At 61.0% G+C, this 100,198-nt stretch carries 77 protein-coding genes and 1 pseudogene; 6 read left to right on the forward strand and 72 right to left on the reverse strand.

Going from position 1 to position 100,198, the window contains the following annotated elements:
- Window positions 1-496: 496 nt before the first annotated feature.
- The 3 genes from H7C19_RS17205 to msrA all read right to left on the reverse strand — a co-directional run bounded on the left by H7C19_RS17205 (window position 497) and on the right by msrA (window position 3,867).
- Window positions 497-1,075 carry a TetR/AcrR family transcriptional regulator gene (locus H7C19_RS17205; protein ID WP_185143903.1) on the reverse strand — a complete coding sequence of 193 codons (579 nt, stop codon included), beginning with the start codon at window positions 1,073-1,075 and terminating at the stop codon, window positions 497-499.
- A 182-nt stretch (window positions 1,076-1,257) separates the two neighbouring features.
- Window positions 1,258-2,280, reverse strand: a complete 1,023-nt coding sequence (locus tag H7C19_RS17210) for a methyltransferase domain-containing protein (RefSeq protein ID WP_185143904.1) — start codon at window positions 2,278-2,280, stop codon at window positions 1,258-1,260.
- A 525-nt stretch (window positions 2,281-2,805) separates the two neighbouring features.
- Entirely contained in the window at window positions 2,806-3,867 is a 1,062-nt protein-coding gene (msrA, locus tag H7C19_RS17215; protein ID WP_185143905.1) for a peptide-methionine (S)-S-oxide reductase MsrA, read from the reverse strand.
- Between the two features lie 313 nt (window positions 3,868-4,180).
- Between msrA and H7C19_RS34350 the strand changes: the two genes are divergently transcribed.
- A complete protein-coding gene (locus H7C19_RS34350) occupies window positions 4,181-4,261 on the forward strand; it encodes a putative holin-like toxin (RefSeq protein WP_221469311.1) in 81 nt (26 codons plus the stop codon).
- 300 nt (window positions 4,262-4,561) lie between these two features.
- Here the strand turns inward: H7C19_RS34350 and H7C19_RS17225 are convergent, their stop codons facing one another.
- Together H7C19_RS17225 and H7C19_RS17230 are read right to left on the reverse strand one after the other, a co-directional pair.
- The gene (locus tag H7C19_RS17225; protein WP_185143906.1) at window positions 4,562-4,948 is read right to left on the reverse strand and encodes a VOC family protein; all 387 of its coding nucleotides are present in this window, start codon (window positions 4,946-4,948) and stop codon (window positions 4,562-4,564) included.
- Window positions 4,949-5,327: 379 nt separating this feature from the next.
- Window positions 5,328-7,190: a beta-L-arabinofuranosidase domain-containing protein gene (locus H7C19_RS17230; protein ID WP_185143907.1), complete on the reverse strand. Its 1,863-nt coding sequence runs from the start codon at window positions 7,188-7,190 to the stop codon at window positions 5,328-5,330.
- A 220-nt stretch (window positions 7,191-7,410) separates the two neighbouring features.
- On the opposite strand from H7C19_RS17230, the gene H7C19_RS17235 reads away from it, so the two are divergent.
- Entirely contained in the window at window positions 7,411-8,289 is an 879-nt protein-coding gene (locus H7C19_RS17235; protein WP_185143908.1) for an AraC family transcriptional regulator, read from the forward strand.
- Window positions 8,290-9,043: 754 nt separating this feature from the next.
- Here the strand turns inward: H7C19_RS17235 and H7C19_RS17240 are convergent.
- The 12 genes from H7C19_RS17240 to H7C19_RS17295 all read right to left on the reverse strand — a co-directional run bounded on the left by H7C19_RS17240 (window position 9,044) and on the right by H7C19_RS17295 (window position 25,030).
- A complete protein-coding gene (locus H7C19_RS17240; protein ID WP_185143973.1) occupies window positions 9,044-10,072 on the reverse strand; it encodes a LacI family DNA-binding transcriptional regulator in 1,029 nt (342 codons plus the stop codon).
- Between the two features lie 85 nt (window positions 10,073-10,157).
- Window positions 10,158-12,182 (reverse strand): hypothetical protein, encoded by a 2,025-nt coding sequence (locus H7C19_RS17245; protein ID WP_185143909.1) that lies wholly within the window; start codon window positions 12,180-12,182, stop codon window positions 10,158-10,160.
- Between the two features lie 25 nt (window positions 12,183-12,207).
- Complete coding sequence (locus H7C19_RS17250) at window positions 12,208-13,203, reverse strand: zinc-dependent alcohol dehydrogenase family protein (RefSeq protein ID WP_185143910.1); 996 nt, start codon at window positions 13,201-13,203, stop codon at window positions 12,208-12,210.
- A 257-nt stretch (window positions 13,204-13,460) separates the two neighbouring features.
- Entirely contained in the window at window positions 13,461-15,683 is a 2,223-nt protein-coding gene (locus H7C19_RS17255) for a DUF6259 domain-containing protein (RefSeq protein ID WP_185143911.1), read from the reverse strand.
- A 15-nt stretch (window positions 15,684-15,698) separates the two neighbouring features.
- Window positions 15,699-16,523, reverse strand: a complete 825-nt coding sequence (locus tag H7C19_RS17260; RefSeq protein WP_185143912.1) for a carbohydrate ABC transporter permease — start codon at window positions 16,521-16,523, stop codon at window positions 15,699-15,701.
- Window positions 16,524-16,547: 24 nt separating this feature from the next.
- Window positions 16,548-17,435, reverse strand: a complete 888-nt coding sequence (locus tag H7C19_RS17265) for a carbohydrate ABC transporter permease (RefSeq protein ID WP_185143913.1) — start codon at window positions 17,433-17,435, stop codon at window positions 16,548-16,550.
- Between the two features lie 90 nt (window positions 17,436-17,525).
- Window positions 17,526-18,953 carry an ABC transporter substrate-binding protein gene (locus H7C19_RS17270; protein ID WP_185143914.1) on the reverse strand — a complete coding sequence of 476 codons (1,428 nt, stop codon included), beginning with the start codon at window positions 18,951-18,953 and terminating at the stop codon, window positions 17,526-17,528.
- A 144-nt stretch (window positions 18,954-19,097) separates the two neighbouring features.
- Window positions 19,098-20,216, reverse strand: a complete 1,119-nt coding sequence (locus H7C19_RS17275) for a glycoside hydrolase family 183 protein (RefSeq protein ID WP_185143915.1) — start codon at window positions 20,214-20,216, stop codon at window positions 19,098-19,100.
- Between the two features lie 35 nt (window positions 20,217-20,251).
- Window positions 20,252-21,361, reverse strand: coding sequence for a glycoside hydrolase family 172 protein (locus H7C19_RS17280; protein ID WP_185143916.1), 1,110 nt, complete (start codon window positions 21,359-21,361; stop codon window positions 20,252-20,254).
- A gap of 61 nt (window positions 21,362-21,422) precedes the next feature.
- Window positions 21,423-23,093 (reverse strand): ribulokinase, encoded by a 1,671-nt coding sequence (locus H7C19_RS17285; RefSeq protein ID WP_185143917.1) that lies wholly within the window; start codon window positions 23,091-23,093, stop codon window positions 21,423-21,425.
- A 110-nt stretch (window positions 23,094-23,203) separates the two neighbouring features.
- Entirely contained in the window at window positions 23,204-24,211 is a 1,008-nt protein-coding gene (locus H7C19_RS17290; protein ID WP_185143918.1) for a LacI family DNA-binding transcriptional regulator, read from the reverse strand.
- 330 nt (window positions 24,212-24,541) lie between these two features.
- Window positions 24,542-25,030 (reverse strand): MarR family winged helix-turn-helix transcriptional regulator, encoded by a 489-nt coding sequence (locus H7C19_RS17295; protein ID WP_185143919.1) that lies wholly within the window; start codon window positions 25,028-25,030, stop codon window positions 24,542-24,544.
- Window positions 25,031-25,319: 289 nt separating this feature from the next.
- On the opposite strand from H7C19_RS17295, the pseudogene H7C19_RS17300 reads away from it, so the two are divergent.
- Window positions 25,320-25,667, forward strand: a pseudogene (locus H7C19_RS17300) (TetR/AcrR family transcriptional regulator); the annotation flags it as partial.
- A gap of 148 nt (window positions 25,668-25,815) precedes the next feature.
- Here H7C19_RS17300 and H7C19_RS17305 read toward each other — a convergent pair.
- From H7C19_RS17305 to H7C19_RS17470, 34 genes are all read right to left on the reverse strand, one after another.
- The gene (locus H7C19_RS17305) at window positions 25,816-26,016 is read right to left on the reverse strand and encodes a RidA family protein (protein WP_185143920.1); all 201 of its coding nucleotides are present in this window, start codon (window positions 26,014-26,016) and stop codon (window positions 25,816-25,818) included.
- A 20-nt stretch (window positions 26,017-26,036) separates the two neighbouring features.
- On the reverse strand, window positions 26,037-26,459 hold the full coding sequence (locus H7C19_RS17310; RefSeq protein ID WP_185143921.1) for a GNAT family N-acetyltransferase: 423 nt from the start codon (window positions 26,457-26,459) through the stop codon (window positions 26,037-26,039).
- Between the two features lie 291 nt (window positions 26,460-26,750).
- Window positions 26,751-28,214 (reverse strand): leucyl aminopeptidase family protein, encoded by a 1,464-nt coding sequence (locus H7C19_RS17315; RefSeq protein WP_185143922.1) that lies wholly within the window; start codon window positions 28,212-28,214, stop codon window positions 26,751-26,753.
- Window positions 28,211-29,134: a metallophosphoesterase family protein gene (locus tag H7C19_RS17320; protein WP_185143923.1), complete on the reverse strand. Its 924-nt coding sequence runs from the start codon at window positions 29,132-29,134 to the stop codon at window positions 28,211-28,213. The genes H7C19_RS17315 and H7C19_RS17320 overlap by 4 nt, the downstream gene beginning before the upstream one ends.
- Before the next feature lie 31 nt (window positions 29,135-29,165).
- Window positions 29,166-30,533 (reverse strand): family 4 glycosyl hydrolase, encoded by a 1,368-nt coding sequence (locus H7C19_RS17325; protein ID WP_185143924.1) that lies wholly within the window; start codon window positions 30,531-30,533, stop codon window positions 29,166-29,168.
- Window positions 30,530-31,489 carry a carbohydrate kinase family protein gene (locus H7C19_RS17330; protein ID WP_185143925.1) on the reverse strand — a complete coding sequence of 320 codons (960 nt, stop codon included), beginning with the start codon at window positions 31,487-31,489 and terminating at the stop codon, window positions 30,530-30,532. Before H7C19_RS17330 ends, H7C19_RS17325 begins: the two co-directional genes overlap by 4 nt.
- A 52-nt stretch (window positions 31,490-31,541) precedes the next feature.
- A complete protein-coding gene (locus H7C19_RS17335; RefSeq protein WP_313731752.1) occupies window positions 31,542-32,561 on the reverse strand; it encodes a LacI family DNA-binding transcriptional regulator in 1,020 nt (339 codons plus the stop codon).
- Between the two features lie 64 nt (window positions 32,562-32,625).
- Window positions 32,626-33,519: a PHP domain-containing protein gene (locus tag H7C19_RS17340; RefSeq protein WP_185143927.1), complete on the reverse strand. Its 894-nt coding sequence runs from the start codon at window positions 33,517-33,519 to the stop codon at window positions 32,626-32,628.
- Between the two features lie 27 nt (window positions 33,520-33,546).
- Complete coding sequence (locus H7C19_RS17345) at window positions 33,547-34,455, reverse strand: carbohydrate ABC transporter permease (protein WP_313731754.1); 909 nt, start codon at window positions 34,453-34,455, stop codon at window positions 33,547-33,549.
- 96 nt (window positions 34,456-34,551) lie between these two features.
- Window positions 34,552-36,267, reverse strand: a complete 1,716-nt coding sequence (locus tag H7C19_RS17350; RefSeq protein ID WP_185143928.1) for an extracellular solute-binding protein — start codon at window positions 36,265-36,267, stop codon at window positions 34,552-34,554.
- Between the two features lie 95 nt (window positions 36,268-36,362).
- Entirely contained in the window at window positions 36,363-37,307 is a 945-nt protein-coding gene (locus H7C19_RS17355; RefSeq protein WP_185143929.1) for an ABC transporter permease, read from the reverse strand.
- A gap of 177 nt (window positions 37,308-37,484) precedes the next feature.
- Window positions 37,485-38,195, reverse strand: a complete 711-nt coding sequence (locus H7C19_RS17360) for a glycerophosphodiester phosphodiesterase (protein ID WP_185143930.1) — start codon at window positions 38,193-38,195, stop codon at window positions 37,485-37,487.
- A 2-nt stretch (window positions 38,196-38,197) separates the two neighbouring features.
- Window positions 38,198-39,508 (reverse strand): glycoside hydrolase family 125 protein, encoded by a 1,311-nt coding sequence (locus tag H7C19_RS17365; protein WP_185143931.1) that lies wholly within the window; start codon window positions 39,506-39,508, stop codon window positions 38,198-38,200.
- Between the two features lie 29 nt (window positions 39,509-39,537).
- Window positions 39,538-42,657, reverse strand: coding sequence for an alpha-mannosidase (locus H7C19_RS17370; RefSeq protein ID WP_185143932.1), 3,120 nt, complete (start codon window positions 42,655-42,657; stop codon window positions 39,538-39,540).
- 35 nt (window positions 42,658-42,692) lie between these two features.
- Window positions 42,693-43,403, reverse strand: a complete 711-nt coding sequence (locus tag H7C19_RS17375; RefSeq protein ID WP_185143933.1) for an MgtC/SapB family protein — start codon at window positions 43,401-43,403, stop codon at window positions 42,693-42,695.
- 33 nt (window positions 43,404-43,436) lie between these two features.
- Window positions 43,437-44,207, reverse strand: coding sequence for a sugar phosphate isomerase/epimerase family protein (locus H7C19_RS17380; protein ID WP_185143934.1), 771 nt, complete (start codon window positions 44,205-44,207; stop codon window positions 43,437-43,439).
- Complete coding sequence (locus H7C19_RS17385; RefSeq protein WP_185143935.1) at window positions 44,204-45,133, reverse strand: aldo/keto reductase; 930 nt, start codon at window positions 45,131-45,133, stop codon at window positions 44,204-44,206. The genes H7C19_RS17380 and H7C19_RS17385 overlap by 4 nt, the downstream gene beginning before the upstream one ends.
- Window positions 45,134-45,745: 612 nt before the next feature.
- On the reverse strand, window positions 45,746-46,747 hold the full coding sequence (locus H7C19_RS17390) for a LacI family DNA-binding transcriptional regulator (RefSeq protein ID WP_185143936.1): 1,002 nt from the start codon (window positions 46,745-46,747) through the stop codon (window positions 45,746-45,748).
- A 71-nt stretch (window positions 46,748-46,818) separates the two neighbouring features.
- Complete coding sequence (gene iolB / locus H7C19_RS17395; protein ID WP_185143937.1) at window positions 46,819-47,643, reverse strand: 5-deoxy-glucuronate isomerase; 825 nt, start codon at window positions 47,641-47,643, stop codon at window positions 46,819-46,821.
- Complete coding sequence (iolG, locus tag H7C19_RS17400; protein ID WP_185143938.1) at window positions 47,640-48,704, reverse strand: inositol 2-dehydrogenase; 1,065 nt, start codon at window positions 48,702-48,704, stop codon at window positions 47,640-47,642. Before iolG ends, iolB begins: the two co-directional genes overlap by 4 nt.
- A gap of 19 nt (window positions 48,705-48,723) precedes the next feature.
- A complete protein-coding gene (locus H7C19_RS17405) occupies window positions 48,724-50,184 on the reverse strand; it encodes a CoA-acylating methylmalonate-semialdehyde dehydrogenase (RefSeq protein ID WP_185143939.1) in 1,461 nt (486 codons plus the stop codon).
- 17 nt (window positions 50,185-50,201) lie between these two features.
- Window positions 50,202-51,197, reverse strand: a complete 996-nt coding sequence (gene iolC, locus H7C19_RS17410; protein WP_185143940.1) for a 5-dehydro-2-deoxygluconokinase — start codon at window positions 51,195-51,197, stop codon at window positions 50,202-50,204.
- Window positions 51,198-51,216: 19 nt separating this feature from the next.
- Window positions 51,217-52,119 carry a myo-inosose-2 dehydratase gene (iolE, locus tag H7C19_RS17415; RefSeq protein WP_185143941.1) on the reverse strand — a complete coding sequence of 301 codons (903 nt, stop codon included), beginning with the start codon at window positions 52,117-52,119 and terminating at the stop codon, window positions 51,217-51,219.
- Window positions 52,120-52,137: 18 nt separating this feature from the next.
- Window positions 52,138-54,006: a 3D-(3,5/4)-trihydroxycyclohexane-1,2-dione acylhydrolase (decyclizing) gene (gene iolD, locus H7C19_RS17420; RefSeq protein WP_185143942.1), complete on the reverse strand. Its 1,869-nt coding sequence runs from the start codon at window positions 54,004-54,006 to the stop codon at window positions 52,138-52,140.
- A gap of 682 nt (window positions 54,007-54,688) precedes the next feature.
- A complete protein-coding gene (locus H7C19_RS17425; protein WP_185143976.1) occupies window positions 54,689-55,498 on the reverse strand; it encodes an anti-sigma factor in 810 nt (269 codons plus the stop codon).
- A 2-nt stretch (window positions 55,499-55,500) separates the two neighbouring features.
- The gene (locus tag H7C19_RS17430; protein ID WP_185143943.1) at window positions 55,501-56,067 is read right to left on the reverse strand and encodes an RNA polymerase sigma factor; all 567 of its coding nucleotides are present in this window, start codon (window positions 56,065-56,067) and stop codon (window positions 55,501-55,503) included.
- Between the two features lie 98 nt (window positions 56,068-56,165).
- The gene (locus tag H7C19_RS17435) at window positions 56,166-56,927 is read right to left on the reverse strand and encodes a cupredoxin domain-containing protein (RefSeq protein ID WP_185143944.1); all 762 of its coding nucleotides are present in this window, start codon (window positions 56,925-56,927) and stop codon (window positions 56,166-56,168) included.
- On the reverse strand, window positions 56,924-58,297 hold the full coding sequence (locus H7C19_RS17440; protein WP_185143945.1) for a hypothetical protein: 1,374 nt from the start codon (window positions 58,295-58,297) through the stop codon (window positions 56,924-56,926). Before H7C19_RS17440 ends, H7C19_RS17435 begins: the two co-directional genes overlap by 4 nt.
- A 147-nt stretch (window positions 58,298-58,444) precedes the next feature.
- Entirely contained in the window at window positions 58,445-59,320 is an 876-nt protein-coding gene (locus H7C19_RS17445) for an NAD-dependent epimerase/dehydratase family protein (RefSeq protein WP_185143946.1), read from the reverse strand.
- A gap of 217 nt (window positions 59,321-59,537) precedes the next feature.
- Window positions 59,538-60,458, reverse strand: a complete 921-nt coding sequence (locus tag H7C19_RS17450; RefSeq protein ID WP_185143977.1) for a carbohydrate ABC transporter permease — start codon at window positions 60,456-60,458, stop codon at window positions 59,538-59,540.
- Between the two features lie 45 nt (window positions 60,459-60,503).
- A complete protein-coding gene (locus H7C19_RS17455) occupies window positions 60,504-61,478 on the reverse strand; it encodes an ABC transporter permease (RefSeq protein ID WP_185143947.1) in 975 nt (324 codons plus the stop codon).
- An 80-nt stretch (window positions 61,479-61,558) separates the two neighbouring features.
- A complete protein-coding gene (locus tag H7C19_RS17460; RefSeq protein ID WP_185143948.1) occupies window positions 61,559-63,274 on the reverse strand; it encodes a type 2 periplasmic-binding domain-containing protein in 1,716 nt (571 codons plus the stop codon).
- A 102-nt stretch (window positions 63,275-63,376) separates the two neighbouring features.
- The gene (locus tag H7C19_RS17465) at window positions 63,377-65,128 is read right to left on the reverse strand and encodes a sensor histidine kinase (protein WP_185143949.1); all 1,752 of its coding nucleotides are present in this window, start codon (window positions 65,126-65,128) and stop codon (window positions 63,377-63,379) included.
- Window positions 65,129-65,145: 17 nt separating this feature from the next.
- Window positions 65,146-66,726, reverse strand: a complete 1,581-nt coding sequence (locus H7C19_RS17470; protein WP_185143950.1) for a response regulator transcription factor — start codon at window positions 66,724-66,726, stop codon at window positions 65,146-65,148.
- Between the two features lie 117 nt (window positions 66,727-66,843).
- Between H7C19_RS17470 and H7C19_RS17475 the strand changes: the two genes are divergently transcribed.
- Window positions 66,844-67,986 carry a family 8 glycosyl hydrolase gene (locus tag H7C19_RS17475; RefSeq protein WP_185143951.1) on the forward strand — a complete coding sequence of 381 codons (1,143 nt, stop codon included), beginning with the start codon at window positions 66,844-66,846 and terminating at the stop codon, window positions 67,984-67,986.
- A gap of 392 nt (window positions 67,987-68,378) precedes the next feature.
- Here H7C19_RS17475 and H7C19_RS17480 read toward each other — a convergent pair whose 3' ends face one another.
- The 5 genes from H7C19_RS17480 to H7C19_RS17500 form a co-directional block, all read right to left on the reverse strand.
- On the reverse strand, window positions 68,379-69,533 hold the full coding sequence (locus H7C19_RS17480) for a Ger(x)C family spore germination protein (protein WP_185143952.1): 1,155 nt from the start codon (window positions 69,531-69,533) through the stop codon (window positions 68,379-68,381).
- Window positions 69,530-71,023 carry a spore germination protein gene (locus H7C19_RS17485; RefSeq protein ID WP_185143953.1) on the reverse strand — a complete coding sequence of 498 codons (1,494 nt, stop codon included), beginning with the start codon at window positions 71,021-71,023 and terminating at the stop codon, window positions 69,530-69,532. The genes H7C19_RS17480 and H7C19_RS17485 overlap by 4 nt, the downstream gene beginning before the upstream one ends.
- Window positions 71,023-72,120 (reverse strand): endospore germination permease, encoded by a 1,098-nt coding sequence (locus tag H7C19_RS17490; RefSeq protein ID WP_185143954.1) that lies wholly within the window; start codon window positions 72,118-72,120, stop codon window positions 71,023-71,025. The genes H7C19_RS17485 and H7C19_RS17490 overlap by 1 nt, the downstream gene beginning before the upstream one ends.
- Before the next feature lie 253 nt (window positions 72,121-72,373).
- On the reverse strand, window positions 72,374-73,177 hold the full coding sequence (locus tag H7C19_RS17495; RefSeq protein ID WP_185143955.1) for a sugar phosphate isomerase/epimerase family protein: 804 nt from the start codon (window positions 73,175-73,177) through the stop codon (window positions 72,374-72,376).
- Between the two features lie 155 nt (window positions 73,178-73,332).
- On the reverse strand, window positions 73,333-74,094 hold the full coding sequence (locus H7C19_RS17500; RefSeq protein ID WP_313731759.1) for a TetR/AcrR family transcriptional regulator: 762 nt from the start codon (window positions 74,092-74,094) through the stop codon (window positions 73,333-73,335).
- Window positions 74,095-74,225: 131 nt separating this feature from the next.
- Between H7C19_RS17500 and H7C19_RS17505 the strand changes: the two genes are divergently transcribed.
- On the forward strand, window positions 74,226-75,113 hold the full coding sequence (locus H7C19_RS17505) for an ATP-binding cassette domain-containing protein (protein WP_185143956.1): 888 nt from the start codon (window positions 74,226-74,228) through the stop codon (window positions 75,111-75,113).
- Window positions 75,110-75,898 (forward strand): ABC transporter permease, encoded by a 789-nt coding sequence (locus H7C19_RS17510; protein ID WP_185143957.1) that lies wholly within the window; start codon window positions 75,110-75,112, stop codon window positions 75,896-75,898. The genes H7C19_RS17505 and H7C19_RS17510 overlap by 4 nt, the downstream gene beginning before the upstream one ends.
- 74 nt (window positions 75,899-75,972) lie before the next feature.
- Here H7C19_RS17510 and H7C19_RS17515 read toward each other — a convergent pair whose 3' ends face one another.
- From H7C19_RS17515 to H7C19_RS17590, 16 genes are all read right to left on the reverse strand, one after another.
- On the reverse strand, window positions 75,973-77,040 hold the full coding sequence (locus tag H7C19_RS17515) for a sensor histidine kinase (protein ID WP_185143958.1): 1,068 nt from the start codon (window positions 77,038-77,040) through the stop codon (window positions 75,973-75,975).
- On the reverse strand, window positions 77,037-77,738 hold the full coding sequence (locus H7C19_RS17520) for a response regulator transcription factor (protein WP_185143959.1): 702 nt from the start codon (window positions 77,736-77,738) through the stop codon (window positions 77,037-77,039). Before H7C19_RS17520 ends, H7C19_RS17515 begins: the two co-directional genes overlap by 4 nt.
- 182 nt (window positions 77,739-77,920) lie before the next feature.
- Window positions 77,921-78,682 (reverse strand): ABC transporter permease, encoded by a 762-nt coding sequence (locus H7C19_RS17525; protein WP_185143960.1) that lies wholly within the window; start codon window positions 78,680-78,682, stop codon window positions 77,921-77,923.
- Complete coding sequence (locus H7C19_RS17530) at window positions 78,675-79,598, reverse strand: ATP-binding cassette domain-containing protein (RefSeq protein WP_185143961.1); 924 nt, start codon at window positions 79,596-79,598, stop codon at window positions 78,675-78,677. Before H7C19_RS17530 ends, H7C19_RS17525 begins: the two co-directional genes overlap by 8 nt.
- A gap of 250 nt (window positions 79,599-79,848) precedes the next feature.
- Window positions 79,849-80,847, reverse strand: a complete 999-nt coding sequence (locus H7C19_RS17535) for a phytanoyl-CoA dioxygenase family protein (protein WP_185143962.1) — start codon at window positions 80,845-80,847, stop codon at window positions 79,849-79,851.
- Between the two features lie 90 nt (window positions 80,848-80,937).
- Window positions 80,938-81,834: an AraC family transcriptional regulator gene (locus H7C19_RS17540; protein WP_185143963.1), complete on the reverse strand. Its 897-nt coding sequence runs from the start codon at window positions 81,832-81,834 to the stop codon at window positions 80,938-80,940.
- A 205-nt stretch (window positions 81,835-82,039) separates the two neighbouring features.
- The gene (locus tag H7C19_RS17545) at window positions 82,040-82,873 is read right to left on the reverse strand and encodes a carbohydrate ABC transporter permease (RefSeq protein WP_185143964.1); all 834 of its coding nucleotides are present in this window, start codon (window positions 82,871-82,873) and stop codon (window positions 82,040-82,042) included.
- A 13-nt stretch (window positions 82,874-82,886) separates the two neighbouring features.
- Window positions 82,887-84,803, reverse strand: a complete 1,917-nt coding sequence (locus H7C19_RS17550) for an outer membrane protein assembly factor BamB family protein (protein WP_185143965.1) — start codon at window positions 84,801-84,803, stop codon at window positions 82,887-82,889.
- Between the two features lie 219 nt (window positions 84,804-85,022).
- The gene (locus H7C19_RS17555) at window positions 85,023-86,669 is read right to left on the reverse strand and encodes an ABC transporter substrate-binding protein (RefSeq protein WP_185143979.1); all 1,647 of its coding nucleotides are present in this window, start codon (window positions 86,667-86,669) and stop codon (window positions 85,023-85,025) included.
- Window positions 86,670-87,037: 368 nt separating this feature from the next.
- Window positions 87,038-88,165, reverse strand: coding sequence for a GntR family transcriptional regulator (locus H7C19_RS17560; protein ID WP_185143966.1), 1,128 nt, complete (start codon window positions 88,163-88,165; stop codon window positions 87,038-87,040).
- A gap of 122 nt (window positions 88,166-88,287) precedes the next feature.
- Window positions 88,288-90,687 (reverse strand): alpha-L-rhamnosidase-related protein, encoded by a 2,400-nt coding sequence (locus H7C19_RS17565; RefSeq protein WP_185143967.1) that lies wholly within the window; start codon window positions 90,685-90,687, stop codon window positions 88,288-88,290.
- A 37-nt stretch (window positions 90,688-90,724) separates the two neighbouring features.
- Window positions 90,725-92,440, reverse strand: a complete 1,716-nt coding sequence (locus H7C19_RS17570) for a hypothetical protein (RefSeq protein WP_185143968.1) — start codon at window positions 92,438-92,440, stop codon at window positions 90,725-90,727.
- Between the two features lie 181 nt (window positions 92,441-92,621).
- Window positions 92,622-96,617, reverse strand: a complete 3,996-nt coding sequence (locus H7C19_RS17575; protein WP_185143969.1) for a DUF5722 domain-containing protein — start codon at window positions 96,615-96,617, stop codon at window positions 92,622-92,624.
- A gap of 291 nt (window positions 96,618-96,908) precedes the next feature.
- Entirely contained in the window at window positions 96,909-97,379 is a 471-nt protein-coding gene (locus H7C19_RS17580) for a GNAT family N-acetyltransferase (RefSeq protein ID WP_185143970.1), read from the reverse strand.
- Window positions 97,380-97,640: 261 nt separating this feature from the next.
- Entirely contained in the window at window positions 97,641-99,347 is a 1,707-nt protein-coding gene (locus tag H7C19_RS17585) for an alpha-keto acid decarboxylase family protein (RefSeq protein ID WP_185143980.1), read from the reverse strand.
- Window positions 99,348-99,547: 200 nt separating this feature from the next.
- Complete coding sequence (locus H7C19_RS17590; RefSeq protein ID WP_221469310.1) at window positions 99,548-99,949, reverse strand: helix-turn-helix domain-containing protein; 402 nt, start codon at window positions 99,947-99,949, stop codon at window positions 99,548-99,550.
- Between the last annotated feature and the right edge of the window lie 249 nt (window positions 99,950-100,198).

Genomic DNA, 100,198 nt, shown 5'->3' on the forward strand with positions numbered 1-100,198 from the left:
TGGTGGTTAGCGGACATTCTGACATTCTAAGCACCATTGTTCCGTCATCATAGATTTGTCAGACCTCCGGACCTCCAGTCCTTCGGACCTCCAGACCTCCAGACCTCCAGACCTCCAGACCTCCAACGCCGACCGAACAGTTGTAAATGTACAACTTTTTCCGCAGTATGACCTTCATATCGATCAATAAGTTGTAAACGTACAACTAAATCGGCCATTTTTTGATTATTTTTCGATTTTCTACTGAATAAGTTGTACTTTTGCAAGTAAATGCCTCTTCTCCGCCAATGGGAGCCAAATAAGTTGTACGAATACAATTTATTGGGAGCAGCCACCACCATCAAGCACCACCGGACAGCACAACCGGACAGGTCCCAGCCGATGAATTCCGGGTGACCTTTGCCCCACCGAAGACGATTATTCCGTACGGTTATTAAGTATTTTAAGCCCGATTGCGGTAATGGCCAAAACCCATTTTCATAAAAAAGAAGGCTTGCTACTCGACCTTGTTGAACAAGCCTTCGGAGATCATCATGAATGCGTCGCGTTCCAGTTCCTCTCTTGCATATCGGTCTTGATGGCTCAGATAGTATTGGCACATATGCTGCAGCGTGCCGATGATGCCGGCCGCGGCCAGATTCGCGTCAAAGTCGCGAAGGTAACGCTCCTCGCACTTCCCTTCCTCGAGAATGCCGGCCAGAAACGCCAAATGCCGTTGCTTCAGCGTATTCAATTCGTCCAGGACGTCCTGTTCGATCCCGTTCGACAGCTCGTTAAACGCGATATGCGAGAAATGACGGGCGTCCAGGAACAGATGCAGGTGATGGCGAACGGTCAGCAAGATCTTCTCCTTCAGTGGGATGGGGGCCGTGAGATCCGCTTGAATCCGAACCATGACCTTCTCGAAGCCTTCCTTGACGATCGCTTTGAACAGTTGGGACTTCCCCGGAAAATTGTAGTAGAGCGTGCCCTTGGCGACTTGCGCGCGAAGCGCGATCTCATCCATGCTTGCGCGGTGATAACCGTTTTCGGAAAAAACTTCCACGGCGGCTAACATGATTTTTCCTTTGCTCAATCGAACCACTCCTTTATCGTGGGAAGCTCTTCCATGCGTCAAACTGACTGGTCAGTACAACCCTAGCGTAGCACAACAAGGAAAATCGTTCAAGCAGACGGACAACGCGGCTGCCGAAGATACCCGATCGCCCTGGTGCCGCCCGTCCGGCAAGCCGGACGGACGTCCCCTTGGAAACGCGATTAGCGCTTCGCGAGCAAATAAATCGCCGGATGGAGCCCCTTCAAGCTCAGCGTCGCTGCCTTCGTTACGCGCAGCTGCGTTCGCGCGGCTGCTTCTTGCAAGGCGTCGTCCGCATCCGTCAGCACGATCGCCTGCCCGCCTGGCGTCAGCACTCGCCTCATCTCCGACATCATCCCGCCGTACAGTTCCGCCAGCGGCATGTCTGCCGCGATCTGCCGACCGAAGGGCAGGTTGGCCGTCATCTTGTCGGCCGAACCGGCATCCACGGGCAACTGCCGGGCGTCCCATCGGCGGATGCGAACGTCATCCCGGATGCCGACGTTCGAGATCGCTGCCGCTACGGCCTCCTCGGAGCGGTCTCCGCCCGCCAGATGGGCGAACGGATAGGCCAGCCGTTCGGAGAGCAGGGTGCCGGAGCCGCAGCAGGGATCGATCAGGCGGTCCGAAGGCTTGGGCTGCGACAGCCATACGAGCGCATGCGCGACGGTAGGCCGCAAGGCCGCGCGCGTGAACGTACGCTGCAGTCCGCGATAGCGATAAGCCGCATCGGTCAGCCGCAGGGCGAAAGCCGCTTGGTCGCGAACGATATCCAGCCGGTATTCCACCGCATGCGACTCGGCATCCCGACGCAGGTGCCGTCCATAGCGGCGCGAGATTCCCCGCGCGGCCGCATCCGCCGCATCGAATCGGGAGTACGTATGCTTCCCGACGCGGCTGGCATGTACCTGATAGCCGATCGTTTCCCCCCGCTCCCCCCGCCCTATCGGCAGATCGATCTTGGAGATGTCCCGCGCCAGAAGGTCCAAGTCCGCCTTGTGCGGACCGACGGGGAATCGGTGAAGCAAGCGATAGAGATTGTCTGCCGTACGCAGCATCGGGAACATCTCCGGGGACTGCGCGTCCGCGAAATAGACTTTCCCCCGTTCGGAACCTTGTAGCTTCGCGTCCGCCATCTTGCATCGGATCTCCTGCATGAGGATGTCCTCCAAACCCGGCAATACGGTTGCAAAATAAAGCGCCATGTTCAGGCCACTCCTTCGTAAGGGATGAAGGCGGCCCGGGAACGACGGCTTCGCCGTCCTCGAAAGAGGGCGAAACGTCGGTATCTACGGTCGGTCGGCATGGATGCAAGCTTGCATGCGCCTCCCTCCTGACGAATACAAAAAAGACGCGAGTGAACAAACGTTCACTCGCGTCTCCCGGGCACACCGAAGAGGGCGCCCCTAACGGGCATCCTCGGAAAAGAGCGTGATTGAAACTTCCGTTCTTCCTGGCATAGCGCTCTAAGAGAGAACAACAAACCAAGCCCCGGTCCTCTCGTTCCGGGCTTCTCTCCAGCGCTCGCGTTATTCAGTTGAAGATCAACCGATAACGACTGCCAAGAATACGGTCATCATCATCACGCGCGATTCCCTCCATCTCTACGAATGTTTCAAGTATAGCTGAATCAAGCGGAATTGGGAACCGAACTGTCAATACGATCGCGTACCGTCATATATCGCCAGCAAGACGCGGATCGCGGCCGACGCGCTGATCGTATCGGACGGTCACTTTGGTGTGGGTACAGATGCGGGATTCGTTCCCGGCTTTGGTTCGGATTCGGTTGCAGATGCCTGTCCCGGTTCGGGCGCGGTCTCGTCCGCCGCGAGCAAGGCTGCGACATACCTGCCGTAGCCTTCCAGCTCCATCTGATCGAGCGGCACGAACCTTAACGAAGCCGAGTTCACGACATAATGGAGCTTGACCGGTTCCGGCCCGTCGTATCTCAAGTAGCCCAGGCGGCTGCCGGACAGCCGGCTGCGAATGGCGGTCCGGGGCCGTCCGGAGCCGAGTTCGGCCGTCCTGCGGATCAGCCCCTCCTCCAGCGGCTTGGCGAAGCTGGGCCAGCCGGTTCCCGAATCGAATTTGTCTGCGGAGCTGAAGAGCGGATCCCCGTTGACCGCATCGACGTATACGCCCGGCCGGAAATGATCCCAATAGGCGTTGTCGTACGCAGGCTCCGTCTCGCCGAGTTGGGTGACCGCGTATTGCGTCTCCGTCAATTGCCGCCGCAGCCGACGCTCGTCCTCCTTCGAATGCCAGCTCCGCTGCGCGAAATCCGCTCTGCCGGAGCCTTCGAGATAGCGCTGGTAGTCGAACGGGTTGGACTTATAGTAATGCTGATGGACGTCTTCGGCCGGGTAGAATGGCCCCGCCGGTATGATCTCCGTCGCGATCGTGCCTTTGAAGCGGCCGCTGGCCTGCAGCGCTCGCTTCGAAGCTTCGGCGGCGCGGCGCTGGTCCTCGTCATGGAAGAAGATCGCCGTCCGGTACGAGGCGCCGCGATCCTGGAACTGCCCGCTGGCATCGGTCGGATCAATCTGCATCCAGAAGATCTCAAGCAGACGCCCGTATGGAAAAACGGCGGGGTCGAAGGCGATCTGGACCGCTTCGGCGTGTCCGGTCGTCTCTGCGCCGACTTCCTCGTAGGTCGGATCCTCCTTATGCCCGCCCGTATAGCCCGACGTTACCGAGACGATGCCGGGCAGTTCGTCGAACGGATTCACCATGCACCAGAAGCAGCCTCCCGCGAACGTGGCCAGTTGGATGTTCGGATCGATCTTCTTCATGACGGCAGCCTCCTCGCAACGTTCGGTCCTTGCAACGTTCGGTCCTTGCAACGTTCGGACCTCGAAACCTATGATTCGATCCTCTGTCTACGCTAACGTACCCTGAATAGGCGTGAAGGTCAACCAAAGTCTTCGGTTGTCCTCCACGCCTTTTTCATTTCCAAATACTGTATCGTATGTGGTTATTTTCGAATATGCGTCTACATATCTTTATAGTAAGGACAAATGTCCTTCGGCAGCAAGGATAAGGGCGGTCGGCGATCCTTCCGGAAGGGAGGCGAGACGGGTGTCGATTAGAGACGCGCTGACATTAATGATCGGCTTCGGGACGTTTATCATTGCGCTGTTGGCCCTTGTCGTCAGTATCGTAAACGCCTTGAGCAAAAAGAAATAAGACCGCCCCTGCCCAGGAATCGGTCTCGCGAGGAAATCCCAAGCTGACGCCGCCGCCGTTCTCGGCTGTTGGGTAAAGGGCCGGCTGCAACCGACCCTTTACCATAACTATTGGCCTCTCTCCATTTATATGCGTTCATTTCGCCGACGTCTCCGCGTACCTCCCGCCGAAACATCCGACCGAACCGCCGCGGCAAAAGTCTAGCTCTCGTACCGCAAGCGCTGCGCCACCTGTCCGTTACCGCACCGCAAGCGCCGCACAGCGTCGCTCTTGCCCCGCTCAGGAGCAGCCGAATTCTGCTTAGCAGCTAATCATCCATAAGACGCCGAATCGATCTTCCAGTTCCCCGTACATGCCGCCCCAGAACGCAGGCTCGAGCGGAGCCATCACCCTGCCGCCTGCCGCCAGGTTATCGAACGCTCGCCGGCCTTCGGCTCCGGATTTGAACTCCAGGTTCAGGCTGATGCCATTGCCGCGCGTCAGCGGCCCCGTCGCATCGGCCATGAAGAGGGTTACCCCTCCGGCAGTCAGACACATATGCATGACTTTATCTTTGTTGTCTTCATGAGGCGCCGGAGCTTGTCCATAAGTCATGACCGATTGGATCTCCCCGCCAAGCGCTTCGATATAGAACGCCGCTTGCGCTCTGGCATCCTCCGAAAATAAAAAAGGTTTAAGCGTGGCCATTCTCCATCATCCTTCCATCCGGTTATCGGGCTTGTACGAAACTATTAAAGTATTTCTGAAGGAGAAGGGTTTCTTACGAATTGCTGCGTTTGCGTTCGCCGTGGCCTCTCCTGCCGAAAAAAAAGCCGCGTATGTGAAAAAGTGATCTATGCGAATAGACTGCAATGCGAATCGACTGTCTATGTGAATAGACTGCCACTGCGAACAGGCTGCCACTGCGAATAGACTGCCACTGCGAATAGTCTGCCACTGCGAATAGTCTGCCACTGCGAATAGTCTGCCACTGCGAATAGTCTGCCACTGCGAATAGTCTGCCACTGCGAAAAGGCCGTCAGCATACGCTGACGACCTTGCTGTTCCTACGCCGCTGTTCGATCGCCTACCCCCTGCGAATCGATGGGAACTCGCCGATGCGAAGCTTCGCACTGCCATATGGGACGAGCGTAAGCTCCCGCTCTTCCTGCCCTTCCGTTATCGGATTCAACGGCGGCGCATCGGCATTGTTCCCTTCCATCCGCCAGTTGCGCACCAGCATCCCCCGCGTCCTCAGCTTCACCGGAGTCTGCTCCGCCAGGAACGGCTGCGCGGGGACCTCGACGGTCTCGGCTTCGAACCCCGCACCTTCGACGAGCCCGTATCGCCAGGACGTCGTCGGATATACCTCCCAGTCGCTGAATCGTTCGCGTTTCTGATGGAGCAGCCAATTCTCGCCGATCGGCAGCGCATAGACGAGCGGTCCGCGCTCGACGCTGACCGCGTACATGTTCCGAGTCGTCGTGACGGTCGCCATCGGCAACCGCAGCTCGATGCGGTCGCCGTCTTGCCATTCCCGCTCGACGCGGACGAAGCCCTTCGCCGGCTGTAGCGCCGCCAGCTCGGTTCCGTTCAGGATGAGCTTGGGCAAGGCGCACCAGGACGGAATCCGCAGATGCAGCGCGAACCGCTCGGGCTGCGCCAGCGCAAGGCCGATCGTCACGGACTCCCGGAACGGATAATCGCCGCCCACCGTCAGCGTCGCTTCGCTGCCCGAGCCGACCGAAGCCTTGACCGTGCACGGCGCGTACGTAGCCGCCGCCAGTCCGCCGCTGCGATCGGACATCCAAGCATGGGAGACGAGCTTCGGCCAGCCTTGGTGCATATTCGCGGTGCAGCATCCGAAGTGCGGCTCCAGGCCGAAGAGGTTCGCATCGTCCCCGTTGCTCCAGTCCCGCTTGGCGACGTTGCATACGACTTGGTTCACCTGCTGGTCGTACTGATGGGCCGTCCAATCGGCCGAGACGGCCGCGGGAAGGGCGTTGAACGCAACTTTCTCCAGGATATCCCCGTAATGCCCGTCCCCGAAGATTCGGATCAATTGCTCCATCGTGAACATATATTCGACGACGGCGCACAGCTCGACGCCCTGGGAAGGATGCGTGCCGGACAGCCACTCGTCCCCGGAGAACATGCCGTGCGCTTGGCCGTGATAGGTCATCAAGCTCTCGATGCCCTTCCGGACGGCGGCCTCTTCCCGTTCGCCACCCTCCAGCTCGAAGCGCAAGGCTGGCGTCTTGACGCCCATCGCGACGTTCACGACGTGGGTGCGATGATCCCAATGCTCGACCTTCCGCCAGAAAGGGAAATTCTCGAGAATGCTCGTCCAGTCCGTCGTCTGCCGCGACACAATGCCGGAGAGCTCGAGCAGAAACGGCTCGCCGGTCCGGCGGTACGTCCAATGCAGGGCCAGCATCAGTTCCGCGCCGCGGGGCACCGCCCATTCCCGCAGCGGACATGCGTCGATATGTCTGGCGACATACCGGAAGAACTTCGCGAGGAACGGCACGACCCGCTCGTCTCCCTTCGCTTCCTCGTATTGGATCATGACCTTCAGCATGATCATGTAGTGCCACCAATCCTGCTCCGTCACCTCCGCGTTCGCCGTCTCGATCCGGTCCGGCCCGAAGGAGCCGTCTTCGCGCTGACTCGCGAGCGACCACTCGATCCAGCGTTTCGCCTTGGCGATCAGGCGCTCGTCCTCCAACAGATAGGCGAGCGGCACCAAGCCGTCCAGGTAGTACGGGCCTCGCTCCCAGCTCTCGCCGGCGCCGCCGATCCAGCCGTTGTCCGGTCCAACGTCCTTCCAATGCTCCTCCAGGTGGCCGGTGAGGCCGTCCGCCTGCAATTGGAGTTGTTCCTTGAGCCAGCCGCGCGGCTTGATGCGGCCGAGCGGCAGCGCTTCGAATGCCGTGGGATACAGCGTCATCGCGTGAACATCCTTTCCTTGTCGGGTTCCATTTGCAACGCGAATATACCATACGGCGGCTTCCGGATTGAATATCGGATTACGACTCTTCACTATCCGATCTGAACTTTTAGTAGACGGGAGAATAGCTTTATACCGCGCATGCCATCTCTCATTTTGCCTTAACCGACACTTCCATTTACAATGAAAGAAACTTCGCGCCCGATAGGAGAAGACCGGCATGACGGACATTCGCTTCATCTCGCCCCCCATTCCCCATTACATCTTGAGCGGAGAAGACACCTACCCGGCGGGCGGCATGCACGCCTCGCGGAAGGATATCGGCGTCTTCGATCTGCTGATCGTCGACAAAGGCTGCTTGTACATGGCCGAAGAAGACGCTGCATTCGAGGCGACGCCCGGCACTTACCTGCTGCTGAGACCCGACCGGTCCCATCGCTCGTACAGATCGTGTACCGAGGAGACGCATTTTTACTGGGTGCATCTGCAGACGCTCGGCCGCTGGCACGAGATGTCCGGCACGCAGATCAGCGTCAATCCGATCGACGACAATCCGTATGTCCAGATCAATCAGTTCGCCTACCAGCTGCCCCGCTTCGGCCCGCTGCGCCAGCCTGCCACGGTCTACGCACTGCTCGCGTCCCTGAATCAGTTGAGCCGCCAGCCTTATGCCGTGGACCGCTTAAAGCAGCAGACGCTATTCCAGGAACTGCTGATTCAATTGCTGCAGGAGACCGTCCAACCGGCGGCCCGGCATCCGCAGTTCGCGATCGCCGAACAGGCGGCCGCCTTCCTGCGCACGCACTATCGGCGGCCGCTCTCGTACGCCGAACTGTCGGAAGCGGTGCATTTCCACCCGAACTATATCGCCCGCTGCATGAAGGCCGTCTTCGGCTGCACGCCCCTCGAATACTTGACCCGGTACCGGATCGAGCAGGCCAAAGGGCAGCTGGTCCGCACGGACGAACCCGTCGGCCGGATCGCCGAAGACGTCGGCTTCGGCTCCTTTCCGTTTTTCGTGCGTTGCTTCGCCAAGCATACCGGCTGCCGGCCGCGCGAATACCGGATGCGCTATCGGGAAGAAGCCGCGCCTAAGTGAGGGAGGCGCCGCAGATCTATTTCACGCCTTCGGCAGCGTTGAAGTGCCTCCTTCCTTTTCGTTGCGCGAGGGTCGATTTGGAGTCGTGATATCGTTCGCGCCTCGGTGCGGTAGTATCGCAAATGACGTTAGTGCGAAGGTGTTGGTGCGATCCGATTGGCGCAATGGCGGGATAGCGTTGGCACACGATGGAGTTGGCACATGATGAGTTGGCACGATAGAGTCGGCACCTTGGTGGAGTTGGCACCCGTGATTTCGTCGGCACACGATGGAGTTGGCGCGACAGAGTCGGCACCTTGGTGCTACAGAGAAGTAGATAGATGCCCGCGATGTCGACTTCAAGTAGATAAAGTTGTATTTGTACATCTTTTTTTCGCTAAAATAAGGTCTGGAGCCCAATAAATTGCATTTGTACAACTTATTCGGCGACTTTTGACGGATGAAGCTGTTTTGGCCGAAATAAGTTGTACGTTTACAACTAATCATCCTTTTTACTCGCTTTTCCCACTAATAAGTTGTACGTTCGCAACTTATTCGCTTCCTCCACCCGTCTTGCATCCCATACCGTGCCGTGCGCAGATTCCCTCTCCTTCACCTGCCTCGCCGGGCACGCTGTCTCTGTCCCCTCTTCCAAGTATGCATTCTAGCCGACACATCCCAAAGAAGCCCTTCGCTTCGTCCTGATAGACGATCGAAGGGCGATGCTCCATTTGAGGGGGATGAGGGGGATGAGGGGGAACGAGCCCATGCGACGCTAGCCCCGCTGCGCCGCATGCCGACGGCTCGAATCCCGCACGACGAGCCGCGGCAGCAGCTTGATCTCGCCCGGAGGCCGCGGCACGCCGCGGATGCGGTCCATCAGCACTTGCGCCGCCTGCCGGCCGATCTCCTCCTGCATCAGCGCGACGGAGGTAAGCTTCGGATGCACCCGGGAGGCGATGTCCAGGTTATCCATCCCGACGATCGCGATATCGTCCGGGATGCGGAGCCCCGCTTCCTCGCAAGCCTTCATGACGCCGATCGCCATCAGGTCGTTGGCCGCCACGATGCCTTCCGGCCGGTCCGCCCCTCGCAGCATCGCCTGCGCGGCCAGATAGCCGCCATGCTCCGTATAGTCGGATTCGGCGACGAGCCGCTCGGCGAAGGGCAGCCCCGCAGCCGTCAAAGCGTCGCGATAGCCGCAGAAGCGCTGGTGCCCGGTCTGCTCGGCCAAGCTGCCGCCGATGTAGCCGATCCGCGAGATGCCCTGCCGGATCAAGTGCTCGGTCCCCAGGACGATACCTTCGTAGGTGTCGACGTAGACGTAGTCGAAGCGGTCGCGGCCGGCCGGGGAGACGTACTTGTTCGTCAGCACGACCGGCGCCTGCAGCGCGTTGATGGCGCAGATGTTGTCCTCGCCGAAGTCGAAGGACACCATGATCATCCCGTCGGCGACCTTCTCCTTCACGTTCTGAATCGCCTTCAGCTCTTCCTTCAAGCTGTGCTTCGTGTAGAACAGAATCATCAGATAGCCGTATTCCTCCAGCACCTGGTTGATCCCGTTGATCATGTCGAAGTAGAACGGATTGCAGATATCGGGAACGGCGAACAGAATCTTGTTCGTCTGCTTCATCTTGAGCGCTTTGCCCGCGCTGTTGGGCGCGTAGTTCATCTCTTCGGCCGCGGCGAGGATCTTGCTCTTCGTCTTGGGCCCGCAATAGCCTCTGCCGGACAACGCTCGCGAGACCGTCGACGGAGAGACCCCGACCCGCTCGGCGATATGGTATATCGTGTGTTTATCCATCCGATCCTCCATCATGGGGCTGACGGCAGGCGAACCTGTCGCATCATATGGCTCCACACTATCACCTCGCGAGCCGTTTTTCAAATTATTCCAATCCGATTTCAAAGCCATAACGTTCCTTCAACGTCTCTCCCAGATGCGCCTGGATGCGCAGATACGCTTCGGCGGCCGCCCCGTTTCCCCAGTCGTAGATCGTGAAGGTGCCCATGCCGAGTCCTTCCGCGTTCGCTTCCCCGCCATGGCCGTAATTCTCCATCGTGAACCCGTAGTCCCGCTCGCCGAAAAACGGGTGCGCCCGCTCCCACTGCCTGCGGGTGCGCTCGTTCTCGGGACAGTACATCATGACGAACGATGCCCGAAGCGCCGCGAGCCCCCTTTCGATATAAGCACGGTGATCCAACACCATGCCGTATTGCAGGATCAGTTCGGCGAACAGGCTCTGACGCGCGTCGTTCCACTCGCCGTCGGCGTTCATGACGCCGAAGCCGCCGAGCGCGTCGACGTGAATATAGGGAGGCTGCCACGACGCCTGCGTCATCAGCATCTCGTCCAGACAGCGCCTTCCCGTCTCCAGATACCGCCGTTCTCCCGTCGCTTCGTAGCTGGCGAGAAGCGCCTCCGCCGTCCAGTACATGGAGAAGTTGCACTGCTTGAACATCCCGTTGCGGGCGACGCGCCGTCCGACGAGATCGTTCCGGCCGTAGGCGGAACAGGACCAGTACGTCTCGAAGTCCTCCCAGCGGCCGGCCGGGACGATCTCCGTCAACACCGCCTCCATCGCCTTTTCCGCAGCCGACCGGAAGCGCTCTTCCCCACTATGCGCGTACATCCGCCAGAAGAACGTGACCGACAACGACGTCTCGGGCGAATCCGCCAGCACGGGGAGCGGCTTCAACGTCTTCGCGTCGAGCCAGGCGGGGAAAAATCCGCGCTCGTCCTGCAGCGTCAACAAGGCTTCGGCATAGCGTCTCGCGTAATCGGACAGCCGGACGTCCGGCTCCAGCTCTTCGAACCAGCGGAGCATGAGCAGCGCCGTCCAACTCATGTCGAGCACGTGGTAGGGCGCGTCCGCGATGGAACCCCAGGGGTCCACGGGGTTCCGGTTCGAATTGCCCCAGTAGGCCGTCTCCCAGCCCTTCGAGCGGTTCGCGGTTCGTCTGTCCTCGCCGGTCGTCCGCTCCATCTCGGTCGCGATGACGGCCGGGAAGAAGCCTTCCCGCTGCGGCGCCGCGAGCGCGAGCTCCTTCGACAGCAGCGCCCTGCGCACCAGATCGGCGTCGCCGGCGGCCCGTCCGTAGCGGTACAGGCCTTGGGCCGAACGCAGGGAGCTGAACCAGGCCTGGTTCCAGACGGAGCGCGCCTCCCGCTCGCTCGGCATGCCGGGATAGCTCGGACTTTGGCTCACGTCCACGATGAAGGCGGGTGCGCCCACTTCCCGTCCGTCCAGCTCGAAAGACTGCCAGACGGCTTCCTCCCAGTGGCGAAACGCCCAATCGTACGTACGACGGACGTAGCGAGGCATCGGCGCGACGCGCGGAGCGCCGGCGCGGAACGCCTCCGCTCCCCATCGTTCCCATAGGAAGTCGACGACGGAGCGCCAAGGATTCCGGACCGTCTCTTCGTCCTCGAACAAAAGGAGATAGAACCCGATCTTCACCTCGCCGGGGGGATAAGCGGCCCCCGGCGTCCGCTCGAAGAGCACGTGCTCCGCGACGCGGGAGCGGCTCATGCCGAGCGTCAGGCGGTTCGCCGGCTCGTCCAGATCCAGATACCAGCGCTCGGGCGAACCTGCCGCCAGCAGATCGAGATCCGGCACGAGCGCGATCGTCCGCCGTCCGTCATGGACGATCAAGGCGGGTGAACGGAAAACGTGCTGATCGATGACGTGCCGGTCCGTCGGCGTCAGATGGGGCGCCCAGTGGAAGATCGGCGGAAAGGCGGGCGTCAGGCCGAGCCGCCAATCGTTCTGGCGAACCTCCTCCTCCAGCGTAAACGTAATCGCGCACCGGACGGCGTTGCCGCCGATGCGGCTGAACGCCGTTTGCGGCGAAAACCGTCCAAGCCGATCGATCTTGAATTGTTGAACGAATGATTCCGGGAAACCGTTCACCGGCGTTCCCTCCTTTCCTTGCGCTTCAGCGAATCTGGATTTGTACTTTCCATAGCTCCGGATCTTTGGGCGCGGCCAGGAACGCCGGCGTCTCCTCCAGCGAGATCACCTTGGAGACGAGCGGCTCGAGCGCGATCCGTCCCTCCTTCACCCAGTCGAAAGCGGTCAGGAACGTATGGTTGATCGCCATCGAACCGAGGATCGTCCAATCCTGACGGTACAGCGCGAACGGATCGAGCGGGATCCGCGCCCCGCTGGGCGTGACTCCGAACTGCAGATACGTCCCCGTCGGACCGAGATAGGCCAGCGCCTCCTCGATCACCGCGGGGATGCCCGTCGCGTCGATGACGACGTCGTACTTGCGCCCTGCGATCGCATCCTTGCCCCGGACGTTCACCGCTTCGGTCGCGCCGAGCGAGCAGGCCATCTGCAGCTTGCGGTCCGAGACGTCCACCACGGTCAAGCCGGCCGCGCCGGAACGGGACAGCGCCTGAACCAGCTGCAGGCCCATGGCGCCCGCGCCGAACAGGAGTACGGATTGCCCCGCGCGCAGCCGCAGCCGATTCATCGCATGGACGACGCAAGCCATCGGCTCGATGAAGGCGCCGGTCGCGAGGGACATCCCGTCGGGCAGGACGACCACGTTGCCTGCGGGCACCGCCACATATTCGGCCATGCTGCCGTTCACGGTATTGCCCAGCGCTCCCCAATGCTCGCACTGGTTGCCCCGATGCGACAGACAATAGCGGCAGCGGCCGCAGAACAGGGACGGATCGGCCGTCACCCGGTCGCCGACGCGAAGTCCTTTGACGCCGGCCCCGATCTCATGAATCGTGCCCGAGAACTCGTGTCCGGGAATGAGCGGATAAGCCGAGAGGAATTCGCCTTCGAAAATATGAAAATCGGTGCCGCAGATGCCGACCCGCTCGACAGCGATGACGACTTCGCCCGGGCGGGGGGACGGATATGGCACCTCCTTGACGACCGCGCGATGCGGCGATTCGATAACCAGCGCTCTCATGATGCAGCTCCTTTCTTTCCTAGGAATGGTGAAGCTGCGCGAGCGGCCCGCGGGAGACAGCCTGCGGATGCCGCTCGCGTTTTCTTCATTTGATAAGGCGTCCGCTGCGACATGACGAAGTGCGTCTCCGAGCCGTTATGAACCACGGATGGATGAAGGCATTGTTCGGTCCCGGGACCGCCATTAGGATTCCGTATGCGAATGCCTTGCGTTTCATGTGCGATCGACCCTTCACGGACAGAATGGATCTTGCAATCCTAAGCGAACTCGATCATGACGAGGCTTCTAGCGGGAATGCGGAACGCGGTCTCGCCTGCCTCGGCGATGTCTAGCCTCTCTGCGGACGCTCCCTGCCGGTAGATTCGTCCCTTCGGCTTCATGCCTGCTCGCGGAAAGGCGTCCGCGGCCGGCGGCGGTATGCGGACCTGCTGCATCTCCCCGCTGACGTTCGCGAAGAACCAGGCGACGCGCTCGTCCCGGTACTGCCAAGCCGAGTGGACGACCGCGTCCACCTCGATCTCTCCGGCGTCGTCGTATTCGGGCGTATCCTTGCCGTGATTGTAATGCCGCCAATCGAGCGCGATTCGCTCCCGCGCGAACGGCTGCGGCCGAAGCATGCGCCCGTAGGCCCAATACTTGGAGGCGTCTCCGGTGCGCAATTGCGCGTACAGCGCCAAGTAGCTCGCGCGTTCCGGCGAGAACGCGTATCCGCGCGGATCGAACGGGTAGTAGTGCTCCTCCGGCGCGTTCTCCCTGCCGTCCAGCCCTTCCATCGGGCTGTATTCGTAGTTCAGCTCGTATAGACCGCCCCATAGGTAAGTGCGCGCGACCGAATAATAATAGAGTCGCCCGATCTCCTCGACCAACTTGCCCCAGCCGTCCAACCGAAGCGCGCCGTACTCGTGGTAGACGTACGCGAACATCGGAATCAGCTCGGCATCGCCCGACTTCAGCAGCTCGCGGATCGGCCACCCTTCGAGCGGCGCCGCCGGCTGGCCGCCGGCCCGCGCCTGATAATAGTCGATCAGATCCAGCATCGTCTCGTTCATCATCTCGGTGCCCATCGGCACGAAGCGTCCCGACGCTTCGATCATGGCCGCTTTGGTATCGGCATAGTTCCGGCGGTAAGCTTCCTCGATCTGCCGGCCGGCGCCGACGGAATGGCCGTGCGTCTCGTCCATGCAGATCTTCAGAATGTTGTTGGCGGAGATGTCGTAGTAGATCGCGTCCACGTCGTCCGTCCGCGCGAGCGTCGCGTCCCGCTTCACGTGAAAGTCGTGCGCGTAAGGGTGGGCGGGACACAGGAACGGGAACTTGTACCCGTCGATGCTCTTCTTGTTCTCCGGGAACTTCTGCGCGGCCTCGCGTCCGCGTTCGCCGTCCGCCCCTTCGAAATGGTACAGATAATCGAACTCGAAAGGAGCGAACTTGTCGCCGCTCTCGCGGATCAGGGCGAGATTGGCGGGGTCGAACCGGGTGGGGAACCAATCGTCGAAGCCGCCGGGCACGCCCTTGTAGAATGTCTGCGGCGCGTTCGTCCAGTCCGGGCCGAGGATGTGGAACATCGGCGTTCCGACGTGCGCGCGGTAAGCGCGCAGCCACGGCGTCCGGTCCGAGCCGGCGTTGATGCCGAACGTGGCGGCGCCCATGTCCTCGTGGAGCCAGGCGCTGCCGTCCGCGGCGGCTCGATCGGCCAGCAGGCCGCGCGCGCACCACTTCTGCCGGACGGCCCAACGCTTGTAGCGGTCGGCCGCTTCATGCCAGCCGTCGCCGTTCAACAGCGCGAGCTGCACCGGATAATCCGGCGCCACGCCCCGCCCGGGTCCGATGTCTTCGCAGCCGTGAATAAAAGACGCTTCCAGCAGGTCATGGCCGTTCTTGTAGAAATTGAGCCACTTCGGATGGCCCTCGCCGTCCGGCGCCGCGAAGTAGAGCCCGCCCCGCCCCTCGCCGCAGTAGGCGAAGAACTGCATCGTCGCGCCGGAGAAGCTCTCGGGATAGGGCATGAAGCGGAATCCCGTCCCGTCCGCGGCGAACCGCTTGAGCGGATCGCGAACCAGGAAGCCGGTCGCGAACGGATGCGCGACATAGTCCCGGCCTTCCTCCGAGATCGGACCCAGATCCGGGATGATCGGATATTCCAGGCTGAGCAGCCGTTCGTCCGATCCGTTGTCGGCGGCGCACCGGAAGACCGCTTCATCACCGTCCTCCGACAGCGCGACGGTCGCCCGCACGGTGACGCCGGATGCGGTCCGCCACGTCAAGGCGACCTCCCGGCGCCCGTCTTCGCGCCTATCGTTCACCCAGGCGAAGGAATCGAACGCGCTGCTGAAGCCCGCGTCCGTCTCCAGCCGGAACGGCTCGGCGCCGCCGGAAGCCGCGATGTAGTCGATGCCCTTCGCGAGATCGCGCAGCCCCCGCACCGTCCCGTCCGATTCGCTCAGCTCCAGGCGGATGCGCGCATTTTCCAGTCGAATCACGATTCGTCGCCTCCTTTATTTCAAACCGGAGATCTTGATGCCCGAGATGATGTACTTCTGGAAGATCAGGAACAGGATAATGGTCGGCAGCGCCGACAGCGCGGAGCCGGCCATCAGCATGCCCATCTCGGTCGCGCGTTCGGAGCGGAACGAATAGAGGTACTGCATGATCTGGAACAGATCGGGATTGGTGATCGTCATGGTCGGCCAGACGAAGGAGTTCCAATAGGCCAGATAGGAGCCGATCCCGACGATGACGAAGACGGGGAACGACATCGGCACGAAGACGCCGGTGAAGATCTTGAGCCGCCCCGCCCCGTCGATGAGCGCGGCTTCCTCCAGCGCCAGCGGGATGTTCAGGTAGAATTGCCGGATGAAGAACATATGGCCGGCGGAAGCGACGCCCGGCAGCACGAGCACGCCCAGCGTGTCGAGCATGCCCATCTTGTTGACGACGATGAAGGACGTCAGCAGGATCGCCATGCCGGGGATGAACATCGTCGTGATGACGTACACCCACAGCAGGCGCTTGAAGCGAAATTCCAGGCGGGCGAACACGTAAGCCGCGGCCGCATTGACCGCGAGACTGAGCCCCGCGAAGAGCAGAGCGCCGCCGAAGGTGACCGACATCGCCGTCAGGAAGGCCGGGTCGCCCAGGATGTCCGTATAGTTCTGCACGAGCCACTTTTTAGGAAAAAACCGAAACGGCGTCGCGAGCACTTCCGCGCGCTCTTTGAATCCGGCCAGAATGACCCACAGCAGCGGAAACAGCGCGAGGACGGTGACGAGCGCGGCGATGGCCGCCAGCGCCGTTTTTTGAATTCCGTTCAACTTGCTCATACTTCGTATCCCCTTTCCGTCCGGTTACCCGTCGATCGCTTTCTCCGAATTCAGCACCCGGAAGATGATGGCCGATATGCTTCCCAGCACCACGAACAGCAAGAGCGAAGCCGCGATCGAATTGCCGACCATCACGTCGTTGCGGAAGTGGTTCAGGATGTACAGGTTCGGCGTCGTCGTGACGCTGAGCGGTCCGCCGCCCGTCATGACGAGGGACAGTTCGAATTGGGAGATCTGGGCCGTGAATCCGGTGACGAGCAGGTAGAGGATGACGTTGCGCATGAGCGGGACGGTAATGTACCGCATCTTGGTCCACGCGCCCGCCCCTTCCAGATCCGCCGCTTCGTAGTAGCTCTCCGGAATGTCGTGCAAGCCCGCCAGCATGATCAGCGTCGTCAAGCCGAAGCCCAGCCAGACGGCGGGCGCGGCGATACTGGGCAGCGCCGTCGCGACGTCCGCCAGCCACGCGCGGGGCTCCGCGCCGAACAAGCCGATGATATAGTTCGCCAGTCCGCCGGTATAGTCGAAGATGAACACGAAGATGACGGAGGCCACGATCCCGGAGATGATCGTCGGGATATAGACGGCCGTCTTCACGAAGCCGGACAGGCGCGGACCGAGACGTTTGACGACGTTCGCGAACAGGAATGCCAGCACCAGCAGCGCCGGCATGACCATCAGCGCGAACTTGAGGCCCACCCATACCGACTCGAGGAACAGATCGTCCGTCAGGACCATATAGAAGTTCCGAAATCCGACGAAGGCGGAATCCTGATAGAAGCTCCAGTCATAGAAGCTGACCCGGAGCGCGTAGAAGAACGGGACGACGACGAAGATCGTCAGCAGAAGGAAGATGGGCGCGAGCAGGAGATAGGCCGTCCCGTTGTCCTGTCGGAAGTTTTTCTTGCGCATGTTCATTCACCGCCCTAAATTCGGGATGAGGAGGACGGTCCGGGAGCGGTCTCCCGCGCCCGGACGTCCTGGATTGCGATCTGAATTGCGCTAGGCTTTCGGATTCGTGCCTGCGAGTTTGTTTTTCGCGATGAAGTCGTCGATGTCTTTCTCGGCCTTGGCGATCGCCTTGTCTACACTCGTTCCCTTCATCGCCGATTCGATCGCCGTCGAGAGCGCGAAGCTGACGTCCCACGGATAGATCGGCTCCGCTTGGGCGTACGGGATGACCTTCTCCGCGATCAAGGCGCGCCATGCGTCCTTCGAAGCGTCCACGTCGGACTTCATGGCATCGTCAACCGATTTGCGGGCAGAGAACTTGGAGAATTGAGCCGTCTTGAAGAAGTCGATCATGATGTTCGGGTCGCCGGCGAGCAGGTAGGAAATGAACGAAGCCGCTTCCTTCGGATGCTGCGCTTTGCCGTCGACGGCGAGCGTCCAGCCGCCGAGCGTCGCCGTCGTCTTCGTCTGATCGCCGTCGATCGAGGCCATCGGCGCCACGCCGACTTTGTCCAGCATGTTCTTGTACGTGTTGCGGAGCTGGCCGATCGCCCAGGAGCCGCAGATCTGCATGGCGACTTTGCCTTCGCCGAACGCCTTGATATCGGCGTAAGGCGCTAGCGCCTGCTTCGGCATGGCGCCGGATTGATAGGCGGTCTGATAGAAGTTAAAGACCGACTTGTAGGCGTCGTTGTTAATGTCCGCCTTCGACCAGTCGTCCGTCAGCGCGAGATGGCCGGCCGCATTGTACTGCATGCCCCAGCTGGACCAGCCCAGATCCGGCGCCGTCTGCGCGGTCGCGAGTCCGAACACGCCTTTATTCGTCAGCTTCTTGGCGTCGTCCAGCAGCTCCGCCCACGTGGTCGGCGGCTTCTCCGGGTCGAGACCCGCGTCCTGGAACAGGTCCTTGCGGTAATAGAGGACGGCGGACGGCTCGACCAGCTTCGGATAGGCATAGTACTTGCCGCCGACCGTGACGAAGTCGCGGATGTTGTCGTACAGGTCGTCGAACGCCGCCGGATCCATCAGATCGTTCAACGCCATGATCTGTCCCGTCTTGGCCGCGTTCGCGACGTTGCCGTAGTTGATCGTGCGGATCTCTGGCGCTTTGCCGGCCGCTTGCGCGGCCTTCATCTTCTGATCCCACGCGTCGCCCGGGACGATCGTCAGCTTGATCTCCACTTGATCTTGGGACTTGTTGAATTCGGCGACCCACTTCTTGAACCAGGCATCGGTCGTCTCTTCGAACTTCTGCGCCCAGAATTCGACTTTGACCTTCTCCGCCGGGGCGCTGTCGCTCGGACTTGCGCTCGCGCTTGCGCTGGCGCTGGCGCTGGGCGAAGCGCTGCCGCTGGCGGAGGAACTCGGGTCCGCGTTCTTGCCGTTCGAGCCGCCGCATCCCGTGACGGCCAGCGCCAGGATGAGGAGCGAGGAGCTTGCGATCGTCCAGGAGCCGCTCTTGCCGTTTTTTGCTTGCATGGTGAATCCTCCCTTTTTTATGAATGGTGCTATTTAAACGCGAGGCGTTTAAACCGACATGGATCGTTCGCGAGCGTCGTCCGAAAATCGCGAGTAGGGCAATAAACCGCTAAGCCTATTTGCCACGAATATCTGTATCCGCTTTCATTTTTGCAGCGAGGCCCGGAACCAGAACACGTTGTAGGGATCCCAGAGCGACAGCGTAAAGTAGATCGTCCTGCCGCCGTCCGCCGTGTAGCGTTCGTTCATGAACGGCGCGTACAGGCCCGGCTGCTCCGACGACGTCACCAGATCGATCGGCTCCCCCCACGGCCCCCAGGGAGCCAATCCTTCCCGGATGACGACGCCCCGCCCTTCCTTCAGATACGTCATGAGCCATCGTTCCAGGTAGGGATTCCAGACGACCGACAGCTCGCCGACGGTATCGTCCACGACCGTCCGCGCCGCCTTCGGATCGGAGCTCCAGATCGGTGCGCCCCGGTCGTCCAGACCGGCGAAGTACCGGTAGGCGGAGAGCCGCTCGATCTCCGGCTCGGCGACCTTCATCAGCTGGACGCCGCCGAAGCGGCCGGCCGGAATGCACCAGAAGTAGATCTCGGAACCGCCGCCGTCCGCCTTCGCCCGGAAGGGACTGACTTGGATGAAGTTGCCGTCGCCCGGCCATTGCAACGCGTTCAGCAGCGTCCAACTCTGGCCGTCGTCCGTAGACTTGGCTACGCTCGCGTAATTCGCATCCCAACGTCCCGGATCTCCCCAATGGTTGACCGACATATAGTACAAGTACAGAGCCCCGTTCGCGGCGATGCCGTGCGTCGGAATCTTGGTCATCTCGTCGTAGTCCGTCTTCAGCGAGGGCAGCAGCTCCTTGGCCGTGCCGATCTCGTCCGTGATCATGCCGTCCAGCCGGATGCCGTCCGACGGATCGGCGTCGGTCGTATACCCGATCGTATTGGAGCGCCAATAGCTCCCTCCGCCCCCGATCTGATCGGCGGCGCGTTCGCCGAACGTATCGCCGAAGACGAAATATGTCCGGTCGCCCGCGTTCATCATCGATCCGAGATCGGTGCCGTAGACGGCGTAGCGGTCGGTCTTGTTCGGCGATTCCGCCCCTGTGATGGGCCCGATCTCCTTCACGTCCTTCACGCCCTGCAGGACGAACTTCTTGCCCTTGGCGTTCAGCATTGGATCCGGCCGGGCATCGCCCGCGCAGCCGGCGAGGAGCAGGAGCAGGGCGGCTGCCGCCGCTCCGGCTTGGAACCTCATCTTCTCTACCCCCTTCGGGTCGGTTGGCCGGACGATCAGGGATTGTCGTGCCCGAAGATCCGGTTCAGACTGGCCGGATTGAACGGCTTGATATCGGGCACCGGCAGGCGCGCCTCCGCCTTCGGCAGCGGCGGGAACGGACGATGCGGCTCCTCCTGGTACCAATAAGCCGTCGACGAGACATCGTCGCTCCGGTGGTTGTTGTGCCCGTGCTCGATCGTCACCTTGATGCTCCGCTCGAACATGATCGGATCGAGGATATGGTAGCGGTACGTCGAGATCTTGCCGCTCCAGTTCGGCCCGCCCCCGAGGATGATGCCATGGTACGGCGTACATACTTCCTGCTGCGGGCACCAGGCGGTATTGAAGTAATCCTCCATCCCCGTTCCGTGCAGCGTCGGCGGCCACGGCTCGCCGTCGATGAAGATCATGTCGTCTCCTTCACCGTACCAGTTCCACTCCCGGGTATCGCGCAGATTGTGAACGTTGAAGTTGCAGCCCACGTAGTGCCCCCGGCCGACCGCGTCCAGGATGACGTAGTTGCCGTCGCCGGTCGTGTTCTTGCCGCCGAATTCGAAGTGCGCGTTGTCCGCGCCTGCCTCGGGGATGCCGTCGGTCGGATTTTCCCGGTGCCACTGGGCGTGGAATCGCAGCTCCTCCGCCGCCAGCGACTCGTACTGCTCGTAGTCGACATAGAAGTAGAACTTGATCGGCTGCGCCGCTTCGCTCTCGACGACGATGCGGGCGCCGCTCGCGAACGGCATCCGGAAGAAGCTGTTGAACGCCTTGCCGTCTTCGGGGCTCATCATCAGCGCCGCCGACGCGTAGTTGCGGGTCAAGCCGTGGCCCATGCCGAAGAAGTCGCCGATCGGCGCTTCCACGCTCGGCTCCGTCTCTTCGTCCCAATACATGCGGAGGACGATCTTGCGGGGCAGGAACGCTTCCTCGACGAGCGCGTCCGTCGCCATCGTCATCCAGATGTGGGTGATCGCGCCCGCGCCCCGGATGCTGCAGATCTCCGTCCTGTCGCCCGGCCCGATCGAAAAGTAGTCTTTGTTGCCGCCCGTGCGGTCGTAGCTGGATTCCCGCTTTCTTCGGCCGCTCCGGGCCAGACTAAGGGAAGCTAGGGAGGTGTGCATGGTCATAGATAGCGCTCCTTTTCACGTTCATTCTGCAATCGATTGCACAGCAGTTAGCGGAAACCGGTCACGCCTGACCGGTCTGGATGCGTTTGAGTTTCTTCATCACTTCGCTGGCGCCGCGTCCGAAATAGTCGTGCAGCTCCGTATACGCCTCGTACAGCCGATCGTAGATGCGCACGTTCGCCGGAATCGGCTTGAACGATTCCTCCCGGACCCGCGCCATCCGCCGGGACGCCTCCGCGATCGAGTCGTAGCCTCCGGCCGCCGTGCCCGCCGCCACCGCGCCGAACATCGCGGCGCCGAGCGCGGCCGTCTGCGTGGAAGCCGCGATCTTGATCTCCCTGCCGGTCACGTCCGCGTAGATCTGCATCAGAAGCCGATTGCGCTGCGGCAGACCGCCGCAGGCGTACAGCTCGTCGATCGCCACGCCGCCGTCCGCGAACGTCTCGATGATCTTGCGCGTGCCGAAAGCCGTCGCTTCGAGCAGCGCCCGATAGAGGTCCTCCGGCTTCGTCTGCAGCGTCAACCCGACAACCGCGCCGCCGAGCTCCGCGTCCATGAGCACCGATCGGCTGCCGTTCCACCAGTCGAGCGCGATTAGACCGCTCTCGCCCGGGCTGCGCTTCGAGGCTTCGCGCTCGAGCCAGCCGTGAACGCCGATCCCTTCCGCATCGGCGAGGCGCTTCACGTAATCGGGCACGGCTTCGTTCACGTACCAGGCGAACAGGTCGCCCACCGCCGGCTGTCCCGCTTCATACCCGTAATAGCCGGGGACGATCCCGTCCTCCGCGACGCCGCAGATGCCTTCGGCGAGCGCTTCCGTCTCGCTGAGGAGCAGATGGCACGTCGAGGTGCCCATCGCGAGCACCAGCTTGCCCGGCGACACGACGCCGACGGCCGGGACCATCGCATGCGCGTCGATGTTGCCGACGGCCACCGCCGTTCCGGGCCGGAGCCCCATCATTCCGGCCATCCGTTCGGTCAATCCGCCGGCGCGCGAGCCGAGCGGGAGGACCGGTCCTCTCAGCTTCGTGTCCGCCAAGTCGGCGAGGCGCGGATCGAGCGACCGGAAGAACGCCTCGGACGGATAGCCGTCGCGCTTGTGCCACGCGGCTTTGTAGCCCGCCGTGCAGCTGTTCCGCGCGAGCGCTCCGGTCAACTGAAGGACAACCCAATCGGCCGCTTCCATGAGCGTATCCGCGCGGTCGTAAATCTCCGGCGCCTCGTTCAGAATCTGCCAGGCTTTGGCGATCATCCATTCCGAGGACAGCTTCCCGCCGTACCGGGAGAGGAATGCCTCTCCCCGGGCCGCGGCCGCTTCGTTGATACGGCTCGCTTCCTCCTGCGCCGCATGATGCTTCCAGAGCTTCACCCAACTGTGGGGATGGTCCTTCCATTCGTTCAATAGACACAGCGGCGTGCCGTCGGCATCCAGCGGCATCATCGTGCACGCCGTGAAGTCGATCCCGATCCCGACGACGCGGTCCGGGCTCGCCCCCGATGCCCGCAGCACTTCGGGCACCGAGCGCCGCAGCACCTCCATATAATCGTCCGGATGCTGGAGCGCCCAGTCGAACCCGAGCTTCGCGCCCGAGCCGGGCAGCGCGTCGTCGATTACGCCGTGCGGGTAAGGCGTCACGTGCGTGGCGATCTCTTCCCCCGTCGCGATGTCGACGAGCAGCGCTCTGCCCGATTCCGTGCCGTAGTCGACGCCGATCGCGTATCTTTTATCCATCCGTTCCGGCCTCCGTTTCATCCTGCAATCGATTGCACATTAAGTAAACGCCGCTTATGTCCCCACCCTCTCCCTCATCTGCTTTGCGGTTGCGATAATCGATATCTGGATTAGTTCAGGCGGTTCACTTCATGCCGGAATATCTCGCAAGCCGGCTCCAGCTTCTCTTCCTTGGCTTGAATCCGGCGCAGCAGCAGCTCCCCCGCTCTCGTCCCCATCTCATACGGATGCTGATCGATATAGTAGAGACCCGGTTCCTTCAGCAGCGATCCCGCTTCGACCTCCCCGAAAGACGCGACCGCCATGTCGTCGGGAATCCGCAGACCGTTCCGGACGATCTCGAGCAGAACGCCCAAACTCATGCGGTTGTTCAAGGAAACGATGGCCGTCGGACGCGGATCCGAGGCGAGGAACCGTCGTACGGCGCGAATGCCGTCTTCAGTGGAGAATTCCCCGTTGTACACGAGCGGCTCCGACGCGATGCCGCGCGCCCGCAGCGCTTGGCGAACGCCTTCGTCGCGCTCCCGTCCAGTACTCGCGCGCGCCGGACCGTTCACGACGCCGATCCGGACGTGACCGTCTTCGAGGAGCCTGCTCGTCAGCCGAAACGCGCCTTCCGCGTTGTCCTCCGCGACGAGGTCCAGGCGCTCGCCCGCTTCCGCCGATTCCAGCTTCCGGTCGACGAGGACGATCGGCACGCCCGCATCGGCCAGCCGTCCGACAATGTCGTCGTTGCCCCCCGCGGTCGCGAGGACGATCGCGTCGACCCGCTTCTCCTGGAACAGCTGTAGCAGCCGTTCCTCCTTGCCGGGATTCTCGTCGGAGCTGCCGAACATCAACTGAAAGCCTTCTTGCCCGACCACGTCCTCGATCCCCCGCGAGATGCCCATGAAGTATGGGTTCGAGATGTCGGGCACGATGACGCCGATCATGAACGTCTTATCTTGTTTCAGGCTTCTCGCGATCGCGCTCGGCTGGTAGTTCAGCCGGTCGACCGCTTCCATCACCCGCTCCTTGACTTCTTCGCTGACGTAACCGCTCTCGTTCAGCACGCGGGACACCGTAGCCGTCGAGACTTCCGCCGCTGCCGCCACCTGCTTGATCGTTGCTTTAGACACTTGCCATTTCACCTCGTACGATTTCAACCACTGTGTAAACGTTTACGTAATCGATTACACATACAGATTACAAGACCTTTCGGGCGCCTGTCAACCCTTTTTTTGGTGAAAATCCCTAAGCGCCTGTCCCTTTCTCTTCGCACCAAGTAAAAACGGCTCCGCCGTCTTCAGGGAAGATGGCGATACGTTTTTATCGTCGGTCATACAGAAACGAAAAAGCGTGAAACTTATACATTCTGTCTGACCAAAAAAGCCAGCCGGCAAGTTCCGACTGACCTCGTTCTAATCATATGCAGCTTCCGGCCGCAGCCGACATGTTCCTGCCTCCGTTCAGCAGTTCTCCATATCCGCGTTCGACTCGGGCAATCCGGCCAATTGGATCAGCAGCTCGATGAGCTGCGCGCGCTTGTCCGCCGGCAGAGAACCCGCGACGGCCTCGGACGCTTCCCGCATGGCGACCGCCGTCTTCATGATGATCGGCTTCGCTTCCTCGACGATACGGATCAACGTGGCTCGGCGATCGTCGGGATCGGGCACGCGGACGATGACGTTCTCCTGCTCGAGCGCATCGACGAATTGGGTGACCGTGCGCGCTTTGATGCCGAGCGACGCGGCCAGATCGCTCATCCGAATCTCGCCGGCTTGCAGGACGACCCGCAAGAACCTCATCCGGGGTCCCGTTAGGAAGGGGGGAATCTCGCTGTCGCTCAAGCGTGCCGCCAATTGGCGGTGAATCTGATGGGTGGACTTGAACAGCGTCTCCAGCAGATACCCGGGAGGCGGAAAATCCTCGGGAAGTGGAACGTTGGGCTGACTCATCGATATCCTCCTTGGCATGCCTAAAAGCTGGGAATGCACATCCATCTATCGCATGCTGCTGAGTATATACAATATACGCTTACTCTATAGTTCTTATTGTACGCGAATGCGATCGTTCTGAAAAGGACGAACGAAAGCTGATCATAACATATTGGGGAGGACCCGGCACAAGTATAACAACATTCAGGCTTGCGCCTGACGCACATAACCTCCCCCGCTTGCAGAAGCGTGAGTATCCTGTGCGAAGTTTGATGAAGAAAACACCTTCACGCCTGATGATCTTCCCGGTTATGCAGCAAGGGTATTCGATTTTGCTACGATGCATCCCGATTTATTTCGATTAATGGCATGGTACGGTTTGGAACAGAAGGCCGTTAACTTAACCGAGCGTGCCTCCGTCCAACAAAAGAAAATCAATGAGGTATTAAATGCGCAAAGCGCCGGGCTGGTAGGAACGACATTCACCCCAGGTTTTCTTTTGACTGCTATCATGGCCTTAGCTACTGCATGGACGGCTACGAATCCTTTTGGCCCGTCATACGACCCTGATGCCTTGAAAATGCCAAGCGAGACAAAGAAGACAATCGCCAAGGCCGTTAGCCTGATTACGAAAGGCGAAGAAGGCATTACAAATTGAGATTCATTTTCCGAACGATGCTTGCCAATTCGTTGAATAAAAGACTGCTGATCGTTTAGATCGGCAGCCTTCACTTGTTTTTTGTTGAGTTATTGGGAAGAGACCGCGACTGCATCAACTTGTACATTAAAACCAATATCACTTCGTATTATTGTTCTTGCCGGATATGGAGGTTGGAAGTAACCCTTCGCACATTTTCAAGTGTTTGCCTAACTTGTTCTTCAACGGAACACTCAAGCGTATTAGGTCCTTGTCCAGCAACATATACAGTGTCCTTTACTTTAACTGCCTGAGAGTAAGCTAAACCTAACGGATTTTCCATGCCGAAGTATTCTTCAATTCCATTCACCCCTAAAGAAGTCCGACATTTTAAACAATAGCTTTCTTGAAGTAATAATGATTACTCCCGATTGGAGCATCTTCAAATACTGCAACTTCGTTATAACCGTTCTTTAGATAAAATTCGGGAGCTTGAAAGCTGAATGTATTTAGCTTAATAAAGGTACAGTTTTTTTCCTTAGCGATATTCTCAATAAAATTTAACAGTCGGGTACCGTAACCCATTCCTCTAAGCGATTCTTCGATCCAAAGAATATCAACCTCAATCCAATTCCAACAGAGAACGGCTAGCATTCCACCAATAACGCTTCCATCGCCATCCTTGATGGTCAGATTGATTTCTTCATAGCGGGAGCTTAAATTCTCAGGGGCATGCTCCGCATTATATTCAATCAGCCTTCTCCTAATGTAATCACTTTCTTCTTTGTTTCCAAAAGAAATACCCGGTTCCATGATAGCCCCCACTTTCGATTGGATTACATCAACTATTCGCCGGCTCTAATCATTTCCCCTTGTTTGAGCCTGGGTGAGGAAGCCGAACATCCGTATTCATTTTGCAATTGCGATTTTCGCCATCTGATCGATGACTTATCATCTGTTTCGCTGCTCAAGACCAATAGCGAATCTCCGGAAAACAAGTCAATCTCCCATTCGTATTTTGCAAACAAAAAAGCACCAAGCCCAAAATAGGGGTTAATCCCTATTGGCCCAGTGCTCCCCAAACTCGATCTCCGCCAGCTTCCTTTAGCCTTCGGCCGCCTGTTCGACGTAAGCCGCCAGCATGCGCACCCCGAAACCGGTCGCGCCGACCGCCTGCTCCCCGCGCGCGGAGGATGCCTCCTTCGGCCCGTTGATATCGAGATGCGCCCACTTCAGCGAAGGATGAACGAATTTGCGCAGGAACAGCGAAGACGTGATGACGCCCGCCTCTCCCTTGCTGCTGATGTTGCTCGTGTCGGCGTAGTCGCTGTCCAGATACGACTCGTACTCGTCCACCAGCGGCAGCTGCCAGATGCGCTCGTCGTACGGTTCCCCCGCCTGCCCGAGCGCCCGGATCAGCCCGTCGTCGCCCAGCGCGCCGGCGACCTTGGAGCCCAGGGCGCCGACGACCGAATAGGTCAGCGTAGCCAAGTCGATCGCTTCGGCCGCGCCGAGCCGATGCGCGTGAATCAGCGCGTCCGCCAGCACGAGGCGGCCTTCCGAATCGGTGTTGCCCACTTGGACGGTCACCCCGTTCGCGTAGCGGATCACTTCGCCCGGCAGCAGCGCGCGGTCGGACGGACAATTCTCCGCCGCCGGCACCAGCGCGGCCACGCGGACCGGCGCGCCGCTGCGGACGAGCGCGTCCACGGCGCCGAGCACGGCCGCCGCGCCCGCCATGTCCATGCGCATGTCGCTGATGTCGTTGTCCCGCTTCAGACTGATGCCGCCCGTATCGAAGGTGATGCCTTTGCCGATGAGCGCGACGAGCGGCTGCGACTCGTCTTCGCCGTAGCGAACCTCGATGAATACGGGCGGGTGCGCGCTGCCGCGGCCGACGGCGGCCAGCCCCGCGAAGCCGAGACGCTCCAGCGCCTCATCTTCGTGGACGGTCACCTCGGCCGCGGTGCCCGCGAACCGCGCGATCGTCCGTTCCGCCAGCGTGCGCGGGCGCAGGCCGTTCGGCGGCTCGTTCGTCAGATCGCGCGCCCAGATCGTGCTCTCCGCCCGGATGCGGGCGAGGCGCATCGCCTCTCTGGAGGCCGGGCCGTCCTCGGCCGCGAGCGTGAGGTTCAGCTCCGGACGAGGCTGCGCATTCGACTTGTACTTGTCGAACGTATACGTCCCTAGCAGCGTCCCCTCCACCCAGGCGGCGAGCGTCTCCGGTTCGGCGCCGAACGGCGCGCCGGGCGCCCGCATCAGCGCGAATGACACGGCTGCGTCCGTACGCTGCGCGGCGCAAAGCGCGCGCCCCGCATTGCCGGCAGCCTCCCGGAGGCGCGCAGGCTTATATTCTGCAGCCGAGCCCAATCCGGCGATGAGGACGTCCGGACGTCCGTCCGCGCCGTAGAACCACGTGACTGCGTGCCTCGCGCCCGTCTGCGGCGGCAGCTTGGCAGCGCCGAATCCGCGCAGCGCCTGCAGCTCCGCCGCGTTCGCCAACCGATCCGCGAACGCGGGCAGGACTACCGTCCCTGCCGAAGCGTCATCCCCGAGCTCGAATCTCATCGTACGATTCCCCCATCCGCTTCCACGATCCACGTCTCGAACGTCTTGCCGCCTTCCTGCATCCGGATGACGCGGGCGCCCCGCTGCAGCTTGCCATAGCAGTTGTAGCCGGTCACGCGCCCGTAGCAGAGACGGATGCCGTGCAGGGTGCCGCAGTAGTCGTTGTCGTGGTCATGGCCGACGAAGGTGCCCATGACGCCGCCCGACTGCACCATCGCTCCGAACAAGCCGGTATTTACCTTCGGGCATTCGACGTTCTCTTCCTTGGTGCCGACGACGTCCGTGCCGTCGTTCCAGACTTCGTCGTACTCCGGTACCGGGATATGGTAGAAGGCCAGCGCGGGCAGCGGCCCGCCCGCCTCTTCCGCCAATCGGCGGGACTGCTGCGTATACCAGTGGATCTGATCCGGATGAATCCAGGCGTAGCCGCCGATCGGCTCGGGCGCGTTGATCCCCGAATCGAAGAAATACAGCGCCGCCGCATCCGCGCCGTCCGCGTCCGCCGCCTTCACCGTCAGTACGTAGTTGCCGACGCCGTTGATCTCCGCCGGCCCGGCGGCGGACAGGCAGTTCCGGTCCTCGCGCTGGATCGCCAGCAGTTCCTCGCGGGTCACCCCGGCTTCCGCGTCGTGGTTGCCGAAGACGGCGGCCCAGGGTACCTGCGCGGCCGAGATCGGCGCGATCGCCCGGCGGAACGACGCCTGCGGATCGGGCACGCCGTGGCTCCAGATCATATCGCCCGTCAGCACGACAAGGTCCGGCTTCACGTCCGCGAGGATGCGCGCCGCGAGCGCGGCCGTCTGCCCGTCCTTCGCCAGATCCTCTTCCTTGTCGTCCCCGAAGTGCATATCCGTGAACTGCACGATCGTGAACGAGCCGTCTTCGCGGAACTTCAGATCGCTTGTTGTCTCTCCATTCATATCCGATTCCTCCTCTAGACGATGTCGGCCGTTACTTCCATTCTCCGAGCAGCGGCCGGTAAGCCTGCAGATAGTCGGCGACGAGCTGCTTCGCAAGCGAATAGGAACCGACCAGCGGATGCGCGGTCAGCGCCTCGACCGCGAGCTCCACAGACCGTTCGCGCACCGCCGCTGCGGTCAGCCGCTCGAAGCGCTTGACGCTCCGCATCAGCAGATACTCCGCTTCGGGGACCTCGCCGATCGGCACCGGCACGGCGCCATTCTCCCCGATGCTGCAGGAGACCTCCACCACGTCGTCGTCCGCGAAGCCGAGGATGCTGCCGGCGTTCGGGACCGACAGGACGACGGTGCGCTCCGAACCCGTCCGGAGCGCGTCGACGAAGTCGAGCATGACGCCCGCGTAGCCGAGCGACTCGGGCAGCTTCAGCGCCTCGGCCGGCACCTCGGGTTTGGCCTGCGCGTTGGTCTCGATCGCCATGTAGGACGCTTCCCGCTTCTGCGTGTAATACAGATAAGTCTGAAGCGCCAGCTCCGGCTGCTTCGGAATGTCGATCTCCTTGAGCGCCTCGAGCATCGCCCGGTTGTTCTGCGCGATCATCTGGCCGCGCGTCTGGCCGGCGTTCCGAATGTTGGCGATCGCCCGCTCCCGGTGGTAGTAATAGTAGAGGTATTCATTCGGCAGATAAGGGAGCGATCGCAGCAGATCGGCATCGAACATCGCGAATTCGCCGACGCGGGACGTGAAGTCCGGATCGTTCTTCAACGCTTCGAGTCGATCTTCGCCCCGGTAGACCGCCTTCCGGATCCAGGACAAGTGATTGAGGCCGAAGAACTCGACGTACAGTTCTTCCGGATCGACGCCAAGCGCTTCCGCCATCCGCAGCTTCGTATGGCTCGGCGTATCGCAGATCCCGATCACCCGGTCGTAGCCTTCGCTGCGCAGCGCCTGGGTGACGAGCCCCGAAGGATTGGAGAAGTTGAATATCCAGGCGTTCGGCGCGACCTCCCGGGCCAGCCGGCAGTAATCCAGCAGTACGGGAATCGTGCGCAGCGCCATCGAGAAGCCCGCCGGTCCCGTCGTCTCTTGGCCGAGGAGACCGTACTGCATGGCGATCCGCTCGTCCTCGGCGCGGGACGCCTCCTTGCCTGCGCGGATCGTCGTCACGATATAATCCGCTCCCGTCAGGGCCGAGCGGGGATCCGTAGACAGCTCGATATCCAGCGGCACGCCGCTGCGGGCGACAACGACCCGGCAGAGCTGCCCGATCGTCTCGAGCTGCGCCGGGTCGACGTCCAGCAGCACCAGCTTCGTGATGCCGCTCTCCGCCGCCTTGAGCGTCAAGCTCTGCGTGAAGAGAACGGCCCTTACGCCGCCGCCTCCGATCAATGTCAGCTTCATTGCGCGACCTCCCAGTTGTCCGTCGTATGCGCGATCTTCTCGCGGATGAACCGTTCCACCGCCGCGCGGTCCCCGACGCCCGTGCTCCCCCCGAACCGGCTGACCGATAGGGCGCCGCACGCGTTGGCGAGCAGCAGGCACTGCTCCGTCCGATACCCGTTCAGGAAGCCGTAGACGTACCCCGCGTTGAAGGAGTCTCCCGCCCCGGTCGTATCGACGACGTCGACCTCGAAGGCCGAACGATAGGACATGCGGCCGCCCACCGACGCCATGGCGCCCGCCTCGCCAAGCTTAAGCACGACGTGGCGTCCGTGGCGCGACAGCTCCTGCAAGCTGCGCTCGGTCGTGGCGCAGCCGGTATAGCGCCTGGCCTCGACCTCGTTCATGAAGAAGATGTCCACTTCCCGCATCAGCTCGAAGATGCCTTTGTACCATTCGCCGGTATCGTCCCAGCCGACGTCGAGCGAAGTCGTCAGCCCCAGCCGCTTCAGCTTGCGCGCCATGTCGACGTATTCCTCATGGTTGCGGCTGCCGCGGTAGCCCGTGAGATGGACGTGGCGTCCCAGGACGACGCTGTCCATGTCCAGTTGAAGCAGGCTGAGCTCCGCGTTGGTCCCGGTATACGTGATGAAGGAACGGTCCTTCTCCGGATTGATGGCGATCGAGATGCCGGTGTTGTACTTGCTGCTGGACCGAATATATCTGGTATCGATACCAGATTGAAGGAAACGCTCGCGGATGAATTGGCCGAACCCATCCTCTCCGAGAACGCCGTTGAATGCAAGCTTCATGCCTAGCTTCGCCAGCGCCAAGCTGAACAGCGCCGCGCCCCCTCCGACATGGAGGGTCATATCGTTCACGAGCACCTCTTGTCCGGGCTCGGGCATCTCGTTGCACCCGGCCACCACAAGATCAATATTGGCGTCGCCGATCACGACGACATCGTATGGTTTCACAGTTGGTCACATCCCCGTTGGCTTGCGGATTCCTCCACTCTCTTTGTTGCGGTCATTGCTGGATGCTCCGGCAGCTCTCGCGCACGGCGATCCGGTGCGCCAGCACGACGTCGCCGGCTTGTTCCGATTCGCCCGCGATCTGCTGCAGCAGCACGTTCATCGTGACTTGGCCCATCTCCTGGATGGGCTGCTCCATCGAAGTCAGCGCCGGACGGACGAGTTCCGTCAGCTGGCTGCCGTCGAAGCCCATGACGGAGATGTCTTCGGGCACCCGCAGCCCCTGGTCGCGGATGCAGTTGATGGCGCCTACCGCCATGTCGTCGCTGACCGCGAAGACCGCCGTCGGCGGATTGTCGATGCGCAGCAGTTCCTTCATCTGATCGTAGCCGCTTTGCACTTTGTAGTCGCCGAAGCGAATATGCTCGTAGACGAGCTTCTTGCCTTGGTCCGTCATCGCGTTGCGGTAACCGCTGTAGCGGTTCTGGCCCGACGTGATGTCGCGCATGTCGCCTCCGATGAATCCGATCGCGTCGTGCCCCAGCTCGATCAGGTACCGGGTCGCTTCGTAAGCGGCCTTGTAGTCGTCGACGATCACCGAGACGAACGACTGATCCATCGGCTTCACGCTGGAGAAGATGACGGGAATCCGGATCTTATGAATGAATTGGCGGATGGGCTCGTTGATCTTCTCGTGCATGATGATGATGCCTTCGACCCGCATCTCCTGGAAGACGTTCAAATATTTGAGCTCTTTGTCGATATCCTCGCTGATATTGCAGACCAGCAGGTTGTACTCGTTCTCGCTGGCCACGCGCTCGATGCTGCTCAGGATCGTCGAATAGAAGCTGGATGTCAAATCCGGCACGATGACGCCGATGAGGTTCGTTTTTTTGCGCACCAAACTACGGGCGATTTGACTCGGCGTATAGCCCAGTTCTTCGATGACCCGGTTGACCTTGGCCCGGAGATCGTCCTTGACGTATTTCTCTCCGTTCAACACCCGGGACACGGTCGTTACGGATACGCCTGCGCGTTTCGCCACGTCTTTGATTTTTACCTGCAACTTGCTCACCTCGTCATCTGACTCGATTGCCAAAAAGATGGATTCGACGGCAAAGCCCCATTCTCCTGTCTGATTACGCGTCTTGCCCGATAAATAATGGCTGGGAGAACGCGGCGTACCCGCCTTCGAGATAGACGGCGATGCGAACGTAGCCTTCGTCGCCCCGGCAGGCGTACTTCGCCTGGCTGATGCGGCCGGTCGTCTCCTGCAGCGCTTCCCCGTCCTTGCCGAAAAACGTGACGTACTTGTACATCTTGTCGAGCAGATCGTTCGAACGCAGATCGGCGACGATCGTATCCCCTTCGGTGCGGATCGCGTCGAACCCGTAGCCCGTGGATACGTAGAAGTTGCCGTCCTTGATCGCGGCGAGGACCGCTTCGTTCGTGTTGTCCTGCGCCTGCACGACGTTCCACGCCCGCTTCTCCTGCCCGTAGACGTGAGAGTCGTCGTTGCCGAAGCCCCATACGCGGCGTCCGGCGGACAGCAGCGCATCCCATTTGTCGAACGCGATGTCGTACTCCGGATTGCCGTCTCCGTTGTAGACCTCCACCCCGAGGTAGCGGTCCATCTTGATCATGTCTTCCAGCTTCCAGTAGTTGGAGAAGTACCGGTTCGGGTGCACGAGCACCGCGAAACCGCCGTTGTCGTTCGTCCGGTCGACGAACCGCTGATAGTTCTCGATCGTGAAGTCGTTGCTGTAGTTGTCCATAATCGCATGCGGCGGCTGGACGAGGAGCATATGCGTCTCCCGGCTGCTGACCTCGATCGCTTCGAAGACGGTCGGGATGTCCCGCTTGCCCTCGTGCTTCGTAATCTTGTCATGGTCGGAGATGCCGAGGAAGTCGTAGCCGCCGTACATCTTGTAGACGGTCTCCAGCGGGAACCAGCCGTCGCTGTTCGTGGTGTGGTTGTGGAAGCTCCCTCTCAGCCATGTCCCTTTTTGCGCGTAAGGATTCAAGATGTTCATCAACGATTCCGCCCTTTCCCGGCTACGCTATTCTTTCATGGAACCGATCATGATCCCTTTGGCGAAGTACTTCTGCACGAAAGGATAGATGATGATGATCGGCGCGACGACGACGATGATGGTCGCCATCTTCAAGGAGTTGCCCGTGATCTGGATCTTCTCCAGCATCTCGTATTTCGCGCCGGCCGCTTGGCTCAGCGTGTCTCTCATCGCTTCCGCGCTCATGAGCATCTCTTGCAGCAGCGTGGAGAGCGGACGAAGGCTTGCTTCCCGGATATAGAAGGCGCCGGTGAACCAGTCGTTCCAATGGCCAACGGCGTTGAACAAGCCGATCACGGCGATGACCGGGCGGCTCAGCGGCATGATGATGCGCATGAATATCGTGAAGTCGTTGTACCCGTCGATCCGGGCAGACTCCTCCAGACTGGGATGAATCTGCTGGAAGAAGGTTCGGATGATGATCAGGTTCCACGCGCTGTACAAGCTCGGAATGATGTATACCCAGATGGTGTTCGTCAGATGAATCGACTTCAGCAGCATGTAATAGGGAATGATGCCCCCGCTGAACAGCATGGTGAAGAAGATGAGCATCATGAAGAACTTCCCGCCGGGCAGCGACTTGCTCTTCAGCGCGTAGGCGGCCATCGCCGTCAGGAATACGCTGGCGATCGTGCCGACGAACGTACGGAACACGGAGATCGCGAAGGCGGTTCCGATGTTCGACGCTTGAAATACCTTCTCGAAGTTCTCCAGGGACCAGATGCGCGGCCAGAAGAAAATGCCGCCTCTCTCCGCGTCTTTGCCGGGATTGAACGACAAGGCCAGAATGTTCAGGAAAGGGAGAATGATCGAGAGACATAAGGCGATGATGAGCAGATAGTTGACGATCTTGAACGCCCGCTCGCCGGCGCTCAGCTTATAGAATTCGTTTCCCACGGTCCTCCTCCTCCTTTTGGGCGGAGCGGCGGTTCATCCGTGTCAGGGATCAACCGCCGGTCTGCTTCATCTGTCTGACGCTAGCCGATCTTCGCGTTATTGATCGAAGATCACTTTCGTTTTCGGATCGTTGTTCTTGTCGGCGACGAGCTTCAGATAATCGTCCAATCCCGCGGCTTTCATTTGCTTCAGGGCGTTGTCGAGAATCTTCTGCGCCGCTTCGGAGGTTTTGCTGTAGTAGGCTTGAACCAGGCTGTCTTTGTAATTGTCGAACGCCGCCTTCAGGTCCGTCCCCCGGTCGAACTCGCCCAGGAAGGAGTTCGGCGTATAGCCGTCGACGATACGCGCCGCCTTGCGTTTGTCGTCCCAATGCCAGTAGTTGGCGATCTTCAGCGCGCCTTGGTCTTCGTCCTTCTTCAGCTTGTCGCCGTATTCCATCTCGCCGAAGTCGGCCATATAGTCGATATCGGTGCCGCCGAGCAGCTCGCCCCAATAGTTGCCTACGCCGCCGAAGCCGAGCTTCTTCGCTTCGTTCGGATCCTTGGCCTTCAGATCGAGCACTTCTTGCTTGACGAGCGGATTGCCGTCTTTGTCCAGCGTATAGTCGCGGCCTTCCAGACCGTATCTCCAGAGCAGCTTGCCTTCGCGGCTCGCCAGGAAGTCGGCGAATTTGACGACTTCTTCCGGCTTCTTCGTCGAAGACGGAATCGCCCAGGCGGAGTAACCCGACTTGAAGGCGACTTGCATCTGATAAGGACCGTCAACGGCATTCAGCGGACCCAGCGGAACGTAATGCATGTCTTGGTTGAATTCCAGATAGTTGTGCATGTCGGCGATGATGCCCCAAGATCCGTTCAGGGCGCCTTCGGTCGAACGGCTCTCGTCCATCGTGAAGAATTCCGGCTGCAGCAGCTTTTCCTTCAGCAGCTTTTGGACGTACTCGACTTTCTTCATCGCATAAGGCGTCTCGGCTTCATGCAGCACCTTGCCGTCCTTGTCTTGCTTGATGAATTGGCCGACATCGCCCCACTCCAGATCGGCGAATAGGCGTCCGATCTCTTGGCCGCCCCAGTAGTTGGGACCGATCGGGCTGATCTCTTTGCCGTTCGTGTCTTTGAAGTGGCCGTCCTTGATCTTCTTCGCGAGCTCGTACAGCTGATCCGTCGTCTTGATCGTGCTCGGGTCGAGGTTCAGCGAGTCCGCGATGTCTTTGCGAATGTACGGTCCGCCGACGTACTTGCGCGTGTCGTAGCCGCCCTGGCGGTTGACGTTCATGTGTACGAAGTAGGTGGAGCCGTTGAACTCCGGCCGGAACATGACGCCATACTGCGTATCCAGGGGCAGGAAGCCTTCTTGCTCGTATTTGCTGTAGATCTTCGTGTCCTTGAGCAGCGGCGTCAGGTCGGTGAACATGCCTTCGCGCGCCGCCTTCAGCACGACCGGCATCTCCGGACGACCGCTGTTGTTCAGGTAGAAGGCGATGAAGTCGGGCAAGTCATTGGCCGCGAGGCCGGCGATCAGTCCGTCGATGGAATGGTCCGCCTTCATGATCTGGATCTCGAAGTCGACGCCCGTCAGCTCTTTGATCTTCGCTTTGATCTCCGGGTTCATATCTTCGGTGTAATCGTCGGTGCCCATGAAGACCAGACCCTTGATCTTGCGGTCCGCCACCCAAGTGGCGGGCTTGCCTGCGGAGGACCCGGCCGAAGCCGTGGCGCTCGCGTTCGAGTCTTTGTCGCCGTTGGTGCAGCCGGCGATCAGCATGGAAGCCATCACAGGTATCGCCATAAACTTTGCCCATCTCTTGCTCATGCTTTATTCCCCTTTTTCGAAGATAGTGTATGAAATACGTCGAATGACGTTTTCCACCGGAAATGGCGTTTGCGATCTTCATCATTCTGGTATCGTTACCACAATGAGGTATCGGAAACTTTGCGCGAGATGCGGTTCGCCAGAACGACGAGCACGAGTCCGATCAAGCCCTGCATCATGCCGACGGCGGTCGCGTAGCCGTACTGCCCGCTCTGCAAACCTACGCGGATGATGTACGTATCCAGAATGTCGGACAGCTGCATGTTGCCCGGCGTTCGCAGCAGGTACAGCTGGTCGAAGCCGGCGGAGAGAATGTTGCCGAGCGACAGGATGAAGAGGATGACGATGGTCGGCATGATCGACGGGAGCGTGATGCTCCAGACTTCCCTGAGCTTGCCGGCCCCGTCGATCTTGGCCGCTTCGTACATATCCGGGTTGACGCCCGAGATGGCGGCCATATAGATAATCGAGTCCCAGCCGATCGACTTCCACAGGTGACTGCCGAACATGATCTGGTAAAAGTACTTCGGATCCATCATGTAGTACGTGCTGCCGTCGCCGCCCATGCCCGAGATCAGTTGGTTGAGCAGTCCGGTATCCGGCGCGAGCACGCGCTGGATCAAGCCGACTACGACGACCCAGGACAGGAAGTGCGGCAAGTACATGACGCTCTGCGAGACGTTCTTGAACCACTTGGCGCGGACCTCGTTGAACATGAGCGCCAGGATGATCGGGAAAGGCAAGTACAGGAACAGCTTCATGGCGCTGATGATCAGGGTGTTCTTGATCAGTTGGCCGCTCTGATACGAGCTGAAGAATGTCTTGAAGTAATCGAATCCTACCCACGGACTTCCTAGAATGCCTTTGTTGAACTTGTACTCCTTGAAGGCGAGCAGCAATCCGCCCATCGGAATGTACGAGAAGACGATGAAGAAAGCGATGCAGGGCAACAACATGTAGTACAAGTACCGATGCTGCACGACGCTTTTCCATAAAGCGCTTCCACGACCGTCTGACCGGGTTGTCTTCTTTTGCTGCATGAGTCTGGATCACCTGCTTTGTCGGATTCGGCCCTGGCGTCGGTTCTCTTCGCCGCCGTTTCTGGTAGCGATTCCAGATGCAGCGAAAAAAAGAGAGGATGTTGCCGGGACCTTTATTGTAAACGCTTAACTGTCTCGAGTGTAACACTTCCGGCTCGTGTTGACTACAGTCTTTTTTTATTTTTTTTGGAGCCGGATCAGACGCTCCGGCCGTCTTGTCGTAATGGCATCAACTCCCATCCCGCCGTATTTCTTCATCGCCGTCTCGTCGTTCACGGTATAGACCCAGACCAGAAGGCCACGGGCATGGGCGGCTTCGACCATCTCCCTGCGGCAGGTCCGGGCGTTCATATTCAAGCCCGCGTAGCCGCCTGCCGCCGCCGCGTCGCACGCCGAATCGGCGAACGACGCATAACGCAGCATTTGAACCGGCGAGAGGAAGTCCGGCGTATTCAGCATCGCCCGGACGTCCGGATAATGCGCCGCGATGCCGTCCGTGCAGCCGGTGACGTAGACGCGCCCGGCCGCGTTCAAGCGGCGGACGAGATCCATTGCGGGCGCGACGGCGTCCGCAGACTTGACGTCCAGGTTCAGGCGCGTGCCTTCGCGCTCCGACAGCCGGATCGCCTGCTCGAGCGAAGCGAGCTCGTACTCGCGGTAGATCGGGTCCAGCCGACAACGGACCTCGGGCCGGTTCAACGCTTCGTACGCCTGCGTGCGAAGAAGCGGCGAATCGTCATGCAGCAGGACCGGCGTGCCGTCGCCGGCGACGCGGACGTCGACCTCGACGATGTCGGCGCCGATGCGCATCCCTTCGAGGAACGATTCGACCGTGTTGTCCGGATGGACGCCGCAGCCCGTATGGGCCGCAACGAGCGTGTGACGCATGGCTAGCCGCTCCTCTCTTCGTCCAGCTCGCCTTGCTTCAGGAGATCGTAGACGAACTCGGCGAACAGGCTGTTGGACCAGGCGAACCATGGCCTCGTGAACTGGGCCGGATCGTCCGCATGGAACCCTTCGTGCATGCAGCCCGCGTCCGCGTCGGTGGACGTCAGCAGCTCGAGCAGCCGGAGCCGCTCGGCCGGATCGTCCGAGGTGAGCCCCTGCATGGAGAGGGCGATGTGCCAGATGTACCGGTCCGGCGTATGCGGGCTGCCGATGCCGCTCGCGGCCTTGCCTTCGTAATAGTACGGATTGTCGGCGCTCAGGATGAAGCGCCGCGTATTGCGGTAAACGGGATCGTCGGCCGGTCTGTATCCGATGTACGGGATCGACAGCAGACTCGGCACGTTGGCGTCGTCCATCAGATGATGGTTGCCGTAGCCGTCCGTCTCGTAGGCGTAGATCTTGCCGTATTCGGGATGCACGTACGTGCCGTACGTCTCGATGCCGTATTCGATCTCTTCCTTGAGCGTCTCCGCGGCTTTCCGCAGCTCCTCGTCCGCGTAGACTTCGGCCGCGATCTCCGCGACGTAGCCGAGCGCGACGGCCGCGAACATGTTGGCGGGCACGAGATAGCCGTGGGTGCAGGCGTCGTCGCTCGGCCGGAAGCCCGACCAGGTCATGCCGGTGTAGTTCACCGGCATCCCTCTCCCTTCGTTGCGCAGCGTATCGGTCGGCGGACCGTCCAGCCGCTGGAACCGGTACGGCGAGCGCTCGCCGTGACGCTGCTCGGTCCGCCACAGGCGAATGATCTGCCGGACGGCGGACCGGTACGTCTCGTCGAACGGCGAAGCGCGACCGGTCGCCCGCCAGTACAAATAGCTAAGCTGAATCGGATAGCACAGCGAATCGATCTCGTACTTGCGCTCCCACACCCACGGGCTCAGCTCGGTCAGATCCCAATCGTACCGCTGATCGTTCGCGCGCTCGTTGAAGGCGTTCGCGTACGGGTCGATCCCGATGTAGAAGAACTGGCGGCGAAGCAGCCCCTCGATGATCTCCCGCAGCGCCTCGTCCTCCGCCGCGAGCGGCAGATAGTGGCGGACTTGGGCGCTGGAGTCGCGCAGCCACATCGCGGGGATGTCGCCGGTGAAGACGAACGAAGTGCCGTCCGGCAGCCGTCGCGTCGTCGAAGCGAGCGTGCTCGCGAAGCAGCGCTTGAACAGGTCCAGGAGCTTCGGCCTCCCCGCCAGTCTCGCGTCCGCTTCCGCGTAAAGCCGTTCGAGCGCCGGCGTATGGATCGCCTCTCCCGTCATCATGTTCGGTTCTCCTCTCTCGCTCTCCGTCCTCATGCCCGAAGCTCGAGGAGGAACGTCTTGATCTCATACGGCGCCAAGTCGAACGCGACGTCTCCGGTCCGAGGCTCGCCGATCGGGCGCTCCATGAGGTCGCATTCCTGCCAAGAAGCGATCGCCAGGTCGCTCGTCAGCGCGACGCGGTCGCGGATGCCGGCGAAGTCGTGCAGACGGACCACCAGGCGTTCGCCGTCCTCCGCCTTCTTCGCCGCGTCGATCATCACGTTCGCGACGGAGACGCGGAGCAGCGAACCGGTCTCGCGGGCGGCGGCGCCGGCGGTGGCGGCCGGCGGGTTGTTCAGCGCCCAAGCTTCTCGGACCGTCCCGCCTTCATACCAGTCGCCGGCATGCGGCAGCAGCGCATACGTGAAGCTGTGCGCGCCCTTGTCCGCTTCGGGATCCGGATCGTTCGCCGACTTGATCAGGGACAGCCGCATCGTATAGTCTCTGATATCGTAGCCGTACTTGCAGTCGTTCAGCAGACTGACGCCGTAGCCCCGCTCCGACAAGTCCGCCCATTGGTGGCCGACCGACTCGAAGCGCGCCCAGTCCCAGCTCGTGTTCCAATGCGTCGGCCGCTTGACGTTCCCGAACTGGATGTCGTACGTCGCTTCGGTCGAGCGCACCGCGACCGGGAACGCGACCTTGAGCAGCTGTTGGCGCTCCTGCCAATCCGCTTCGGTCTTGAAGTCGATGCGCCTGGAGTCGGCGTAGACGATCATCTCCTGCGAGATCGTGGAATTCATATAGCGCCACACGAAGCGCACGGAAGCCGAGAGCGGGCCGGCATAGACGAGCTCGACCGATTGCAGATCGGTGACGTCGCGTTTCTTCTGTTGGTAATAAATGTCGATGTCCCACGCGTTGAACATGAGCGGCTTGTCTTCGAACACTTGGAGCGCGTTACCTTGCTCTCCCTGCGCCAGCACTTGCTTGCCCGCGGCTTCGTCCCACAGGTCGACGAGGCGTCCCGTCGCGTCCCAGGCGATTCGGTAATGGGGCGTGCGGATGCCGTTCTCCGTGAAGACGAACGGCGACGCGGGAGCCGCCTGCGCCCCGTTCGGCGCGAACCGGATCGTCGCGTGGCCCATCGGCGGCGCCTCGGCCGCGACGGTCCAGCGTCCGTTCGCGTACTGCGCCGGCAGCGTCTCGCCGGCCGCGTTCGTCCATGCGCCCTCGGCCGGGAAAGCCGCGCCGTCCAGTTCGATCAAGTCCGTACGCGCCCATGGCGAGCCGTTCCACACCGTAACCGCGTCGGCAGACGGACGGACGACCGCTTGCTCGGCCGACGTCCGGGCGCTTTGAACCGCGCGCTCCGCTTCCGCGTACTCCTCGCGGCTGTCCGCGTACACCTCTTGGATCGACGAGCCCGGAATGATGTCGTGGAATTGGTTGCGCAGGATGATCTTCCAGCCTTCGTTCAGCTCGCCTTGCGCGTAAGCGGACCAGTCGCCGGCGAGCGCGCTCGCGTAGGCGCCCAGCCATTCGGTCTCCCGGTAAGCCAGCTCCAGCTTGCGGTTCGTCCGCTTGTTGTACGCCTGGCTCGTGTACGTGCCGCGGTGGAATTCCAGGTACAGCTCGCCATCCCACGTATGGACGTATTGGTCCGTGCCGGCGACGCGCTCCCGCAGCCGCTCGAAGTACGCGTCCGCGGTTCCCGTCTTGACATGCGGCAGGCCCGGCATCTCGTCGAGGCGCCGGCGCATCTCCAGCATCTCGCGGTTCACGCCGCCGCCCCCGTCGCCGTAGCCGTAGGAGAGGAGCAGCTCTTCGTTCACGTTCTTGTCCCGGTAGTTGTCCCAGATGCCCTTGACCATCTGCGCCTCGATGACGCCGTTGTACGTATAGTAAGGGCTGTCGTGCTCGTCCGGCGTCGTGATGAAGTGGGTCAGCACCTCGGAGCCGTCGATCCCCCGCCAGCGGAACGTGTCGTGCGGCATCCGGTTGAATTGGCTCCAGCTGATCTTGGTCGTCATGAAGGTGTCGATGCCGGACTTCTTCAGAATCTGCGGCAGCGCCCAGCTGTAGCCGAACACGTCCGGCAGCCAGAGATAGCGGCATTCCGAGCCGAACTCTTCGCGGAGGAAACGGGTACCGAACAGCAGCTGGCGCACCAGGGACTCCCCGGACGTCAGATTGCAGTCGGCCTCGAGCCACATGCCGCCGGCCGCTTCCCAGCGCCCTTCCCGCACGCGCTCGCGGATCTTCTCGTAGATCTCCGGGTAGTCCGTCTTGATATAGTCGTAGAGCTGCGGCTGCGTCTGGAGGAAGACGTAGTCCGGGAACATCTCCATAAGCCGCAGCACCGTCGAGAAGGACCGCGCGCATTTCTCGCGCGTATGCTTCAGCCGCCACAGCCAGGCGACGTCGATGTGCGTATGGCCGATGCAAGTGACCGTCACCCGCGCGTGCTTCTCGATCTCGCCGAGGCTCGCGCGCAGCGAATCGCGCGCCGCCGCCACGGAATCGTAGAACGTCGCGGAACCCGGATACGACCAGTCGATCGCCAGGAGCGACCGGTCCAGCGCGTTCACCAGCTGCACGCGGTCCGGATGGTTGGCGTCCAGCGCGCCGACCGTCTCGAAAGCGGCCTTGGCCGTGTAGTAATAGTCGTCGGCCGCTTCGTCCAGCCAGCAGAGCTCGGACGTCAGGATCGTATGCTTACGCGGCTTCGGAGACCCGCCGCCTTCCAGGCCCGACCAGAGACGAATGTCGATGCGGATTTCGCTGCCGATCGTCTCCGCGGGCAGGAACACTTCCTTGTGATTGGAGTCTACGCCTTGATACGGCGCTCCGTTCAGGAAGAACAGCGACTCGAAGCCGGAGTTGTTGCCGCCGCCAGTCTCGCCGAAGTCGAAGCGGCCCAGCACCTTCCGTCCGGCCCATTCCGCCGGAATGGACGCCTCGTAGGACAGCCAGGCGTACCGGTCGCGCCCCGTCCATGTGTCGCCTAGCCGGATCTCGCCCCACTCGCCTTCCGCAGGAGGCCGCGCCCCGATCTCGCCGGCTTCGTCTTCCCGCCACTTCCAGCTGGCGATCGTCCGGGCGTCCCGATAGCGGACGGCTTCCAGTTCCTCTAGGCGTTCCTTGATCTTCGATTCCGTGAGCAGCATGATATGCAGGTCTCCTTGCCTTGTATTTGATTCGGCTATGCGGCGAGGCTCGCGGTCTCCAGACCGACGACGCCTTCCATGCCGATCAGCTTCGCGATCGCTTCCTCGTATTTCTGCGCCTTCTTCAGCTTGACTTGCAACCGGATCGTCAGGTAGCGGTCGCCGGTCGCGGCCGATTCCTCATCGACTTCGACCGAGAGCTTATTGATCAATAGCCCGCATTGGTTCAGGTGCGCCAGCATGTAGCCCACGCCGGACGACGACTGCTCCATCTTGATCAGCAGCTCGCGCACCGTCTTCGACCGGGAGAACAGCTTCTCGATCTTGTTCAGGACGAACAAGCTCATCACCACCAGTATCGTCGAGATGACCGCGCCGTAATAGAAACCGGCGCCGGCGGACAGCCCGATCGCCGCGGAGACCCATAAGGAGGCCGCCGTCGTCAGGCCGGAGACGGTCGGCCCCGTCCGCATGATCGTGCCCGCGCCCAGGAAGCCGATGCCGCTGATGACCTGCGCGGCGAGCCGCGCCGGATCGAGGCGGACGTTCGGATCGGTCGCGAAGGCGGCGAAGCCGTACATCGACAACAGGACGATGACCGCCGATCCCAGGCAGACGAGGATGTGCGTCCGGAAGCCGGCGGAATGCCCGCCGAGTTCCCGCTCGAAGCCGATCAGGCCGCCGAGCGCCAGCGCCAAGAGCAGCCGCAGCGTCATCTCGGTCAGGCCGATGTGCCAGACGGCCATATCCGACCCTCCTCTCGCGCGATCGCCGTCCCGCTACACGGAACGGGCGATCTCGGTTTCCATCCGCATCAGATTGTCGAAGCTGAGCGCCAGACTGTCCAACGGAGGTCCCGGACAGTAATCCTGTTCGACGGCGTACCATTCCACGCCGTTCCGTTCGCCCCAACGGAGAATCGGCACGAAGTCGATGCTGCCGGTGCCGATCGCCGCGAACGTCCGCGCCTCGTCCGCCGTCATGTCCTTCAAGTGGAGGATGGGCATTCGGTTCGCGTATGCCTGAATGTAGGTCAGCGGATCGAGTCCGGCCTTCTTCACCCAGTACGTATCGATCTCCGCGTACACGGGACGGCCCGGGTCCAGCTCCAGCACGTAATCCAGCGCGTAGCCGCCTTCCATGCGCGTATGAAATTCGAAGTCATGATTGTGGTAGCCGACCCGAAATCCTTGGCCCGCGACCTTGCCGGCCGCTTCGCGCAGGTCGCTTCGCACGCTGGCGTAGCCCGCCGGATTCATGAGCGCGTCGGGCAGCGAGTGGCAGATAAAGTCCCGGGTGCCGAACAATCTGGCTTCCTCTAGGACGGCGGGCAGATCGTGCTTCATCCGCTCCAGGCCGACATGCATGCCGGCGGTCCGCAGGCCGAGCTCGTTCATGACCGCGGCGATCTCCTTCGGATCGTTGCCGTGCAGGCCGTCGATCTGGACGGCGGTCCAGCCCATGCGCGCAAGCTCCCGGAGCGTGCCGGGAAAGTCGCGCCTCAGCTCGTTGCGCAGCGTGTACAGCTGCGCGGCCAGCTTGTGTCTCATTCGGGCAGCTCCTCTCTCTCCAGGTTCAGCCACGCGAGCTCGGGTCCGGTGAGCGCGAGCCGCTCGGCTTCCAAGGAATCCTTCAGCTCCGCCTCGCTGCGCGGTCCGATGATCGCGGCGGTCGGGTAAGGACGCTGGAGCACGTACGCGAGCGCGATCTGCGTCGCGGAGACGCCTTTGTCCGCGGCGAGTCGACGCGCCCGCTCGTAGCGGCGCCAGTTGTCGTTGCTGTAGTACACCCGCGCCATCTCCGCGTTCGAGCGGTCTTCGGGGGAGAACAAGCCGGAGAAGAAGCCGCCCGCCTGCGCCGACCAGGCCAGGAGCGGAATCTGCGTCCGTTCGTGCCATTCGCGGGTCGCCTCGTCCGCCGCGACGCACCCGGGCCATCTCGGCTCGTTGGCCGTCGCCAGCGCCAGGTTCGTGCTGCTGAACGAGAAGCCGGACAAGCCGTGCGCCTCGGCGTAATCGTTCGCTTCCTGAATGCGCTCGCGCGTCCAGTTGGAGGCGCCGAACGCGCGGATGCGGCCGTCCGCCAAATGGCGGTTCAGCTCCTCGACGATAGGGCCGACCGGCGCTTCCGGATCGTCGCGATGAAGCGCATACAGATCGATGTAAGTCGTGCCCAGCCGTTCCAGGCTCTCGTTCAAGTCTTTGCGGATCGCCTCCGGGTTGACCCTCGCCCCCGGACTCCCGTCGTCGTGATGGGCCCCCTTGGTCAGGATGACCAGCCGCTCGCGATTCCCTCTCTCCCGCATCCAGGCGCCGAGGATCTTCTCGGCCTGGGTATACTGATGCGCGGTATCGATCGTCGTACCCCCGGCGTCCGCGAACGCGTCGAGCATTTCCGTTCCGTTCAGCTTCCGCAAGTCGCCCGTCCCCATAATGAGGCGCGACAGCCGAATACCGTTCACCGTCATGAATGCCATCGTTTCACTCCTCCTGCAAGCCGCGTCCTTCCGCAGCGCTCCGTCGGGCTATTCCGCCCTGGAACGCCCGGATCGCCGCTCTAGCCGCCTTCTGTCTTCTATCCTTTTATGATTCTGGTAACGATACCAGAAAAACGTCTTGAGAAGACGAGGACCGATATCCAATTGTCTGGCGGCCCTCGTCCGAGAGAATGCTGATCGTTATAGTTTGGCGGTTCAAAGCTCCCCTGCCGTCTGAAGCGAATCCGATTGGATCTCGCCGCCGCGGGTGGGGTAAGCGCTTAATTTCATATTAAAAGATCCCGCCGGAATGCACAACCCTTTTTTCTCGCAAAGCGCAAGAAAAAACATTGAACGGGCTGCGAAGCCATCCCGTTCGGCCAGGACAGATCTGCGGCGGAACCGCCGAACGGATCTTCGGAGGCGGCGCGGGACGGATCTTCGGAGGCGGCGCGGGACGGAGGTCGCCGCGGGATTCCTCGAATTCCCCGAGCGTCGGCGATACGTTCGGTCGCGCGGCGCCGTCGCACGAATCCCCCTCCGCGAGACCTGCTCACAGCGAGCCCCTCCGGCCGCCGCATACCCGCGGCGGAGGCTGCCGCCGAGCTCGCGTCAAGCCGGCCCCGTCGACTGCCGCACCACGAGCTCGGGCCGCACGACGAGGCGGCTCTTCGCGGCTTCCCGCTCCTCGAGATCCTGCATGAGCAGGTTCACGGCCTGCTTGCCCATATGCTCGATCGGCTGCGCGATCGTCGTCAGCTGCGGATCGGTCACGGTCGCCAGAATCGTATTGTCGAAGCCGACGATCGAGACGTCCTCGGGCACGCGAAGTCCCAGCTCCTTCGCCGCCTGGATGGCGCCGATCGCGAGCAGATCGTTGCAGCAGAACAGCGCGGTCGGCCGGTCGGCAGCGCCGAGCAAGCCCAACGCCGCCGCTTTGCCGTGCGCGATCTGGAAGTCGCAGATAACCGCGTCCGATTCGCGGAAGGCGATGCCCCGCTCGTCTAGCGCCCGGCGGAAGCCGCGTACCCGGTTGCGGCTGCTCGCGACCTTCAAGTCTTCGGCGAGCACGCCGAACCGCGTATGGCCGAGGTCGAGCAGATGCTCCGCGGCCATCCGGCCGCCCAGATCGTCGTCGACGACGACGGTGTGCACGGGGAGGTCCGGCATCTCCCGGGAGATGAGCGCGACCGGGATCTTGCGGTTCAACAAGCGCTGAACGAGCTCCGAGTTGTCCACGCCGGTCCCGATGACGATCCCGTCGACGCTTTTCTTCAGCAGCAGGCCGATATACTTCTCCACCCGCTCGTCCCGGTTGTCCGTGCTGCAGATGACGACGCTATAGCCCGTCCGATGCCCCTGATCCTCGATGGCGCGGGCGATCTCCGCGAAGTACGGGTTCGAGATATCCGGCACCAGCAGCCCCAGCGTGAACGTCTGCTTGCCCGCCAGCGCCGTCGCGATCATGCTCGGCTGATAGTTAAGTCGCTCCATCACCTGCAGCACTTCCCGGCGCTTCTCCGCGCTGATCCGGCCCTTGCCGTTGATCACCTTGGAGACGGTCGCGATGGACACGTTCGCCTCCTTGGCGATGTCGTAGATCGTTGCCTTCATGACAGTCATCCCTCTTTTTCCGTCAACCTATTGATCTCATTATAGGGAAAAGAGGGGTTGGGCGCCACGCTTCATTCCGCGGTCTTCGCCGGCTTCGGCATCAGCCAGGCGTGGCTCGGGTCGTTGTAGAACCGCCAGGTCCGGGTCGGGCCGGCCATGACGTTCAAGTAGTAGACGTCGTACCCGGGCGGCGCCGATACGGGATGATAGCCCTTCGGCACGAGCACGGCCTCCCCGTCCCCCACGCTCAGCGTCTCGTCCAGCGCGCGGTCGTCCGTATAAACGCGCTGGACGGCGAAGCCCTGCTCCGGCTGCACGCGGTAGTAGTACGTCTCCTCCAGCAGCGACTCGTCCGGCAAAGCGTCGCGGTCGTGCTTGTGGGGCGGATAGCTGGACCAGTGGCCGTTCGGGGTGAACACTTCGACGACCAGCAGGCCGTGCGCCGGCTCCGACTCGGGCAGGATGTTGTGCACCAGCCGCGCCATGTTCCCCTCTCCCCGATGCTCAACGCCGACGTCGTCCGGCCGGATCAAGCGGGCCGGCCGTTCGCCGCCGCCCGGCGCCCAGCATACGGCGAGCTGGAGATCCGACGCGGCCGTCACATCGAAGCCGTCGCCGGACGGGACGTATACCGAGTAGGGCGGCGTGCGTTCGAAGACGCTCATCCGTCCCCCGATCCCGGACCAGGAGATGCGATCGGTCGCGACGCGGGCGAGTCCGCCGAGGAGCACGAGGCACGCTTCCCGTTCGTCCGTTCGACGCGTCAGTCTCTGTCCTTGCTTCAGTTCGTAGACTTCGAATCCGACATACGACCAACCGGCCGATTCCGGCGTAATCCGTAGAACGTTGCCTTCGGCATCCGGCGCCGCCTGCGGCTTCACGATGAGTTCGCTCATGCGAGGGTCGCCTCCTTGTCCAGCGCTTCCTTCGTCAGCCGTTCCGTATCGCCCAGCTCGCGCAGCTTCACGCCGCGGCCGAGCCGCACCGACCACTTCGCCGCCAACGCCGCCAGTTCGGCCTGCAGCCCGTCGTTGCCGTCGACCGGGACGTCGGCGCCGTCCAGCAGGCTCTCGGCGAACTGACGAGTCTCCTTGACGTAGGCTTCGTTGTACCGTTCTAAGAAGAAGTGCAGCGGCTTGTCGCGCGTAACGCCTTCGGCCGTGCTGATCTCCGCGGTGTTCGGGTGATCGTTCTCGACGGTCGCCGAACCTGCGGATCCGAACACTTCGACGCGCTGGTCGTAGCCATAGACGGCCCGCCGGCTGTTGTCGATGACGCCGAGCGCTCCGCCGGCGAACTTCAGCGTGATGACGGCGGTATCCAGATCGCCGTAGCGGGCGAACGCCGGGTCGACGAGCACCGAGCCGCGCGCGTATACTTCTTCGATGTCGCCGCCGATCAGATAGCGCGCCATGTCGAAGTCGTGAATCGTCATGTCGATGAAGATCCCGCCCGACTTGGCGATGTAGTCCTCCGGCGGCGGGCTTGGATCGCGCGAGGTGATCTTGACCAGATGCGGTTCGCCGATCCGGCCCGCCCGTACCAGCTCCCGGACCCGCTCGAAGTTGTGGTCGAAGCGCCGGTTGAAGCCGATCTGCAGCTTCACGCCGGCTTCCCGCACCGCGTCCAGCGCTTCCTTCGTCCGCGCCGGGTCGAGCGAGATCGGCTTCTCGCAGAAGATATGCTTGCCCGCCTTCGCGGCCGCGACGATGAGCGGCACGTGCGAATCCGTGTGCGAGCAGATGAAGACCGCCTGAATGTCCGGGTCTTCGAGCAGGTCCTCGCTGCGTCTGGTCGCGACCGGCACGCCGCGTTCGGCCGCCCATTGGGCGAGCGCCTCGTCCGCGTACAGGTCGGACACCGCCGCGAGCTTGACCCGCGGCATGCGTAGCAGGTTGTCGGCGTGAATCTTGCCGATGCGCCCCATGCCGATAATGCCGATGTTCAATGGATCCATCTGAACGTCCTCCTCTCGCTTACCAGCGGGCCGTGACCATCTTCTTGCGGGTGTAGAACTCCACGCCGTCGTTGCCGTTCGCGTGCAGGTCGCCGTAGAACGACTGCTTCCAGCCGGAGAACGGGAAGAACGCCATCGGCGCGGGTACGCCCAGGTTCACGCCGAGCATGCCGGCGTCGATCTCCTCGCGGAACTTGCGGACGTTGCTGCCGTCCTGCGTGAAGAGGCAGGCGCCGTTCGCGAATTCCGAGCGGTTCGCGAGCGCGATCGCTTCGTCCAGCGTATCGACGCGGGCGATCGACAGCACCGGCGCGAAGATCTCGTCCTTCCAGATCTTCATCTCGCTCGTCACCCGGTCGAAGATCGTCGGGCCGACGAAGTAGCCTTCTCCGTCCGCCGCCTCGTCCTTGCGGCCGTCGCGCAGCAGCCGGGCGCCCTCTTGCTCGCCGGATTCGATGTAGCCGATCGCGCGCGTCTTGTGCGGATCGCGGATGACCGGGCCGAGGAAGACGCCTTCGTCCGCGCCGTTGCCGATCGTGAGCGCGTCCGCCGCCGCGACGAGCTTGGCGACGAGCGGCTCGGCGACGTCGCCGACCGCGACGACGACCGCGCACGCCATGCAGCGTTCGCCCGCCGAACCGAAGGCGGCGTTCACGATCTGCGTGACGGCGGCGTCGAGATCCGCGTCCGGCATGACGATGCTGTGATTCTTGGCGCCGGCGAGCGCCTGAACCCGCTTGCCGTGCGCGGTGCCGGTCTTGTAGACGTATTCGGCGACCGGCTGGGACCCGACGAACGAGATCGCCTTGACGTCCGGATGCGCGAGCAGGCCGTTCACGACGTCATGCGCGCCGTGGACGACGTTCAGCACGCCGTCCGGCAGGCCGGCGCCATGCATCAGCTCCGCGAGCCGGTTCGCGAGCAGCGGCGTGCGCTCGGACGGCTTCAGCACGAACGTGTTGCCGCAGGCGATGGCGAGCGGGAACATCCAGCAGGGCACCATCATCGGGAAGTTGAACGGCGTGATGCCGCCGACGACGCCGACCGGATAGCGGAACATGCCGGACTCGACGTTCGTCGCGATGTCGGGGAGCTGCTTGCCCATCAGCAGCGTCGGCGCGCCCGCCGCGAACTCCACGCATTCGATGCCGCGCAGCACTTCGCCGTAGGCTTCCGTGTAGTTCTTGCCGTTCTCGCGGGTAATGATCTGCGCGAGTTCTTCCCAGTTGTCTACGAGCAGCTGCTGATACTTGAACAGGATGCGCGCGCGGCGCGGCACCGGCGTCCGGCTCCAGCCCTCGAAGGCGATCTTGGCGGCGCGGACGGCATCGTCCAGTTCCTCCCGGGAAGAGAGCGGGACGGACGCGATCGTCTCGCCCGTCGCCGGGTTGTACACGGCGTCCGTCCGGCCGGACGCGGAGGCGACCCACTCGCCGCCGATGAAGTTGCGTAGCGCCTCGGGCGCTTGATTGGTTGACATCTTATGAACCCCTTTCTCTAATCGCTCGTGCGGGAAGCCGCCATGTAGTCGTCGATCTGCGCGCTCGTCGGCATCGCGTCCGAGCAGCTGTGGCTGGAGATGACGATGGACGCGGCCGCGCTGCCGTACTCCATGCTGCGGCTGACGCTCCAGCCCTGCATCAGGCCGTAGAGGAACCCGGCCGCGTACGAATCGCCCGCGCCGAACGTCTTGACGACCTTCGCCGGGAAGATCGCGCCGCGGTGCGCGCTGCCGTCCTTGGCGTAGGCGATCGAGCCGTCCTTGCCGTGCTTGATGACGACGAGCTCGGCATGGCAGCCGAACCAAGCGGCCGCCGTCGTCTCGTCGCTGCGCGCGTCGTTGCCGTCGAACCGCTCCAGCATGTCGAACTCCTCGCGGGTGCCGATGAGGATGTCGCTTTTCTCCGCCGCCGCGTGGTAGTAGATGGCCGTCTCCTCCGGATTCGCCCAGGAATAGGGACGGTAATCGATGTCGAAGACGACCTTGGTGCCGTGCTTCCGCGCGTAGCGGAGGGCAAGCAGCACCGCTTCGCGGGACGGGCTCTTGGCGAGCGCCGTGCCCGAAACCAGGAGCACCTTGCTGGCGGCGATCCGCGCTTCGTCCACTTCGGCGGGCGCGAGCTTCAGGTCCGCGACGTTGTCGCGGTACATGAGGATGCTGCAGTCTTCCGGACTCTTGATCTCCGTGAACGCAAGCCCCGTGACGGCGCCGGTGTCGTCGGTCGTCACGCCGGACGCGTCGATGCCGTTGTCCCGCAGATAGCGGAGGATGAAGCGGCCCATCTGGTCGTCCGCGACTTTGCCGATGAAGCCGGTCTTCATGCCGAGCCGGGACATGCCGATGCAGATGTTGGCCGGCGATCCGCCGACGTACTTGGTGAACGTCACCGTATCCTCCATCGGCCGGTTGATCTCGTTGGCGTTCAAGTCGATGCAGAGCCGCCCGATGGCGGTGAAGTCGAACGGACGGTCTTCTGGAAATGATATAGTCATGATGGAAGCCATCCCTTCTCTATGAGATCGTGACGGAATCAAGGTAATCTAGCGCCTTGCGGGCATAAAGGTACGGATCGTGCGCGGCGGGATCCTGCTCGCCCTCGAGCATCGCCCAGCCGTCGTAGCCGCGGCCGTTCAGCTCGGCGACGATCGGCTTGAAGTCGAGGCAGCCGTCGCCCGGCACCGTGAAGACGCCCCTGCGGATGCAGGTGACGAAGTCCCAGCCCCCGGTTCTGGCTTCCGCGAGGATCTCGTCCCGAACGTCCTTCAGATGGACGTAGGCGATCCGGTCGTAGTGGCGCTTCAGGAGCGCGAGCGGATCGGATCCGCCGTAGTAGGCGTGGCCGGTGTCGTAGAGCAGGTGCACCAGATCCGGGGAAGTGGAGGCCATCAGCCGGTCGATCTCTTCGGGCCGCTCGACGACGGTGCCGCCGTGATGGTGGTACGCGAGCTTCATGCCCAGCGACCGGGCGATCTCCCCCGCCTGCTGCAGGCCGTCCGCGAACCATTTCCACTCCTCGTCCGTGAGGCGCGCGACCTCCGTCTCGTTCGCGGAGCGCCGGGGATCCCAGTGGAGCGAACCGCCGATCTCCGCCGTGCTGATGACCTTCGCCCCCATCTCGTTCAGGAACAGGGCGTGCTCGCGATAGGCCTTCAGCTCTTCCTCCCGGCGGGACGGGTCGGAGAAGAACACCGACTTCCATTGGGAGACGAGCTGGATGCCCCGGCTGCCCAGTTCCCGCTTCAGCGTCGGCACGTCCTTCGGGTATTTGCGCCCCATCTCCGTCCCGGTCAAGCCGAGCCGCCGAATGTCGTCGACGATCCGCTCGAACGTCGTGTCGCTGCCGTGCTCGGCTACGTCCTCCCCGACCCAGTTGATCGGGTGAATGCCCAGCCGATAAGTCCGCTTGCCGCTCATCGCCATCTCTCCTTCGAATTAATAGGGACGCGCTGCCGCGATATGGCGCCGCATCTCGTCATGCGCTTCGAGTACCTTTCCGCTCGTGGAAGCCGCGGGCACGCCTACGTTCCACCACGACTCGTAGCCGTCCGTGTTCGTGCCCGGCAGCACCTTGATCTCGACGAGCGCCGGCCCCGGCGCGGCTGCGGCCTGCGTCAGCGCCGCCGCCAGCTCGCTCTCGGTGCGGGCCGTGAAGGCCGCGACGCCGAGACTGCGGGCGTGCCCCGCGAAGTCGATCGGCAGATAGTCGCCGGTGAGCCGGTTCGTATCGCCCGCCCGGTAGCGGAATTCGTTGCCGAAGCCGTCGCTGCCGTGGCCGCGCTGCAGGTTGTGGATGCATTGGAAGCCGTGGTTGTCGAGCAGCAGGACGGTCAGCTTGACCCCCTCCTGCACCGCGGTCACGAGCTCGGAATGCAGCATCAGGTAGCTGCCGTCGCCGACCAGCGCGTAGACGTTCCGGTTCGGCTCCGCGAGGGCGACGCCGAAGGCGCCGCTCACCTCGTAGCCCATGCAGGAGAAGCCGTATTCCATGTGGTACGTCTTCGGCTCGGTCGTGCGCCAGACGCGGTGCAGGTCGCCGGGCAGGCTGCCCGCGGCGCAGACGATGACGTCGGACGGCCGGACGAAGCCGTTGATGATGCCGAGCGCCTGCGTCTGGGCGAGGCCGTCTTCGCGATCGACCGCATAGAGACGATCGACCTCCGCGTCCCACTCCGCCTTCCGCGCGCCGATCTCGTCGGCCGCGTAGCCGGCCTTGTAACCGCGGGCGGTCAGCTCGGCTTGAAGCGCCGCCAGACCCGCCTTCGCATCCGCCGCGACGGACGCGGCTTCCAGCTTGAAGGCGTCGAACGGGCTGACGTTGAGATTCACGAACGCGACGTCCGGGTTGCGGAACGCCAGCTTGGAGGCGGTCGTAAAGTCCGAGTAGCGGGTGCCGACGCCGATGATGAGGTCGGCCTCGGCCGCGACCCGGTTCGCCGCGAGCGTGCCGGTCGTCCCGACGCCGCCGAGGGCGAGCGGATGGTCCCAAGGGACCGCGCTCTTGCCGGCCTGCGTCTCGGCGACAGGCACGCCGAACGCCTCCGCGAACGCGAGCAGCGTCTCCGTCGCGCCGGCGTAGTGCACGCCGCCGCCGGCGACGAGGAGCGGCTTGCGCTTCGTCAAGATGAGGTCTGCGGCGCGTCGGATCGCGTCTGGCGATGCCGGGCGGCGGTCCAGGTAGTGGACGCGCTTGTCGAAGAAGCGGACCGGATAGTCATAGGCTTCGGCCTGCACGTCCTGCGGCAGCGCGAGCGTAACGGCGCCCGTCTCGGCCGGGTCGGTCAGCACCCGCATCGCGTGCAGCAGCGACGTCATCAGTTGCTCCGGACGCACGATGCGGTCCCAGAACCGGCTGACGGATTTGAACGAATCGGTCGCCGAGATCGTGTAGTCGCCCGGCACCTCCAACTGCTGCAGCACGGGATCGGGCTGACGGGAAGCGAAGTTGTCGCCCGGCAGGAGCAGCACCGGGATGCGGTTGACCGTCGCGGTCGCCGCGCCGGTCACCATGTTCAACGCGCCCGGCCCGATGGACGAGGTGCAGGCGTAGATCTGCCGGCGATTGCGCTGCTTGGCGAACGCCGTGGCGGCGTGAACCATGCCTTGCTCGTTCTTGCCCTGGATATAGGTCAGGCTGCCGGGCTCGCGCTCCAGCGCTTCGCCGATGCCGGTCACGTTGCCGTGGCCGAAGATGCCCATGACGCCGCGGACGAACTTGATCTCTTCCCCGTCTACGGAGAGGTATTGTTGATCCAGGAACCGCAGCAGCGCTTGCGCCATGGTCAAACGAACGGTCGTCTCCATAATTTACCCCCGACAAATTAGATTAAGCGCTTTACCTTGCATATGAAATGAAAGGGCAGACATTCTCTAGCCTATGAGCAAAAACCGAAATCATGACGGAATGGATGCGTATTCAATGGAAAATAAATAGGGAAAGCGCTTAACTCATTTTACAAGACAATGAACGGTTAAGCAATCCTTTTTTTAATCATCGCTGCATCCTCCGTCGTTGTGAAAAGGCAGGTCCACATCCTGTCATCCATACGTCTCTTGAGCGCTGGCAGTGCGGTAACGGCCCCGCGAAGAGCTTCGATCGGGCCGAGATAACCGCCAAAAGCGGTTAACTCCCCTGCGAAGAGCTTCGATCGGGCCGAGATGACCGCCAAAAGCGGTTATCGACCCCGTGAAGAGCTTCGATCGGGCCGAGATAACCGCCAAAAGCGGTTATCGGACCCACGAATAGCCTCGATCGGGCCGAGATAACCGCCAAAAGCGGTTATCGGACCCACGAAGAGCATCGATCTGAGCGAGATAACCGCCAAAAGCGGTTAACGGCCCGCGAATCGAAGAGGCTCAATGCACAAAGACAAGTACCCCATACGTCTCTTTGGCGCCGGCTACGAGAAAATATGCAAAGTAACGTGTCCCATCCCTCTCTTGAACGATACTTCCGCCGCTCCGGCTCCGCGCTCGGCTCCGGGCGTTAAATCCGCCACTCGGGATCCTCCGAAGAAGAACCGAATACTTTGGGACCTTGCGGCGCCGTTGCAGGTCCGTCCGGCTCCAGCGTCACGCCGATCGCTTGAATGCGCGGCGTATCCTCGCCCAGCGGCAGCGTAAGGATGCCGATGCCCGACGATGCCACCTTCATCGATCCGGCGCTCGTTCGCGCCCCGTCGTTCCATAGCCACACTTGATAGGCTTCGCTGCCCTCCGTCTCGGGCGCGCCGAACAGATAGACGATCAGTTGCTTGCTGCGCTCGGAAGTGTCGACGACGCAGGCAAGGCCGTACGCGCGGGGATAATCCGTCAACCGGCCGGCCGATCGGTCGGCGGCCAAATGAAAGACCGATTCGATGCGGTCCGGGGAGATCTGCGCCTGGGACTGCTCGGAACGAAGCGAATGCAAGATATCTCTGCCCCACCAGCCGGCCGAGACCGCGAGCAGCAGGAGGGCAGCAGCCGCCAACCGGCGGCCGAATCGGCGACGGACGGGCGACGCGGAGTACGGCTGGACGGCCGGTGGTGCGACTGGGGCGGTCGGTGGTGCGACGGGGGCGGCCGGCGCATCCAGCGAAGCCATCACTTGAAACTTCAGGTCCTCCGGCGGGTCCATCAACTCCATGTCGCGATATAGTCCGTTCCACGTATCGCTCCAAGCGGCGGCATCCGCGCGGCACGATGCGCATTCGGAGAGATGGTGCTCGAATCGTTTGCGCGCCAGGTCGGTTCCCTCTCCCAGCATATAATCGACGAGCCCTTCGCACGGCGGCGTCTCCTTGCGTTGATCCATGACTAGCCCTCCTCCCTCATGCCCTGCAAATGACGCCGCAGCATGCGGAGCGCTTGATGCAGGCGGTTCTTGACGGTACCGATCGGTTCTTCGCCCATCGCGGCGATCTCCTGGAGCGTATAGCCCCGCCAGTACAGGAGATCGATCACTCGCTGCTGCGCGACGCTGAGGCGGCTCGCGGCCGCGCGCATCTCCGAGTATTCCAGCCGCCGGATCGCGCCGGCCTCGGGATCGTTCGCCTCGGCGTCGCCCGAAGTCCGAACCAGTTCGTCCATCGGGACGTTGGTGCGGTGTCGGCGCTCGCGCCTTAGCACATCGATGGAGACGTTGCGGGTGATCGTGATGATCCAGCTCGCGAACTGGCCTTTGTCCGCGTCATATTCGGCATGCGTCGTCCACAATCGCGTAAATACGAGCTGAACGATCTCCCGGGACAGGCCTTCGTCTCCCGTCGCCTTGTTCGCGAACGAATAGACCAGCCGGACATAACGATCGTAGAGCTGCTCTAAGGCGTCTCTGCGCCGCTCCCGGATCAACCGCATCAGTTCGGCCTCGCTCGGATGGGCCATCGATGCGCACGCTCCTTCCAACCGATGGATGATAGCTATTGGGATCCTCTTAGCGGAAAAAGCAACGAACAGGAGGAATTCCTGTCCGTTGCCGCAAGTCAGGACGGCTCCACCTCGATGGCGCCGGTCATGAAGGGATGGGGACCGCATGCGTATGTATAGGTCCCCGCTTTGTCGAAGGTCACCTTCACCGTCTTGTCGGTATCGATGAGCCCCGTATCGAACGATTGATCGTCCGCGACCGCCGAATGCGCCACCTCGTCGCGGTTGACGAACGCGACTTGATCGCCCGCGTGAATCTTGATCTTGACGGGGGAGAACGCATAGTTCGCGATCTCGACGGTAACGGTCTTGCGGTCGTTGTCCTCCGTCTGCGATGCCGATGCGGAAGACGAAGTCGACGGACGGGGCGAGGCGGTCGGCTTCGCCGAAGGCGTGCCGACGCCGGATGGCGATGGCGTCTTCGCCGGACTCGCCGACGGATGCGCCGTATGCGGGGATCCGCTGGGCATCGGCGACGCGGTCGGCTTGGGCAACGCGGAAGCCGTAGGCGAGGCGGACGGGGCGGCGGATGGCGACGGCGAAGCCAATTGCGAAGCTTCGGACGAGGCGGATGGCGACGGGGCTGGCGTCGGGCTAGTCTCTCCCGCTGCGGGCGGTCCGGCATCCGATGCTCTCGGCGAAGCCGAAGACGAAGACGACGGGGTGGCGGGCGCGGATGCCGATGGCGATGCGGCTCGATCCGGCCCGGAAGCGCAAGCCGACGTCGCCAGCGCCAGCGCGGCGACGAGGGCTAAACCCGCGGCCCGGACGCGGAAGGAGCGCCGTCGGTCCGGGCGTTCCCCTGTCGCCGGCGTCATGACGAAGCTCTCCCCGCCGTCGTCCCGTCGAATTTCGCGGGATCGATCACGAACCATACGCCGCCGATGCCTTGCCCGTAAGTATCGCCGCGTTCGGCATCCTTCGCGAAGTAATAGAGCGGATAACCCTTGAAGGTCGACTGCTTCGCGCCGTCCTCTCTAACGATCTCCCCGAAGTCGGACGGCTTCAATCCGCTCGGCACGGTCGCCGCATCCGCATGGAACGCCGGCCAGTTCGCCAAGCAAGCGCCGCTGCAGACGCTGGAGCCGCTCGGATCCTTGTCGAAGTAGTACAGCGTGCGCCCTTGGGTATCCGTCAAGTAGTTGCCCAGCTTGGCGTCGGTGCCGATGGACGTCGTGTAGAACGGCTTTTTGATCAAATACCAGACGCCGCCGACGCCTTCGCCGAACGTATCGCCCGGTTTGTCTTTGACGAAATAGTAAAGCGGCCAGCCTCGATAGGTCACTTGCTTCGTTCCGTCCGCCCGAACGTGGACGCCGAAGTCCTTCGCAGCCAGTCCGTCCGCTACGATCAGCTTGTCGGCGGAGAATACCGGCCAGTTCGCCAGGCAGCCGTCCAGACACGCCTCAAGGCTGACGGTATCCTTCGTGAAGAGATACAGGGCGCGCCCTTCGCCGTCGGTCAGGAAAGTCGTCCCGTCGGCGGCCCTGCTCGCGTCGATGCGGCTTGCGGTCAGCCCTGCCGTCCGGTCCGGAGCGAGCGCGCCGGCCTTCTCCAGCTTGCGGGCCAACGTATCCTCGCCGCCCTTAGGCTTCGCTTGCAGCGCTTCCACCAGCGCGACGCCGAGATCGCGGTTGGTCAGCTCGCCGACCCCGGCGATCCGGCGAAGTCCCTGCCCGGACGCGAACGCGAGCGTATCCGCATAGGCGAAGTCCGAAGCCGACGCGTAACCGAGCGCTTCCAGCATGACTTTGTACAGCTGCTGGGCGGTGATCGGAGCGTTCGGATCGAATCGCCCCCCGGTCGTCCCCTGCCAGCCTAGCTCGGGATGAGCCTTCAGATAGGCCAGGATCGGCTTGCCCGAGACGCCGACCGCGGATGCATCGGCGAACGAGTCCGTGCCCGACTCGCCGAGCGCCTCCGCTTCCTTGCCGAGCAACCGGAGGTACAGGATCGCCGATTGCAGACGCGTGGCGCGTTTGTCCAGATAGGCATCGGTCACGCCGCCTCCGTCTCCCTTCAACACGCCCAGATTCGCGGCGAGTTCGGCAGACGTGGACGCTTGGATCGGCGCCACTTCCCGTGCGGCGGCGTCCTGCGTACCTCCCTCCGCATACGCCGCGAACGGCGCAATCGCCATCGCGGCGGCCGCGATCAAGCCGATGAACGCGCGAGCTCTTTTCCTCATAACGGAAGCTCCCTTCGTGGTATGAATCGAATGCCACTGAAGGTAACGGAGCCGCGGGCGATCGGGTTTGATTCTTTCTTCAAAAAAATAAAAACCGTTCCTGCGTAGAAGCGGAACGGTGGAGCTGGCTGGGATTCCGGCGCGGCGCTACGCCTCTTGCGGCAGCTCCGAGGGGACGAACAACCGGGCGACGTCTCCACCCAGCGCATCGCGCCTCTTCAAGTCCCGCAAGAACGCCGCGAAATCGATTCGCGGCTTCCACCCCAGCACCCGCTCGGCCTCGGACAAGTCGTGCTGCTCTACTTCTTCCGGCAGCGGAATCTCGTATTTGTCGAGCAGCGCGGCGGCGCCGGGCACCTGCTGTTCGCACCACGCGGGCCCCCGTCGGCGGAAGTCGCTCCGGACCTGCTCGGGCATGCCGTGATCGGTATGGACGATCGTCCGGAACAATGCGAAGGCTTGCCGATCCGCGGCTTCCAAAGCCGCCAATGTCGCGGATGCGACGTCCCGGCGGTCAACGCCGTTGCGGAGCAGTCTCGCGCCGAACTCCAGATAAGGCCTGGGGATGAATTCGTGGTAGCGGAGCATCGCGATCGAAGCGCCCGTCATTTCTTGATACGCCCGGCATAGATCTTCGCCGATCACTTTGCTCACGCCGTACACCGATCCGAAGCCGTAGGCCATGGACGATGCGTAGACGATGGATCGAACGCCCGCTCTTCGGCAAGCTTCCAGCACGTTGTACGTTCCGTCGACGTTCACGGCGAAGATCGTATCGTCGCTGACCGGCGGCTGATGGGCGCAATGCCAGGCCGCCAGATGAATGACGCCCTCCATGCCCTGTACCGCTTCCCGAACGTCCGAGCCCGTGCGCGTGTCGCAGCGCACGAATTCCGCGCGCTTCAAGCCGTCCGCGGCAGGCGGCATCACGTCGGCCATCCGGACTTGATGTCCCGCTTGAAGCAAAGCGCGGGATACGGCCTGTCCGCCGTTGCCCGAGGCTCCGGTTACAAGCACTCTCATCCCAATCCCTCCTGCCATCAAGGTTGATTCGCGCTTGCTGCATCTGAGAAGTATATTAGCCCACAATCGGAAAATTCGATAGTACGCACATCAAGGATAGTAGGTCGATTCTTCGGACGAAGGGGCGAATCCGCCGCAAGCCGCGCGCAAACGAACGATCCCCTGCGCCCGAATGCGCAGGGGATCGAAATGGACAAGGTCTCGCCCGGACGGCCGATCAGCCCTTCACGCCGCCGACCATCATGCCCTTGACGAAATATTTCTGCAAAAACGGATAGACCATGATGATCGGCAGGGAAGCGACGATCGTCATCGTGGCCCGAATGGACAGCGGCGTGACCGTATTCTGCTGGGCTCCGCTGGCGCCGCTAATCATCCCGTCTAAACTCGAGGTTCCCGAAGTGGTGTTGGAGTTCTGCAAGATTTTCTGAAGCTCGTATTGCAGCGTGCTTAGATTGATATGCGAGGAATTGTACAAGAACACGTCGAACCAGGAATTCCATTGGAACACGCCCGAGAACAAGGCGACCGTCGCCAGCACGGGAAGCGTCAGCGGAAGCACGATGTTGAAGAAGGAACGGAAATCTCCCGCGCCGTCGATCCGGCCGGATTCCAGAATGCTTTCCGGCAAGTTCTCGATGAAGGAGCGAATGATAATGAGGTTGAAGACGCCGATCAGTCCCGGCCAGATGTAGACCCAGAAGCTGCCGAGCAAGTGCAGGTCCCGAATGAGCAAATAGTTGGGAATGAGCCCGCCGTTGAAATACATCGTCAACACGAAGGCGATCGTGATGAATTTGCGCAGCACATAGTCTTGTCGGCTGAGCGTATATGCCACCATGGCCGAGCAGAACACCGTTGTCACCGTGCCGATCACGGTTCGCAGGACCGAGATGAGCGTGGCATGGAAGATCGTGGATTCCCTAAAAATATAGCGGTAGTTATCCAACGTCCAGACCCGCGGAAACAGGTAGATGCCTCCTTTGATCGAGTCCTGTGCGTTGTTGAGCGATACGGCCAAAATATTGATAAACGGATAAAGCGTGACGATGATCAGCAGAATCATAAAGGTGTAGTTGCAATAGTCGAAAATCCGATCGCCGGTCGAAGTTTTGATCCGGCTACTCGTCTTTCTCATCGCTCCGCTTGTCGCCGCATTGTTTTCCAATGAACGTCCCTCCCCTCAGAATAATCTCGATTCGCCGGCGCGTTTGGCGATATGGTTCGCCGCGAACAACAGCGCGAAGCTGACCACCGTCTTGAACATGCCCGCCGCGATCGAAAGGGAGAAGTTGCTCTGGGCAATGCCGTACCTCAACACGAAGATGTCGATATTCTCGGAATAGTCGACGTTCATGCCGTTGCCCAGCAAATATTGCGGCTCGAATCCCGATTCCAGCAAATACCCGATGTTCATGATCAGCAAGACGACGATTACGGACTTAATGCCCGGCAGCGTAATGTACCTCATCCGCTTGAACCGGCTCGCGCCGTCGATCTCGGCGGCTTCGTATTGCGAGGGATCGATCGTCGTCATCGCCGCCAGATACACGATGGTGTTCCAGCCGATATCCTTCCAGACCGAGCTCGCCCCGAAGATTCCCCAGAAGTACTCGGGAATGCCCAAGAACAGAATTTCGTTGCCCTTATCGATAAATCCTAGCCAGATGAGCATCTGATTGAGGATGCCGTCCGGCGACAGGGTCGTTTGGATGATGCTGGCCGCGACGACCCAGGAGATAAAGTGAGGCAAATAACTGATTGTTTGGACGATTCGTTTGAATGCGACTAGCCGAATCTCGTTCAGCAATAGCGCAAGCGCGATCGCCGTCACGAAGCCGAGCACCAGATTGATGGAGCTCATCGCGAGCGTATTTCGAAGAACCCGTAGGAACCGCTCGTCGCCGAACAGAAACTTGAAATGCTCGAATCCGATCCAGGTCTGATCCCGGAATCCCAGGGCAGGCTTATAATCCTGGAAGGCGATCGTCCAGCCCCATATCGGAACGTACTTGAAGATAAACAGCCAGATCAAAAAAGGAACGGACATCAATACCAATGCCCGCTGACTTGCCAGCTTGACGAAAAACAGCCGCACTCCCTTCGGTTTTTTGTTCAACGACCGATCGGACGCCGTCAGTATCGCTTTCGTCTCCATCCTTCTCTCTCCTTCCAATGCCGACGCGTTGAACGATCGTTCAGGGAAGACCGGCCGTCAGACCGGCCTTCCTCGAACGGTTAGGATTGACCTTTAGCCGCATCGACCTTATTCTTGACTTGCTCGGTCGTCCACTTCTCGTATCCCGCCGTATCCAGCTTGCCGAATTCCTTCAGGAAGTCGTTCCAGATCGCATCGAATTTGTCCGGCGAGGCGAGCGCGAGCTTGGGGTAATACTTCTTCGTCAGTTCGTCCTTCTTCGTCTCCCACATCGCTTCCGGAGAATTGGCCTCCTTCGCGAAACCCCATGCGGGATACCAAGGCCGATCGATCGGCTTCGCGAATAGCTGCGTGTAGGTTTGAATGCCATATTTGTCTAGAATTTTTTTATCCGCTTCCGTCAGGCTCATCTGGAACACCTCGGGCTGATACCCGACGCCTTTGGCATTGCCGTCGGAGAGGGTCGAGTTGGCGCTGTAGGTCGGCCAGTTCCAGCTATAATACTTGAAGCCGAACTTCTCGTTGAACGCTTCGTCGATTTTGTCGATCTGCTCCTTCGTGCGATAGTAGCGGCCTTGTTCGTTTACTTCATACGTTTCGCCCTTGATTCCCCAGGAGACCAGGATCTGATTCTCTTCCTTCAGCATGTTGTCGAAGTACTGGATAATCCTTGCCGGGTCCTTGGCGCTGACCGTAATCCCGATCCCGCGGTTGGTGACTAAGCCTCCCAGTCCGTCGACATAAGCGTCAGGCGTATTCTCGTCGAACGTAATCGGCAGCGGGAAGTAGTTGTAGGCATCCTGCGAAGGATCCTTGCGGGCGGCGTCCTTCAGAACGTTGAGCGCGTTCTGCACCTGCCACCTCTGGTCGAAGAATCCGAGTACCTTGTGCGAGGTCAGCTTCGCGATATACTGGTCGTAATTGTCGACGAAGGAAGCTTTATCGAGCAGCCCTTTGGCGTTCAGGCCGTTCAACGCTTGCAGCCATCTCTTCGCGGCGTCGGAAGCCGCGTAAGTCTTCGCTTCCAGCGTGTTCACGTCCACCGTGACGTTGCCGTCGTTCGGATAGCCCATGAGGTGCATCGGCGGGTTGGATGTCGCGAAGAAGCGCCAGTCGTGCGTCAGCGTGACCATGCCGGTCAGGCTCTCGTCCTTATGCTTGTTCGTGAAGTCTTCGATCAGTTTCAGGTACTGATCCAGCGTTCTGACCTTCGGATAGCCCGCCTCCTCCAGCACGCGGCGCTGAATGTAGAACGCGGCGCCCGGCTCCGGGTCCGGAACGAAGTCCCCGACTTGGGAGGATATCGGCAGGATGTATAGCTTCCCGTCCTTGGCCCTCATCTGGTCCAGATTCTTCCCGTACACCCGCTTGATGTTCGGGCCGTACTTGTCGATCAATTCGTCGAGCGGAATAAACGCGCCCGCGTTCAGCACTTCTTTTATTGCCGCGTCAGGGATCAGCACGTCCGGGTACTCGTTTGAGGCGATCATCGTGCCGATCTTCGTATTGAGGTCGCCCACCAGAAACTCGAGCTTGAAGTTCACGCCCGTCTGGTCTTCCAGCATCTTGCCGATCGTCGTCTCGTTCGTATTGCCGTCCTTGGAGCCGGCCACTCCGTTGAAGATCGTGAAAGTTACCTTGTCTTTCTTGGGTTCGGAGCTGGCGTCGCTAGACCCCGGACTGCCGGTCCCCGCCGCGGTGTCGTCGTTGTTCTTCTTGTTGCCGGAACAGGCCGTCGCAACGGAGAACAACAGGACGGCGGTGAGACCCAGCAACGCAATCTTCCTTTTTTTCACCGAATGTTTACCCCTCTCATACGTTTTCTCTTCTTTCTCCTTCAGTATAAAAGCGGTTACAACCTTCGATTACCCCTGCAACTATAGATTCTGCTTTTAAAATTATACATTCGCGTTTTCTCTCGGAATTTCGAATACGATGTCAGTTCCTTCCCCAGGACGGCTGTCGACGGCAAACCGGAATCGATCCCCATAGAGGAGCTTAGCCCGATAGATCACGTTCTGAATACCGATTCTCTCGCCCATCGTCCCCTCCATGCCGAGGTAGCCATAGATCTTATCCACCTGCTCTTCGCTCATCCCGACTCCGTTGTCGCGAACGGAAAACCGCAAGATTTCCTTCGTCACGGCTATCCGGATCTCCATTCGCCCGCCCTGCTTCATAGGCTCGATACCGTGCATGCTCGCGTTCTCTACGAAGGGGAGGAACAGCATTTTGGGAATCTCGCAACCATACGCTTCCGGGTCGACGTCGATCCGATAGTTCAGGCGGTCCTCGAATCGATACTTCTGAATATCCAGGAAGCAGACGATGAACTCCAATTCTTCGTTCACCGTGATCCGGTCCTTGTTCCAGGTCAGCGAGCTGCGGAAGATTTTGGCCATGCTGTGGATGATGCCGGCGGTCTGCCGCTCGTCTTTGAGCAGGCTGCGCATTCGGATCGTCTCCAGCGCATTAAACAGGAAATGCGGATTGATCTGGCTTTGCAGCGCGTTGAGCTGGGCCTGGCGCCGTTCGAGCTCCAGCGACTTCTTCTGAAGCTCCGCCCCGTAGACGTCGTCGATTAACGATTTAATCTGCAGGGTCATCCGGTTGAACTCGAGCGTCAGATGCCCGATCTCGTCCCTGGAATCAGCGGCTCGAATCGTCTCGAAGCTTTGGCTCCGTACTTTTTTCATATGCTTCAGGATTTGCACGATTCGCACGTTGAAGGAACGGGTAATGACGAGAATGATGACCGTCGGGATGACCATCATGACGCAGGCGGACCCGAGAATAAAGTCGCGGGATTTCCGCACCTCCCGGATGACCTCGTCCGCCGCGACGGTCCCTACGATTCCCCAACCTCTCAAATAGCTGGTGACGCCGTAATCGGTCGCGAATTCGATCGAATGCTCCGTGTTTAGCGATGCGTACGCGACTTTGGGACTGGCCCGCCAGTCGATCGCGGGGTCGGTCGTGAACTCGATCTCTCCGGACGGATTCAGCAGATACATACTCCCCTGCATGTTCAGATTGCGGAACAATTCGTCCAGGTCTACCGTTTTGAAGTCGATCTTGACCGCCTTCTCCCGCGGGAACCGCTCCGAGTAGTAGTCCATGCGGCGAATAAGCGAGAAACAGTCGAAGCGCCCGTCGGCCGTCTCCGTCCGGACAAACGCGGGTTGCGAAGGGGCGTTTCGAAGCGCTTTGTACCATGGCATCCCGCGAACATCGTCGGACAGATCGCCGACATTCCCGGAATGCAGCAATGTCGGATTGTCTGCGTAGATCGTCACCTGCTGCAGCGACAGAGCGAGCGGGGTGTAGTTGTTCAGCATGCGGCGCAAATAAGAGTCGTACGCCTCCACGTAATCCGCCGAGTTCTCGAAATCCTTGTCCAGAATCTCGTTTGTTCCGAAGTCCGTGTAAAAAAACGAGGACAATCCTACCGCAGCGTCGACCTGCGCGCGAAAGTCGTTCTTGATCTGCTCGATGGCCTGATCGATATCCTGGATTCGTTGATCTCTCACGTTGTCCGTGATCACGCGATAGAAGATGGCATTGGTCAGGACGATCGGCGCGAACACGCACAGGAAATAAACAAGCAGCATCTTGTTGCGCAGCCGGATGTTGTTTAGCAGCCGATTCATGGAGTTCCTCTTTTCCGTTAGCCTTCCGAATCGACGTTCAGGCGATTGCGGTATTCCGTCGGGGTCATCTTCTCCAGCTTCTCGAATCTCGTTACGAAGTAGTCGGCATTGTTGAACCCGACCCGATCGGCCACTTCATAAACGCGCAAGCTGCTCTGCCGAAGCAGCCTCTTCGCCTCCGCGATGCGCAGTTGGAGAACATAGTCGTTAAAGTACACGCCGCAGTGCTTCTTGAATAGCTGCCCTAGATAAGCGGAGTTCATGTAGAAATGGGCGGCCGCGCTTTTGAGGGTCAACGGCCGGTGAAAGTTCTGGTCCACGTAGCATATGATCTGCCGGATACCGCATCTGCCGTGGGTCCGATAAAGTTTGTTCAACAAAGCGGCGGCCTCGAAAGTGTAAGCCTCGAACAAGCGCCTGAGCTCTCCTAGCGTCACGTTATAATCGGGCCAGCCGATGACGGCTTCCATCCCCGCGAGTTCCTTCTCGTCTCCCTCCGCTCTTCGGACGGCATGCGCGATTCCGAGCGCGCATTGAACGATAGCCGCCTTGATCGCTTCCGGCGAGAAGCGGTCGTCTTGGAACGAAGCGAACATGCGGTCCAACGCAATGAGGATCGCCTTCTCGTCGTTCTCTTCGATCGCCTCCATCCATTCGCGATACGTCTCGTCCTCCAACTGCCGATGATGGAGGGTCGTTCCTTCGATCTCTTCATGAAGAAGAATAGGCGTCTGAGGTCTCCAATATTTGTAGACCATCGCTACCCGTGCCCCGATATAAGACCGGTTCAGTTCGCGCAACGAACCGACGGCCGGTCCTACGTACACGCGGAAGTTCAAATCCAACCGTTCGTTAAGCCGGCCGAGCATGGCCGCGAAAAAGGATCGGTCAGCGCCGCCGTACTCGGTCAGATAGAGATCGGGAACAAGCAATCCGATTGCTTTTCGATGCTCGTACAGAACGGGCTCGCGGGTGGCGGACGCCGCTCCGATAACCGCGGCCCGGATGGCGGAGCGACGAGTTTCCGGAGGCGGCAGCGTTCGGTCGTTCCAGGGCAACGCGTCGTTCCATTCGACCAGGGCATATTGGAAGCGCAAGGCACCCGCTTCCCTCCAAGACGATTCCCACGCCTGCAGCTCCGACGAAACGTACTCGCCCCGGATCGCGGCCTCCAGCCGCTTGTCCTCCGTTCGCGAGCTCCCCGCATCGCGCCATCGCTTCTTCGCCTCCAGCTTGCCCCGAATCTTCGCCAGCGCCTCCGTCGCATCATCCGGATCGACCGGCTTCAGCACGTAATCGGACGCTCCGTGTCGCAGGGCCTGCTGGGCGTACTGGAAGTCGTTATAGCCGCTGACGATCATAAACTCCGTATCGAGCTTCTGATCCGCGGCAGTCCGAATAAGTTCGATCCCGTCCAACTCTGGCATCCTAATATCGGTCACGACAAGATCCGGCCTGCGATCCCGAATCAACGCGAGCGCGTCTTCCCCGTTTTCGGCTTCGCCGATCACTTGGAATCCGCTCTTCTCCCAGTCGATCAATTGGATCAAGCCTTTGCGAACGTAGTATTCGTCGTCGACGACGATCGTAGAATACATAACGGCAGCCTCCTTCACGGTTGGAACGAACTTCTATAGAATTTAGGGGTAAATGCTAGAATTTGTACACGGCCTGCTATGCTATGATGTGGCCAAACGACGATTGGAGGTTGGCTCATGGCATGCAAGACGAAAGGCTCCTACGAGACGGGCGAATATCGGAACTTGTTCCTGGAAGCGGGATATAAGGAAGAGGAGATCGACGCCAAGCTCGACCAAGCGTGGAGCGAGCTGTTCGGCGGCGATCCGGACGTCCGCATCTATTATCGGGTCGGCGACGACATGGGCTACATCCTGGATACCGGCAACTCGGACGTTCGCACCGAAGGCATGTCCTACGGGATGATGATGGCCGTTCAAATGAATAAGAAGGACATCTTCGACCGGCTCTGGAACTTCTCCAAGACGTACATGCAGCATACGGAAGGCCGATACAAAGATTATTTCGCCTGGCATTGCAGGCCGGACGGTACCCGCATCTCCCAAGGGCCGGCTCCCGACGGGGAGGAATTCTTCGCGATGGCGTTGTTCTTCGCTTCGAATCGGTGGGGGGACGGTCAGGCGCCGTACGATTATGCCGGACAGGCGAGAACGATCCTTCGCGCCTGCGTGCATCAAGGCCGGGACGGCGAAGGCGATCCGATGTGGGACCCGGCGACCCGGCTCATCAAGTTCATCCCGGAGTCTCCCTTAAGCGATCCGTCCTACCATCTGCCCCACTTCTACGAACTGTTCGCGCTATGGGCCGACGAACGGGACCGTCCGTTCTGGCGGGAAGCCGCCGCGGCGAGCAGAGCCTACTTGCGCAAGGCCTGTCATCCGGTTACCGGATTGTCTCCGGAATACGCCCATTTCGACGGAACGCCGTCGGGACCGCAGCCACATGGCGACTTCCGCCACTTCTTCAGCGACGCCTACAGGGTCGCGGCCAACATCGGCCTCGATTGGGAGTGGTTCCGAAAGGATCCGTGGCAAGTCGAGCAATCGAATCGCCTTCAGCGATTCTTCCGCGATATCGAGGTGTCCGACTACCGCCGGTATCGTCTGGACGGAAGCCCCTTCGAGGAGCCGGCCCTGCATCCGATCGGCCTGCTGGCGACCAACGCGGCGGCCTCCCTCGCCGCGGACGGTCGGGATGCCGCTCCATTCGTGCGCAAGTTCTGGAATACGCCGCTGCGGACCGGCACTCGTCGCTATTACGACAATTGCCTTTATTTCTTCAGCCTGCTTGCTCTTAGCGGCCGCTACCGCATCTATTAGGAGGGCAAGACGATCGGCCTTACAGCTTCGTCCAGGTCTCTTCGACCCTGTCCGCGATGTCCGCTTCCGATTAACCGAGCTCGCGGAATACGTTCCGGTAAGCGCCGGTGGCGAATGCGCCTTATCCCTGTTCCAGCTTGCATCCCCCTTCGCATCGCGCCCTATGCCCTAAGCCATTCCGATGTAACCGTTTGCACGAAATCGGATCGCGTTTGCTTCCCTGTTGATGGAGCCGACTTCGCGCGCGAACGCGGTTGTCGGATCGGCCAAGACGCTTCTACGATCATCCTACCACGGTCAGCCGTCCGCGCCCATCGCCAAAACGGTCGGATATTTACCCAAATCGCGCAACAAGACAACAGCCGGAAGGGGGATCCGGCCCCTCCCGGCTGCTATTCGTCCGTGAACCCTTTGTATTTTCCGGTGCTCGTCAGATGAACGCGAACGTCGATGCGCCGGATCGAATCGAGCCGGATGAAGAAGGGATTCCGCGCCGACAGCGTACGATAGAGACGTGGCTCTTTGCGGTATACCGCCTCCCTCAGGTTAAACGGATCGCACTTCAGTCCGAGCGCCTTGGCATAGGTCTCTTTGATCTCGTCCCGGATGACAATGCTCGCCTGACGCTCCAATTCGGCGATCGAAGCGTCCTTGATCATCTCGCTGACATAGCCTTGAACCTTCACCGACAGGTCGAACCGGACATCGCCATCGGAGGGGATCGGCCGAATGGTCAAACGGGGCTTGATCAGCATCAGCACCGCGACCGGCGCTCCGCTCTCCGGCAGGCGCACGGGCGTACGCTCGAGCTTGCGCTCCGCCCATCGGAAGCCGACGAGATCGGAGACGGACATCCATTCGTTCATCTTGTGGTCATCGAAGAAGTAAGCGCCCGAGATAGTGAACATCGACTTGTTGCGCTTGTCCTCGGACCAGCTGCCCCGGGCGATGTCGAGGGAAGGCAGCATCGCCGTATGCGCAGGCTCGTTCAGGTTCGCGATGGCCCGATTGCCGGTCACGGGCAGGATGAAGGATCTCGGCGCGTTCAGTTGGGCGGCCGTGAACATGATCGTATCCAGCGGCGACAGATTGAACATGGATTTCTGCACGAGGATGTCCATCAACTTCGCTTTGGTCCCGTACATGAGGATGTTGTATCGGATCTCGCGGTAACGGTTCAGCGCGTTGTAGGTTTCGATGACGCCTTTGCGCAGGACGTTCTCGCTCAGCACGACCGCCTTCAAATGTCCCCAGTACAGACGAAGCTGTGACGTCACGCCGACGTCCGCGATGGCGCCTGAGACCGTATCGCCGGTCCCGGTACCGACCCAGATCGGCACCTCCTTGCCCAGTTGGACGTTCTCCGTGCGGGCGACGTTCGTGAAATTCAGGATCTGGACGTAAGCGACGTATTGGCCATTGACGAAGTCCATGCCCAGCGCCGTGGCGTAGGCCAAATTCTGAATGTCCTTCGCGCCCGCGCAGCCCGGCAGGAGCAAGGCGGCGGCAAGCGTGAGTCCGAGCGCGCATCGGCGGCCGCGATTCATGGCTTCCCCTCTCCTTCATGATCGTCGTCAAGGCCGTTCAGGCTGGCAGGCCGCTTGCGGATAAAGGACCAAGGCACGCGCAGGAACGCGACGAGCACATCCCGTACGCGCAGCGGCGACAAGGGCGCCAGATAGGCGACGCCGAAAGACTTCAGTTGCGACATGAAGCCGACCAGGATCACCATCCCGAGAATGACCCCGTACATCCCGAGGAAGGTCGACATGATGAAGAAGAACAGCCGCAAGATGCTGACGACGGTGCTGAGCGATTGATTGACCAGCGTCACGCCCGACACGGCCGTGACCGCCCCTACGACGACGACTGAAGGAGACACGAGCCCGGCGCGGATGGCCGCGTCTCCGATGATCAGCCCGCCGATCGAAGTGAGCGTCTGTCCGATCGAGCTGGGCAGCCGTACCCCGGCCTCTCTGAAGATCTCCAGCAAGATGAGCAGAATAAACATCTCGAACTGCGAGGAGAAGGGCAAGCCCAACCGGGACATCGAGACGGTCGCCATGATCCGGAACGGAATCTGATCTTGATGGAAGCTGGCCAGGGCGACCCAAATGGCGGGCAGAAAGATGGACAAGAATAAACTGAAGCCTCGGATGGCACGCGCGAACGAAACGTATGAGTAGTTGAAGTGAACGTCCTCCGGCGACTTCAGGATCAGAGACAAGCCGGCGGGCCCGACCAGGACCATCGGATTCCCGTCCAGAACGATGACGAACCGCCCCGCCAGGAGGGAGGTGATCGTATAATCCGGCCTGCCGGTGAAATCGATCAACGGGAATATTTTAAATTTGGATCCAACAAGCCATTCCTCTAGCTGATTGATGCTGTACACCCCGTCCGTATCGATCTCCCGCAGCTTCCGCCGCACGTGATCGAGCTGATCCGGGTTCGCGATGTCGTAGAAATAAAGAAGGGCGGCCCGCGTGCGGGTGCGTCTCCCGAGCGTAAAATTCTCTACCCGCAACGACTGGCTGCGGATGCGCTTGCGAATCAGCGCGACATTGGTGACGACGTCCTCGATGAAGCAGTCCTTCGGCCCCTTGATCGATATCTCCGTGCTGGACTCCGCGGGCGTACGCCGGGGACTGTTGGCCAGACTGATCGTGTACAGCGCCTCTTCCTCGACGAACAACAGCAGGAGATCGCCTTGGAAGACGGCTTCGTCCACCTCCTCCGGCGTCGCGTCAATGTCGAGCGGCGTCAGGTGCAGCATCGCCCCGAGCCGTTCCGAGGGATGCTCGCGCGCATCCGGCCGCTCGTAATACAACTCCAGCTCCGGCAACACCGCCTCATGGATCTGCCTGGTGTCGCACAGCCCGAACTCGTAGACCAGCATCACGGCCGCAGAGCCGGGCGGCTCGCCGAATTCGCAGATCTTCACGACGACATCGGCCGAGCCATCGAAGTGCCGCTTCAGCTTTTCCTTCGTCCATCTCGGGTTCTCGGCGCTCTGCCGCGTAGCGTTTGACCGCATTAACGTCCCTCCTCACTCGGCTCGGGCTTGGCAAACAAGGCGATGACCATCCAGATGACGGACAAGGCGAACAAGGCGTAAAACGAAATCGGGATATAGTACCGGTACATCTCCAGATAGACCGTGTACTCGTTGTTCGGCAGCAGCACCAGGACGATGTAGCTGGCCATGATCCCCAGGATGAACCGCTTCCGCGCGCGAGCGCCCTTGAACGGCAAGATCTCCGTCAGCGTATAGACGGCCAGGCTGATGCGGACGCAGGTGCCGGACAGCCACTGGAAGATCGAGAAGAAATCCAGATGCTCCACATACTGCCCGATCTCCACCAGCCGCCATTGCTCGTACGGAGAACTCATCTGCTTGGCCGCTTCGTTCGGCCCGAACTCCGTAATGGCGCCGACGATCGGCCCGAGCGCGATCCCGATCGTGAACGCGCAGTAGAGGAGAACCTGCCAATAACGAACCTTCGTCAGCAACCGATGTTGAAGAAAGAGAAGGATGATCAACTCGATGTAGCCGCCGCCAATGTAGACGAAGCCCTCCATCACGGGCGACCATCCGTGCTCCAGGACGGGGAGCAGCAGATTGTGGTCCTTCATGTCCGAATTGGATACGCCGACGAAGATCCCCAGCGCAATGACGATCGGCAGCAGCAAGCCGGAAGCGATAGCGATCACCCGGAGGCCCCACACGGCCAAGATACAGGAGACAATCACCAAGGGGAGAGCAAGCGTCAACTTCGAGCTGGCGGGCAAATAGTTGGTAATGTGCCAATTTACCGTGTGAATGACGATCATCGCGCCAATCAGATATAATTGCAGGCACACGGGCAAGACCATCAGCCACGACACCAGCGGGTGCGTTTGACTGGCGAGCCAAGGCTGCCATTTCCGCTGCCCGGACCGGTGGTTCATCCAGACGAGCAAGGGACTCCAGAGCAGAAATAAAGCGCCGGCGGCGAGGACGGTGATCCACGAATCTCTCCCGGACGATTGCAGCAGCATCGGGTTAATGATGACGTGGCTGGCCAAGCCGTTCATGAGCGCCAGGATGGTAAAGGTCTGCAAAAAGCTGATCTTGGATGCCGATCCTTCCAACTCAACACCTCCGCGCGTGAATTCGCGCTTATGCGGCAGCGATCTATTGGAGTATGGCATTTCCATCCATTTATTATGCAATGATCGCCAAATCCCATTCGCTTGACGCTCGGTCGGGCAATCCCCGCTTGGCATTGCCGTCACCCCCATTCTCTTGTTTTGACGGGAGGACGGGACAAACCAAATACGGCCCGCGAGCAGCTCGCGGACCGTATGCGATACGATCGTTTCGATTCGTGACAACCTTCTTCGGCTAGGAACGCCAGGAGGGAAATCTCTCTTTGACGTAATCGGTCATCCACTGATTCACTTCCCACAGGTCGGCGACGGGCGCGTTCGTAAACGGCAGCGTGGGCATGTAGCCCGGCGGGCCGAATTCGGCCGTGAACGTCGCGTACGCCCGGCCTTCCGACGCCTGGCGCGACACGATCTTCTCCCACCACCCGGCGAAAAGCGCCAACTCCGTCCGGTACTCGGGCGCGCCCGGATGCGGCACCTGCGGGCCTTCCGGGTAGCCGACTCGGCCATGGATATGGATCGTTCGGGATAGCGCGGCCGCCAGGTTCTCGGCCTGATCTTCAAGATGCGACTCGCAGACGTTCACCCAATGGCTGAAGTCCGCGGTGATCCGCAGGTCCGGGAACTTGTTCAGCAGCCTGGCCGTCGTCCACGGCGTGAACATGGCGCGCATGCGATGCGTCTCGTGTCCGACCGGAATGCCGATCCGCGCCTCCGCTTCCAGCGCGGCAGCGAAGAATCGGTCCTGCTCCGCCTCCGACATGCTGTCGCGCGCGCTATGCGAGACGACGAGCAGCGGCCCGAACGACGCCGCCCGCTCCAACTTCTCCGCGAAGGCGGCGGCATGATCGCCCTGGGTGACGATCTGGGCGATGTACGCCAAGCCGTGCTTCTCCAGCAGCCGGCGAAACGACTCCGCTTCGGCTGCCGGCGGCGCCGGGGCTTCCACGCCCGCGTATCCCGCTTCGGCCGCCCGCTTCAACTGCTCCGCGTACGTGCCTTCCATTCCCCATAACGCCTTGAATGTCCGCAGTTCCATTCCTCTGATTCTCCTTTCATCTCTCGGCGAACGAGCCCCATTCCTTTATCGTATCGCAGAATCGCCGGGCGCGCTTCGCTTCGCTTCCGATTCATGCCGCATTTCTTCCTGTCTCGGGCCGGATGACGCCTTTCTCTTTCCCTTTTCCCATATGCTTACTTCTTCGCGTTCAAGTAGAACTCGATACCGTCCAGGATCCGTTCCAGCCCGAAGTCGAAGTCGTTGCCGACCGTATTTTCCTCCGTGTTCTCTTCGGTATAGGCACCGGACATGACGAGCGGGTGCAGGTTCGGGTATCGTTCCTCCGTCACCAAGTGTCTCAGCGCTTCGGTATAGTCCATGCCGCTGAACGCGCCGGGACTTGCGCCCGCGCGAATGGCTCGTTCGATGTCCCGCTGAATGATGCCGACCGAGCGGGCGTAGCTGCTTGCCAAGAGAACGAGCGACATCTTTTCGTAGTCGTTTAAAGGCAATTCGCGCATGGTGCCGAGCGCATAATCCACGACCTGCAGGTTGTTCGGCGTGATCGGCACGCCGGAGATGGGAAGATCCCCATACCAGGCATGCTTCACCATGGCGCCTACGGAGATCCTGACATATTCCCGCAAGCCGTCGCGCCAATGACGCCCTTCCGTCACCGGCGCGAACGGCATGTCGCAAACGGCATCCTGCATAAGCAGCAGCAGGTCGTCCTTGCTCGGGATATAACGGTAGAGCGACATGGTCGTAAATCCCAAAGACGCCGCTACCCGGTTCATAGAGACCGCAGCGATGCCTTCTTGATCGGCAATGGCGATAGCGGCATCTACGATCTGTTCGATGCTCATCTCGCGCTTCGGGCCGCGCTGCGGCTGCTTGACCAATCCCCAGCTGAGCGCCACGCCGCGAGGCAATCTTTCCTCCCAATCGCGATCCACTTCGAGCGACCTCCTTCATCGATATCTAGCGCGGAAAAAAAATGAAAGTTCTGGGTTGCATTCTAACTGTATACGTTATATACTGTGTATGCAATATACTGTTTATACATTAAGCAGAAAGAGGGATTCAGATGATTACTCCCGCAATTGAAGTATCCGGCCTGCGAAAGTCCTTCGGCGCGCAGACGGTCCTCGACGGCATCGATCTAACTGTACCCAAGGGCAGCATCTTCGCGCTGCTCGGTCCTAACGGCGCCGGCAAGACGACACTAATTCATATCCTGTCCACGCTGGTCGCCCCCGACGCCGGTTCGGCTCGCGTCGGCGGCCACGACGTCGTCGCCGACAAGGCCGGCGTCAAACGATCCGTCAGCCTCACCGGCCAATTCGCCGCCGTCGACGAGATCTTGACCGCCGAAGAGAACCTGCGGATGATGGGCAGACTCTCCGGACTGACTCCGCCGGAGGCGAGGGCGCGCGCGGATCAGCTGCTTGCACACTTCGACCTCGCGGCAGCCGCGCGCAAACGCGTGAAGACGTTCTCCGGCGGTATGCGGCGCCGGCTCGATCTCGCCGTCAGCTTGGTGGTCGACCGGCCCATCCTGTTCCTGGACGAACCGACTACCGGCCTCGACACGCGCAGCAGACGGGCGCTGTGGGACATCATCCTGGAGCTTGCCGGCCGGGGCATCACGATCTTCCTGACGACGCAGTACCTGGAAGAGGCCGATCAATTGGCCGATACGATCGCCGTCATCGCGCACGGCCGCGTCGTCGCATGCGGAACGGCCGAAGCGCTGAAATCGCGTATCGGCGGCGACGTGCTGGAGCTGATCGGCGCGAATGACGAGATCATCCGCGAGATTCCGACGGACGGCAGCATCCGCGCAGTGCAGCAATCGCTCGAGGAATTGGCCCGCACCGCGCCCGCAGGGGCTCGCGTCGGGATCCGCAAACCGAGCATGGACGACGTGTTCTTAGCGTTAACCTCGAATCCGCGGGAGGGAACCTTCTCATGACGAACGCATCCGCGCCTGCCAAGGCCGCATCCTTCGGCGTCACCAGTTCCGTATTCATCGGACGCAGCCTCCGTCACAGCTTGCGCAACACGGAAGCGCTGATCATGGCTATCGTCCTGCCCATTATGCTGATGCTGTTGTTCACCTACGTCTTCGGAGGCGCGATCGATCCAAGCGGGGATTACGTCGACTATGTCGTCCCTGGCATCATCCTGCTATGCGCCGGCTTCGGATCGTCAAGCACGGCCGTAGACGTCGCTGGAGACATGACGAACGGCATCATCGAACGGTTCCGGACGATGCCGATCCGCAGCATGAACGTCATCTTGGGCCATGTCACGGCGAGCCTCTGCCGCAACCTGCTCGCGACCGGCGTCGTGATCGGCATGGCGCTGCTCGTCGGCTTCCGTCCCTCCGCCGGCTTCCTCGCCTGGCTCGGGGCGCTCGGCGTCATCGCGCTCTTCATCCTCGCCTTCACCTGGCTCTACGCCGCGATCGGTCTCGTCGCCGGCAGTCCGTCGGCCGCCAGCGCTTACGGATTCGCCCTGCTGTTCCTCCCCTATCTCTCCAGCGCCTTCGTCCCGACGAGCACGATGCCGTCCTGGCTGCGCGGGGTTGCCGAACATCAGCCCATCACGCCGGTGATCGAGACGATCCGCGGCCTGCTCACCGGCACCCCCATCCAAGACCAGGCCTGGTGGGCGATCGGTTGGTGCTTGCTCATCCTAATTGCTTCGTACGTATGGGGCTCTTGGACATTCAATCGGAAGGCCGGCCGGCGCTAAGGATCGCAAATAGGGGCTGTCCGCTTCATGAGCGGCAGCCCCTGCCTGGCATTCCGATGGCTAATCCAACTGTTTCATTCAGTTAACGGAAGCGTACAGTAGAACCGATTCCCTTGGCCGGGATCCACGCGAACCCCGATGCTTCCCCCGTGCTCCTCCACGATGTATTTGCATATCGCTAGACCCAGACCTGTTCCGCCTAAGTAGCTGGAACGAGATTTGTCGCCGCGATAGAATCTGTCGAAGAGATGAGGCAAGTCATGATCGGCAATCTCCGCGCCATCGTCGCCGATCTCGATCTCCAACCGATTTTCCGAGATTGTCGCCAAGATCGCGATATGCGCATCCTTGCCGGCGTATTTGGCGGCATTGCCGACCAGGTTATCGAACACCTGCGTCAAGCGGACGCGATCCGCGCGCACCAGACCGCAAGGAAAGGGTCGGTCTACCGTCAGGAGAACGGTATGATCGCGATATTCGCGTTCGAGCGGCTGAACGATGGCTTCTAACAGGCTGCGGCAATCTTGCGTGTCATAGTGCATCTTCAATTGACCCGTCTCCAACTGGGAAAATTGAAACAGATCCTCGATCAGCTCGTCCAGCTTCTCCGTCTTGTCCCGGATGACGGCCAAATATCGTTCATGCTTCGCCTTGTCATGCACGATGCCGTCCTGCAGTCCTTCCACATATCCTTTAATAGAGGTTAGAGGAGTACGCAGATCATGGGAGATGCTCGCGATCAGATCCTTGCGGGCTTGTTCATAGGCGGCCTGCTGCGTCATCGTCTCCTGCAGCTTGGCTCTCATGATCTCGAATGCGGCGCTGAACCGCCCCATCTCGTCCTGCTTCCCGGAGGCGATCCGGAAGTCCAGATGGCCGTTGACGATATGGTCGGCGGCGGCGGTAAGATCCTTCAGAGGCAACAGGATCCGTTTGGTGATGATTCGGGTCAAGGCGACCGCGCAGCAGATGAAGGCGATCGAGACGGTGAAGATGATGTACAGGACTCCGCTGAACCGTTCACCGTCAAGTCCGGTACGGGAAGATTCCACATTTACGCCTGCGACGGGGAGCAACAGCATCGGAAGGACGATCACGCCGAGCAGGGAGACGATCAGTTGGAATCGAATGCCCTTTATCATCGCCTGCTCCCATCGAATTTGTAGCCGATACCCCATACGGTTTTGATGTATGTCGGATTCGCGGGATCGATCTCGATCTTTTCGCGAATTTTTTTCACGTGTACCGTAACGGTGTTCATATCGCCGAATTCATCCATTCCCCATACGCTTCCGAATATTTGTTCGCGGGTCATGACCCGATTGGGATGCGACGCGAGGAAGCGGAGCACTTCGAATTCCCGTGCCGAGAAATGAATCAGTCGATTCCGGACATGCACTTCATACGCTCTCAGGTTCAGCTCCAAACCCGGGTACTCAATCCGTTCCGCCTGTTCCCCGGCAACCGACAGCCGGCTTTGCCTTCTTAACTGGGCCTTCACCCTGGCGATAACTTCGCCGGGACTGAAAGGCTTCACGACATAATCGTCAGCTCCGAATCCGAGGCCAAGGATCTTGTCGGTATCCCGTTTCTTCGCGCTCAACATGAGGATAGGCACATCCGATTCGGATCGCAGGACGCGGCATACCTCGAACCCGTCCATCCGCGGAAGCATGATGTCCAGAATGACCAGCTGCGGCTTCGACGATCGGAATGTACGAAGCGCCTCTTCCCCATCCTTGCACAAGATGGCTTCATAACGCTCCGCCTCCAGGTAGTCCTTCAACAATTCGGCGATCTCCGGCTCGTCTTCGACGACGAGGATCCGCTCGCGCGGCATGGCAGCACCTGCTTTGCATGGAGGAATCGATCTAGTTGTATCATAGAAGATAATCCGAATCCGGTAAAGTCTAGCCTGGCCGGCCCATCAACATGGAGAGTACCAGCAAGACGCCGGCAACGATGACGAGCAGATAAACGATGCGTTTCTTCAATACGAAACCCTCCCTCTTTTCGGAGCGCTTATTGGATATCCATCTTACGAAAAGCCATCATCCCGATCCACCCGAACGCGCAGGCGGTCACCGCAGGCATGGCTATCGATAGCGCAAGCTCGCCTGAGGTCAAGCGGAAGGCCGAGACTTCGAGAAACAGCTTAAATACCGAGTGCTCATATAAATACTTGTAGATCGGAATATAACGTCCGATGAGCTGGGAGCAGGTATCGAAGAAGAGAAAAACCAGCATCGCGATTCCGATCGTAACGCCGTGCTCCTTCGTCATAAACGCAAACGCGGTCACAATCGCGGCAAAAGCGATCGCAAAGAGGATCGTCAAGCCGAGCGTCCGGAAAAAGTAGACCGCCGTCTCCGTCTCTTGCAAATGACCGAAGCCGTTCAATAGACTTCCCACCGCCATGCAGACCAACGGACACAACAGCGACAGGAAGACGATCCCGATCGTAAACGCCGTCAGCTTGGCCGCATAGATCCGCTCTCTGCTGTATCCGGACGAACCCGTAATCTTCATGACGCCGGAACCGTACTCGCGGGAGATGAAGAAGCCGGCCAGAATCGCTAGGGCGATCTTCATGAACAACGTATTTCCCTTCACGCCGTTCATGAATGATTGGATGCCGTTCACTGCGGAGTTCTGACCGTTCGAAGCGCTGTAATAGGCGGCTAGAGGCAGCGCAATCGCCACCAGCAAGAGGGTCAGACTGAGCACCCGAAAAGAAGGCTCCTTGCGCAGCTTGTACAATTCGGACTGCAGCAAGTTAAGCATAGGCGGCACCGCCAATCAGCCTGGAGAAATACCGTTCCAGCTGCTCGCCCACGGGCGTGAACTGTTCAATCTCCAGACCGGCGGAGAAGAGCAGGGAAGAGACGCTGCCGGCCCGTTTGAACCCCCCGTACAATCGAATGGAGCCGTCCGGTTCCAACTCGTATTCGGCGGAGAGCAACCCTTTCCGAATGACGGATAACGCAAGTTCGGGATTGTCCACCTTGATATGCAGGTATTGCCTGCACTTCGTCTGCAGCTCGCTCGCCGACAATTGCTCCAGCATCCTTCCCTGATGGATGAAGCCGTAATCGGTAGCCATCTGATCGAGCTCGCTTAGAATATGGCTGGAGATCAGGATGGTTAAGCCGGTCTCGCGATTCAGTCCGCGCAGAAGCTCTCTTAGTTCGACTACGCCTAACGGATCCAGCCCATTTGTCGGTTCGTCGAGAATGAGCATGTCGGGCTCGCTCATCAGCGCGATCGCTAGACCGAGCCGTTGCTTCATGCCCATCGAGAATTCGGCCGACTTTTTGCTGCCGGTATCCGCGAGCCCTACCAACGAGAGCGTTTCCCGTATCCGCGACCGGTTGCGGATCCCTTGCTGCAGCCGATAGATCTCCAAATTCTCCGTCGCCGACAGATGAGGGAACAACGCAGGCGTCTCGATGGTCGTGCCGATCCGCCTTCTTGCCGTTACGAGCTTGGCGCCTTCGCTCGCGCCGAACAGTTCGACGCTGCCCGACGTAGGGTGCGCAAGCCCTGCCGCAATACGCATCAGGGTCGATTTGCCGGCGCCGTTCTGGCCGATAAAGCCATAGATGCTGCCCTTTCGTACCGTGAGGTCGATCCGGTCCAAGGCAAGATGCCGGTTGTAACGCTTGGTTAATTGCCTTGCTCTTAACACAGTTTCGCTCAATTGAAGCTCTCCTTCCTATGATATCAATCGCGTCCAGCTCATGATAAAGGATAGGAATAAACATTCGGCTTTCAAAATCGGTAGAAACGATTAACAAACGATTAACGTTTGATAAACGAAGGTAAGGCGATCGCGTGCCGCTCGCGGACATCGGCGGATGAACGCAAGCAAAAACAGGCTGCCCAAGCAGCCTGCCCGTTATATTCGATATCGAACAAATTGCCCCAAACGCGCTCAAATTCACTATCCGCTATTCATTCTTGCTCTCCGCGACCGGCATCATCATGCCGTTCGGCATGCCCATCATCCGGACGCCGTCCGACGCATCCCCTTCGACGGACAGATAGACTTCCGTGCCGAACGCCGGCTCCGCGTACGGCAGATGCGTGCTGCCGCGCGCCAGGATCTGCCGGTAGTTGCCGCTGTCCCCTTCGTACCCGTCATGATCCCAAGGAACCCACGAACGGGCGTTGCAATAATGGCAGACGTAGGAACGGCGGAAGCGGTCGGCGGTCCGGTTCGGGTAGGAGCGATGGAAGAGATGGGAGTCGAAGAACAGGACGTCCCCCGGCTCCAGAACGACCGGCACCGCGGGCGGATAACTCGCCACGATCCGGGACAGCGTATTCACTTCGTCGTCCAGATGGCTGACGTTGCGTACGGCGTTCAAGTCCCGGAAGGCGTCCACCGCGTGCACGTTGCCGCCGCCGATCTCCTCTGGCGGGTAGATCGGCTCGTGATTCGAGCCCGGCACGACCCAGAGACAGCCGTTGTCCTCGTCGGCCCGCTCGAGCGCGATCCACGCGCCGATCAAGGTGTCGGGATGCGTCTTGATGTAGCAGGCGTCCTGGTGCCACCCCTGTCCTCCTTTGCCCGGCGGATTCAGGAACAGCATCGATTGAAGCGCATACACGTCGGGACCGATTAAGGCTTCCGTCACGTCCAGAATCCGGGGATGAAGCATGCCGCGCTCGGCTTCCGGCTCCACGCGGGATAGCATATGCACCCGCGTCGCCTGGGCGAACTCTTCCTTCAGCGGGTCCTTGCTGTCCGGGTCGGCGGATTCCTCCGGCTTCAGCTTGTCGAGCCGAACGCGCTCGGCCAAGCCGTAGAGCGTCTCCACTTCAACCGGCGACAGCAAGCCCCGGACGATGACGAAGCCTTCCCGCTGATATTGCCTGTATTCGTCCACGCCGACCTGATACCGGTCTTGACGGTCTCTGGATTTGGGGGTATAGGATTTGCCCATGGATTTGATCTCCTCCCAATGACGATGATAGCTCTATTGTGCAGCACGGGGAGCGTCTTCGCCATGGAGGGAACCGGCGTTTCGATGTATTTATTTGATCTGGCCGTTGACCACGATATGACAATTGAGCGGGTAAGGCGTCTCCGGATCGACGATCTGCGCCGTATGCCGAAAGAGCGGGTCCTCGCATTGCTTGATATAATCGGAAGCCGAGAGCCCGCGGATGCGCTTGTACATCTTGGAGAAGTGATGCTCGTCGCGGAATCCGACTTCGTAAGCGATCTGCTTCACGGTCATCTGTCCGCCCATCATGAGCCGTTCCGCCCGCATGAGCCTGCGCTCGAGCAAGGCGCGCTTAGGAGAAGTGCCCACGGCAGAGACGAACACGCGGGTAAAATGCTCGTGCGACCATCCGGACTGCCTCGCGATCGCTTCGATGGTTAGCGGTTCCGCCAACCGATTCTCCATATAGGCGATCGCGTTCGCGATCGGCAGCGGGAGCGAAGCCGCGGGCGAAGCGGGCGACGATTCGGCCCAGGCGCACAGCTCCTCCAAAGCCGCCGCGAGCAGCACCGCCATCCGCCGCTTCCAATGGGGGGACTGCCGGTTCGCGACCCGCAGCATCTGGGCGACGATCCCCGGGAGCAGGCTGTTCGCGACAGGCAGCACGTCGCAGCCCGACCGGAGAGACGCAAAGCGCGGATCCTGCAGTCGCAGCGGCCCGTAGTCGAAGTGCGCGAACAGGTGCCGCACGTTCTTCTGCGGGTCGAAGCGGTAGCGGTGCGGCACATCCGGACGCGTGAAGACGACGCACGGCTTGTCCAGCCGAATGGACTTCCCCTCGATCTCGTAGAGCGTTCCGGTCCCTTCCGGGAAGTAGACCAATTCATAGTCCGGGATCGTTCTCGTGCCCAGCACGAATCCGGCTTGAATGGCGATGTCGCCGACGCTGTGGACGTCCGGCCAAGCATTCTCTTCGATGGTCACTTGCGATCCGCACCTCCGGCATCTGCGATTTGAACCCTATTATACGCGGTTGAGCGCCATGAACAAGGCGCGAGATATTCTATCGCTTTCTAGTAAAAAAACGAAGAGCCTCGCCGTCTCGCGAGGCTCTTCTTTGGGGTAGGCGATTCGTAGACGCGCAGTCGGCTTCCGGCCGCTAGACCGAGCGGGCCGCGACAACCGTCCGCTACAGCTTCAAAGCCCCCTGCGTCATGCCTTGAATGTAATATTTCATGCCGAAGGAGAAGATGAGCAGCAGCGGCACCGAAGAGATCGCATAGGCCGCGAATTGCGTCCCCATGTCGGTAATGCCGAATTGCTTGGTGAAGATGGTCAGGCCGACCGCGATGACCTGCAGGCGGCTGTCCTGAATCGTCAGCAGCGGCCACACATAGTCGTTGTACACCCCGACGGACTGCATGATGAACAAGGTCGCCATGATCGGCAGCGACAGCGGGACGACGACTTGGAAAAAGACGCGCGTCTCCGTCGCCCCGTCCATCCGCGCCGCCTCGAACAGCTCGCTCGGGAGGCCCGACATGAACGTGCGGCAGAGGAAGGTGCCGAAGATCTGGCCCCCGGCCGCGCTGGATACGATGATGACCCAAGGCGTATTCGTCAATCCGAGGTTCTCGTAGAGCACGTAGGAAGGGATGAGCGTCAGAATGCCCGGGACCATCATCATGACGAGCATGAGCATGAAGAGCAGCTCCTTGCCGGGAAACGTCTTCTTGGCGAAGATATAGCCCGACACCGCCGACAGCAGCATGACGCAGACGCTGCCGGCTACCGCGTAGATCACCGTATTGACGATGTAGCGCCAGATGCTCGCGAACGCCTCTTGATAGTTCGCCCACTTCGCCGGCGCGGGCAAGCCCCAGAAGTTGCCGAGAATCTGCGCGTTGCTCTTCAGGGAGCTGAAGAGCATGAACAGGATCGGCACGAGCGTCAGAAAGACGAGCAGCGCCAGCAGCAGGACGATCGCGAGCTGGCGGAGATGAAGCAAATTACGAATCCACATGGACGCGTCCCCCTTAATCTTCCGCCGATTTGATGAATTTCATATTGACGATCGTGATGACCAGGATGATGGCGAACATGCTGACGCCCAGCGCGGACGCGTATCCGAGATCGCTGAACTTGGTCGCGGCGTAGTACATCTGCAGCGCCGGTACGTAGGTGGAGTCCATCGGCCCCCCGCCGGTTACGATCATGATCGCGTTGAAGTCTTGGATGATGCCGATGAGGCCCAGAATGATGAGGAATTTGAACTGTCCGGCGAGCAGCGGCAGATGGATCGAGCGGATGATCCGCGGGAGGCTGGCGCCGTCGATCTTGGCGGATTCGATCAGCTCGCCCGAGATGGACAGCAGTCCCGCATAGAAGACGAGCAGCTGCAGGATGCCGACAAAGGGGAAGCCCATGAAGATGATCGCCCACAGCGCGGTCTTCGGGTCGCCCAGCCAGCCGTGCGTCCACGAGCCGAGTCCGATCAGCTCCAGGAAGTTGTTGAACAGTCCCAAGTTCGGATCGTAGAAGTTTTGCCATATAAGCAAACCCGCCACGCCCGGAATGACCATCGACGCCGTGAACGCGGTACGGAAGCCGTACTGCATGCGCTTGCTGCGCAGATGGTAGATCAGTTCCGCGACGATGAGCGGAGGGATCAGCGACTTCGCTAGTCCGGTCACGATAAGGATGACGAGATTGCCGAGCCCCTTCGTGACGTAGGGATCATGAATCATGCGTCTGAAGTTGTCGAGGCCGATGAAGGTCGTCCGGCCGCCCGGCTGCCATTTGTAGAGCGAATGGAACAGGCCGGAGAACGCGGGGAAGTACAAGAACAAGAAGATGAGCAGAAAACTCGGGGCGAGCCCCAGATACACCCACTTCGACCGCCAAATCTCTCTGAACACGCCCAGTTTGTCGTTCTTCTTCATCATCCGCAAGAGCACGTAGATCAGCGCGAGCGCCGCAACCGATGCGATCGCCCAGACGAGCATGCGGATCCGGGCGTCGCTCTTCGCCTTGGCGACGACGCTGCCGGTGTCGAATTGCAGGACCCGCCCGTCGTCCGTCCCGGCGTAGAGCGTCTTGCCCCCGGCGTCGAACGCGACGGCGCGGCCCGTATCGCCGGCCTTGGTCTCCCAGAGCTTCTTGCCATTGGGACTGAAGATATAAAAGTAGCCGGACAAGTCCGAGACCGCGACCGTCTCCCCGTCCTTGGAGAAGGCGACCGCCGAGACCATGTCCCGCGTCTTGAGCTTGCGCAGCGCCTTGCCTTTCGCGTCGAACAGTTCCACTTCGCCCAGCTTCGTCCCGACGGCCGTCATCCCCGCGTCGGAGATGTCGATCGCTTGGATCTGTCCGCCGGCGCCGAACCGGAGGAGCGTCTTGCCCGTCTTGTCCAGCAGATGGACGAACTGGTCGCCCGAGGCGACGATGATCCATTCGCCGTTCCCCGCGACCTTCGTGAATCTCATCGAGGTGCCGATCGGCACGGCGTTCGTCTGCTCGCCGTTCTTGCCGTCCACGAACAGCAGATCGTTGTTCCGCTGCACGACGAGGGCGATGACGCCGCCGTCCCGGGATGCGGACATGCTCTTGACCTGCCGCTTCAGGTCGGCGTCCCACAGCTTGGATCCGCTCGCATCGTACGCATAGAGATGCCGGTCGTCCGAAGCCGCGAGCAGCGTGCCGTCCGCGAGCAGGTCGACGGCGTTGACGACGTTGTTCGCCGCCGCCTGAAAGATCGGCCGGCCGTCGCTGCCGTAGACGTACGTCTTCGCGCCATGGCTGCCGATCGCGACGCGGCTTCCGTCCTCCGCCACGGAGATCGAGGTGATGTCTCCCGCTCCTTCGAGAGACCATTGCGCTTGCGCGGACGCGATCTGCGGGGACATGCCCAGCAGAAGCGCGAACGCGAATAGGATCCATGCGGTTCTTCTCATGAGGTTCCTCCTTACCTGATCCTGCCTGGCCCTCTTCGCCCTGCGTTTAAGCCTTGCCGCCGATCGGCGGCAAGGCTTAAGGAGCGTCGCAAGCCGTTGCCGGCGTGCGCGAAGGCAGTTCTGCCCGAACGATTCGGTTCGGCCTTGTCTATCCGCCGCCGAATCGTTCCGATCCCGGCGTTTTCGCCCCTCCCCGAGGAAGGGCGGATGCGTTCCGCCTTACTTGCGCTCCGGCGGCCGGCGTTCCGGCGTATCCAGATCGGACAGCTCCTTCTTGCCTTGCTTGAGCATCGGCACGAAGTACTTGTCGACGTTCGCCTGAAGTTCCTTCAGATATTGCTCCGTCGTCAGCTTGCCGTCGAAGAAGCGTTGGACGCTGCCGACCCAATCCTGCACGGACGGCTGATAATCCATGAGGCCGCGCGCCAAGCTGTTCCCCGGGCTCTGATAGCCCTCGGTGTTGCCGATCGGCGAGAAGTCCGCGAACGCCTTGGTCATCTCCGGCGGCAGCGTGATGTCCTTGAGCGCCGGGGCGCCGGACAGCGAGGCGTCGGAGCTTGCTTGAATCGCCTTCACGTAGACGGCGTAGCCTTCCGGACTCGTCAGGTACATCATGAAGTCCGCGTTCAGCGCGTTCTGTTCGGCGTTCTTGTTCACGAAGCCGTAGAAGCCGATCGGGATCTGGATCGTACGGGCCGGCGCCATGACTTCCGGTCCTTCCATCGAAGGCATATTGTAGAAGCCGTATTCGAACGGCTTCACGCCGCCCTTCGCGCCCGTCTTGCTCTCGTCGGCGAAGTCTTTCGGCAGTTGCCAGTAGGAAGCCGGGGTGCTCATCATCGTCGCCGCTTTGCCCGTCAGGAACAAGTTGTAGGCTTGATCGTCCTTCACGCCGAAGAAGCCGCTCGGGACATATTGGAACAGCCGTTTCAGATTGTCCGCATACGCCGCCCATTTGGGATTGCCCTCGATCTTATAAGGGCCGGCCTTATCTTTAATCGCCTTCAATTGGCGCAGCTCGTTCTTCGTCACTTTGCTGTTCGCATCGTTGAACGGATCGTTCAGGTCGTACTTCCAGGTTCCGTCGACCTCGGGCAGATACGTGTAGTCCTGCTCCTGCGAACGCGCGATGTTGATATAGTCGCGCAAATATTGGTCGGCATAGATCCGCACGAGCCATCCCGCCTGCCCGCTCCACATCGAGTTGGAGTTTCCGGCGAGCGCCAGCGGCGTGTAACCGGCTTCCTTGATCTTCTTAAAGTCGTTCATCATCTCGTCGAACGTCTTCGGCGTCTGGGCGATGCCGACCTTCTGGAAGATCTCTTTGTTGTAGACCCACACGATCTGCACGGATTCGAAGTTCAGGTTGTACAGGTAATCTTCCGGTCCGACGCCGTCCAGGTTGATCCCCATTGCCGATAAATCGAACGAATCCTTCCAAGGCTTGTTCGTATATGGATTCTGCTTGTCGAAGTAAGGGTAATAGTCCATAAACTTGCGGTCGTTCATCAATCCGGCGACTTCGTTGTTGACCACCATGTCGACGTCCGGCGTTCCCGCCGCGAACTGCGCGGTCAGCCATTCTTTGTAGCCTTCCAGCGGTTTGTTGTCGACCGTGACCTTGACCCCGGGGTTCTTGGCCATATAGCCTTGGGCCACCGCGTTCCAGACCGAGGACGAGGCGTTCGGCAGCGAGATGTTGATCGTGCCCTTCAAGGCCTGCGCGCTCTCGGAAGGACTCGCGGACGCGGACGCAGACGCGCTCGGCTCCGAGGTCGGCGCACCCGACCCGGAACTCGAGGGACTGGGTTCCGACGTATCGTTGCTCTTGCTGCAAGCCGCCAGCACGGATGAAGCCATCAGCATACTAAGAAGCACGGCCGATCCTTTCCTGTTTAACATGCAGATCTCCCCTTCGATTCGTGAATTTGGGATAAAAGCGCTTACTTATTTTCCAAGTAAAAACGGCTTCGCCGTCCTCGGAAGAGGGCAAGACGTTTTTATCGGAGACCCTTTAGAAAGGGATAAGCGTAAAACTTATCCATTCTAAATGGTTAAAAAAAAGACGACCTAAAGTCGCGCATAAAGCATACCTGAGATATCATCGTATACTTTATATGTAAAAGTATACATTTAAAAAGCGTCCTGCGCAATAGCTTTTTCCTCCGGGGAACAGAAAAGCTGCCGCGATGCTCGCGACAGCCTTCCCTCCCGCAAAGGGGCTTCTCTATTACTTAAGACGGATCAGCCTGCCGGCGAGGCGCCGGGCCCGTGCTGCCCCGTTGGATCAGCGTCGGCACGATCTCGTCCTTGAGCAGCTGGCCGCCGCCCTCCTTCATCTCGAACAGCAGAATCTCGGCCGCGCGCTCGCCCAGCTTATGCGTATTCTGGTTGACGGTGGACAGCGTCGGATAACTATACGCGCTGACTTTGACATCGTCATACCCCATGATGCTGATCTCTTCAGGCACCTTCATTCCCCGCTTGCGCGCCTCGTCGATCGCGCCGAACGCCTTGTAGTCGCTGGTGGCGAAGATCGCCGTCGGCGGCTCGTCCAGCGCCATCAGCCGCCTGAACCCCTCTTCGCCCATCTCCGCCCGCTCGTCGAACCCGCTCACGCACGCGATCAGATCGGGATCGAAGGGGATCTGGTGCTGCGACAGCGCGAGGCGATAACCCTGCAGCCGCAGAGAGAACTCCTGGTTCACCTCGAGGATCGAATTGCCGGTGATGATGATGCCGATCCGGCGATGTCCCAGCGAGAGCAGATGCTGCGTAGCCAGGTAGCCGCCGGTCAGATTATCGACGATGACGTACGGAATGCCCAGATGCGGATAATAGAAATGCACGGTCACCATTCGCCGGTTCTCTTGCTGCCACACGGTCAACCGCGAGGGATCGAAAGAGTCGTTCGCCGTCGACGTGAGGAGAATAATCCCCGCATGCGGATCGTTCGGCAGCACGTTGTCGGGGCCGATATCCCACAAGTGAAAGTCGATCCCGTTCTCTTCGCACACCGTATTGATGCCGTCGAACATATTGCTGAAGAACGGATGATTAAAGCCCTCTATCGTATGATTCAGATGGGCCAAGTAGATCGAGCGGATCGGCTTCGCCTCGGCGAACGCCGGATTCTCTTGAATGAAGCTCCCTTTGCCGCGGATGCGATAGACATAACCCTCCTGCACGAGATCCGAGAGCGCGCGGCGCGACGTGATCTCGCTCGTGCCGTAGGCTTTGGCCAGATCGATCTGGGACGGAAGGGGATCGTGCGGCTTCAGCTCGCCCGCTTCGATCTTCCGCTTAATATCGTTGATTACATATTGGTACATGGGCGTCTTGTCCATTTTCTCTCCGTCCATCCCCATCCACTCCTCCCGGGTTGGGTTAAGTATACTTTATGATCGTTTTTTACGCAACCCAAAGAGGCGGCCGGGTGCCGATGATGGCCCCCTGCCGCCTAGCGCTTTGGGACGATGTCCGTTCAGATCGCCGAAGGCTCCTCGTTCGTCCGACTTGCCGGGCTGCCCGCAGCAGCCGCCAATGTCCCGGCAACGACAACTCCGCCCTCCCGGGACGACGTCTCGACGGATGCCAATCCGCGATGCGTCCACGAGAGCCCTTCCGGAATCGTCGCCCGGAAGCGAACGGTCCCCCCTTCCTCCCTCTTCCATTCGGCGCGGATATCTCCCTGCGGGGTCGGAATGACGCCCGACGCCCACGCGATGCCTTCGACCGCCGTCGGCGCCAGCGCGACCGCGCCGATGCCGGCTTCCGCCATGTTCACGCCCAGCACCTCGCTGCTTAGCAAATACGTGGGCGAAGCTCCCCAGCCATGCGAGAGGCTGACCGGGATGGAATCCTGCAGAAACGTCGGCGTATGCCCCATATAGGGACTCGGCGTCGTCGGGAACGGCAGAGAGGGATCGAACGTCTCCCACCAGGTCGTCGCCCCGCGATCCAGCATCGCGCCCCAATAGTCGCGGATCAGACGAACCGCTTCCTCCGCATAGCCGCAGTTGAACAACGTCTCTAGCACGATATGATAGAAGAAGGCGCCGCGAATCGGCGGCAGCTTGCCCGTCAGATAGTGCCGCCGCACGAAGTCGGCCGCTTCCTCCGCCTCCATGATCCCCGACCAGGCCGCGGCGAAGTTCGTCTGCGCGGTGACGCTGGACGACAGCCCCGCTTCGGTCAAGCAGTCCGCGTAGAGGCCGGTGCCGGGCACGCGGAACCGCGCACGGATCGTCTGCCGCAGCGCGTCCGCGCGACGGCGAAAGCCTTCGGCGCGATCGGCGTCTCCCAGCTCCTCCGCCATGAAAGCAGCCGTATGCAAGAACTTGTAGTAGAAGCAGGAGACGGCCGTCGCGCGGTCTCTCCGATCGATATCGTCCGACCAGTCAATGAAGCACCACCAGCCATCCCGATCCGCCCCGGCGAATAGCCCCTGCTCATCCTCCTGGTCCGCGAACCAGTCCGCCAGCTTGATCGCGTAAGGCCAGATCTCTTCGATGAAGGCCCGATCCCGGGTATAGGCGTAATAAGCCCGGACGCCGAAGAGCCAGTGCGCGCAAAAGTCCGGCAGCAGGAACGGATTGCGCTGCGGGCCGGTGCCGGGAATCGAGCCGTCCGCGTTCTGGATTCTCGCCCCTTGCAGCAGCGACTTGCGTACGAGCGCCGGGTCGTTGAAGGTCTGGTAGACGACCTTCGCCATGACCACCGCGTCGGCTACCCATAGCGCCGCTTCGCGGTACGGACAGTCCTCGAAATGATGCTGGCTGTTGACGATCGTCGTATAGCGTCCCGTCTCCCAGATCCGGTTCAGCCGCTCGTCGCTGCATTGGAACGACGCTTCCCCCGTGAACGGGTAATGAACGAACCGAACCTGCAGGCGCGAGATGCGGAGAGGCAAAGGCGTCGCCAGGGCCGCCACCTTCATGTATCGAAACGCGCGCCGGCCGAAAGGAGCGAGCGTATTGCTTCCCTTGCGCAGAAGGAAGGTATCCATGAGCGCCATCTCCAGCGATTCTCCGTAATACAACTGAAGAACGCCGCCTTCCTCCGCGTATACCTCCAGTTCGGGGTACCCCACGATCTCGGCTCCGAAGTCATAGGTAATCTGAGGAAGGGACCCGGGAACGGAGGCGTCCATCGCGACCGACGCTTCGACGCCGCCTCCCGGCAGAGCGGCATCGGGCGACGATAGCGCGCCCAGATAAGGCTCGGCGGAGACGACCGCCACCGGCCGCTTCAGCGTCTGCCGCAGGAAGGGAATCTCGCGCGCCAGCAGACGAGGCCACGGAGAGTCCGGTTGTTCGGCCTCTGCGACGACTTCCGCGAAAGGCCAGGCGCTGTCGTCGTAATCCGCTTGCTCCCAACCGTCTTCCCGGGCGACGTCTACGATCTCTTTGAAGCCGCCCCACAGATGAAGCCGGCTCGAGGACTTCCACCGGGGCGAACGCCTGCATCTCCAATCGGCTCCGCTGGCGATGGTCCGGATCGGCGCAGCATCTCCGGCGTCCGTGCCGTAGAGATCCAATTGACAGATGAGACCGCCGGGACCTTGGAGCTGCCGCGTAACGATGTCTTCCTTCCCGAAGTTATGGGCCAGGACGGCCAGCACGTTCGTTCCGCTTCGCAGGCGGTCCGACACCTCGTACGTGTCGTACGTCATCCAGGACAGGTCCGCCGGCGCCGGCCCCCTCCCGATCTCCGCGCCGTTCAGATAGACTTTATAGGCTTGGTTGGCCGAGATGCGGAGCTTCGCTCCCGCTCGTTCCCCGTCCGCCGCCTCGAACGTTTGCCGCGCTTCCGCATAGACGTTGTTGGCGTCCGCGGCTCCGGAAGCCCATATCCATTTCGCTGTCCAATTGACTGTGCCCATTTTGCGATCCCCCAAATTATGCTAGAAAGTGGTCGGCTCAAGCCTCTCCCTGGATGGTGTAGACGTAGTTCAGTCGCCCTTCCGGCGCAACGTCGCCATATCGATAGAAGTCCATTGCATCTCCTTCGTTCTGCATATGGTCGACCCACTTGAATTCGAGCCGCTGCGGCTGCTCCGACCGAACCAGGCCGAGAAGCGTCCGCGGCAGCGCGAGATGCAGCTCGTTGCCGCTCGCCGCATAGCGGACTTCGCCCAGCGGCTCCCAGTTCCAGCCGCCCGCGCTGCGTTCCAGCAGCGTCGCGGAGTCTCCCGTCACCTGCCGATTGACGATATAGTGATACCCTTCCCATCCCTCGTCGGCCCTTCCGGGCACCCGAAGCAGCAGCATCATCCAATGCCGGTCCGTGCGCGGCGTCAATGCCGCTCGGGTCCTCGCGTAGAAGCAGACTTCGTCCTCCGTATGCGCGGCCTTGAACAGGGCGAGATCGTTGCGTCCGGTGTCGTCGCGATAGCGGAGCTCGCCGTAGCCCGGATGGTTCCGGGGCGCGGTATCCCCCGCGAAATCCCGGTATTCCGACGCGACGTCGTCCCAAGCGCGGAAATCCGGCGCCATCGGGATCGGCGCCGCGAGCCGCGAGCCGCCGAACGTGTCGTCGGGCATGCCTTTGAAGCGCCGGATATAACCGATCAAATGCATGTAGTAGTTGTCGTTGTACCCGCCCTTCATCGGCTCGATATCGCGACTGAAGTTAAGCGTCGCTTGATCGACGAACAGTACAGGCCGCTCGTCCGGACCGGACAGCCGCATCGCGACCCATTCGTTCCAGCCGGTGACGAAGACGATCCGCGGGTCTTCGGCCAGCGCGAATGCCCACTGCTCCGCGACGTTCGCGCCGCGATGGATCGCCTCCGCCGACGCCGCGGCGCCGCTGTCCGCGCCCTCGTGATAGCCCCTCCCCCAGTTGTCCCCGTATCCGTAGAAGGGTGTATCGCTCATCGCGACGCTGGGATGTTGGGCGACGGATACGCTCACGATCTCCTTCTCGCCCCGATCGTTGAAGAATACCCGCTGCGGACGCTCGAACTCGATCCAGGGGAACCCGTTCGTCTTCGCCGGTTCGTTCGGCCACTGATTCAGCCGGAAGGTGAAGAATTCGTGATGCTCGGCGTCGCACGCTTCCGGATCGCCGATGATGAGCGGCTTGCCTTCCCAGCGGAACCACAGCGACGGATAGCGTGCCGGCTGGTAGATGTCGCGATAGAGCGCGGCAATCGTCTCGCCGGAATCCGTATTCGTGTAGAAGGCGAATTGCGGAATCTTGAACCCCTGCTCGGCAAGCTCCGCCATGATACGGAACAGTTCGTCGTATACCCGCTTATAGGTGGTCGCGTTGGTCGTATCGAAGACCAGAAAGTCGACCCCGGCCGAGGCGATCAGCTGCACATGCTTGCGCAGCACCCAGGCGTCGTCGTTCAGATAGTAGCCATAGAGCGGCTCCCCCCAGAAATGAAAGGCCCCTTCGGGTCCCCAGGCGGCATGCGCACGATCGCGCATCGCTTCCGGCCATCCGGCGACGATGTCCGAATTGTCGTAAGGTCCCATCGTCCCGTGCTGGCCGAGCCACAAGAAGTAAAAGAGGCCGACGAAGCGATTCGGACGCGAAGGCCCGACTTCGATCCGGGTCGGCAATCGCCTCCCGAGACCGTCGATGCCGCCCCACCGGTCGACGCGATATCCCATGCCGTCCGTCATGACAAGTCCACCGCCTTCTCCCACCGCCAAATAAAGTATTCTTACTAAACACATAATATACTTAATAATGGTTTATATCAACAGAATATACATTGCCTTTTTCAAAAAAACTGCGCTCCATGCGGAGCGCAGTAAGGTACGACGTACAGATCATCGATGGCGGTCCTTCGGCAAGGAAGGATTAATCCGCGGCAGAGGCGTACGCCCCGATCCGGTCCAGCTGGAATTCCGGATTCCAAGCCATGTCGCTGCCTGCCGCGCGGAACGCGATCTCGATCTGCTGCACCGAAGTTCGGCCCGCCCAGCCCGCGATAGGCGCCTCGATCCGGTTCCATTGGTCCGGCGCGACGGACGCGTTAAAAGTATAGACGTCTCCGTCGCCGCTGCGCAGCGTGACCCGCGTCTCGTAGGATGCATTCGGCACGCCGCCGTAAGCGTCGATATCGTATGCGAACACGGAGGCTCCGCTGAGATCGAGCGGCCGGCCAGGCGCCGCCTGCACGGTCCGCCACGCCGAAGCGGCCACGGACGCCGAACGGGCCGATAGGGCGGATTGGCCTTCGCTCGGCGTGCCCGGACCGTTCGGGAAGGAGGTCACCGTGGTGACGCTCGCGACGTTCTCGCCCGCCGTCCATCCCTGCACGCCATCTTCGAAGGTATAGAGAAGGCCGTCGGCAGGTCCGCCTCCCGGCGGGCTATCCTGCAGGACGAAGGTGAATTCGGCGTCCTGAACCTTCAACGTGACGGAGGGCGCTTCGCCTTCCTTCGGGTCGTACTCGGAAACCTGGAGGGTGAACGTCTTGCGCTGATCGGTGCCCAGTCCTTCGAGCGTCAGAGACTTCGGCTCCAGCTTCAGCCCCTTGCTTGCTTCGACTTGCATCTTCTTGAGCGGATCCGGACTGCGGTTGGTGACGGCGACCGCGATCTGCGCCCCGGCTTCCAGCTTCGGCGAAGCCAGCTTGGCCTCTACCTCCACGTTCGGATGCTTCGCATCGGCTTTCACCGTCTTGGCAAACCCGGCCTCGTCGATCTGGATCTCGCCCTTCCATGGCGCGCCGCCCTCGGATCGGACCCAGATCTTGACGCGATCGACGGCGCCTGCGCCCTTCCATCCCCGAAGCGGCAGCGCCAGCGGCGCCCATCCCGCCGCCGGGTTTAGCTTCGCCGTCCCCTCGACGCTGTCGGCGCCGCTGTAGGCGATGAACTTGGCATCATAGACATTGTTCGCGTCCGCGCCCGGCAGCCGGATCGCCGCCGTGAAGTACGGCGTCTTCGCCGCGTCAACCGGCGAAGCGAACGTCCGCTGTACGCCCGCCCAGTTCATCGCGTAGGCGCTGTTCACCTTCGCCGTCAGATAGCCGGCGCCCGCGTAGGCGTCACCCGTATCGACGCGGATCTCGCTCACTTCGTCCGAAGCCTGGTAGCCGTCGGTGCCTGACTCGAACCCGGCGATCTCGCCGAACTTGTCGTCTTTGCCCCCGGCATGGATCCGTTCGATGAAGTCGAGTCCGTTCAACTGCGGCCAAGAGCGATCGGCGAGCTTCGACGGATCGAAGTTCGGGATGGCGTCCGACCAATCCCGGATGCCGATGATCGCCTTGGCGAAAGCAGTCGCCTCCAGCGAACGGTCCGTATCGATCGCCTGGAACACGTCGTAGCTGACTTTGTGCCGATAAGGCGTGACTACCGTGCCCGGCGCGTGCGTCCATAGGCCGAGATTGAGGCCGCCTTCCTGACCGTGGTCGACATGGCGATGCAGGATGAAGGCGTCGATGCCGTCCAGGAATTTGACCTTGTAGTACGCGTAAGCGTAGGCGGCGGCTTGCACCTGTTGATCCGCCTCGGAGTTCGACAGGCTGTGGAAGCCCTGCTCGGACAGGATAATGCGGCGCATCGCCCCGTCGTACAGATAGTCGGGCTGCTTCATATAGTCCACGAGCACGTCCAGGTTCTTGAACGTGATCCGCTCCGTGTCGAAGGACGCCGTCGCCGTCTTGTCGTTCCAGAAGCGAGGCTCGAACAGGTTCTCCGGATACGGGTGGAACGCGATATTCCAGCCGAAGTCGCCCTCCGCGCGCGTAAGCTGGGTCAGCCGGTCGACGATCGCTTTGTTGTCGTACTTCCACAGCGAGTCGTCGCCCAGATTCTCGTTCCAGAAATGATCGAGCGAGACATAGGTCCTGGCATTGGCATATGCCGACTTCACGATCGTGTCGATCAGGCGCAGCGTCTGCGCGTATTCCCGCACGTAGTCGCCGATCTTCTTGGGACCCATATTGTTCCAGACCTTGTTCTGCCCGATCTCGTTGCCAACGATATAGTTAACGGCTCTGCCGTGCGCCTGGTTCTGCTCGGAATAGCGCTCCGCGAGGAACTTGGTCACGGCCTTCACGTAGGCGACGCCTTTCTCGTTCGCCGTATTCAGCGCGTAGACCGTGCCGCCCGGCTGCGCGTCCGGATGAAGCAAGTATTCGTTCGCGGACTCCGGATCCTTGGAATCGTACATGATCAGGATCAGCGAGACGAGGATCCCGTTGTCGGACAGGCTCTTGATCTGCCGGTCCAGCTGCTCGATCCGGTCTTTGCGGAAGTAGTACGGCTTGCCTTCCACTTCGTAAGCGATCGTATTCTCCGGATGATTGCCGGCTTTGTACGTGAGCTCGTTGTAAGCCACGTTCAGCGCCGCATGGCTGATGCCGAGCTCCTGCGCGTCCCCCGTCATCTGCACCTGCAGCCCCTTGATGCTCCGGGCCGACGGGTAAGGCTCCCAGTTCGCCGCCGTCTCCTCGGGATTGGCGACATATTGGGGCGCGGCCAGGAGGGTATACGCGCCGTCCGCGGCTTTGGAGGCGACGGCGAACTTGGAGTAGAGCCGGCTGCGCTCGCCTTCGCTCAGCCCCGTCTCGAACGCGAACGCGCTCGCGAGCTCCACCTCCGCGATCGGCGTCTTGGCCGCGAGGAACGCCTTCGGATCTTCATAGGTGGCCAGTTCGAATAGGTACAATTGTTCGCCCGGATGAGCCCCCACGTAAGACGGATCGACGGAGCCCGCGACGGCGATCCGATCGGCGCCTTCTATCCGCGCTTTGGCTTGAGCGGGATAGGGGGCCTCCAGCACCGGCAGGCTCTTGAACCGGATCTGGTCGATCGCGAGCGTGCCCGTAGACGCGGGCAGGAGGAACCGGAACGCCGTCAACCGGCCGCTCCACGCCGGGTTGTCGGAGAAGTTGAACTCCCGGGTGAAGGCGCCTTCGGTCGGGATGGCGAAGGTCTTGGACCGCTCTACGCTCCAGTCGCCGCCATCCATCTTCCACTGCACCGTCAACTCGCCGGCGCCCGTGCCGTTCGTCATCGCGACCGCCATGCCGTTGCGCTGGCCGGCGTCGAGCCGCAGCGCCGGCGACTCAAGCACGCCCGCTTCGCCGTTCATGCGGTAGACCAACGCGCCGCCGGTCGCCGACACGTCCCCGCTCGGCGAGGTGAAGCCCTCCGTGTCTCCCTCTCCCGTAAAGCTGAGATCCAGTACATTCGTAGCCGCGATACAGTCGATCTGGAAGCGGCCGTCCCAGTAATCGTAGCCGGGGGCTCCGGGCTCGATGCCCGCCAGATCGAAGTTCTGCATGAACGAGATCTCCATCTTGGCGACCGTCCCCTTCCCCGGCCAATCGCCAAGCTTGATGAAGATGCGGTCCCAGCGGTCCGGCCGGATGGTGGCCACGCTCTCGAGCCGGTCGTCGCCGCTGTACAGATTCACCTTCAACACGTAGTCGGCCGAAGCCTGCCATCCCCAGCTGTTCGCCGCCAGAGCCAGGTAGCGGTAACCGGACAAGTCGAGCGGCTCCTCGAACGATCGATAGATGGTACGCCAATCGTACACCTTGACCTTCTCGGGCACTTGCTCCAGCGCGCCGGCGCCTTCGTACGGCGAATTGGGGCCGTTCAGAATGCTGGTCGCGAAGTTGATCTGCTTCGTGTTGGTCCCCGCCTTCCAGGTGGCGACGTCGGCGGCCGTATTGAAGTCGTTGATGATCCGTGCGGGATACATCTCCTCTCCCTTCGCGACGTTCGCGGTTGCGTGCAAGCCGGGATCGTACGGCCCGGCCGATACGACGGCGGCCAGCAGGAGCTGGAGCACCAGCATCATGGACAGTGCGGCCGACCCTTTGGACAAACGCATCATAACCCTCCTCCAGCATTCGAAATGGTTAAAATCACCAATAATATAACAACAAAGTATTCTTTGAACAATATACTTTGATTAATGTATACGTAATTAGTTTTAAAGACCTATATATTCGTCGGAACATGCTCAAAAAACCTCCTTTCCCCCGGTTCAAGGAGCAGCGGAGACGAAGGCAGAACCTTGTCACACAAACAAAATGCCCCCTCGCGGGGACATTTGCGTATGCTTATGGTTTGGGATACGGGCTTCGGAAAAATAGTTCTTCGCCTGCGATCGCAGCAAGAGCTATATCTTTTTCACAAACAGAACCCGATCCTGACGGGCTCCGTCATAATCCGCAAAGACGGGAACGCCGTCGACTTCCTTATCCCCCTTCTCCGCCTCGAACCCCATCTTCGTATGATAGGCGATCGAAACTTGGTTTGAAGGAGACGTTACGCATCGGACCTCATTTCGGCCAAGCCGCTTCACGGTTTCGAAAAAGACTTCGTAGAGTCGTTTTCCGATATGATGCTTTCTGTAAGCCGGATGGACGCCCGCAAAGTGAATATACGCTTCATCGGAATAAGTCTGGGATAAAAAGCCGATCAGAAATCCTACAATTCGTCCCTCCTTTTCCGCAATGAAACTTGTCGCGTTGAAGTGATCGAAAAACAGTTTCGGCAGCATGTCGGACATCGGCCGTCCGCCCCACCAATCATTAATCAGCGGTGAAATCAAAGCGTAGTCCGACCCTTTCGCGGAACGAATGTTCATCCTTATCTCCCTCCTGCCCATAAAAAAGGCGGATTCCGCGTCCCTGCGCAAACCCGCCCCAAGCGATCCGCGGAACATCCGCGGCCTCCTATTCAAGATAAAGCGTATCACAACGCAGGACGCATGCCAAGAAAGCCGCGGGCCGCAATGGCCCACTACGCGGGACCGCGTGGTGAAACGGCGAAACGACCGGTGCCCCGCCGGCTGCGAGGGCTTGGCCAAGTTGTGCGCCGAGCAGCCGGCCGAGACCCTCGGACCGGATTACCCGGGGGCGTTCCTCATCCGCTCCTGCTCCACCAAATGATGGCGCAGCCGATGCAGATAGTCCGGCGCATCCAACGGATCGGAGACGATCAGTTCGACGATGCACAGCCGGTTCGGCCGCTCCCTCTCGCAGGCCGCGATCGCGTCGTCCAGCTCCCGATTCGTTCGCGCCTGCGCCGTGAAGGCTTGGCCGCCGAAGGCCTCCGCCAGCTTCGTATACCGCCAGTCGGGAATTTGATTGTAGGCCTGGTTCGCGGTCTTGACGTTCAAATATTTCTCGATCGTGTACCCGCCGTTGTTCAAGACGAAGACGATGGGACGGCAGCCGAAGTACAGCATCGTGCTGATCTCTTGAACGGTCAACTGCAAGGAGCCGTCTCCCGTGAACAAGAGTACGCGTCTGTCCGGGGCCGCGATCGCGGCGCCTAATGCCGCCGGGGTGGCATACCCGATACTCTGCCAGCCCTGCTGGCAGATATAATCGGCACCGGCCGGAAGTCGTACCTGCGACATCCCGTAGGCCAGCGTTCCGGTCTCGACCACCACGATATCCTTTTCCTTCAGCATTCGCTGAAGCCGAGGGTAATAAGATGCGGCGCGGATCGGCTGCTCCGGCTCTCCGACCATCCGGTCGTAAGGGAAGGCGACCTGCGGCATCGCGCCGCTGCGCTGCCGACTCACCCCTCGAAGCCCGGCGAACAGCTCCATCGCCGGTACTTGATCATATGTCGTATCTCCGACCCTGACCGCCCTCGGCTGGATGTCGATTAGCCGTCCGGCATCGAGCTTGGCCGTGTCGTTCGCGGAATTGACATCCGTCCAGACCAAGCCAGCCGAGAGGATGCAGCCGGCTCCCTCGACGATCTTCCGCACCTGTTCGCTGCCGAAGGCGCCGCCATAGACGCCGATGTAGTTCGCATGCTGCTCGTCGAACGCCCCCTTGCCCAGCAGCAGCGATGCCGCAGGCACATTCAGGCTCACGGCCAAATCGCGTACGGCTTCGCGCCATCCGAACCGGAGCGTCAGCATATCCGCAAGCAGCACGGCTCGATCCGCCGTATTCAACATGCGCTGGATATGATCGATCGCGGCCTGCAGCGCAGCTGGATTCGTCGCCGCCGGCGCAGCCGCCGGGGCGGCGCCAAGCACGATCGGCCGGGTGACCAAGTCGATCGCGACGACCAGATACACCGGCTTGCGCGTTTGCTTGGCCGCGCGGATGGCGGCCGGGATCTCAATCGCCGCGTTCTCCGGGGTCAAGACGGCCGTATAGGCGGACAAGTGCGCGTATACGTTCCGGAATACGTCGTAGTTGCCGTCCAACAGCGTATGGTGCATCCATTTATGCGCCTGCTGGTCGGCGGATTTGGGCGCGCCCACGATATGAATGATCGGGACGCGTTCGCTGTACGCGCCGGCAATGGTGTTGCAAGCGCTCATCTCTCCCACGCCGAACGTGGTGATTAGAGCGGACATGCCGCGGATGCGCGCATAGCCGTCCGCCGCGTATCCCGCCCCCAGCTCGTTGCGTCCGTTGACGAACCGAATGCCTTCGTACCGTTCCAACGTGTCGAGCAGGCTGAAGTTGTAATCGCCCGGGATGCCGAAGATCTCGAAGATGCCCTCCGCCTTCAAGCTATCGTAGAGGTACTGTCCCAGCGTAGGGGATGTTGTCGGCCGGGAACCTGGAACCGCCGCAACCATATTCGTTGACACCCATTCAACCTCCCGTCTCTGGACATGACTGCCTTTAATTTGCCCGGTATGGCGCCTGCTATTCCCTTCAACCGACTTCGCTCCGGCCCCCACGCCCGAACCCCCAGCCCTGTAAAAGATCGCAAGGCCGATGCCATGATAGGCATCTCCGGCAACGGCAAAGCCCCCCGGTCTTCCGAGGGGCTCGTTCAGGCATGGGTCCGGCGGTACTCCGAAGGGGTCATCTTGTCGTGCTCTTTGAACTTCCGCATGAAGTAGGTGACGTTCTCGTATCCGGATAGATTCGCGATATTGCTGATCTTGTAGTCTTCCGGCCCGGTCAGAAGCCGAGCCGCCGCCGCCATCCGGATGCCGCTCGAATATTCGTTGAACGTCCGGCCGGTCTCTTGCTTGTACAGTCGCGACAAATAGGCCGGATTGAGATAGTCGGCCTCCGTCGCGGCGTAGAGCGAGACCTCCTTCCCATAGTGGGTTTGCAGATAGCCGACGATGTCCATCACCGCCTTTTTGGTGCCGGTCTTGCGGGATTCGGCGATCCGGTCGACCGCTTCCGCGACCAAGGCGGTGAACCATGTCTTGAGTTCGTCCATCGTCCCCATGCGTTCCAGACGGCCTCTTGCAGACCGCTCCGGTCGAACGGCAGGTCCGCGTCGTCGGATGCCAAACCGCAAGCTCGACCAGCGTCTCCCGAATGCTCCGCATCGCCTTTATATTTTGTCCGCCGTCAGCTCGCGGAAGTTCGTCGCCCACAGGACGGAGGGCGGCAAGGACTTCGGATCTCCGGACATGCAGACCTCCAGACCTCCGGACCTCCGGACCTCCAGACCTCCAGACCTCCA

Origin of the sequence: Cohnella nanjingensis, assembly GCF_014212125.1 — a bacterium.
GTDB classification, from domain to species: Bacteria; Bacillota; Bacilli; order Paenibacillales; family Paenibacillaceae; genus Cohnella; species Cohnella nanjingensis.

Excerpts from the sequence above, each read along its gene's own strand:
- H7C19_RS17435 (WP_185143944.1), bottom strand. The coding sequence starts at position 56,927 with ATGACGCCGGCGACAGGGGAACGCCCGGACCGACGGCGCTCCTTCCGC.
- H7C19_RS17310 (WP_185143921.1), bottom strand. The coding sequence starts at position 26,459 with ATGGAACCGGGTATTTCTTTTGGAAACAAAGAAGAAAGTGATTACATT.
- H7C19_RS17590 (WP_221469310.1), bottom strand. The coding sequence starts at position 99,949 with ATGGACGAACTCAAGACATGGTTCACCGCCTTGGTCGCGGAAGCGGTC.
- msrA (WP_185143905.1), bottom strand. The coding sequence starts at position 3,867 with ATGAAGAAGATCGATCCGAACATCCAACTGGCCACGTTCGCGGGAGGC.
- H7C19_RS17425 (WP_185143976.1), bottom strand. The coding sequence starts at position 55,498 with ATGGATCAACGCAAGGAGACGCCGCCGTGCGAAGGGCTCGTCGATTAT.
- H7C19_RS17520 (WP_185143959.1), bottom strand. The coding sequence starts at position 77,738 with ATGCCGCGCGAGCGGATCCTCGTCGTCGAAGACGAGCCGGAGATCGCC.
- H7C19_RS17580 (WP_185143970.1), bottom strand. The coding sequence starts at position 97,379 with ATGAACATTCGTTCCGCGAAAGGGTCGGACTACGCTTTGATTTCACCG.
- H7C19_RS17515 (WP_185143958.1), bottom strand. The coding sequence starts at position 77,040 with ATGATAAAGGGCATTCGATTCCAACTGATCGTCTCCCTGCTCGGCGTG.
- H7C19_RS17565 (WP_185143967.1), bottom strand. The coding sequence starts at position 90,687 with ATGGGCACAGTCAATTGGACAGCGAAATGGATATGGGCTTCCGGAGCC.
- iolE (WP_185143941.1), bottom strand. The coding sequence starts at position 52,119 with ATGAGCGGCAAGCGGACTTATCGGCTGGGCATTCACCCGATCAACTGG.
- H7C19_RS17325 (WP_185143924.1), bottom strand. The coding sequence starts at position 30,533 with ATGAAGCTGACATTGATCGGAGGCGGCGGCGTAAGGGCCGTTCTCTTC.
- iolB (WP_185143937.1), bottom strand. The coding sequence starts at position 47,643 with ATGAGCGAACTCATCGTGAAGCCGCAGGCGGCGCCGGATGCCGAAGGC.
- H7C19_RS17360 (WP_185143930.1), bottom strand. The coding sequence starts at position 38,195 with ATGCGTCACACGCTCGTTGCGGCCCATACGGGCTGCGGCGTCCATCCG.
- H7C19_RS17285 (WP_185143917.1), bottom strand. The coding sequence starts at position 23,093 with ATGGATAAAAGATACGCGATCGGCGTCGACTACGGCACGGAATCGGGC.
- H7C19_RS17455 (WP_185143947.1), bottom strand. The coding sequence starts at position 61,478 with ATGGAGACGAAAGCGATACTGACGGCGTCCGATCGGTCGTTGAACAAA.
- H7C19_RS17545 (WP_185143964.1), bottom strand. The coding sequence starts at position 82,873 with ATGTGGATTCGTAATTTGCTTCATCTCCGCCAGCTCGCGATCGTCCTG.
- H7C19_RS17320 (WP_185143923.1), bottom strand. The coding sequence starts at position 29,134 with ATGAATGGAGAGACAACAAGCGATCTGAAGTTCCGCGAAGACGGCTCG.
- H7C19_RS17235 (WP_185143908.1), top strand. The coding sequence starts at position 7,411 with ATGACGGACATTCGCTTCATCTCGCCCCCCATTCCCCATTACATCTTG.
- H7C19_RS17495 (WP_185143955.1), bottom strand. The coding sequence starts at position 73,177 with ATGGAACTGCGGACATTCAAGGCGTTATGGGGAATGGAAGGCACGTAC.
- H7C19_RS17375 (WP_185143933.1), bottom strand. The coding sequence starts at position 43,403 with ATGGCCGTCTGGCACATCGGCCTGACCGAGATGACGCTGCGGCTGCTC.
- iolD (WP_185143942.1), bottom strand. The coding sequence starts at position 54,006 with ATGGAGACGACCGTTCGTTTGACCATGGCGCAAGCGCTGCTGCGGTTC.
- H7C19_RS17385 (WP_185143935.1), bottom strand. The coding sequence starts at position 45,133 with ATGGCATTCATGACGGTGAACGGTATTCGGCTGTCGCGCCTCATTATG.
- H7C19_RS17430 (WP_185143943.1), bottom strand. The coding sequence starts at position 56,067 with ATGGCCCATCCGAGCGAGGCCGAACTGATGCGGTTGATCCGGGAGCGG.
- H7C19_RS17365 (WP_185143931.1), bottom strand. The coding sequence starts at position 39,508 with ATGATGACGGGAGAGGCGATCCATACGCCGGCGCTCGAACGGCTTTAC.
- H7C19_RS17230 (WP_185143907.1), bottom strand. The coding sequence starts at position 7,190 with ATGACGCTGTATCCCACGGCATTCGAAGCGCTGCCGCTCGGCCGCATC.
- H7C19_RS17535 (WP_185143962.1), bottom strand. The coding sequence starts at position 80,847 with ATGGGCAAATCCTATACCCCCAAATCCAGAGACCGTCAAGACCGGTAT.
- H7C19_RS17225 (WP_185143906.1), bottom strand. The coding sequence starts at position 4,948 with ATGGCCACGCTTAAACCTTTTTTATTTTCGGAGGATGCCAGAGCGCAA.
- H7C19_RS17260 (WP_185143912.1), bottom strand. The coding sequence starts at position 16,523 with ATGAGCAAGTTGAACGGAATTCAAAAAACGGCGCTGGCGGCCATCGCC.
- H7C19_RS17560 (WP_185143966.1), bottom strand. The coding sequence starts at position 88,165 with ATGGACGGAGAGAAAATGGACAAGACGCCCATGTACCAATATGTAATC.
- H7C19_RS17525 (WP_185143960.1), bottom strand. The coding sequence starts at position 78,682 with ATGCTTAACTTGCTGCAGTCCGAATTGTACAAGCTGCGCAAGGAGCCT.
- H7C19_RS17570 (WP_185143968.1), bottom strand. The coding sequence starts at position 92,440 with ATGACGGACGGCATGGGATATCGCGTCGACCGGTGGGGCGGCATCGAC.
- H7C19_RS17315 (WP_185143922.1), bottom strand. The coding sequence starts at position 28,214 with ATGAGATTCGAGCTCGGGGATGACGCTTCGGCAGGGACGGTAGTCCTG.
- H7C19_RS17240 (WP_185143973.1), bottom strand. The coding sequence starts at position 10,072 with ATGGATAAACACACGATATACCATATCGCCGAGCGGGTCGGGGTCTCT.
- H7C19_RS17555 (WP_185143979.1), bottom strand. The coding sequence starts at position 86,669 with ATGCTGATGGCTTCATCCGTGCTGGCGGCTTGCAGCAAGAGCAACGAT.
- H7C19_RS34350 (WP_221469311.1), top strand. The coding sequence starts at position 4,181 with ATGATCGGCTTCGGGACGTTTATCATTGCGCTGTTGGCCCTTGTCGTC.
- H7C19_RS17265 (WP_185143913.1), bottom strand. The coding sequence starts at position 17,435 with ATGCGCAAGAAAAACTTCCGACAGGACAACGGGACGGCCTATCTCCTG.
- H7C19_RS17475 (WP_185143951.1), top strand. The coding sequence starts at position 66,844 with ATGGCATGCAAGACGAAAGGCTCCTACGAGACGGGCGAATATCGGAAC.
- H7C19_RS17350 (WP_185143928.1), bottom strand. The coding sequence starts at position 36,267 with ATGAGCAAGAGATGGGCAAAGTTTATGGCGATACCTGTGATGGCTTCC.
- H7C19_RS17355 (WP_185143929.1), bottom strand. The coding sequence starts at position 37,307 with ATGCAGCAAAAGAAGACAACCCGGTCAGACGGTCGTGGAAGCGCTTTA.
- H7C19_RS17465 (WP_185143949.1), bottom strand. The coding sequence starts at position 65,128 with ATGAATCGGCTGCTAAACAACATCCGGCTGCGCAACAAGATGCTGCTT.
- H7C19_RS17405 (WP_185143939.1), bottom strand. The coding sequence starts at position 50,184 with ATGTCAACCAATCAAGCGCCCGAGGCGCTACGCAACTTCATCGGCGGC.
- H7C19_RS17480 (WP_185143952.1), bottom strand. The coding sequence starts at position 69,533 with ATGAATCGCGGCCGCCGATGCGCGCTCGGACTCACGCTTGCCGCCGCC.
- iolC (WP_185143940.1), bottom strand. The coding sequence starts at position 51,197 with ATGACTATATCATTTCCAGAAGACCGTCCGTTCGACTTCACCGCCATC.
- H7C19_RS17275 (WP_185143915.1), bottom strand. The coding sequence starts at position 20,216 with ATGAGGTTCCAAGCCGGAGCGGCGGCAGCCGCCCTGCTCCTGCTCCTC.
- H7C19_RS17510 (WP_185143957.1), top strand. The coding sequence starts at position 75,110 with ATGACGAACGCATCCGCGCCTGCCAAGGCCGCATCCTTCGGCGTCACC.
- H7C19_RS17485 (WP_185143953.1), bottom strand. The coding sequence starts at position 71,023 with ATGCGGTCAAACGCTACGCGGCAGAGCGCCGAGAACCCGAGATGGACG.
- H7C19_RS17445 (WP_185143946.1), bottom strand. The coding sequence starts at position 59,320 with ATGAGAGTGCTTGTAACCGGAGCCTCGGGCAACGGCGGACAGGCCGTA.
- H7C19_RS17505 (WP_185143956.1), top strand. The coding sequence starts at position 74,226 with ATGATTACTCCCGCAATTGAAGTATCCGGCCTGCGAAAGTCCTTCGGC.
- H7C19_RS17470 (WP_185143950.1), bottom strand. The coding sequence starts at position 66,726 with ATGTATTCTACGATCGTCGTCGACGACGAATACTACGTTCGCAAAGGC.
- iolG (WP_185143938.1), bottom strand. The coding sequence starts at position 48,704 with ATGGATCCATTGAACATCGGCATTATCGGCATGGGGCGCATCGGCAAG.
- H7C19_RS17450 (WP_185143977.1), bottom strand. The coding sequence starts at position 60,458 with ATGAGAAAGACGAGTAGCCGGATCAAAACTTCGACCGGCGATCGGATT.
- H7C19_RS17270 (WP_185143914.1), bottom strand. The coding sequence starts at position 18,953 with ATGCAAGCAAAAAACGGCAAGAGCGGCTCCTGGACGATCGCAAGCTCC.
- H7C19_RS17340 (WP_185143927.1), bottom strand. The coding sequence starts at position 33,519 with ATGAACATCTTGAATCCTTACGCGCAAAAAGGGACATGGCTGAGAGGG.
- H7C19_RS17210 (WP_185143904.1), bottom strand. The coding sequence starts at position 2,280 with ATGGCGCTTTATTTTGCAACCGTATTGCCGGGTTTGGAGGACATCCTC.
- H7C19_RS17390 (WP_185143936.1), bottom strand. The coding sequence starts at position 46,747 with ATGAAGGCAACGATCTACGACATCGCCAAGGAGGCGAACGTGTCCATC.
- H7C19_RS17280 (WP_185143916.1), bottom strand. The coding sequence starts at position 21,361 with ATGACCATGCACACCTCCCTAGCTTCCCTTAGTCTGGCCCGGAGCGGC.
- H7C19_RS17295 (WP_185143919.1), bottom strand. The coding sequence starts at position 25,030 with ATGAGTCAGCCCAACGTTCCACTTCCCGAGGATTTTCCGCCTCCCGGG.
- H7C19_RS17380 (WP_185143934.1), bottom strand. The coding sequence starts at position 44,207 with ATGAGACACAAGCTGGCCGCGCAGCTGTACACGCTGCGCAACGAGCTG.
- H7C19_RS17575 (WP_185143969.1), bottom strand. The coding sequence starts at position 96,617 with ATGCGTTTGTCCAAAGGGTCGGCCGCACTGTCCATGATGCTGGTGCTC.
- H7C19_RS17440 (WP_185143945.1), bottom strand. The coding sequence starts at position 58,297 with ATGAGGAAAAGAGCTCGCGCGTTCATCGGCTTGATCGCGGCCGCCGCG.
- H7C19_RS17250 (WP_185143910.1), bottom strand. The coding sequence starts at position 13,203 with ATGAGAGCGCTGGTTATCGAATCGCCGCATCGCGCGGTCGTCAAGGAG.
- H7C19_RS17585 (WP_185143980.1), bottom strand. The coding sequence starts at position 99,347 with ATGGTTGCGGCGGTTCCAGGTTCCCGGCCGACAACATCCCCTACGCTG.
- H7C19_RS17370 (WP_185143932.1), bottom strand. The coding sequence starts at position 42,657 with ATGCTGCTCACGGAATCGAAGATCAAGGAACGCCTAGAGGAACTGGAA.
- H7C19_RS17550 (WP_185143965.1), bottom strand. The coding sequence starts at position 84,803 with ATGAGAAGAACCGCATGGATCCTATTCGCGTTCGCGCTTCTGCTGGGC.